Origin of the sequence: Burkholderia sp. BCC1640, assembly GCF_902833125.1 — a bacterium.
Lineage (GTDB): Bacteria > Pseudomonadota > Gammaproteobacteria > Burkholderiales > Burkholderiaceae > Burkholderia > Burkholderia diffusa.
Map to the genome: position 1 here is coordinate 113,588 of NZ_CADFEF010000007.1, position 109,194 is coordinate 222,781.

The window sequence follows — 109,194 nt, forward strand, 5'->3', positions numbered from 1 at the left end:
AACGAGAAAGCGCGCGGCATTCTGCTCGCGTATGCGAAGCGCACGACGCTCGAGCACATCGGTGCCCTCTTCGACGTCGATCGCCTGCTCATCTCGCCCGGCGATCCGGACAAGGGCATCGATCCTGTCTATGAGGACGACGACAGCCTGCGCGAACGCATCCAGCTTGCGCCGCGTGGGTTTTCTGTCGCAGGTCCGGACGACGCGTATGTGTTCCACGCGCGCGCCGCTGACGGCCGCGTTAAGGCAGCAACCGCGTACAGCCCGTCGCCGTGCGTGATGATCGTCACGATCCTGTCGCGCGAGGGCGACGGCACGGCCAGCCAGGAGCTGATCGACATCGTCGAGAAGGCGCTGGAGAAGAAGCGGCCGCAGGCCGACGAAGTGATCGTGCAGAGCGCGAAGATCGTCCGGTACGCGATCCGCGCGACGCTGCGTTTCTTCAACGGCCCGGATCGCGCGGTCGCGCTCGCGGAAGCGCAGAAGAAGACGCAGCAGTTCGCCGACTCGATGCACCGGCCGGGTTCCGAGGTCACGAAGGACGGCCTGTACGCGTCGATGCGCGTCGCCGGCGTCCAGAAGGTGCTGCTCGACACGCCGGCCGAGGGTGTGGCGATCGCGATCGACCAGGCGCCGTATTGCATCGGAATCGAGCTGAAGGACGGCGGGGTGGCCGATGACTAAGTTGGCAACTAAGTTCGCCCCCTCCCTGCTGCCGCCGAACGCGACGGTGCTCGAGCGCCGTCTGGCCGAAACCAATGCGGACGTGCGCGACATCCCCGTCGATATCGACACGCTGATGGACCCGGATCGAATCCCCCTGCGCTTCCTGCCCTGGCTCGCCTGGCACATGGGTGTCGACACCTGGCGCGACGAGTGGCCCGAGCAGGTGAAGCGCGCGCGCGTGAAATCCGCGATCCGGATCGCCCGCAAGAAGGGCACGGCCGACGCCGTGCGCGACGTCTGCGCCTCGTTCGGCGCGAACGTGATGATGCGCGAGTGGTTCGAGAAGACGCCACGCGGCGTGCCGGGCACGTTCGAGATCGTGATGACCGTCGGCGCGCGTGATGGCGTGCCGGCCACCGCGCAGTACGTCGCCGACATCATGGCCGAGGTCGATCGTGCGAAGCGCGGGACCGCCCACTACACCTTCACCCAGGGCTTCAACGTGACCGGCGCAATCGGCGTCGCGTGCGCCGTACGCGCGGCCGTCTATTGCCGCCTCTCTCTCACGGACTAACGAACATGGCTGGAAACCTCATCTACATCACGGACGCCGGCCGCGCCGCATTGGTGGCGCTCGGCAACACCGGGACCACTGCGCGCCAGGTGACGCAGATTGGTCTGGGCACCGCCGCATTCGCGTTCAAGCCGAGCATGACGGCACTGCCGAACGAGCTGAAGCGCATCACGACGTTCGGCGGCGACACCGTCGCGGCGGACACGATTCACCTGGTAATCCAGGACGACAGCGCGGACCAGTACAAGCTGTACGCGTTCGGCCTGTACCTGGACAACGGCGTGCTGTTCGGCGTCTACGTGCAGGACACGCCGATTCTGGAAAAGGCACCGGCGTCGATGGTATTGCTCGCCACCGACACCGTGTTCACGTCCATCGACGTGGCGAAGCTGACCTTCGGCCCGACGTCGTTCCTCAATCCGCCTGCGACCACCACGCGCAAGGGCGTCGTCGAGCTGGCGACGCAGGCCGAAGTCGACGCCGGCGCCGACGACACGCGCGCCGTGACGCCGAAGACGGCGGCCGCGCGGTATGCGCCGCTCGTCAGTCCTGCAATCGTCGGCCCGGCGACCATCGCGTCCGCGCCGGGCGATGCCGATGCGCAGCTGGCGATCAAGGCGCAGTCCGGCGCCCTGAACCGGGAAGCGAAGTTGCGATTCCACGGCACCTTCGGCTCGGGGAGTGGGACCGCCGACATGGGTGTGCGCCTCATCGCCTCGATCCGCGCCGCTTTCATCGGGGGTACGTGGGGCCGGGAGTCGCTCGGCTTCTGGATCAACAACGGCTCCATCAACGACGCCGCGAGCGATGCGAAGCAAAAGCGCGTGATGAACCTGACGGCGGCCGGCGTCCAGATCGACGGCGGCCTGAACACGACCGCGCGACCGACGTTCGCAGGCAATCTCGCGTGGGACGCCGGGAATTTCAATCCGGCCGACTATGTCAGCAAGGTCCAGACGAACGCGCAGAAGATCCTCAGTTCGCTGTATCTCGATCGCACCGGGATCGGTGGCACCACGTCGCTTTTCCTCGACGGCGACGATGGGCAGGAGCAAGTCATTGCGTTCCGCACGGGCGGCAAGCACAAATGGCTTCTGTCCAGCGCCGCGGCTCTGTCGAACCTGAATCTGTTCCGCTACGACGACAGCGGGGCAAACGTCGGATCGGTGCTATTCATCGATCGAGCAACGGGCCGTGCGTCGCTCGCCGTGCGTCCGCGCTTCAATGGGTACGAAGCTTGGGACGCAGGCAACTTCAACCCTGGTGATTACGTCTCGAAGACCGCGACGGCTGCTCAGAGCATCGTCGGGGAACTGACCGTGGACCGTAAGGGGCGCGGCGGCCGGGCTGCATATTCGATGGACGCTGACGCCGGGCAGGAGAAGGCCGTGATCTTTCGAACGGCCGGCGTACTCCGTTGGGCGCTCTCGTGTTCCGGCACATCGGACGCGCTCACCCTGAACCGATTTGCGGACGACGGCGCGAGCCTCGGGGCGGCGCTCTCGTTTGCGCGCGATACCGGAGCGGCGGCACTCGCCGTACGCCCGACCTGGGCTGGCGCGACACCGTGGGACAGCATGAATCTCACGCCGCTCGACCGGAACGTCGGCGGCCAGATCAACGGCGCGTTGACGCTGTACGGTGCCGGCGACTATGGCTCGCCGCTCGTTCTCAATGCGAATGGTTATGCCCCGCGCATTCAGGCACAGGCCTCAACGAAGCAACTGATGTTCACGAACGCCGCGAACACGGCTGCCAATGTTGCAATCCAGGACGACGGCACCGTTAGCTTTCCGCGTGCGCGACCGAACTGGGCCGGCCTCACACCGTGGGATACCGGCAACTTCGATCCGAACTCGAAATGCAACCGCAACGGCGACAACATCACCGGCCGCTTCACCTTCTCGCAACCGGGGTGGCAGGCAGACATCGGCCTGCATAACTGGCGGCCCGGCTTCGATTCGTGGACCTATCTGCGTGCCCGCGACAACGGCGGGATCGAAGTCATCAACAGCGCTTACAACGCGGTTACGTGGGCGGTGGACGATGCGGGCACGATGTATATGCGCGGCCAGCAGATCCTCCAGACGAACGGCAATCTCTGGCTGTCGTGGCGCGGACAGTGGCTCTCTGACTACGTCAACGATGTTAGCAACGGGTTCAACAGCAAGGCCAACGCTGGCGCGCGCGTGCAGTGGGATTCCGGCGTGAACAATTTCGGCACGGTCGAGCGGCTCAACGGTGCACTGCCAGCACCGTGGGTCGTCTGCGGCCTGAGCGGTCCGGGCAACGGCACGGCCAATGCGATCACTGTCTACGGCGTAGTTTTGAGGAACCAATGACCAACGCGAACACCATGCTCCACGTCGAGCAAGCCGCCTTCATTCTCGCGAAGATATTCCCGAACCTGGTGCGCTGCCAGGACTATTGGGTCGCGCACCCGGTGCACGAGCAGACGCTCGAACAGACGAAGACGGCGTGGGTGCCGATCTGGCGGCCGACCGACATCCCGCAACCGACGCCCGCCGACCTGCTCGCGTGGTGGCCCGAGTTCGAAGCGGAATACGCGTTCATCAAAGCGTCGCAGGACGTCCGCCGCCAGCGCGACACACTACTCGCCGAGGTCGACCTGCTCGTCGAGCGCGCGGCGGATGCCGGCGACGCCGATCGGGAGGCCGCGCTGCGGCGGTATCGCGCCGCACTGCGCGACCTTCCGCAGCAGACCGGCTTTCCTTTTGACGTCGTCTGGCCGCAGTTGCCGGCGTAGTCGCCCAGGGCCGCACCACCGCAAACCGCAGGCCCGTTTCACTTTTCTATTTTTTGGAATCGAACATGGCAATCAAGAAAGCACTCGTTCTCGAATCTACCGGCGCGCAGGCGTCCTATCACGTGGTCAGCAATGTCTCGATCGACGCCGCATCGAAGTTCACGAGCGGAACCATCCAGAGCTACGTGTCGGAAGCGACGTTCAAGGCGGGGAGACAGCCGCTGCAGGGCGGCGTAACGATTTTCGTATCCGGCATGCCGGAAGCAAACGAGGGCGCGTTCGCGTATATCCAGCGGCGACTGGTGGAACCGAAGCCCGAAGGTGACGACGCAAATGCGGATGGGTCGATGATGTACGGCTCGGCCGACCGCTACATGCTCGCCGGCGGCGAATTCGTCGCGTAACGCGGGATAGGAAGGAAAGGACGCGGCGACGTGTGCGATGCAGGAACATCGAGCACGCCCCGCACCCGCAGAGCAGACCTGCAGGATTGGCCAGGGCCGCGACACCTCTCGAGAGGCGCCGGCATCCTAGCACAGGCAGGAATAACCCCATGCAGGACATCCGATGCGGTAGCTGTAACCGCAAGCTCGGCGCCGGCGAATACGTCCGGCTCACCATCAAATGCCCGCGTTGCGGCGCAATGAATATTCTGAGGGCCGAGAGCCCCTTACCCGCAGGCCACCGAGCCTCCGATACAAGGGACTCGCCCCATGCAACACACTCTCTCCGCTGAACTGATTAACCACGTGCACCAGGCCGACGCCCTGAGCGTCATGCGTGCGCTGCCCGACGCGTGCGTCGACCTTGTCTTCACCGATCCGCCCTACTCGTCGGGCGGCACCACGAGCGCTTCGCGCAGCCAGGCGCCGTCGAGCAAGTACATCGGCGGCGACGTGAAGACCGTCTACCCCGAATTCCAGCACGACAGCAAGGACCAGCGCTCCTGGACGTTCTGGTGCATGACCTGGCTTGCAGAGGCATACCGCGTCTGCCGCAACGAAGCGCACCTGGCCTGCTTCGTCGACTGGCGCCAATTACCGAGCCTGACCGACGCGATCCAGGCCGCCGGCTTCACCTGGCGCGGCGTCGCCGTATGGGACAAGACCAGCGGCCGTACGCGGCCGCGCATGGGCGGCTTCGCGCAGCAGACCGAATTCCTGGTCTGGGCGACCAAGGGCGCCGTGCGCCGCGCCGACGTGTATCTGCCTGGCGTGTTCTCCGAGCGCCTTGCGCATCCGAAGCGCCATATGACCGAGAAGCCCGCCCAACTCGCGCGCGACGTCGTGCGTCTGGCGCCGGCCGGCGGCGTCGTCCTGGACCCGTTCGCCGGGTCCGGCACGTTCCTCGCCGCAGCGAAGGAGGCCGGCTTGAACTGGATCGGTTGCGAGCTCGAGCCGACTTACCACCAGGTCGCAACCGCGCGTCTGGCCGAGCTGGACGCCCTGCCCGTCGCAGCATAGCGACGACCTGCAGCGGCTTCGGTTGTGCCCGGTCGCTGTACAACCTCCCGCGCGTGATCTCCGCGCGCGCGGAAGGCAATCTTTCGGAAGGCTCATTTCCGGGAGATTGCATGCCTTCTGATTACCACCACGGCGTACGCGTCATTGAAATCAATGACGGTACGCGCCCCATCCGCACGGTCAGCACGGCCGTGATCGGTATGGTCTGCACCGGCGACGATGCCGATGCGGCCACCTTCCCCGAAAACCGTCCCGTCCTCATCACGGACGTGCAGGCCGCGATCGGCAAGGCCGGCACGAAGGGCACACTCGCGCGTTCGCTCGACGCGATCGCCGCGCAGACTTCACCGCTGATCGTCGCCGTGCGCGTGCCGACGGGGAAGGATGCGGACGCAACGAACAGCAACGTCATCGGCACGACCACGGCGGACGGCAAGTACACCGGTCTGAAGGCGCTGCTCGCCGCGAAGAGCCGGCTCGGCGTGACGCCGCGTGTGCTCGGCTGCCCCGGTCTGGACACGCTGCCCGTCGCGGCCGAGCTGGCGACGGTCGCGCAGAAGCTGCGCGGCTTCGGCTACGTCAGCGCGTTCGGCGCGAAGACCAAGGAAGAGGCGGTCGCCTACCGCGCGAACTTCGGTCAGCGCGAGCTGATGACGATCTGGCCGGACTTCGTGGACTGGAATACCGCGACCAACGCCGAGGACATCACCTGGGCGACGGCGCGCGCGCTCGGCATGCGCGCGAAGATCGACGAGCAAACCGGCTGGCACAAGACGATCTCGAACGTCGTCGTGAACGGCGTCACCGGCATCAGTCGCGACGTATTCTGGGACTTGCAGGACCCGAACACCGACGCCGGCTATCTGAACAGCCACGAGGTCACCACGCTCGTGAACGCCGATGGTTACCGACTATGGGGTTCGCGTACCTGTTCCGAGGACAAGCTGTGGGCGTTCGAGAACTACGTGCGCACCGCGCAGGTGATCGCCGACACGATGGCCGAGGCGCACATGTGGGCGGTCGACCAGCCGATGAGCCGCACGCTGATCCGTGACATCGTCGACGGCGTGAACGCGAAATTCCGCGCGTGGAAAACGGCCGGCTACGTGATCGACGGCGAGTGCTGGTTCGATCCGGGCGCGAACGACAAGGATTCGCTGAAGGCCGGTCACGGCTTCCTCGACTACGACTTCTGCCCGACGCCTCCGCTCGAAGACCTGACGTTCCGCCAGCGCATCACGGACCGCTACCTGCTCAAGTTCGCGGAAAGCATCGCCGTCTGACGGCTCGCCACTCACCATAGGAAAACGCAATGGCTCTGCCATCCAAACTCAAGAATTTCCTGGTCTTCGAGGACGGCGTCTCGTTCGTCGGCGAGGTGCCCGAGATCCAGTTGCCGAAGCTCACACGCAAGATGGAGGCGTATCGCGGCGGCGGCATGAACGGCGAGGTCGACATCGATCTCGGCATGGAAAAGCTCGAGCTGGGCCTCACGATGGGCGGCTTCATGAAGGAGATGTTCAAGACGTGGGGCACGTCGAAGGTCGACGGCGTCACCGTGCGTTTCGCCGGCTCCTATCAGCGCGACGACACCGAAGAGGTCGACGCGGTCGAGGTATACGTGCGCGGCCGATACAAGGAAATCGACCCCGGCAAGGCCAAGGCCGGCGACAACGCCGACCAGACCGGCACGATGTCGCTGGCGTATTACCGCCTCGTGTCCAACGGCGAGACCCTGATCGAGATCGACTTCCCGAACTTCATCGAAATGGTCGGCGGTGTCGATCGCCTCGCCCAGCAGCGCCGCGCACTCGGCCTGTAACCCCGTTCCCCCTCACTCAACAAGGAAAGACCATGTCTCTGAAACGAACCGACCCGCTGCCCCTCGATACCCCGATCGCGCGTGGCGAACAGAAAATCGATGAAGTCACGCTGACCATGTCGGGCAGCGGCGCGCTGCGCGGCGTCACGCTCACCGATGTCCTGCAGCTCGACGTCATCGCCCTGTCGAAGGTGCTGCCGCGCATCAGCAATCCGATGCTGACCGAGCAGGACGTGCTGCGCATGGACCCGGCCGACCTGGTCAAGCTCGGCACGGAGCTTGCCGGTTTTTTGGTACCGAACTCCGTGAAGCAGGACGCATCCCTCGATCCGTCGACGAAGTAATGGCCGACATCGCCCTCGTTTTCCACTGGACGCCGGACGTGATGAACGCCATGTCTCTCGACGAATTGATGACCTGGCGCGAGCACGCGCGCGTCCGCTACGAACGGGGCGATGAATGAGTGACCGTTCACTGCGCCTCGAGGTCGTCCTCAAGGCGCTCGACCAGGCGAGCCGGCCGATCCGCGAGATCGCCACCAAGAACCGCACCCTCGTGAAGGAGCTGCGGGACTCCCGCGCGCGCCTCAAGGAGCTCAACGATACGCAGCGGCGCATCGGCGAGTTCCGCGAGATGCGCACGGGGCTCGCCAACACCGCGACGAAGCTCGCCGAGGCGCAGAAGAAGGTCAAGGAACTCGCGACGTCGTTGCGTGCGTACGGGCCGCCGTCGCAACAGATGGTTGCCGAGCTGGCGAAGGCGCGGCAAGCCTCGTCGAAGCTCGGCGTCACGTTCAAGAAGCAATCCGCCAGCGTCGACGAGCTGCGCACGCGGCTGACCCGCGCCGGCGTCGACACGAGCAAGCTCTCCCAGCACGAGCGCACGCTGCGCACCGACATCGCCGCAACGACAGGCGCGATCGACGCCCAATCGCGCCGGCTCGACGCGCTGAACACGCGTCAGAAGCGCATCGCGGACGCGCGCGCAAAAATGGGTGCCATGCGCGGCGCAGCGGCAGAAATGGCGATCGGCGGATATGCCGCGCGTGCGACCGGCTCACACATCCTCAACGATTTGCGCGAGCCGCTCGCCGAGGCGAAGAAGGTCCAGAACGAGCGCGGCCGCATCCAGGGGCTCGGCCTGGGCGACCGTGCGACGCAGGACGCCGAGCGCTACGTGCGCGCGATGAAGACGCCCGGCGTGGCGATCGCCGAGAACATGACGCTGATGCGCGACGCGATGTCGATCTTCGCGGATGAACACCACGCGCAGATGGTGATGCCGACGCTCGCGAAGATGAAGTTCGCGAACGAGGCGATGTTCGGGGCTGGCCAGGGCCACGAGAACGAAGAGAAGTTCATGAACATGCTGAAGGTGATCGAGCTGCGCGGCGGCACGAAATCCGAGGCAGCGTTCAAGGGCGAAGCGAACATGGTCCAGCAGGTGCTGACCGCGACAGGCGGTCGCGTCGGCGGCGACGAGTGGCGCAACTTCATCCAGACCGGCAAAGTTGCGGCCAAGCAGATGCGCCAGGACGCGTTCTATTACCAGATGGAACCGCTGATTCAGGAAATGGGCGGGCATGCGGCAGGCACCGGCGTGCAGGCCGCGTACAGCAACCTGATGCAGGGCAAGACCACCGTGCGTGCGGCGAAGCGCCTGGTCGAGCTTGGGCTCGTCGACAAGAAGTCGGTCGAGTACAACACGATCGGTAATGTGAAGCGCATCAAGCCCGGCGCGCTGATCGACGGGGACCTCTTCAACGCTTCGCCGTTCGAGTGGATGGAGAAGGTGCTGTTGCCGAAGCTGAAAGCCAGGGGCATCACGTCCGACGCCAAGATCCTCGAGGAATTCTCGACGATCATGACGAACGGCAACGGCGCCAACCTGTTCGCCACGATGTACATGCAGCGCGAGCAGATTCATAAGAACGAGAAGCTGAACCGGGGCGCGTACGGTATCGACCAGTTGCACGAGCTGGGGCAGAAGCAAACCGAAGGGAAGGAGCTGATCGCGCTCGAGAAAGTGCGCAACCTGCGCACCGTCATAGGCGAGCAGGTGTTGCCCGTGTACAACCGTGCACTCGAGCTGACGACGAACGTGCTCGAGCGGCTGCTCGGCTTCGCGAAGGAATACCCGAATTTCACGCGCGCGGTCGCGATCGGCGCCGCCGGCCTCGGCGTGCTGCTCGCCGTGCTTGGCACACTAACGATTGCTCTCGCGGGGATCCTTGGCCCGATGGCGATCGTTCGCTACGGCCTCACGATGCTCGGGATGCGTGGTGGGGTGCTGTCGACGGGAGTGCGCCTGGCCGCAGCTTCCTTCCAGGTGCTCGGGCGCGTGTTGCTGCTCGTGGGCCGAGCCTTCCTCACGTCGCCAATCGGCCTGATCGCGGCCGCGATTGCACTCTCCGCACTTCTGATCGTGAAGTATTGGGAGCCGATCAAGGCGTTCTTCAGCGGCATGTTCTCCGGCATCAGCGCCGGACTGGCGCCGATGCGCGATGCGTTCGCCGGCGCGTTCGCGCCTATCGCTGATGCGTTTGCCGGGATGAAGCCTCTGTGGGATTGGTTCGTCGGCATGCTGTCGACTGTCGCCGGGTGGTTCGGCGATCTGCTGAAGCCCGCGTCGGCGAGCGCCGATCAACTGCAAGCGGTAGGCGAAGCCGGCCGCTCGTTCGGAGAAGTGCTCGCGATCGGAATTCAGATGGGGCTCGCGCCGTTCATACTTCTCGCACGCGTGATCGGTGCGGTGCCGCGGCTCTTCGACGAGGTAATGGCTGAAGCGCATGCCGCAATGAACGGCGGCATCGGCGCCATCGGGGCTCTGATTCTGAACTGGTCTCCGCTTGGCCTCTTCTATCGCGCCTTCGCCGCCGTGCTGTCCTGGTTTGGTATCGATCTTCCGTCGCGGTTCGCGACGTTCGGCCAGCAAATTCTTCAAGGGCTCGCGAACGGGATCTCGAGCAGCCTTGGCGCGGTGAAAACCGCAATTCAGTCGGCTGGCGACAGTGTGATCGGCTGGTTCAAGGAGAAGCTCGGGATCCACTCGCCGAGCCGCGTCTTCGCCACGCTCGGCGGCTTCACGATGGCCGGTCTCGACCAGGGGCTGCGTGAAGGCCAGGACGGGCCGCTGTCTACCGTGCTCGAGGTTGGCAAGCGGATCGTTGCCGCCGGCGCTGGCATCGGCATCACGGGCGCGGCGATCGCCGGCGGCGCACCGCTCACGGTCGACAACCGGCCGCCGCTCACTGTCGCGTCGGCCGCTGCCCGCGCGCCTGTCGCGCCGGCGCCGATCACGATCCAGGTGTATGCGGCGCCCGGCATGGATGAGCAGGCGCTCGCGCAGAAGGTGCTGCAGGTGATGCGCCAAGAACAGGCCACGAAGGCCGCGCGCGAGCGCTCGCGTCTGCGCGATCGAGATTGAAGGAGAGGTTCGCATGATGATGGCGCTCGGGCTGTTCGTGTTCAGCCTGTCGACCCTGCCCTATCAGGAGCTGAAGCGCCGGCGCGGCTGGCGCTTCGCCAGCAACAACCGCGTCGGCAAGAAACCCGCGCGGCAGTATGTCGGCGAGGACGACGAAACCATCAGTCTGTCCGGCGTGCTGCTGCCCGAACTGACGGGCGGCGACATGTCGCTCGCCGTCATTGAAGCAATGGCCAACCAGCACACCGCCTGGCCGCTGATCGAGGGCACCGGCCACATCTACGGCATGTTCACGATCGACAACATCGACACGACGCGCACGCTGTTTTTCGACGACGGCACCGCGCGGCGCATCGAGTTCACTATTGCCCTGACGCGCAACGACGATCTCGACATGCTCGGCATCGTGACCGACGCCATCAAAGGGGCGATCTCGCTATGAACCTGTCGGACCTCCCTGGCGCCGACCTGGTGCAGAAAGTCGTGATCGCCGACGATCGCGTGCCGCGTGCGATCTACTCGATCACGCTCAACGGCAAGAACATCACGAAGAAGTTCGACGGCCGACTGATCTCGCTGACGCTGCAGGACAACCGCGGCTTCGAAGCGGACCAGCTCGACATCAGCCTCGACGATTCAGACGGTGCCCTCGAGATCCCGAGTCGCGGCGTCACACTGAAGCTGGCGATCGGCTGGGCCGGCGCGGCAAACTGCCTGGTCGACAAGGGCGAATTCATGGTTGATGAGGTTCGGCACACCGGCACGCCGGACGTGTTGACGATCCGCGCGCGCAGCGTCGATCTGCGCGCGGGCCTGTCGATCAAGAAGGAGCGCTCCTGGCATCGGCAGACGGTCGGCGCGATCGTGCGCGCGATCGCCAGTCAGAACAAGGTCGAGGCACGTATCAGCAATGCGCTCGACGGGCAGCTCGTCGACCACATCGACCAGACGGCCGAGTCGGACGCCAATCTGCTGTCGCGCCTGGCGAAGATGTTCGACGCGATCGCCACCGTGAAGAATGGGCTGCTGCTCTTCATCAAGGCCGGCGAGGCAACCACGGCAAGCGGCAAGCCACTGCCGGCCGTCACGATCACGCGCGATGTCGGCGACCGTCACGAGTTCGCCGTCGCGGATCGGGACACTTATTCCGGCGTGCAGGCGTTCTACTTGAACACTCGCACCGCGAAGAAGCAGTCGACCACCGTGAAGCGGCGCCGGCGTCGCACGACAGCGAAGAAGAAGCCGATCGACAAGAGCGGCGACGTGCTGTTTGGCACGGCCGACAACGTGAAGACGTTGCGGCACACGTACGCGAACAAGGCGAACGCGACGCGCGCGGCGAAAGCAGAATGGGAGAAGCTACAGCGCGGCGTTGCAGAGTTCAGCATTGCGCTGGCGCTCGGGCGCCCCGAGCTGATGACCGAATTGCCTGTAACCGTGCGCGGTTACAAACGTGTCATTGACGATTGCAACTGGATCATTGCGCGCGTTACCCATTCGATCGACGGTAACGGCGGATTTACATCGGGCCTCGACCTAGAGGTCAAGGCGAGCGAGGTGCCGGAGGTCGACACCTCGGATGCCACTGACTAGGCGTCGGGTCCCTTACGCGGGTTCCGCTCCGAACCATGCACCCATCTGCTCGCTTCGGGTGTGCCAAAGCTTCACATCGTTGAAGATTTTCGACGCGGACTTGCCCGACTTCTCGTCGAAATCACTCATCAGCGATCCAACGACCGGACCGACGGTCTTTGTCGTCCCGTTGGGGACCGCAGCCGTCAGGGCTGCGCTGGCCACGATGATAATGTTCGCGCCAGATTCCACGGTGCCGTCACCAGCGCCCATAAACACGATGCTAATCAGCTTCCCTGTAGTTTTGCTGACAGAGCCGATCACATACAGGTTGTCGTTGAGCGCGGATTTGAAAGTATCGGCGGACTCACCTTTTTCCACACGCGGCTTGATCCGGAACGGCTCCTTCATTTTTGCCATGATGGCATTGAAGTTTTTCGCGTACTGATCTGCCGTCATGTCCAGATTCTTTTCGGCGGCTTCCGCTTCTACAGTCGAACCTTCATTGTGTTCATTCTTCGCCTCTACAGCCGAACTCTCCTTTTGCTCTGCAGCTTTTGGTGTTACGGCGCTTGCCGCGCTATCCGGTGATGGGCTTTTGTTGCCCTTCTGGTCGGAGCAACCGGATATGCCAACTGCCAACACCAACGCGAACAAAGCCGCGCTTCCGAATCCCGCAATATTGAGTGCTTTCTTCATCGATCCCCCGGATGCATAGCAATTGATTGCCTGTTATAAATTTTTCTAGCGCGCCGTTTAGTGTCGACCGCCAGGAGCGCGCTCCCATCGCGCACCTCGCTCTCCGTCGGTAACGCACTGCTGACGTATGCCTGCCTGCATTACTACGCCGCCGGGTGAATAGCGATTCCCACCGTACTCGCAATGACGCGGAAGTTCTGCTGCTTGGGTTTGTGCGGACGCATCGGAATGGGGCACTACGACATACATCACGGCTATGGCCATCGCTGCAGTCACCCCAATGGACACGGCAAACCAGGGCGATCGCTTTTTTTGCGGTTGTGCGGGTACAACTGGAGGTGCCGGTTCCGCTGGCGTCGTGGCAACGACAGGTGGCACAGGATCGCTCGGCGCTACTGGCTGCGGCACTGCGGGAGCTGGTTCTTTGACTTCCTTTGAGGCTGGCGCACCTGGCGTCTGCCCGAGCGTGCCGTTCCGTATCCAGCCATCGAGGTATTTGATTGCCCGCTCGTACACATTGCGCGGCATCTCATCCATTCTCTCGAATTCGAACACCGTCATGAGCCGACGGTACACCATCAGCTTATCGGTGCCAGTCTTCGCCTGAATCTCGAACGCTTTGCGCGCGATCGCGTTGCGCTGCCTGTCGCTGATGAACTGCGTCACGATCGGCTTCGGTCCAGAGCCGTGGAAATGCACATTGACGTTTGTCTGCGCGCTGTTGCTCTTCACATCCCCACCAGCAACTTGCCCGACGTCACCACTGAACTTCTGAATCATTGACTTCGTTTTCTCCTACGGCTGGCCCTACCGTTTGGCGCTCTGTCACTACCCTCAGGTCTCCCGCTTCTTCTTTCGCCGCGCACCACCTACATTGATCGTAAAAGGTGCAGTGAGGTCACCCGTGACGTGTTGCCCGACGTTGGCACCCTCAAAATTCTGATGAACCGTTGTGGTCTTCTCCGCCATCGGTGCGGGTGCAACCTGCTGCGTCATTCCTGCGATCATGCCCAGCACGCCAGCGCGCCCCTTCGCATCGAGCGAACGATACCCCGCGAGCAAAACCCCTTCGTCCCCCGACAGGTCGGACGTATTGCGTTGCCCGGTGAGGATGTAGAGCACATCAACCCCAACAGCAGCGATCTGCGCCAGATACACGGCATCAGGCGCTCGCTCCCCTTTTTCATAGAGGACTTGCGTTTTCTCCGTCACGCCGCCGCGTTCTGCAAACGCGCGCTGCGATAGAGACGTGCGCTTCCGTTCATCGCGCAATCGATCGCCAATACTTACCATTTGGTTTGTTTTGTGTTGCATACACACCGTTCGGTGTGTATTATCGGTGTTGTGCAAGGTTAACGAAGGGAAGTATACCGTCATGGTTAAAAAGAAAGCCCCCATCCGGCGCTCGCCGCGCGGCGTGCTGTCCAGCAAGCCCGTCTATATGCGCCTGATGCCGGACGAGCGCCGCACGCTCGAGGAACTGTCCGCATGCCAAAACAGATCGACATCCAGCGTTGCACGGCTGATCTATCTGGAGGGCGTCGAGCAATACCGCGCCAAAGTTATCGACTCGTCCGCTCAACCGCACTCAAGTTCTTTTGCCGGGCGTTGAGTCATGCAACCGCCCGCCCTCATCGAACCTGCGTTGCGCCATGCGCTGCATGGCCCCAAACGTCACAAAGTGCAAACAGCGCTCGGATGGGACGACTCCGAAGTCAGTCGATTCCTGAGCGGTGGCAAGGGCATCGTCATCGACAAGATTGACACGCTTGTTGCAGCGGTGGGCTTCGTGTGCGTTACCCGCAAATATCTCGACGCTGTCGCGACCTTGGGCGAAGTCGGCATGTTCTGCCAATGCGCGCGCCAAGGTCGCGGCGAATGCAGCCGCCCGTAGGAGCATCCGAATGAAATTGAAGTGCCATCATTGCGGCAGCCGCGCCGTCATCCGAACCAGCCGCACGCTGTCAGCCCTCGTTCGCGAGGCGTACTGCCAGTGCACCAACGTCGAATGTGCGACGACCTACAAGATCCACGTTGCGACCGTCCATACGATCGCGCCGAGCCTGACGCCGAATCCCACCGTCTACCTGCCCGTCGGCAAGGTTGACCGGCTGCCGACCGATCCGCGCCAGCTCCCGCTGATCGACGCCTAACCCCTAACGCTGTTTTTGTTCAACGCCCATCGCACCCGCCTTCGCGGGCGCGAGGGACTCCTTTTGCCTGAAATTCCGGAGACCTCATGCAAACGCCGACTCTCGCCGCTCACGTCCCCCCCCTCGCCGCGTCACTCGACTACGACCAGCGCATCACATACCTGCAGAAGCTCTGCGCCGCGGACGTGCGCGTAGACGTGTTCGTCGCATCCGCCCGTGCGCTCGGTTTCGTCGTGTCCTGGGATCTCGCCCGTGGCACGCCATTGCTCGCCTGGATGCACTGAAGCGATGCGTGCGCCCCTCACCGACATCGACCTGCGCGCGACGTGGCGCCGCCTGCGCATGGTCGGCGATTTCGACTCGCTTCACCCGGCCGCCCGCCACGCCTTCGAATGCACGGCGAGCGTGTGGCGAGATCGGGAACCGGCACCCGAGCCATCGCCCATCGACGGGAAGCGCCGCGCCGCGAACGACTTCGACTGACCCATCCGCGCCGGCCGTCGGCGTACTCATCTGGAACCACACCATGAAGCCTTACGTTTTTGGCGTCGGCGTGCTGCTGATGCTTTCCTTCTCGCTCACTGGCATCTACTGCCTGGTTGCCGACGTGCTGCGTCTATTCAACGTTCGCCACGTTCGCCCGATCGCTTTCGTGACCAGCGTCGTAGCGATGTTCTTCCTGGCCACGGTGCTGGCCTGGTCCGTTCCGCCTCGAGGGTGATCTGATGACGACCGCCCCCACCATCCGTTACGAGCTGCTGACATCGGCCGGCCTGTGTACCGTCGCCGGCGATCACGTCGTCATCCCGAACAACGCCAGCGCCTCGTTCGGCATCCACGCCGAGCCGCACGTCCGCGACGGGCACCCTGAAAAATGGGTTGTCACGCATCTGGCCTCTGGTCTGCGCGTCGGCCACGGCGCGACGCGCACTTCGGCGCTCGCGGCCGCGACGTCCAACGTCGAGCGCAACCGCGATCGTCTGCGCCAGATGCTCGACGAGGCGATGACCGCGCGCTACGAGTTGCAGCACGCCGTTCAACGCCTGCAGCAGAACCACCACGACATCCTCGGAGGCGCCGCAGCATGACGCACACCACTACCCCTCACGACGCCGCGCTCGCGGCCTCCATCGCGGCGGCGGCCGACGCCCTGCGCTTCGACCACGAACCCGGCGGCCTGCAGCGCGTCGCAGTGCTCGCGCTGTTCGTCAGCGTGCTCGGCGATCGCCTGGCGCTCGGCTTCCCGGCGTCGGCCGGCGCGCTGCGCGCGCTCGTCGACAGCCCCGCGACACCCGGCAACCCGGCCGCTCTTTCCCTGCATCAACCGCAACAGCAATAACGATGGCCACGATCGACGAACTGAAACAACGCATCGACCTGCACGACCTCGCCGACCGCCTCGGCTTGAAGCGAGGTCGCGGCGGCGACCGCGCGCTGTACCACTCGCCGCAGCACGACGACAAGAGCCCGTCCCTGTCGATCTACGTGAACCACCCCAAGCACGGCACCGGCTGGCGTGACCACAGCGCCGACGTCGGCGGCTCGTGTATCGACCTGGTCATCCACGCGCGCGGCGGCACCGTCGCCGACGCGGTGCGCTATCTGCACGACGCGTACGGCATCCCGCTCGACCGCCAGGCGCCGGCCGAGCGTCGCGAGAAAACGACCGTCGAATACATCGCCGATCGGTGCTTGGCCGAGCGCGACCAGGTCCGCGAATACCTGGGCGGCCGCGGCATTTCCGCCGCGGCGATCGACGCCGCGATCGCCGCGCGCTCCCTCGGCTTCAACACGTGGACCAGCTCGAAGGTTGCCGCCGGCGAAGTCGGCCACGCGGGCCCGGCCGCTGCGTTCATCGTGCGTGCACCGGGCGACGGCCGCGTCGTCGCCGTCGACATGCGCTACGTCGATCCGGCGCTCAATGGCGGCGTCAAGACGCAGACCCAGGGCGACAAGGCCGGTTACGGCTGGACCGCCGACCTTCGCCGGCTCGACAAGGCGAAGCGCGTGTTCATCGTCGAAAGCGCGATCAATGCGCTGTCGATCGACACCTGCGCAATGCCTGGCGCCGCCGCCCTGGCGCTACGCGGCCTGGCGAACGTCGACGGGATCGACTTCACGTTCCTGCGCGGCAAGCAGGTCGTGATCTGCCTGGACAACGACGAGCCGTTTGCGGACGGTCACCCGCGCGCCGGCCGCCGTCCTGGTCCCGAGGCTGCGTGGGCGCTCTACGAACGACTGACGGCGCTGAACATCAGCGCGATGCTCGTCGACCAGGCCGGCTGGTTGGCCGATCTCGCGGACGGAGAGAAGACCGCGAAACCGATCAACGATGTCAACGACTACCTGCAGCTGCGTGGCCCGCTCGAGCTGTCGCGGGCGCTTGAGCAGCTCGAGCCCTGGCTCATCGCCGGCCTCGCCGGCGACGCCACGCGTCGCGGCCGGCCGCGCATCTTCTTGCCGTCGCACGACTTCGCGCAGTACTGGCGCTTCCGCGTCCGGCCGGACTTCACCAGCTACATCTCGAAGATGGACCGCAACGAGGAATCCGGCGTCGAAACGCCCGTCATGACAGACCTGTGCGGCTTTCGCATCGCCGGCATCAGCCGCGTCTCGGTCGCGAGCGCGACGTCGACGATGACAGGCGACGCCGACCAGGCGCCCACCGTCTACTTCGCCGTGTCGGTCCAGGCGCCGCGTCACGGCGCGCAGCTCACGCGTCGCGTCATGCTCGACGACCAGCTGCACAACGTCGACCAGTGGGGCAAGTTCGGCCCGATCTGGGCGCCGGCGCCGTTCAAGCGGATGGTGAACATCCTGGAACGTGGCGCAGACCTCGGCGCGCGCCAGGCGGCGAACTTCGTCGGGCTCGCCTGGCGCGACGGCCGCCTGATCGTCAACGAAGGCCCCGACTGCTACTTCACCGAAGCCGACAAGCAGTGCCCGTATCACAACCTGACCTTCCCGACCGGGCCGGCCAGCGACGCGCGCCGCGTCATCGCCGCGTACCAGGCGACGTTCAAACAGAACGCCGCGACGATCCCGCTCGTGTGGGCGCTCGGCGGCCACCTGAAGGCTTTGCTCGGTTTCTGGCCGCACATCACGATCCAGGCGAACAAGGGAGCGGGTAAGTCGACGCTCATCAAGCGCCTCGAGCGCACGCTCGCGTTCACGATGTTTTCCGGGCAGTCGTTGCAGACCGAGTTCCGCCTGTTGACCAGCATCAGCCACACCAGCCACCCGGTCGGATGGGAAGAGCTGTCCGCGCGCCGGCAGGACGTGATCGACAAGGCGGTCGGCCTGCTGCAGGAGAACTACCAGTACACCGTGACACGTCGCGGCACTGACATGACCGAATACCTGTTGTGCGCGCCCGTGATGCTGGCCGGCGAAGACGTGCCCGTGCGCAGCCTGCTCGGCAAGCTCGTGCGCACAACGCTGACCGGCAAGCGCGGCCCGCTGATGCCGGACGACCTGCCGCGCTTCCCGGTTCGACAGTGGCTCGAATTCCTCGCCGGCCTGGACAAGCGCGCCGTGGCCGACCAGTACGCGACGCTGCGCGACAAGGCGTTGGCCAACTGCCGCGCGAGCGGCGAGGACGACGGCGCAAAGCGCATGGCCGGCAACTATGCGGCCGTCGCGCTCGCTTGGCGCTACCTGTGCGAGTTCGCCGGCATGGACCCGAGCGAAGGAGATTTTCCGCGCGACCTGCTCACCGAAATGAACGGCCACGTCGCCGAGACGAGCGCCGATCGCGAGCCGTGGGTCTGGATCATGGAAACCGTGCTGTCAGAGATCGACGGCGGCAACTACAAGCACCCGTTCACGTTCGATACCGTCGACGGCGAGTTCTGCCTGCTGCTGCGCACCGGCCACGTGATGGACCACATCGCCCACACGAGCGCACTGCGCGACAAGTGGAACGGCCTGCCCGTGAAATCCGACCGCGTGTTCAAGGCGCAGCTCAAGCACGCCGGCGTCGTAGTCGGCGAGAAGGAAGTCGAGCGGCGCATCTACACGCGGCGCGTGCCGTACCTCACCCCGATCTCACTGGACCGCCTGGCCGGCTTCGGTCTGCACGTGTCCGTCCGCGAAGACCTGGCCACCGACGCGACCGAGCAGAGGGGGCGAGCATGACCCGCTCGCAGCCGATGCGGCCGCCGTGCGGCCGTACCCATTCCCTCATTCCTTCTGGCCGCGTAGCGGCCCTGTATTCGGGTTTTAGGTGTGTGCGTCGATGCGCGCAGCAATCGGCGCGCGCCGTCACGCGGCCGCCGTGCTGTCCGGTTCCCCCCGTCCCCCCCGCGAGTCGAAACGGCCGGGCAACTACGCAGCCCTTGAGGGAGAGGGGGCGCGCGAGCCGGTTTTTCCACGGGGAACGGGCAGGCAGCGCACGCGAATCGTGGTTTTCGGGGCAGTCCGCTCGTAAGTCTTTGATTGTTGAGAAGAGTGCCGCCATAAATCGCATTCGAATTGCCACTAGTCGATGCGTTTTTGCCACTAGTCCGGTATTTGCGCCGGCCGCCGCCGTCCCTTTTTCTCTTCTCTCTAATTCATTGAAAAAGAAGAAGAAAGAATACGTAGAAAGGGCAGGAATTGACCGAGACGCCATGCCACGAGTCGTGTGCGTTTTGCCACGAGTTGCGGACGCTGCCTATTTTTTAGGCCACGAGTCGGAAGGGGCTGCCACGTGTTTTTCATGGCAACTAGTGGCGTACGCAACCATTACAAATCAACGACTTACCCTCGATATTCACGTTAGCCACGAGTCCACAAGTTGTTCTGCGTGTCCCCTCTTTACGCGTTGAAAATCACCATGCAAGAATATTCACGTCGCGGCTCGCAGCGCGGCACCGGCGCGTACCTCGGCCGACAAGAACTGCGCGAACTGACCGGCACGCCGCAACGCGCGCGCCAAATCCTGTGGCTCGCTCGGCAGGGTTGGCCGCATGTCGTCGATGTGCACGGCCGCGTGTTGGTCGCACGCGCTTACCACGACAAGCAAATGGGAATCATTGAATCTAAACAAGCGCGCACACCGCAGCCGACCGGTCTCACGTCGCTCAATCTCGGCGCCGTGTGATGGCGGGCAAAGCACAAACTCCAGGTGCAATCCCGCGCTTCCGTTCGCGCAAGAACGCGGACGGCTCGCTGCGCTATTACTACGATCACGGCGAGGTGGACGGGCGGCGCATTCTCGAGCCGCTCGGCACTGATCGCGTCGTCGCACTCCAACGTTGGGCCGAGTTAGAAGGCGCTCGTGCACCATCGTCGGAAACGACGCGGCACACGTTCGCCATGCTCGAGCAGGCTTACCGCATACGCGAGCTGCCGCAGAAATCTGCGGCGACGCAACGCATGTACGACCTGTTCCTCTCCAGGCTCGCAGCCGTCATCGGCGCTCGCGAGCTCGACACGCTCACGCCGGCCGACGTCGCCACGATCTGGCGCGCGACGGCAGAGAAGCGCGGCGTCGTGACAGCGAACCGCACGAAGGCCGTGCTGTCGCTGGTCCTGAACTGCGGGCGGCTGTGGGGCATGATGACGATCGCGAACCCGTGCGCCGGCGTGCGCGGGAAGAAGGAGACCGGGCGGCAGGACATCCTCATCGATGACGAGCTATATGCTGCCGTCTACACTGTGGCCGACCAGCCGCTACGCAACGCGATGGACCTGGCCGACCTCTGCGCCCAACGCCCTTCGGACGTCCTGCGCGTGCAGCGCTCCAACATCGTGCGCGGCAACCTCATCTTCCGCACGCAGAAGACGGGCGCATTCGTTACGGTACAAATCACCGGCGACCTCGCGGCGCTGATCGAACGGCTGTTGGCCTGGCGTGGTTCGAAGGTCGACGTCTCGCCCTACCTGCTGCGCGACGAGGAAGGCTATCCACTCACGAAGGGCAAGCTGCGATCGCGCTTTGACAAGGCACGCGAGCGGGCCGGTATCGACAAGGCGAAGTTTCAGTTCCGCGATCTCCGCGCGCGCGGCGTGACGCACAAGACGATCGATGAAGGATTGGAGGCCGGACAACGCCTGGCGGGTCACAGCGGACCGGGCATGACGGCGCGTTACGTGCGAGGCGCACGGCCGGTTAAACCGTCTCGCTGACGCGCATTGGAAACGTGAGGGGGGTATTGGAAACGCGAAGGGGCTACGCAAACATCGCGTAACCCCTTGCTGGATATGGTGCCGGCTGCAGGACTCGAACCCGCCACCTGATGATTACAAATCAACTGCTCTACCAGATGAGCTAAGCCGGCGTAAGCGCGAGATTCTACCTCATTTCACGATCTTGAGGCGAGGTCTGCTGCCGCCTTTCGAACCATCGCCGTCGGTTTTCGGCGGTTCATCGGCACCTTCGGACGGCTCTTCGTTCGCGCCGTGATCGGCAACCGGCGTCAGCACCGCAGGCGACTCGTCGCGTCGCGCGTCGTCGGCCTGCTCGGCATCGTCTTCGAACGCGCCCGAATCCTCGCCCTCGCCCGCCACCGCATCGACCTGGAACGCCATCCCCTGCCCGTTCTCCCGCGCGTAAATCGCGAGCACGTTGGCCACCGGAATCTCGATCTTGTGCGCCTTCCCGGAGAACCGGGCGGTGAACTCGATCCACTCGTTACCCATCTGCAGCTGGCTCGTCGCCTCGAAGCTGATGTTGAGCACGATCTCGCCGTCACGCACGAACTGACGCGGCACGCGCGTCGAGTTGTCGACCCTCACCGCGATATGCGGCGTGTAACCGTTATCGGTGCACCACTCGTACAGCGCGCGCAGCAGATAAGGTTTCGTTGAAATCTCTTGCATCACAATCCTCGAACCCGGAGCAGGCACGCGGCACGCCGCGCGCCCGCTCCGTCATGCACTCATTGCACCATCAACGACGCATGACCTTTTCGGACGGCGTCAGTGCTTCGATATAGGCCGGACGGCTGAAGATCCGCTCGGCGTACTTCATCAGCGGCGCGGCATTCTTCGACAGCTCGATGCCGTAGTGATCCAGACGCCACAGGAGCGGCGCGATCGCGACGTCGAGCATCGAGAACTCCTCGCCGAGCATGTACTTGTTCTTCACGAAGATCGGCGCGAGCTGCGTCAGGCGATCGCGGATCGCGAGGCGTGCCTTCTCGTGGTTCTTCTCCGCTGCCTTGCCCTTTTCGTTCTCGAGCGTGCTGACGTGAACGAACAGCTCCTTCTCGAAGTTGAGCAGGAACAGGCGTGCGCGTGCGCGCTGCACCGGGTCGGCCGGCATCAGTTGCGGGTGCGGGAAGCGCTCGTCGATGTATTCGTTGATGATGTTCGATTCGTACAGAATCAGGTCGCGCTCGACCAGAATCGGCACCTGACCGTACGGGTTCATCACCGAGATGTCTTCCGGCTTGTTGAACAGGTCGACGTCACGGATCTCGAAATCCATGCCCTTCTCGAACAGCACCAGCCGGCAACGCTGGGAGAACGGGCAAGTTGTGCCGGAATACAGAACCATCATATTTGCGTTTCCTCAAAAAAGCCGAGGGCCGGCACGCGGCGCAACCCCTTTCACGGGTTCCGCCTTGCGCCGGCCCCACGCCGGTCAGGCGTGTTTACTTGATATCTTTCCAGTACGCGGCATTGAGCCGCCAGGCCAGGAAAGTCAGGACACCGAGAAAGACCAGCACCCACACGCCGAGGCGCTTGCGGGTCTGCTGGGCCGGCTCGGACATCCATGTCATATAGGCCACCAGGTCGGCCACCGCAGCATCATAGTCCGGCGACGACAACGTCCCCGGCGTGACCTGCTGGAAGCCGACGAGCGTGTGGACCTTCTCGCCCGTCTCCTCGTCCGTCTTGTCTTCGAATTTGGCAGTGCGCTGCCCCTGCAGTTGCCACAATACATGGGGCATGCCAACGTTCTCGAACACCGCGTTGTTCCAGCCGCTCGGCCGCGTATCGTCGCGGTAGAAACTCCGCAGGTACGTGTAGAGCCAATCGCGGCCGCGCGCCCGCTCCTCGACCGACAGGTCGGGCGGCGAGGTGCCGAGCCAGTTCTTCGCGTCTTCGGGCCGCATCGCGACGGACATCGTGTTCCCGACCTTGTCGGTCGTGAACAGGAGATTCGTTTCGATCTCCTTCTGGGATATGCCCAGATCCGTCAGACGGTTGTAGCGCATCAGGTTCGCGCTGTGGCAGTTCAGGCAATAGTTTACAAACAATTGCGCGCCGTGCTGAAGCGAAACGAGATTTTCCGTGTTATCGGGCGCCCGGTCGAGCGGAAAATTACCTTCCGCGCGCACGGCCGGCGCCGCCAGCAGCGCCATGGCCGTCGCCCCGATCAGCGCGAGCGTCGAAAGCAGTTTCTTCATGTCGTTCTCTCCTCGCTCACGTTAATGGGGCTTGAAGCGCACCCGTTCCGGCGGCTGCTTGAACGTGCCAAGCGGCGTCCAGACGGGCATGCCGAGGAAGAACGCGAAGTAGATCAGTGCGCAGCCCTGCGCAATCAGCGTCGCGACCGGCGATGGCGGCCGTGTGCCGAGGAACGCGAGGATCAGGAACGCCGCGACGAAGATCCCGAGGAACACCTTGTGGAACAGCGGCCGGTAGCGGATCGACTTCACCGGGCTGCGGTCGAGCCACGGCAGGAAGAACAGCGTGATCACCGCGGAACCCATCACGACGACGCCCCAGAACTTCGATTCCGTCAGGAACATGAACACGACGATCGCGGCGGCCAGCACCGGCAGCCCGACCTTCCACTTGCCGCGCGCGCGGATCAGCGCGAGCACGCCGAGCAGCGCGATCACGATCATCAGCACGATCTTGAACGGGTCGGTGGTCGCGCGCAGCATCGCGTAGAACGCGGTGAAGTACCAGACCGGCGCGATCTCCGGCGGCGTCTGCAGCGGGTTCGCCGGGACGAAGTTGTTCGACTCGAGGAAGTACCCGCCCATCTCCGGCGAGAAGAACACGATCAGCGCGAACACCATCAGGAACACGCAGACACCGAAGAAATCGTGCACCGAGTAGTACGGATGGAACGGGATGCCGTCGAGCGGAATGCCATTCGCGTCCTTCTTCGCCTTGATCTCGATGCCGTCCGGGTTATTCGACCCGACTTCGTGCAGCGCGACGAGGTGCGCGATCACGAGGCCGACCAGCACGAGCGGAATCGCGATCACGTGGAACGCGAAGAATCGGTTCAGCGTGACGTCGGACACGACGTAGTCGCCGCGGATCCACAACGACAGGTCCGGGCCGACGAACGGGATCGCCGAGAACAGGTTCACGATCACCTGCGCACCCCAGAACGACATCTGGCCCCACGGCAGCAGGTAGCCGAAGAACGCCTCGGCCATCAGGCACAGGAAGATCGCGCAACCGAAGATCCACACCAGCTCGCGCGGCTTGCGGTACGACCCGTACATCAGCCCGCGGAACATGTGCAGGTACACGACGACGAAGAACATCGATGCACCGGTCGAGTGCATGTAGCGGATCAGCCAGCCCCACGGCACCTCGCGCATGATGTACTCGACCGACGCGAACGCGAGCATCGAGTCGGGCTTGTAGTTCATCGTCAGGAAGATGCCCGTGACGATCTGGTTGACGAGCACGAGCAGCGCGAGGGAGCCGAAGAAGTACCAGAAGTTGAAGTTCTTCGGCGCGTAGTACTCGGAAACGTGCTTCTTCCAGGTGGACGTGAGCGGGAAGCGCTGGTCGATCCAGCCGGTGACACCTGTCGTGGAGACTTCTTTGTTGTCGGCAGCCATCACGCTTCTCCTTTCTCGTCCTTGCCGATCACGAGGGTCGTCGCCGACGTGAACATGTAGGGCGGGATGTCGAGATTCTGAGGCGCCGGCTTGTTCTTGAACACGCGGCCGGCGAGGTCGTAGGTCGAACCGTGGCACGGGCACAGGAAGCCGCCCGGCCAGTCGTCCGGCAGGTTCGGCTGCGGACCCGGCGTGAAGCGTTGGCTAGGCGTGCAGCCGAGGTGCGTACACACGGCCATCACGACGAGAATGTTCTTGCGATCGGCCCGCGAGCGATATTCATTCGCGCAATACGCGGGCAGCGGCATCGTATAGGGTTTTTCGGAGGTCGGATCGGCCACTTCCTTGTCGGCCTTGACGACGTCGGCCAGCATGGCATCGGTACGGTTCAGGATCCAGACCGGCTTGCCGCGCCACGGCACGGTGACCATCTCGCCGGGCTTCAGGCCGCTGATGTCGACCTCGACCGGAGCGCCGGCCGCTTTCGCTTTCGCGGACGGCGCAAGCGACGCCGCGAAAGGTATGACGGTGGCTACGCCTCCCACGCCACCTGCTACGGATGTCGCAATCAGCCAGGTACGGCGGCCGCTGTCGACGCGTTTTTCTTCCTTGTCTCGCATCACACGCCCCACTTCTGAGTTGGATTTTCCGTCACGACTTTTCATTCCGCCGCTAGTTTGCGCGAATGGAGTCGCCATTTACAAGGCCCGGAGATGAAAATCCCTTCGAAGTAGTTGATAGTTAAGGGTTTTCCCCCACTATCGGAGCGATTAAATCATTTCGCTTTTAAGCATCCGCTACATTGTGGAATTTCGATGCGCCGCCGCAAATCCGTCGTTCAGACCGGATTATGAATATCGATAAAAAGGTGTTCGATATCGAATTCTTCGGACAAGTGGGCGCCAAGCGCCTGGATTCCGTAGCGTTCCGTCGCATGGTGCCCTGCCGCAACGAACGCGACGCCGCTCTCGGCCGATGCATGCGTGACGGATTCCGACACTTCGCCGGTCAGGAACACGTCGGCGCCGGCGTCGATCGCGGCATCGAAATAGCTCTGCGCCGCGCCCGTGCACCACGCGATGCGGCGCAGCTGCATCTCCGGATCGCCGAGCACGAGCGGCGTGCGGCCGAGCGTGCGCTCGACCTTGGCGACGAAGTGCTCGAGCGTGACGGGCATCGGCAGCGTGGCCATCCAGCCAAGATCGCCGTCGCCGAAACGTTGCTCGCCGATCAACCCGAGCTTCTCGCCGAGCTGCGCGTTGTTGCCGAACTCGGGATGCGCGTCGAGCGGCAGGTGGAACGCGAACAGGTTCAGGTCGTTCGCGAGCAGCAGCTTCAGGCGCCGGTACTTGCGGCCCGTGATCTGCGGCGCCTCGTTGCGCCAGAAATAGCCGTGATGGACGAGCACCGCATCCGCCCCCCATTCGAGCGCAGCCTCGAGGAACGCGACCGACGCCGTCACGCCGGTGGCGATCTTCTCGATCTTGCGACGCCCCTCGACCTGAAGGCCATTCGGGCAATAGTCCTTGAAGCGCGCGGTTTCAAGGGTATTGTTCAAGTACAATTCAAGTTCGATCCGATCCATATAAACCTCTAATCCATTCAGATGCTTAGACGCTTCTGGCTGTTCTTCGCGCAGGCGGTGACCGTACTGCTCGCGCTGATGTTCATCGTCGTGACGCTCAAGCCGCAATGGCTGCAACGGCAAGGACAGCTCGGCAAGCAGCTCGCCACGCCGATCGTCGCGCTGCGTGAAGTCGCGCCGGGCATCGGCGGTGCACCGGCGACCACGTCGTACGCGGAGGCCGCGCAAAAGGCGATGCCCGCCGTCGTCAACGTCTTCTCCAGCAAGGATGGCTCGCTGCCGCCCGATCCGCGCGCGAAGGATCCGCTGTTCCGCTACTTCTTCGGCGACCGCAACGCCCGCAAGCAGCAGGACGAACCTGCCGCCAACCTTGGCTCCGGCGTTATCGTGAGCCCTGAAGGTTACATTCTAACGAACCAGCACGTCGTGGACGGCGCCGACCAGATCGAAGTCGCGCTCGCCGACGGCCGCACGGCCACCGCGAAGGTGATCGGCAGCGACCCCGAAACCGATCTCGCCGTGCTGAAGATCAACATGACGAACCTGCCGACGATCACGCTCGGCCGTTCCGACCAGTCGCGGGTCGGCGACGTCGTGCTCGCGATCGGCAACCCGTTCGGCGTCGGCCAGACGGTCACGATGGGGATCATCAGCGCGCTCGGCCGCAATCACCTCGGCATCAACACGTTCGAGAACTTCATCCAGACCGACGCACCGATCAACCCCGGCAACTCGGGCGGCGCGCTGGTCGACGTGAACGGCAACCTGCTCGGCATCAACACGGCGATCTACTCGCGCTCGGGCGGCTCGCTCGGCATCGGCTTCGCGATCCCCGTGTCGACCGCGCGCACCGTGCTCGAAAGCATCATCACGACGGGCTCGGTCACGCGCGGCTGGATCGGCGTCGAGCCGCAGGACGTCACGCCGGAAATCGCCGAATCGTTCGGGCTCCAGCAGAAGTCGGGCGCGATAGTCGCGGGCGTGCTGCAGGGCGGCCCGGCCGACAAGGCCGGCATCAAGCCGGGCGACATCCTCGTGAGCGTGAACGGCGACGACATCACCGACACGACGAAGTTGCTCAACACCGTCGCGCAGATCAAGCCGGGCACGCCGACCAAGGTGCACGTCGTGCGCAAGGGCAAGGAGTTCGACGTGAGCGTGGTGATCGGCAAGCGCCCGCCGCCGCCGAAGCAGACGCTCGACGAACAGGACAGCGACAGCGAGTGACATCCGGCGGGCGGCGTATCGGCGCCACTTGCCAGTCAACGATGGAAATGCAAAAGGGCAGCCTGATCGGCTGCCCTTTTGCTTTGCTTCGACGACCCTTCGTCGCGGTGACGGAGCTGCGTTCGCCCCCGTCACCTGCACCGCCCGATCACTCGTCCAGCTTCAACGTCGTCAAGAGGTCGCATCGAGGGCGCCCCTCATGCCGGCCGCCGCATGCCGCGTTTCATCAACTTGCGGCACCGTTCTCCGCCTCGGGTTCTTCCGTCGGCTTCGGCACGAAGAAGCGCGCGGCCAGCAGCCCGATCTCGAACAGCACGACGAGCGGCAGCGCGAGCATCAGCTGCGAGAACACGTCCGGCGGCGTGACGACCGCCGCGACGACGAACGCGCCGACGATCACGTACGGCCGCATCTCCTTCAGCTTCTTCAGCGTCAGCACGCCCATCCGGACGAGCAGCACGACGACGATCGGCACCTCGAACGTGACCCCGAACGCGATGAACATCCCGAGCACGAAGCTCAGGTAGTTGTCGATGTCGGTCGACATCTCCGCGCCGAGCGGCGCGTTGTAGTGCGCCATCACGCGGAAGATCGTCGGGAACACGAGGAAGTATGCGAACGCCATCCCGCACAGAAACAGGACGTAGCTGCTGCCGACGAGCGGCGCGACGAGCTTCTTCTCGTGCTGGTACAGCCCCGGCGCGACGAACGCCCAGATCTGGTACAGCACGATCGGCAGCGCGATCACGAGCGCGACGAGCATCGTGACCTTCATCGGCACGAAGAACGAGCCGGTGACGTCGGTCACGATCATCCTGCCGCCCTTCGGCAGGTTTTCCATCAGCGGCCGCGCGAGCAGCCGGAAGATGTCGGGCGCCCAATACACGAGCCCGAGGAACACGACGATCACGGCCAGCCCCGCGCGAATGATGCGATCGCGAAGCTCGACGAGATGGGAAATGAAGGTTTCTTCCGGGGCGTCGCCCGGATTCTGCTGCGGGTCGCTCACACCGGCCCTCGGTAGGATTGACGAGCGAGCATGCGCTCGACTCAGAAGAAGCGCGTCGGCCGGCGCAGGCTGGCCGGCTGATGGCGCGCGACACGCGCGGCGCCCGACTGCACGTGCGTGCGGCGGGTCGTCGCGCGCTTGTACCAGACAGGCGTCGCCGCCTGTTTCACACGCCAGTTGCGACGCTTCGGCGCGAGCGCGGCCGTGCTGCCGCGCCACGACGGCGCCGCGGGCGTGTCGGAGCCGTACGTGCCGGCATCGACCGAGCCTTCGTTAAGGCCGCCGACCGCGGAATTCCACGTGTCGTTCAGTTCCTTCTCGTGCTCGCGCAGGTTGTCGTGAATCGTCGTCTCGACATTGCGCGCGGCCGACTCGAAATCGGTCTTCATCGTCCGCAGCGCGTCGAGTTCGATTTCGCGCGAGACCTCGGCCTTCACGTCGTTGATGTACCGCTGCGCGCGGCCGAACAATGCGCCGGCCGTACGCGCGACGCGCGGCAGGCGCTCGGGGCCGAGCACCACGAGCGCGACGACGCCGATCAGCGCCATCTTCGAAAGACCGAGATCCAGCATCGCGAATGCCTGTCAGCGTGCCGGCGTTACGCCTTGTTCGAGTCGGAACGCGTCGTTTCCTTCGCGTTGACGTCGACCGAACCCGAGCGCGGCAGTTGCTGCGCGTCCGCCGGTGTCTCGCCTTCCTTCATGCCGTCCTTGAAACCCTTCACGGCGCTGCCGAGGTCGTTGCCGATGTTGCGCAGCTTCTTCGTACCGAAAACCAGCGCGACGATCAGCAGCACGATCAGCCAGTGCCAAATGCTCAATCCACCCATGATGAAACCTCTCCTCAACCACGCCGCGTCGCGGCGCAAATCGCCGGCGGCACGCCGGCTTCGACTATCGATGCGGGGAAACGCCCCGCCACGTCAACCCATCCGCAACCACGGGCGCGGGCCGGCCAGGATATGCGCGTGCAGGTGGTAGACCTCCTGCCCGCCGCCGGGGCCCGTGTTGATCACCGTGCGAAACCCGGTTTCGCCCCCCGTGTACGCAACGCCGAGCTGATCGGCCAGGCGGGCGACCAGCAGCATCAGCCGGCCGAGCATCGGCGCATCGGCCTCGCTCGCCGCCGACAGCGTCGGCAGGTGCCGGCGCGGAATCACGAGCACATGCGTCTCGGCCGCCGGGCGGATGTCGCGGAACGCGACGAATTCGTCGTCCTCGTGCACCTTCGTGCTCGGGATCTCGCCCGCCGCGATCTTGCAGAACAGGCAATTCGGATCGTGACTCATGTTGCTCCTGCGAAACGCCCGCGCGCCGGTCAGAACCAGGCCTGCGGATCGAGCGTCTTGTTGTCGTTCAGATACAGCCAACCTTTGATGATACGGTACAGCGTCCAAATCCATGTGACAAACATGACGACGAATCCCACCACCACGAACATCAGCGCGAAGCCGATCACGTAGGCGATCAGCGCGCGCCAGAACGTGCGGATCTGCCACTCGAAATGGTCGGCGTACGGCGTGCCGGCCACGTCGTCGCGCTTCACGTAGTTGATGATGATCGCGATGATCCCGGTGACGCCGCCCGTCAGCCAATGAATCGCGTAGAGGCCGTACAGCACGTGCGTCAGCGTGCGCAGACCTTTCAGTCGCTCGGCGTCCGCTGCGCCCGGCACCGACGGTGTCGGAAACTGGCTCGGCGTATCGGTCATGATGCTACCCCCGTTAGATGACAATTCTTACAGCTTACCGCACTGGCGTCGGCGCGGCAGGCTGCGCGTCGTCACCCGCCGTTTTCCTCGCGCTCGCGACGCTTGCGCAGCGCCTTTTCCTCGATGCCCGACAGCCCTTCGCGGCGCTCGAGTTCCGCGATCACGTCGGCTGGGCTCAGGTCGAAATGCGACAGCATCACGAGGCAGTGGAACCACAGGTCGGCCACCTCGCCGACCAGCGCCGTCGGTGCGCCGCCCTGGCGCACGTCCTTCGCGGCCAGCACGACTTCGGTCGCCTCTTCGCCGATCTTCTTCAGCACCGCGTCGTCGCCCTTGTGGAACAGGCGCGATACGTACGATTGTTCGGGGTCGCCGCCCTTGCGGCTATCGATCACGGCCGCGAGGCGCAGCAGCGTGTCTTCGGTCGATTGCGTCATTTGTAGATGTGTTCGGGGTCTTTCAGCACCGGATCGACCGCGACCCAGTCGCCGCTGTCCACCGTACCTTCGAATTTCTGGAAGAAGCACGAATGCCGGCCGGTGTGGCATGCGATGCCCGACACCTGCTCGACCTTCAGCAGCACGACGTCCTCGTCGCAGTCGAGCCGCACCTCGTGCACGTGCTGCACGTGGCCCGACTCCTCGCCCTTGAACCACAGGCGCTTGCGCGAACGCGAATAGTAGACCGCGCGCTGCGTCTCGATCGTCTTCGCCAGCGCCTCGCGGTTCATCCACGCGAACATCAGCACGTCGTTCGTCGACGCTTCCTGCGCGATCACCGGCACGAGGCCGTTGTCGTCCCAGCGGACCTTGTCGAGCCACGCGGGGGATTTCGTTTCCGTCGTCATCACAGCCTCACCGGAATGCCCTGGTCGGCCATGAAGCGCTTCGCCTCGCCGACCGTGTGCTCGCCGTAGTGGAAGATGCTCGCGGCCAGCACGGCGTCGGCGCGGCCTTCCTTGATGCCGTCCGCGAGGTCCTGCAGCGAGCCCACGCCGCCCGACGCGATCACCGGCACCGGCACCGCGTCCGACACGCCGCGCGTGAGCGCGAGGTCGAAGCCCGACTTCGTGCCGTCGCGGTCCATGCTTGTGAGCAGGATTTCGCCCGCGCCGAGCTCGGCCATCTTGCGCGCCCATTCGATCGCGTCGATGCCCGTGCCCTTGCGGCCGCCGTGCGTGAAGACTTCCCAGCGCGGCGCCTCGCCGTCGGCCGACACGCGCTTCGCGTCGATCGCGACGACGATGCACTGCGAGCCGTACTTGTCGGCCGCGTCGCGCACGAGCTGCGGGTTCGCGACCGCCGACGAATTCATGCTGACCTTGTCCGCGCCGGCGTTCAACAGGCGCCGAACGTCCTCGACGGCGCGCACGCCACCGCCGACGGTCAGCGGAATGAAGACCTGCGACGCGACGGCCTCGATGATCGGCAGGATCAGGTCGCGCTGGTCGGAGGTCGCGGTGATGTCGAGGAACGTCAGTTCGTCGGCGCCCTGGTCGTCGTAGCGGCGGGCGATTTCGACGGGGTCGCCGGCATCGCGCAGTTCGACGAAGTTGACGCCTTTGACGACACGCCCGGCAGTCACGTCCAGGCAGGGGATGATGCGTTTAGCTAGAGCCATGATGTTGCGCCAAATGCCGCGATGGGACGGCCGGTTACGGACGCCTCGCGCGAGGCGTCCGGTCGGGGCCGCCTGCTGGCGACCCCGGCGAACGGAACGACCGCGCTCAGGCGTCGTCGAGTTCGCCGTTCAGTTCGTCCGCGCGTTTTTGCGCGGCCGCGAAATCGAGATCGCCGGAGTAGATCGCACGTCCGCAGATCACGCCTTCGACGCCGTGTTCCTCCACTTCGCAGAGGTTCTCGATGTCGGTGAGGTTCGACAGGCCGCCGCTTGCGATCACCGGAATGCCGACCGCCTGGGCGAGCTTCACGGTTGCTTCGATGTTGATGCCCTGCAGCATCCCGTCGCGGCCGATGTCCGTGTAGACGATCGATTCGACGCCGTAGTCCTCGAACTTGCGCGCGAGATCGATCACCTCGTGGCCCGTCAGCTTGCTCCAGCCGTCGGTCGCGACCTTGCCGTCCTTCGCGTCCAGCCCGACGATGATGTTGCCCGCGAACGCGGTGCACGCGTCCTGCAGGAACCCCGGGTCCTTCACGGCCGCGGTGCCGATGATCACGTAGGAGAGGCCGGCGTCGAGATACTTCTCGATCGTCTCGAGGCTGCGGATGCCGCCGCCGAGCTGCACGGGAATTTCGTCGCCGACTTCGTCGAGGATCGCTTCGATCGCTTCGAGATTCTTCGGCTTGCCGGCGAACGCGCCGTTCAGGTCGACCAGATGCAGCCGCCGGGCGCCGAGATCGACCCACTTGCGGGCCATCGCCGCCGGGTCCTCGGAGAAAATCGTGGCCTGGTCCATATCGCCCTGTTTGAGGCGCACACACTGACCGTCTTTGAGATCGATGGCCGGAATCAGCAACATAGCAATCGGGTGTCGTCGTGGAAAATGAAAAGAATCCGGCGCGTACCGGCCAAACCGGTGCCGCGCCGTCTCGCTAGTTTAGTACAACTCTTTCGGCGCATAGGGCCTGTTCCCGCCAATAGCGGGCTTGCGAACGGGCCTTTCCCGCCCGCCGACTGTGGCACGCACACGACGTTCACGGTTTCCAGTGTACGAAGTTGCGATACAGACGCAACCCGACCTCTGCGCTTTTCTCGGGGTGGAATTGGGTCGCGAAGAGGTTGTCCCGCGCGACCGCGGACGTAAACGGCGCGCCGTATGCCGTTTCGCCTACCGTGTGCGCCGGGTTGTCCGGGCGCACGTAATAGCTGTGCACGAAGTAGAAATACGCGTCGTCGGGCACGCCGTCCCACAGCGGGTGCGGCTGCGACTGGTGCACGCGGTTCCAGCCCATTTGCGGCACCTTGAAGCGCGAGCCGTCGTCCTGCAGCCGGCCGTCGAGCTCGAAGCGCACGACCTTGCCGGGCAACAGGCCCAGACCCTTCGTGTCGCCTTCCGCGCTCCAGTCGAACAGCATCTGCTCGCCGACGCACACGCCCAGCAGCGGCTTCGTGCGCGACGCCTCGATCACCGCTTCCTGCAGCCCCGATTCGCCGAGGCAGCGCATGCAGTCGGGCATCGCGCCCTGGCCGGGCAGCACGACGCGGTCGGCCGCGCGAATCGCGGCCGGCGTATCGACGATCGCCACGTCGGCGGCCGGTTCGGCCTTCTTGAGCGCCTGCGCGACCGAGCGCAGGTTGCCCATCCCATAATCCACAATCGCAATCGAAGTTTTCATCTCAGTGCAGGCAGTAGCGCCCTCAGTCCATTGACGATGAATTCCACCGCCAGCGCCGACAGCATCAAACCCATCAGCCGCGTGGCGATGTTGATGCCAGTGCGGCCGATCCAGTTCGCGATCGGCTCGGCAAGCCGCATCGCGAAGAAACACAGCAGAGCCAGGACCGCGCCGATCGCGACGAGCCCGGCTCGCTCATACCAGTGATGCGAGTTCGCCGCATAGATGATCACCGTGCTGATCGAGCCGGGGCCCGTGAGCAGCGGAATCGCCAGCGGCACGACCGCGATGTTGTCCTTCAGCTCGGCCTCGTGGCGCTCCTCCGGCGTCGATCGCGTGTTGCCGATCTGCGCGTTCAGCATGTTGATCGCCATCAGCAACATGATGATGCCGCCGCCCACTTCAAGGGAGCCGACCGAAATGCCGAAGAAGTCGATGATCTGCTGCCCGAGCAGCGTCGTCACCGTCATCACGCAGAACACCGACACCGACGCGATCCGGATCGTGCGGCGCCGCTCGATGTCCGACTGCTGCGCCGTCAGGCTCAGGAAGAACGGCACCGCGCCGATCGGGTTGATCAGCGCCAGCAGCGAAATGAACGATTTGAGCAGATCCATCGCAAGCCGGCGCGCCGCGCCGAAGCCGTGAGGTTGTCGTTGGCGTCCTGTCCGTTCGGAAGTTAGAGGCTGCCCTTCGTCGACGGAATCTGTCCCGCCGCGCGCTCGTCGAGCTCCACCGCCGCACGCAGCGCCCGGCCGAAGGCCTTGAACACCGTTTCGAGCTGGTGATGCGCGTTGATGCCGCGCAGGTTGTCGATGTGCAGCGTGACGCCCGCGTGGTTCACGAACCCGCGGAAGAATTCGATGGAAAGGTCGACGTCGAACGTGCCGATCCGCGCACGCGTGAACGGCACGTGGAATTCAAGACCGGGCCGGCCCGAGAAGTCGATCACGACACGCGACAGCGCCTCGTCGAGCGGCACGTACGAGTGGCCGTAGCGGCGGATGCCCTTCTTGTCGCCGATCGCCTTCGCGACGGCCTGACCGAGCGTGATGCCGACATCCTCGACCGTGTGGTGGTCGTCGATATGGGTATCGCCATGCGCTTCGACCTCGAGATCGATCAGACCATGTCGCGCGATCTGGTCGAGCATATGGTCGAGAAACGGCACGCCGGTGGCCAGCTTCTGCCGGCCCGTCCCGTCGAGATCGAGCTTCACACGGATCTGCGTTTCGCTGGTATTGCGAACGACTTCCGCCACACGCATGGCAATTCCTTGATTGAGTCTGATGTAAATGGGGATTGATCGTCGCGCGCCGCCGCGCCCTGGGCTCAACCGGGCAGTGCGAGTTTCAAAGCAGCCAGCAGGCGCGCGTTTTCGTCGGGAGAACCGACGGTCAGCCGCACGCATTCGGACAGCAACGGATGCATTTTACTCACGTTTTTGACCAGCACCCGCTCCGTGAGCAGTGCATCGAACACAGCGGCTGCGTCCGGCACGCGCACCAGCAGGAAATTGCCGGCGCTCGGGAACACCGTCGTGCCCGGCAGCGCGGCCACGGCCTGCGCGAGGCGCGTGCGTTCCGCACGCAGTTCGGCCGCCTGCGCATCGAGCACGTCGAGGTGGTCGAGCAGGAAATCGGCGGTTGCCTGGGTCAGCACGTTGATGTTGTACGGCGGGCGCACCTTGTCGAACTCGGTCAGCCACGCCGGCAGCCCGGCGAGATAACCAAGGCGGATCCCCGCGAGGCCGAGCTTCGACACCGTGCGCATCACGACGACGTTATCGAACTCGGCGGCGCGCGGCAGCCACGAGCGCTCCGCGAACGGCTGGTACGCCTCGTCGATCACGATCAGGCTGTGCTGCGCGGCCGCGATGATCCGCTCGACGTCGGCTTCGTCGTACAGCGTGCCGGTCGGGTTGTTCGGGTAAGCGAGATAGACGAGCGCGGGCCGGTGCTCGGCGATCGCCGCGATCATCGCGTCGGCGTCGAGCGTCAGGTCGGCCTTGAGCGGCACGCCGACGAATTCGAGCTGCGCGAACTTCGCCGACAACTCGTACATCACGAAACCCGGCACCGGTGCGAGCACCTTCGCGCCCGGTTTCGCACACGCCACCGACATCATGCTGATGATTTCGTCCGAGCCGTTGCCGAGCAGCACGTCGCATGCGGCCGGCACGCCCATCGCACGGCGCAGCTTGTCGAGCAGCGCGCCCGGGCGCGGCGCCGGGTAGCGGTTCAGCGCGACCTGCGCGAGGCGTTCGCCGAGCGCCGCCGCGAGCGGTGCCGGCAGCGAATACGGGTTCTCCATCGCGTCGAGCTTCACGAAGCCGCTCGCGTCGGGCACCGGGTAGCTCGTCATCGCGAGCACGTCGCGGCGGATGATGTCTTGTGGCGTCGTCATGGTCTCAAGCCGGCGTGCGTCGCGCCGGCGTCAAATGGTCGGCAAGGCGGCGGCTGCCGCCCTGCGCCGGGCCTCCTCATCGACCGGAACCGCTGCGTCGGCAGCGGCTCCGGCGCGCGTCACCCCTTCATCCGGAGCTCGGCGCTGCGCGCGTGCGCCTGCAGCCCTTCGCCGTATGCAAGCTCCGAGGCGATCTCGCCCAGCGTCTGCGCGCCTTCGGCGCTGACTTGGATCAGGCTCGAACGCTTGATGAAGTCGTACACGCCGAGCGGCGACGAGAAGCGCGCGGTGCGCGACGTCGGCAGCACGTGATTCGGGCCCGCGCAGTAGTCGCCGAGGCTTTCGCTCGTGTAGCGGCCGAGGAAGATCGCACCGGCGTGGCGGATTTGCTGGCCCCATTGCTGCGGCTCCAGCGCGGAAATCTCGAGGTGCTCCGGCGCGATATCGTTCGCGATCCGGCACGCTTCGGCCATGTCGCGCACCTTGATCAGCGCGCCGCGGCCTTCCAGCGACGCGCGGATCACGTCCTGGCGCGGCATCGTCGGCAGCAGCTCGTCGATCGCCTTCTCGACGCGCTCGAGGAACGCGGCGTCCGGGCACAGCAGGATCGACTGCGCGAGCTCGTCGTGTTCGGCCTGCGAGAACAGGTCCATCGCGACCCAGCTCGGATCGGTCGTGCCGTCGCACAGCACGAGGATTTCCGACGGGCCGGCGATCATGTCGATGCCGACCGTGCCGAACACGCGGCGCTTCGCCGACGCGACGTATGCATTGCCCGGCCCGCAGATCTTGTCGACCGCAGGTACCGTGGCCGTGCCGTATGCGAGCGCGCCAACCGCCTGCGCGCCGCCGATCGTGAACACGCGATCGACGCCGCCGAGCAGCGCCGCGGCGAGCACGAGGTCGTTCTTCACGCCGTCCGGGGTCGGCACGACCATCACGATCTCACCGACGCCCGCGACGCGCGCGGGAATCGCGTTCATCAGCACCGACGACGGATACGCGGCCTTGCCGCCCGGCACGTACAGGCCGACGCGGTCGAGCGGCGTGATCTTCTGGCCGAGCACCGTGCCGTCGCTTTCCGTGTACTGCCAGCTATGGGTGCCGCACTCGATCTTCTGTTTCTCGTGGTACGCACGCACGCGCGCGGCAGCGGCTTCCAGCGCCGCGCGCGCCTTCGGCGCGAGGCCGTCGAGCGCCGTCTGCAGCGCGTCCTGCGGCAGCTCGAGCGCGGCGACGCTGCTCGCGTCCAGCCGGTCGAAGCGGTTCGTGTACTCGAGCACCGCGGCGTCGCCGCGCGACTTCACGTCGGCGAGAATTTTCGCGACCGACTGCTCGATCGCTTCGTCCTCGCTCGCCTCGAACGCGAGCACCGCACGCAGCGCGGCGTCGAAGCCGTCGCTCGTCGAATCGAGTTTGCGGATGGTGATGGCCATGGGAATTCCGTTACGGTGATGCGCTCAATTGCCATTCTGCGACGCGCGTTCGAACGCGTCGAGAATCGGCTTGAGCGCCGCGCGCTTCAACTTCAGCGCAGCCTGGTTCACGACGAGGCGCGACGAGATCGCCATGATCTCCTCGACCTCGACCAGATTGTTCGCCTTCAGCGTGCCGCCCGAGCTGACGAGGTCGACGATCGCGTCGGCCAGCCCGACCAGCGGCGCCAGCTCCATCGAGCCGTACAGCTTGATCAGGTCGACGTGCACGCCTTTCGCGGCGAAGTGCTCGCGTGCCGTTTCGACGTATTTGGTCGCGACCCGCAGGCGCGCGCCCTGGCGCACCGCGTTCGCATAGTCGAAACCGGCCGGCACCGCCACCGACATCCGGCAGCGCGCAATGTTCAGGTCGATCGGCTGGTACAGGCCCGAGCCACCGTGCTCGACCAGCACGTCCTTGCCGGCCACGCCGAAATCGGCCGCGCCGTATTCGACGTAGGTCGGCACGTCGCTCGCGCGCACGATGATCACGCGCAGGTTCGGATCGGTCGTCGGCAGGATCAGCTTGCGCGACGTTTCCGGATCCTCGGCCACCTGCACGCCGGCGGCCGCCAGCAGCGGCAGGGTTTCCTCGAAAATCCGGCCCTTCGACAGGGCGAGGGTCAGCGGCGCGGTCATGCTTGGCTCCCGGAGAGGCGGCGCACGTTCGCGCCGACGGCGGTCAGTTTGGTTTCCATGCGGTCGTAGCCGCGGTCCAGGTGATAGATGCGGTCGACGAGCGTTTCGCCTTCGGCGCGCAGCCCGGCGATCACGAGGCTCGCCGACGCGCGCAGGTCGGTCGCCATCACGTTCGCGCCGGACAGCTTGTCGACGCCGGTCACGAGCGCCGTGTTGCCGTCGATCGTGATGTTCGCGCCGAGCCGGTTCAGCTCCTGCACGTGCATGAAGCGGTTCTCGAAAATGGTCTCGACGACCTGCGCGGTGCCCGTCGCGACCGAATTGAGGGCCATGAACTGCGCCTGCATGTCGGTCGGAAACGCCGGGTATTCCGACGTGCGAATCGTCACCGCCGACGGGCGGCGGTCCATCTTCACGCGCAGCCAGCTGTCGCCTTCCTCGATCGACACGCCGGCCTCGCGCAGCTTGTCGATCACCGCGTCGAGGATGTGCGGGCGCACGCCCGTCAGCATCACGTCGCCGCCCGCCGCCGCGACCGCGCACAGGAACGTGCCGGCCTCGATGCGGTCGGGAATCACCGAATGGCGTGCGCCATGCAGCCGCTCGACGCCCTGGATCACGAGGCGGTCGGTGCCGATGCCGTCGATTTTCGCGCCCATCGCGACCAGCAGGTGCGCGAGATCGCTCACTTCCGGCTCGCGCGCCGCGTTCTCGATCACCGTCTCGCCATCGGCCAGCGTCGCGGCCATCAGCAGGTTTTCCGTGCCCGTCACCGTAATCATGTCGGTCACGATGCGCGCGCCCTTCAGGCGCTTCGCGCGTGCCTCGATGAAGCCGTGCTCGATGCTGATCTCGGCACCCATCGCCTGCAGGCCCTTGATGTGCTGGTCGACCGGCCGCGCGCCGATCGCGCAGCCGCCCGGCAGCGACACCTTCGCCTCGCCGAAGCGCGCGAGCAGCGGCCCGAGCACGAGGATCGACGCGCGCATCGTCTTGACGAGCTCGTACGGCGCGACGAGGTTGTCGACGCGCGACGCGTCGAGCTGCACGCGGCAGCCGTCCGTTTCGCTCTTCACGCCCATCTGGTTCAGCACCTTCAGCGTGGTGCGCACGTCCTTCAGGTTCGGCACGTTGTCGAGTTCGACCGGCTCGGCGCTGAGCAGCCCCGCGCACAGGATCGGCAGCGCGGCGTTCTTCGCGCCCGACACGACGATCTCGCCCGACAACCGGCGACCGCCTTCGATCACCAGCTTGTCCATCCCATGTCCCTGCGATTCCCCGTTGGCGGCCGGGTGTGCCGTGGCGACGCTCTGGACGGCGTCGCGCTCGTTGACGGTGACTTGCACTCAGTGGTTCCGGTTATGCGTTCTGCCATTCGGCGGGCGTCAGCGTCTTCATGCTGAGCGCGTGAATTTCCTGCTTCATGCGATCGCCGAGCGCCGCATAAACGAGCTGGTGCCGCTGGATCGGCCGCTTGCCTTCGAAGGCCGCCGACACGATCGTCGCGAAGAAATGCTGGCCGTCGCCTTCGACTTCCAGATGAGTGCAGGCGAGACCGCCGGCGATGTATTGCTTGACCTGTTCGGGAGTCGGCAACATGAGGGGCTCCTGTCGGCGCGCGCCGCCTGTGGCGGCCGCCGCCGTCGATATCAATGACGCAGTTTGTAGCCGGTCGCGAGCAGCCGCATCGCGAACATCGCGAGCAGCACGAAGAAACCGGTGACGATCGCGAGGCTCGTGAGCGGGTTGATGTCGGACGCGCCGAAGAACCCGTAACGGAAGCCGTCGATCATGTAGAAAAACGGGTTGAGACGCGAGATCTCGCGCCACATGGGCGGCAGCGAGTGCGTCGAATAGAACACGCCGGACAGGAACGTCAGCGGCATGATCAGGAAGTTCTGGAACGCGGCGAGCTGATCGAACTTCTCGGCCCAGATGCCGGCGATCAGCCCGAGCGTGCCGAGGATCGCCGAGCCGAGCAGCGCGAACGCGATGATGAACAACGGCGCCGCGAAATGCATCGGGATAAACCAGATCGTCACGACGAACACGCCCGTGCCGACCGCGAGCCCGCGCACGACGGACGCAAGGACGTACGCGCCGAAGATGTCCCTGTAGGACAACGGCGGCAGCAGCACGAACACGAGGTTGCCGGTGATCTTCGACTGGATCAGCGACGACGAGCTGTTCGCGAACGCGTTCTGCAGCACGCTCATCATCACGAGGCCCGGCACGAGAAAGCTCACGTACTCGACGCCCGGATACACCTCGACGCGGCCCGACAGCGCATGGCCGAAGATCGTCAGGTACAGCAGCGCCGTCACGATCGGCGCGCACACCGTCTGGAACGACACTTTCCAGAAGCGCAGGAGTTCCTTGTAGAACAGCGTTTGAAAACCGCTCATGCCAGACCCTCGATGACCTCGGCCCCGTTCATCACCTGGACGAACACATCCTCGAGGTCGGCCTTGCGGACCTCGATCTCGTCGAACGTGCAGCCGGCCGCGCGACACTGCGCGAGGATGCGCTCGACATCGTCGTAGCTCGTGAGACGCAGCAGATGCTCGCCCGGCGCGCGCGCGGCCGGATCGGTCTCCAGCCCGCGCAGCTCGGCGGGCAGCGCGCCGGTCGAGAACCGCAGGTACAGCTGCAGGCCCGCGAAGCGGCGCAGCAGCGCGTCGGTGCGATCGAGCGCGACGACTTCACCGCGACGCAGCATCGCGATGCGGTCGCACAGCGACTCGGCTTCTTCCAGGTAATGGGTGGTCAGGACGATCGTGTGGCCCTCGCGGTTCAGCCGCGAGATGAACTGCCACAGCGTCTGGCGCAGTTCGACGTCGACACCGGCGGTCGGCTCGTCGAGCACGATCACGGGCGGCCGGTGCACGAGCGCCTGCGCGACCAGCACGCGGCGCTTCATCCCGCCCGACAGCGCGCGCATGTTCGCGTCGGCCTTCTCGGTGAGGTCGAGATTGGCCATCACTTCGTCGATCCAGTCGTCGTTGTGGCGCAGCCCGAAATAGCCGGACTGGATCCGCAGCGTCTCGCGGACGGTGAAGAACGGGTCGAACACGAGTTCCTGCGGCACGACGCCGAGCGCGCGGCGCGCATCGCGGAAGTCCTTGACGACGTCGTGGCCGCGCACCGAGATACTGCCTTCATCGGCCCGGGCAAGCCCGGCGAGGATACTGATGAGCGTGGTCTTGCCTGCGCCGTTCGGGCCGAGCAGACCGAAAAACTCGCCTTCCTCGACCGACAGGCTGACGCCCTTGAGCGCCTGAAGCGATTTGTAGCGCTTCTTGACGTGACGGATTTCTATGGCTGACATGACTGTGCGCGGCGCAAGGGCCGCGACGCCTATTCTGTGCTTGCTGCGAAAGAAAATGGGGGCCGGACGCCGATTGGCTGCCCCGCAAAACGCTTGATTATAGGGCAAACCGGCTGGTGGGGCCGGCGCAGGAGGCGCGCGGCCTGAAGCGTGCGCGCGCCGGCTGGCGCGGCAGGCTTCGGTCGGACAGGGTCAATGTCGCCCGGTGCCGTCGATGAGCGCGTCGACGCCGTAGGCGCGCGCGAGGCTGGCGAGCTTCTGCGGGAGATTGAGGAGGTCGAGGGTCGCGCCGCGCGCTTTGGCGGCACGTTGCCATGCGAGCAGCACGGCGAGCGCGGACGAGTCGAACTGCGTCAGCGCCGAGCAATCGACGGCGGTCGCGCCGGCGCCGATGCGCGCAAGACCGTCCGCGAGCGCGGACTTCGCGCTCGCGACGGTCAGCGAAGAGCCTGCTTCGAAGCTGCTCACGACGCCTGCTTGCCGGCGGCAAGTTGCTGGTTGCGCTGCGTCAGGAACTGGATCAGGCCGTCCACGCCGCTTTGCTGGATCTTCTCGTTGAACTGCTGCTGGTACGTCTGGATCAGCCACGCGCCGAGCACGTTCAGGTCATACACCTTCCAGCCATTCGCCGACTTGTACAGGCGATAGTCGATCTGGACCGGCTGGCCGTTGTTCATCGCGACCGTCTTCACGACCACGTCGGTGTCGGCCGGATCGGCGCGGAACGGCGGGTACTGGATCTGCTGGTCCGGCTTCAGCTGCGCGAGCGCGCCCGAATACGTGCGGATCAGCAGCAGCTTGAACTGCTCCTGAACCTGTTGCTGCTGCTCGGCCGATGCCGTGCGCCAGTTGCGACCCATCGCGAGCTGCGTGGTGCGGCGGAAATCGGTGTACGGCAGGATGTCCTTGTTGACGATCGTAATGATGCGGTTGGTGTCGCCCTGCTTGATCGTCTGCTGCTTGACCTCGTCGAGGACCTGCTGCGTCGCCGTCTTGATCAGCGCCTGCGGGTTCGACTGGTCGACTTGCGCGTGAGCTGCGCTGCCGAACGAGAACAGCGCCGCGAAAACGGGGATCAGGAACAGTTTTTTCATCATAGTGACCTGCATGAAGAGTCGATGCGTAGGTTGGAGCCGGTAGCTTACGCGCAAGTTCGCGTGCGCCACCGACTCAATCGTTTCCGGCTGTAACGAATGTAAATGGGTCAGTGCAGCTTGATGCTCGGGAAACGAATCCCGCCCGGAGCGGGCGGCGTCATCTGCATTGCCGGCACGTTCGTCGCGCTGGCCGGGTTCGGTGCTTCGGCACTGCCCGACGCCGGTGCGGCAACGGCCGCGCCCGATGCGCCGGCCGGCGCCGTCGCGCCGCCGATCGCGGCCGCACCCGCCGTTCCCGCCGCGCCGGCTGCCGCCGGTGCCGCGCCGTCGTCCGGCAGGTCGTACTTCGGCAGCGCGTCGTTGCTCGACGCCGTCGAGGCCTCGCCGCGCGCGTTGTCGATCAGCATCTGGCGGCGCTGCAGGTACGCGTTGCGCACGAACGAATACTTGTCGAGCGCCGCGGCATCCAGCACGTCGCCCGCGCCGAGCAGGTTCGCACGCGTGTTGACGAGGTTCACGCCGAACAGGCCCCAGCTCAGGCTGTCCGGCTTCACGTAGGTGAGCGGATTGCCCACGTAGTCGACGCCGAGGCCTGCCGTGTCGCGCAGCGTGCTCGGACCGAGCAGCGGCAGCACGAGATACGGGCCCGACGGCATGCCGTAGCGGCCCATCGTGATCCCGAAGTCGGCCGTGTGCTTCGGCAGTTTCGCGATCGTCGCGACGTCGAACAGGCCGCCGACGCCGAACACCGTGTTGATCACGACGCGCATGATGTCGCCGACGCCGTCCGCGATTCGCAGTTGCACGATGTTGTTCGCGGCGATGTAGACGTCGCCGATGTTCGAGAAGAAGTTCGTCACGCTGTCGCGCACCGGCTGCGGCACCACGTACTGGTAGCCCTTCGCGACCGGTTTCAGCGCGTACGTGTCGACCGTGTCGTTGAACTTGTACATCGACCGGTTGAAGCCTTCGAGCGGATCGCCCTTGGTCGGCGTCTGCACGGTCGCGCAACCGCTCAACGCGGCGACTGCCGCCACCGCGAGCGCGGCGTGCCTGATGCGGATCGTCTGCATGGTCATTACCCTCTTGTCTTTCTCTCGTGTGGTTATTGGGCGGTCGAACCGGACACCGCAGAGGCCGGCACCGCGACCGGCGCGGGCGCGACCGGCGCGGCCGAGGCCCCCGATGCCGGCTTCGCGCCACCCGCGTCGGCTGCCTTGCTGTACAGGAACTGGCCGATCAGGTTCTCGAGCACGATCGCCGATTGCGTCATCGTGATCGTATCGCCCGCCTTCAGCATTTCGGTGTCGCCGCCCGGATCGAGGCCGATGTACTGCTCGCCGAGCAGGCCCGACGTCAGGATCTTCGCCGACGAATCCTTCGGGAACGGATACTGGCCGTCGATATCGATCGTCACCAGCGCCTGGTAGGTGTTGGTGTCGAAGGCGATCGACTTCACGCGGCCGACCACGACGCCCGAACTCTTCACGGCGGCGCGCGGCTTCAGCCCGCCGATGTTGTCGAATTTCATCCTCACCGAGTAGGTCGGCTGAAACGACAGCGAGCTCATGTTGCCGACCTTGAGCGCCAGGAACAGCACCGCAAGGAAGCCCACCACCACGAACAGGCCGACCCAGAAGTCGAGAGCAGTCTTTTTCATCGTCATCCCAAAATTTGGCTTGGCTGAGGCTTAGCTGAACATCAGCGCGGTCAGCAGGAAATCGAGGCCGAGTACGGCGAGCGACGCGAACACGACCGTCTTGGTCGTCGCGCGCGACACGCCCTCGGGCGTGGGCTTCGCTTCATACCCCTGAAACAGTGCAATGAAGGTCACGGCGAACCCGAACACGATGCTCTTGATCACGCCATTGCCGACGTCGGCCCACACTTCGACCCCGCCCTGCATCTGTGACCAGAACGCGCCCGGGTCGACGCCGATCAGCACGACCCCGACGAAATAACCGCCGAGCACGCCGACCGCGTTGAAGATCGCGGTGAGCAGCGGCATCGCGATGATGCCGGCCCACAGGCGCGGCGCGATCACCGTCTTGAGCGGATCGACGGCCATCATCTCAAGCGCGGTGAGCTGCTCGCCGGCCTTCATCAGGCCGATCTCGGCCGTGAGCGACGTGCCCGCGCGGCCCGCGAACAGCAGCGCGGTCACGACCGGGCCGAGCTCGCGCACCAGCGACAGCGCGACCAGCAGGCCGAGCGCCTGCTCGGACCCGTAGCGGTTCAGCGTGTAATAGCCCTGCAGGCCGAGCACGAAGCCGACGAACAGGCCCGACACGGCAATGATCACGAACGAATAGTTGCCGAGGAAGTGGATCTGCTTCGTGACCAGCCGCGGCCGGCGCAGCAGCGGAAAGAATTCCAGCACGAGGCGCACGAACAGCCGCGTGCCGTAGCCCGCGCGCTCGAGGCCGCCGATGACGTAACGTCCGATCGCGCTGATCATGCGCGCCCTCCGCCGAGCCCGAAATCCGCAGCCAGCGGCGGGCTCGTGTAATGAAATTTGAACGGGCCGTCCGGCGCGCCGTCGATGAACTGGCGCACGCTCGGGTCGGTCGACGCGCGCAGCTCGTCGGGCGTACCCTGCGCGAGCACGCCGCCATTGGCCAGAAAATACACGTAGTCGGCGATCGCGAACGATTCCGGCACGTCGTGCGTGACGAGGATCGACGTTGCGCCGAGCGCCTCGTTCAGCGTGCGGATCAGGTTCGCCGTGATGCCGAGCGAGATCGGATCGAGGCCCGCGAACGGTTCGTCGTACATGATGAGCTGCGGGTCGAGCGCGATCGCGCGCGCGAGCGCGATGCGGCGCGCCATCCCGCCCGACACCTCGGACGGCATCAGGTCGCGCGCGCCGCGCAGGCCGACCGCGTTGAGCTTCATCAGCACCAGGTCGCGGATCAGGTCTTCGGGCAGGTCGGTGTGTTCGCGCAGCGCGAACGCGACGTTCTCGAACACCGACATGTCGGTGAACAGCGCGCCGAACTGGAACAGCATGCCCATCTTGCGGCGCAGCGCGTACAGGCCGTCGCGCGTCTGCGCGCCGACGTCGGCGCCGTCGAACAGCACCTGGCCGCGGCGTGCGCGCACCAGGCCGCCGATCAGGCGCAGCACGGTCGTCTTGCCGCAACCCGACCCGCCCATGACGGCGACGACCTGGCCGCGCCCGAAGCGCATGTTCAGGTTCGACAGGACGAGGCGGTCGCCGTAGCCAAAGTCGACGTCGCGAAGTTCCAGCAGTGTCTCGGTAGGAGTGGGGCTCACGGAGCTGACAGTCCTTTTACGCAGAACGCCGAATTATAGGGCCTGCATTGGAATGATGTCGTGACGCCGTTCCGGGCCCTGCGGTCAATGATTGTCAAATTGTCGGGCAAAACATTGCTGCAACGCAACAATTGCCGCCCGATAATCGTCTGCGCCCGTGACCGCGCTGACCACCGCGACGCTGCCGACGCCCGTCGCCAGCACGTCCGGCAACGCGTCGAGCCCCACGCCGCCGATCGCGACGAGCGGCGCCCGCGCGCCCGCGAAGCGCGCATAGCGGGCAATCCGCGCAAGGCCTTGCGGCGGCGCCGCGACCGCCTTGGTCGCGGTCGCGTACACGGGGCCGAGCGCCAGATAGCTCGGGCGCTCGTGCAACGCGCGCAACATCTCGTAATAACCGTGACTCGACAGCCCGAGCCGCAGGCCGGCGCGCGCGATCGCGGCCAGATCGGCCGTTTCCAGGTCCTCCTGACCCAGATGTACGCCGTACGCGCCCTCTTCTATCGCGATCTGCCAGTGATCGTTGATGAACACGCGCGCACCGGGATAACGGCGCCCCGCCGCGACCGCCCGCGCGACTTCCCGGCGCAACGCGTCCGGATCCGCGCCTTTCACGCGCAGCTGAACGGTTCGCACGCCGCACTCGAGCACGCGTTCGACCCATTCGGCGTCGGGGACGACCGGATAAAGGCCAAGTTGCGCGGGGCACGGCGGGAATGCGGGCTCGGGTGCCGAGGCCAGGCCCGCGACGCGCGGGAACCGCGCGGCATCGACCGGCCACGCATCGGCCCCGCGCGCTTCGTCGCCGTCGCGCCACGCGAGCGCGAGCACCAGCGCGTCGATCGGCGCGAAGCCGCAATCGAGGAACGCCGCGAGCGCCGCGATCCAGTCGTCGGCGAGCGGATGCGCGGCTTCCAGCGCGTAGCGCACGCCCGCGGCGTGCAGCACCGCGCCGTGTTCGTCGAACTCGATCGCGACCGCGTCCGGCGACGCGGGGCGCGACGCAGCCGACGCGCGCGCCTGCGCGGCTCGATCGCCGGCCGACACGATCAGCACGTCGCCGTCGGCCGGCACGTCGGGCGCCGCGACGCACAGCCGCCACGGCGTCGTGCCGGTCGGCCAGTCGCCCAGGCGGGCGCGAATCCGCTCGGCCGCTTCGGCCAGCTCGTCGGCCGGCGGCCAGAATGCATCGGCGAAGCGCACGCTCATGCGCCGCCCCCGTCCTGGTGCCAGAACGGCATCCCGACGACCGGCGTGCTCGCGTGCGCAGTCTCGCGCGCATCCATCGGCCCGGCGAGATAGGCCGCACGGCCGGCCTCGACGCCTTGCGCGAACGCACGCGCCATGATGTCCGGATGCGTGGCCTGCGACACGGCCGTGTTCAGCAGCACGCCGTCGAAGCCCCACTCCATCACCTGGCACGCGTGCGACGGCACGCCGAGCCCGGCGTCGACGATCAGCGGCACGTCCGGTAGCCGCTCGCGCAGCACGCGCAGCCCGTACGGATTCACGACGCCCTTGCCCGTGCCGATCGGCGCGCCCCACGGCATCAGCGCCTCGCAACCGACGTCGAGCAGACGCCGGCCGATCACGAGATCCTCGGTGCAGTACGGCAGCACCTTGAAGCCGTCCTTGACCAGTTGCGCGGCCGCCTCGATCAGCCCGACCGGGTCGGGCTGCAGCGTGTAGTCGTCGCCGATCAGCTCGAGCTTGATCCAGTCGGTATCGAAGACCTCGCGCGCCATGTGCGCGGTCGTCACCGCTTCGGCGACGGTCTGGCAGCCGGCCGTGTTCGGCAACAGCGGCACCGCGTGACGCTTGAGCAGATCGAAGAAGCCGGCCTCGGCGGTGCCGCCGGTCATCTGGCGGCGCAGCGCGACCGTCACCATCCCGGGGCGCGACGCGACAATCGAATCGGACAGCGACTGCAGCGACGGGTAGCGCGACGTGCCGAGCAGCACGCGGCTTGCGAAGGTTTCGCCGTACAGCGTCAGCGCGTCGGCGGAAGTGAGGGACGTCATGTCGTTTTCCTGGAAGAGCGGAGGGCGAACCGGCGGCGCTCAGCCGCCCGCGACGGGGTGCACGACGTCGAGCTTGTCGCCCGTCGCGAGCGCGCGCGCCGCATGCTGCGTGCGCGCGACGAAATTGCCGTTCAGCGCGACCGCGTACGGCGGACGCGCGCCGTACGCGGCGAGCGCGTCGGCCACCGTCGCGCCGTCGGGCAGCGTCAGCGTCTGTTGGTTGATCTGGATATCCATGAGGCTTGATCGAATTCGGTCGGCGGCGCGCGTCAGGCCGGCTGGCGCGCGTCGTCGCGGTGATGAAGGAGCGTCGGCCAGCGCGCGGCGTCGCGCCACGCGGCGAACGCGTCGGCATCGGCGAATGCACCGCCGAGCGCGGCTTGCGCGAACGCAACCGCCGCGTGCGCGACTTCCGGCGCGATCATGAAGCCGTGCCGGTACAGGCCGTTGACGGCCAGCGTCGTCGCGCCGTCCCAGATCACCGCCGGGCGGTGATCGGGCAACGTCGGGCGGCATTGCGCGTTCAGTTCGAGAATGCGCGCCTCGCCGAACGCCGGGTGCACGGAAAATGCCGCGCTCAGCAGTTCGAGCGCCGAGCGCACGCTCACGGGCGACATGTCCTCGCCCTCCACTTCGGTCGCGCCGATCACGTACAGGTCGTCCTGTTTCGGCGCGATGTAAAGGGGATAGCGCGGATGCAGCAGCCGCACGGGCCGCGTGAGCCCGATGCCCGGCGCGCGCACGCGCGCGACTTCGCCGCGGATGCCGCGCAGCGCGGGCAGCGCGGATTTCGCGCCGAGCCCGCGGCAATCGATCGTGAAATGCGCGTCGGGCCGGTTCGCGTCGTCGATCGTCGCGTGCCAGTGCAGCTCGACGCCGCGTTGCGCGAGGCCCGCCGCGAGTGCGCGCAGCGCCTGCCGGTTGTCGAGCTGCCCCTCGCGCGACAGCATCAGGCCGCGCGCGAAGCGCCCCGCGAGCGCGGGCTCGGCCGCGTCGACCTGCGCGCCGGCCAGCGCGACGAAGCCACCGTCGAACAGCTCGGCCGGCGCGTTCGCGCGCACGCGCCGCTCGAACAGCGGCGCCTCGGCGCGATCCGCCTGATGCCAGACGACGAGCGTGCCGTGCTGCTGGAAGAACACAGGTTCGGGCAGTTCCGGGAGCCATTGCGGCCAGCGCGCGAGCGATGCCGCGCCGAGCTCGGTGATCAGCAGCTCGGCGCTCGCCGCCTCGGCGAGCGGCGCGAGCATCGCGGCCGCGACCCACGCGGCCGACTGCTCGCCGTCCGGGCCGCCGCGCTCGTACAACGCGACGCGATGCCCGTCGCCCGCAAGCCGCCACGCGATCAGACGGCCGACGAGGCCGCCGCCGAGTACCGCGAAATCGGGCCGGGAAGCGTGGAGGTTCATCGCGCGCCCTCCTCGCGAACCGCGCGGGCGCGTGCGACGAACGTCGACGCGCGCGCACCGTCCCGTGCGGACGCACGCGACAGCGGATCGGGAACAGCGCAAAAGACTGAAGATTGAGCGGTCATCATTCCTTCCGTAACGCGCAACGCGCGTACCCAAAAGGACGAAACCGGCAGCAAAGGCCGGCCGGGCGGGACTCGGGCGCTGACCATGTGGGATGGCAGCCAGCGCGGCCCGGCGGGATCAGAAACTTCCCTCGCCGGTATTACCCGGATCGGGTGCGAAGGGTCTTTCTCAGCCTCGCCGCGTCGCCCGGAACTGTCCGTCGGCCGCGCTCGAAGCACCCCTGTTTCGTCGTCGGCCATTAGACCATAAAAGCGGAAAGCGCCGCAAACTGTCCCCCTTGCGGCAAATTCGCCGTCGCGTCGCGCCGCTCTGGCACAATGCCCGCAGGCTGGCCGCGCGAGCGGCCGGTTGCCGCGTCACCGCCGGCCTTAAGTGCCGTTTAAGACGCGCGGGCCACCATCCGGACGCCCGCCGTCAGTCGGCACCCCGTCCCGGCATACCGTATCGCGGTGCGCGTCCGGCTCCGCCCGGTCCGCGCGCCGGCTACTCATCAGGAAGCACATGACCCAATCGATCGATCCCGTCCGCTCCGCCTCCGACGCGCCGCAGGACGAGCGCCCGGTATCCGCGTGGAGCCTCATCAAGCCCTACTGGGTGTCGTCCGAATGGAAAATCGCGTGGGGGCTGCTGGTCACGATCATCGCGATCAATCTCTGCGTGGTCTGGATCAACGTCAAGCTGAACAAGTGGAACGTGGGGTTCTACAACGCGCTGCAGTCGAAGAACGTTCAAGACTTCCCCGGTCTGCTGATGCAGTTCTCGGCATTCGCGTTCGCATTCATCATCCTCGCCGTCTACGGCCGCTATCTGCGCCAGATGCTCGGGTTCCGCTGGCGCCAGTGGCTCACCGATCGCTTCCTCGGCCAATGGCTCGGCGATCGCGCGTTCTATCGGATCGAGCGCGACCGCCTCGCCGACAACCCCGACCAGCGGATCACCGACGACCTCCAGTCGTTCGCGACGGCCACGCTCACGTTGTCGCTCGACCTGCTGTCGACGGTCGTCACGCTCGTGTCGTTCATCACGATCCTGTGGTCGCTCGCGGGCGCGCTGACGATCACGCTCGGCGCGACGCCTGTCGCGATTCCCGGGTACATGGTTTGGGCGGCCGCACTGTATGCGGTGGTCGGATCGCTGATCATCCAGAAGGTCGGCCACCCGCTCGTGTCGATCAACTACCAGCAACAGCGCGTCGAGGCCGACTTCCGCTTCGGCTTGATCCGCGTGCGCGAGAACGCCGAGCAGATCGCGTTCTACGACGGCGAGAAAACCGAGATCGGCACCGCGCAGACGCTGTTCATGCGCATTCGCGATAACTGGTGGCGCGTGATGAAGTACACGAAGCGCCTCACGTTCGTCACGGCCTTCTATAGTCAGATCGCGATCATCTTTCCGCTCGTCGTCGCGGCGCCGCGCTATTTCGCGGGCGCGTTCTCGTTCGGCGTGCTGATGCAGATTGCGTCCGCGTTCGGCACCGTCAGCGATTCGTTCTCGTGGTTCATCAACAGTTACTCGACCCTCGTCGAATGGCGCGCGACCGTCAACCGTCTGCGTGAATTCAAGCGTGTGATGGGCACGTCGCACCTGAAGGAAAGCCTGTCGCCCGCGACCGAGCACGGCGGCATCAACCTGCACTACGTCGATGCCGCGAAGCTGTCGACGTCGTCGCTGAAGCTCGCGCTGCCGAACGGCAACGCGCTCGCGAACATCGGCAACGTGACGATCGAGCCCGGCTCGCGCTGGCTCGTGGTCGGCAAGTCGGGTTCCGGCAAGAGCACGTTCATGCGCGCGCTCGCGGGCCTGTGGCCGTTCGGCGACGGGGCGATCGACGCGCCGGTCGGCGCGCGGATGATGTTCGTGCCGCAAACCAGCTACTTGCCGATCGGCACGCTGAAGGCCGCGCTCACCTATCCGGCCGCGCCCGACGCATTCACCGACGACGCGTGCCGCGACGCGCTGCGCGCGTGCCGCCTGGAAGACTACGTCGGCCGCCTCGACGAGACCGGCCACTGGACGCGCGTGCTGTCGCCGGGCGAACAGCAGCGTCTGGCCGGCGCGCGCGTGCTGCTGCACAAGCCCGACTTTCTGTTCCTCGACGAAGCGACGAGCGCGCTCGACGCCGACAACGAAGCGCGGCTCTATCACCTGCTCGCCGAACGGCTGCCGAAAGCCGCGATCGTCAGCATCGCGCATCGCGAATCGCTGGCCGCGTTCCACGTCGGCACGATCAACGTCGAACGCGTGAACGACAGCGACAAAGTCGCCGCGTAACCGAAACAAAAAGGCCGGCGCATACCGCGCCGGCCTTGTTCTCTTCCTCGTCCCGCCCGCCTTCCCGCTACGCCCGCCCGACGGGCACCGACACGATCGGCACATGCGACACGCCCTCGTGCGACAGCCGGCTTTCAAATAACGTCAGCGCGACGAAACGCAGCGCGACCGGCCGCCCGGTCGCACCGCCGTGCGCGGGCTGCCCGTCCGCGTCGCGCGGCAGCCGCGCGAGCGTGACGTGCGGCCTGAACGGCCGGCGGTCGGCCGGCACGCCCAGTTCGAGCAGCAGCGCGGACAAGTCGGCATTCAGCGCCGCACAGGCGGGATCGGGCGCGAGTTCCGCGACGATCAGCCTCGCGCGCGGCAGGCTCGGCCACCACGCAATCCGCTCGACCGGCTGCAACGGCAGCGCATGCGCGGCCGCGAGCGCCGGCAGGCGTGCGGCCAGCGCGTCGCAACGCGCGCGTTCGATCGCGCCGATGAACGCGAGCGTCACGTGCAGTTGCGCGGGCAGCGTGCGCCGCGCGCCTCGGGTGACCGGCAGCGCGTGCAGCGCGTCGCGCGATGCCGCATCGGGCATCAGCGCGACGAACGCACGGAGCCGGTCGCCGTTCATGACTCGCGCACCGCCACGCGCGCCTCGGCCACCGCATCGGCCGACACCGGACGCTGCGGCAGCGGGCCGTGCTCGCCCCACACGTCGGCCGGCAGCACGCGCGCGAGCTCGGGAATCGTGTTGCGCGTGAACACCGGATCGGCAATGCCCTCCGCGCGCTGGCGGCGATAGTCGCGCCACGCGGCATGCGCATACTTGCCGAGCGCGAGGATCGCGACCAGGTTGATGATCGCCATCAGCCCCATGCTCGTATCGGCCATCGCCCATACGAGCGGCAGTTGCCCGACGCTGCCGAACATCACCATGCCGAGCACCGCGATGCGGAACAGCGGCAGCACGCCGCGCCGCTTCGTGATGAAGTCGACGTTGCCTTCCGCGTAGGCGTAATTGCCGATCACCGACGAGTACGCGAAGAAGAAGATCGCAACAGCCATGTAGATGCCGCCCCAGTCGCCCACGTGGCTCGCGATCGCGCGCTGCGTGAGCGCCGCGCCCTCCATGCCGGTGCCGAGTTCGTACTGGCCCGACAGCAGGATCACGAACGCGGTCGCGCTGCAAATCACGATCGTGTCGACGAACACGCCGAGCATCTGGATCAGCCCCTGCACGACCGGATGCCGCACGCTCGCGGTCGCGGCCGCGTTCGGCGCGCTACCCATGCCGGCCTCGTTCGAGAACAATCCGCGCTTCACGCCCATCGCGACCGCCTGGCTGACCGCGTAGCCGGTCAGGCCGCCCGCCGCCTGCTCGAGCCCGAACGCGCTCTTTACGATCAGCGCGATCACGCCCGGCACCAGCGCGACGTGCGTCGCGACCGCGTAGACGGCCAGCGCGAGGTAGCCGATCGCCATCACCGGCACGATCACCTGCGCGACCGACGCGATGCGGCGAATCCCGCCGAAGATGAGCGGCGCGGTGAGCAGCACGAGGCCGAGGCCGACCGTCTCGCGGCTCCAGCCGAACGACGTATGGAACGCATCGGCGATCGCATTGGCCTGCACCGCGTTGAACACGAAGCCGAACGCGAGAATCAGCGACAGCGAGAACAGCACGCCGAAGCCGCGCGAGCGCAGGCCCGTCTGGATGTAGTACGCGGGGCCGCCGCGATAGCTGCCGTCCGGATGCGACACCTTGAAGATCTGCGCGAGCGTCGCCTCGACGAACGCCGACGACATCCCGACGAGCGCCGTCATCCACATCCAGAAGATCGCGCCCGGCCCGCCGACCGTCAGCGCGACCGCGACACCGGCGATGTTGCCGGTGCCCACGCGGCTCGCGAGGCCGGTCGCGAACGCCTGGAACGACGAGATGCTGCCCGGCTCGCCCTTGCTGCCGACCAGCTTGATGCTGAGGAGCAGCGCCTTCAGCTGGATCATCCGGAACCGCAACGTGAACCACGCGCCGGCGCCGAGCAGCAGCGCGATCAGCACGTAATTCCACAGCACGCCGTTGACGGCGTCGATCAGCCCATGCACGAATGCTTCCATTCAGAGTCCTTGTAAATGGGGTCAGTCAAATGCGGCGGCCGCGCGAACGCGGCCGGTCGGGCGACATGATATGACAATTTCCAATGATTATTACAAAACGAAAGGTTACCGGATCGCGGAACATCGATACCTGATGTGATCAGGTTAGGCGACGCTTCGGAAAGATGCGGAGCGCGCGGCGCGGCGACAGCGGACGACGGGTGCCTGCCTGCGGACGATTGATTACCGACGGAACGCCGCACCATAAAAAAACCGGGCGCCCTTTCGGACGCCCGGTTTTCCTCGAAACCCGCTCGCGCGCTTCAGCTTAGCGCGGCAGTTCCGAATGCCCCATCAGGTACGCATCGACCGAACGCGCGCACTGGCGGCCTTCGCGGATCGCCCAGACGACGAGCGACTGGCCGCGGCGCATGTCGCCTGCCGCGAACACCTTGTCGACCGACGTGTAGTACGAGCGATCGCCTTCGGTCGCCGCGCGCGCGTTGCCGCGTGCGTCCTTCGCGACGCCGAACGCCTCGAGCACGGTGGCTGCCGGCTGCGTGAAGCCCATCGCGAGCAGCACCAGGTCGGCCTTCATCTCGAACTCGGAGCCCGGCACTTCCTGCATCTTGCCGTCCTTCCACTCGACGCGCACCGCGATCAGCTTCTCGACCTTGCCGTTCTTGCCTTCGAGACGCTTCGTCGCGACCGCCCAGTCACGCTCGCAGCCTTCCTCGTGTGACGATGACGTGCGCAGCTTGATCGGCCAGTACGGCCATACGAGCGGCTTGTTTTCCTCTTCCGGCGGCTGCGGCAGCAGTTCGAACTGCGTGACCTGCTTCGCGCCGTGACGGTTCGACGTGCCGACGCAGTCCGAACCCGTATCGCCGCCGCCGATCACGATCACGTGCTTGCCCTTCGCGAGCAGCTGGTCGACGAGCTTGTCGCCCGCGTTCACGCGGTTCTGCTGCGGCAGGAAGTCCATCGCGAAATGCACGCCGGCGAGCTCGCGGCCCGGCACCGGCAAATCGCGCGGCGTTTCCGAACCGCCCGCGATCACGACCGCGTCGAATTCTTCCTTCAGCTTCTCCGGCGAAATGGTTTCCTTCGCCATGTTGCCGATCGAGTCCGGCAGCGCGTCCTTGCCGATGAACACGCTGGTGCGGAACGTCACGCCTTCCGCTTCCATCTGGCGCATGCGGCGATCGATCAGCCACTTCTCGAGCTTGAAGTCGGGGATCCCGTAACGCAGCAGGCCGCCGATGCGGTCGTTCTTCTCGAACACCGTCACGTCGTGGCCGGCGCGCGCGAGCTGCTGCGCGGCCGCGAGACCCGCGGGGCCGGAACCGACGACCGCGACCTTCTTGCCCGTCTTGTGCTCGGCCGGCAGCGGCTTCACCCAGCCTTCCGCCCAAGCCTTGTCGATGATCGCGTGCTCGATCGACTTGATGCCGACCGGATCCTCGTTGATCCCGAGCGTGCAGGCTGCCTCGCACGGTGCCGGGCAAATGCGACCCGTGAACTCGGGGAAGTTGTTGGTCGAATGCAGGACTTCGATCGCCTGCTGCCAGTCCTGGCGGTAAACGAGATCGTTGAAGTCCGGGATGATGTTGTTGACCGGGCAGCCGTTGTTGCAGAACGGGATGCCGCAGTCCATGCAGCGCGCGCCCTGGACCTTCGCGTCCGCGTCGGTCAGCGCCGCGACGAATTCCTTGTAGTGCTTCACGCGCGTGAGCGGTGCTTCGTACGCCTCGTGGCGGCGTTCGAACTCCAGAAAACCGGTTGCCTTGCCCATAAGGTGCTCTTCTGTTCGGTGTATCGGGTGGGGGAGCCGCGCGCGGCAATCATGCGCGCGCGGCATTCGCTATGTCGTTCGTCGCTCAGGCGGCCAGCACTTCCTTCGCCGCCTTCTTCGCACCGATCTCGCCCAGCGCGCGCTTGTATTCGTGCGGGAACACCTTCACGAACTGGCGGCGCGCCGCGTCCCAGTTTTCCAGCAGCGACTTCGCGCGCGGCGAACCCGTGAACTGGAAATGACGCTCGACGAGCCCCTTGAGCAACGCTTCGTCCGTCGTGCCCTCATGCCAGAGCGCGCGGTCGACCGTGCGCTCCTGCTCGGCCTGCTGCAGCACCGGCTCGAGCGCGACCATCGACTTGTTGCACTTCGCCGCGAACGTGCCTTCCGGATCGTAGATGTACGCGAGACCGCCCGACATGCCGGCCGCGAAGTTGCGCCCGGTTTCGCCGAGCACGACGACCGTGCCGCCCGTCATGTATTCGCAACCGTGGTCGCCCGTGCCTTCGACGACCGCCGTCGCGCCCGAGTTACGCACGCAGAAGCGCTCGCCCGCGACGCCGCGGAAGAACGATTCGCCTTCGATCGCGCCGTACATCACCGTGTTGCCGCAGATGATGTTTTCCTCGGACTTGCCGCGGAAGTCGTTGGTCGGACGGATGATGATCCGGCCGCCCGACAGGCCCTTGCCGACGTAGTCGTTGCCGTCGCCGACGAGGTCGAGCGTCACGCCCTTCGCGAGGAACGCGCCGAAGCTCTGGCCGGCCGTGCCCTTCAGCTGGATGTGCACCGCGTCGTCGGCCAGGCCGTCGTGGCCGTGCTTCTTCGCGATCACGCCCGACAGCATCGCGCCGACCGTGCGGTTCACGTTGCGCACCGGCTGGATGAACGACACGTGCTCGCCGTTCTCGATCGCGGCCTTCGCCTTCTCGATCAGCACGTGGTCGAGCGCACGCTCCAGGCCGTGATCCTGCACGTCGACGTGACGCGGCGCGACGTCCTCGCATTCTTCCGGCTGGTAGAACACGCGCGAGAAGTCGAGGCCCTTCGCCTTCCAGTGCTCGATGCCCTTGCGGGTGTCGAGCAGGTCGGCGCGGCCGATCAGGTCGTCGAACTTCGCGATGCCGAGCTGCGCCATGATCTCGCGCACTTCCTCGGCGACGAAGAAGAAGTAGTTCACCACGTGCTCGGGCTGGCCCTTGAACTTCGCACGCAGCACCGGATCCTGCGTCGCGACGCCGACCGGGCACGTGTTCAGGTGGCACTTGCGCATCATGATGCAGCCCTCGACGACGAGCGGCGCCGTCGCGAAGCCGAATTCGTCCGCGCCGAGCAGCGCGCCGATCACGACGTCGCGGCCCGTCTTCATCTGGCCGTCGGCCTGCACGCGGATGCGGCCGCGCAGGCGGTTCAGCACCAGCGTCTGCTGCGTTTCGGCGAGGCCGAGTTCCCACGGCGTGCCCGCATGCTTGACCGACGACAGCGGCGATGCGCCCGTGCCGCCGTCATGGCCGGCGATCACGACGTGATCGGCCTTCGCCTTCGCGACACCGGCCGCGACCGTGCCGACGCCGACTTCCGACACCAGCTTCACCGAGATGCTCGAGCTCGGGTTCACGTTCTTCAGGTCGTGGATCAGCTGCGCCAGATCCTCGATCGAGTAGATGTCGTGGTGCGGCGGCGGCGAGATCAGGCCGACGCCCGGCACCGAGTAGCGCAGCTTGCCGATGTATTCCGACACCTTGTGGCCCGGCAGCTGGCCGCCTTCGCCCGGCTTCGCGCCCTGCGCCATCTTGATCTGGATCTGGTCGGCCGATGCCAGGTACTCGGCGGTGACGCCGAAGCGGCCCGACGCGACCTGCTTGATCTTAGAGCGCAGCGAATCGCCGTCCTTCAGCGGAATGTCGCTCACGATCTCGTCGCCGATCACCGACTTCAGCGTCTCGCCCGACTTGATCGGAATGCCGCGCAGTTCGTTGCGGTAGCGCTTCTCGTCCTCGCCGCCTTCGCCGGTGTTCGACTTGCCGCCGATCCGGTTCATCGCGATCGCGAGCGTCGCGTGCGCTTCGGTGCTGATCGAACCGAGCGACATCGCGCCCGTCGCAAAGCGCTTGACGATGTCCTTCGCCGGCTCGACGTCGTCGATCGGGATCGCCTTGGTCGGCTCGACCTTGAACTCGAACAGGCCGCGGAACGTCATGTGACGCTTGGTCTGGTCGTTGATCAGGTGCGCGTATTCCTTGTACGTCTGGTACGAGTTGCTGCGCGTCGCGTGCTGGAGCTTCGCGATCGAGTCCGGCGTCCACATGTGGTCTTCGCCGCGCACGCGGTACGCGTACTCGCCGCCCGCGTCGAGCATGTCGCGCAGGACCGGGTTGTCGCCGAACGCATCGCGGTGCAGGCGGATCGCTTCTTCCGCGACTTCGAACAGGCCGATGCCGCCGACCTTCGATGCCGTGCCCTTGAAATACTTCTCGACGAGGTCGCTCGACAGGCCGAGCGCTTCGAAGATCTGCGCGCCCGTGTACGACATGTACGTCGAGATGCCCATCTTCGACATCACCTTCTGCAGGCCCTTGCCGACCGCCTTCGTGAAGTTGTAGACGGCCTTCTCCGGCGACAGGTCGCCCGGCAGGCCTTCCGCCATCTTCGCGAGCGTTTCCATCGCGAGGTACGGGTGCACGGCTTCCGCGCCATAGCCCGCGAGCAGCGCAAAGTGGTGCGTCTCACGTGCCGAGCCCGTCTCGACGACGAGGCCCGTGCTCGTGCGCAGCCCTTGCTGGACGAGGTGCGTGTGGATCGCCGACGTGGCGAGCAGCGCCGGAATCGCGACGTGCTCGGCGTCCGTCTTGCGGTCCGACACGATCAGCATGTTGTAGCCCGACTTGACCGCGTCGACGGCTTCCGCGCACAGCGACGCGAGGCGTGCCTCGATGCCTTCCTTGCCCCACGCGACCGGATAGCAGATGTTCAGTTCGTATGCGCTGAACTTGCCGCCCGTGTACTGGTCGATCGCGCGGATCTTCGCGATGTCCTTGAAGTCGAGCACCGGCTGCGACACTTCGAGACGCATCGGCGGGTTGATGTTGTTCGTGTCGAGCAGGTTCGGCTTCGGGCCGATGAACGACACGAGCGACATGACCATGTTCTCGCGGATCGGGTCGATCGGCGGGTTCGTGACCTGCGCGAACAGCTGCTTGAAGTAGTGATAGAGCGTCTTGTTCTTGTTCGACATCACCGCGAGCGGCGAGTCGTTGCCCATCGAGCCGACGGCCTCCTCGCCCTGCTGCGCCATCGGCGCCATCAGGAACTTGAGGTCTTCCTGCGTGTAGCCGAACGCCTGCTGGCGATCGAGCAGCGCCGCGCCCTGCGTGCGGCCGGCCGCGACGTCCTCGGCCTTCGGCTCGATCTCGTCGAGCTTGATGCGCACGGCGTCGATCCAGCTCTTGTACGGCTTCGCGTTCGCGAGGTTGTCCTTGAGTTCCTTGTCGTCGATGATGCGGCCGTGTTCCATGTCGATCAGGAACATCTTGCCCGGCTGCAGGCGCCACTTCTTGACGATCTTCGATTCGGGGATCGGCAGCGTGCCGGCTTCCGACGCCATGATGACGAGGTCGTCGTCGGTCACGATGTAGCGCGCCGGGCGCAGGCCGTTGCGGTCGAGCGTCGCGCCGATCTGGCGGCCGTCCGTGAACGCGATCGCGGCAGGGCCGTCCCACGGCTCCATCATCGCGGCGTGGTATTCGTAGAACGCGCGGCGGTTCTCGTCCATCAGCGTGTGCTGTTCCCAGGCTTCCGGGATCATCATCATCACCGCGTGCACGAGCGGGTAGCCGGCCATCACCAGCAGTTCGAGACAGTTGTCGAACGACGCGGTGTCCGACTGGCCCGGGTAGATCAGCGGCCACAGCTTCGGAAGATCGTCGGCGAGCACGTGCGACGCGATCGCGCCGGTACGCGCGTTCAGCCAGTTCACGTTGCCCTTCACGGTGTTGATCTCGCCGTTGTGCGCGATCATCCGGTACGGGTGAGCCAGTTCCCATGCCGGGAACGTGTTGGTCGAGAAGCGCTGGTGCACGAGCGCGAGCGCCGACACGACGCGCTCGTCCTGCAGGTCGCGGTAGTACACGCCGACCTGGCCCGCCAGCAGCAGCCCCTTGTAGACGATCGTGCGCGCCGACATCGACGGCACGAAGTATTCCTTGCCGTGCTTGAGCTTCAGCGCCTGGATGCGGTGGCTCGCGGTCTTGCGGATCACGTACAGCTTCCGCTCAAGCGCGTCCGTCACCATGATGTCCTTGCCGCGGCCGATGAAGATCTGACGGATCAGCGGCTCGCTCGCCTTGACGGTCGGCGAGATCGGCATCGCATGGTCGACCGGCACGTCGCGCCAGCCGAGCACGACCTGACCCTCTGCCCGCACCGTCCGCTCGAGCTCCTGCTCGCACGCGAGACGCGACGCGTTTTCCTTCGGCAGGAAGATCATCCCGACCCCATATTCGCCGGCCGGCGGCAGCGTCACGCCCTGCTTCGACATTTCCTCGCGATAGAACGCGTCCGGAATCTGGATCAGGATGCCGGCGCCGTCGCCCATCAGCGGATCGGCACCGACCGCGCCGCGGTGATCGAGGTTCTCCAGGATCTTCAGACCCTGCTGAATGATCTCGTGGCTCTTCTTGCCCTTGATGTGAGCGACGAAGCCGACGCCGCAGGCGTCGTGTTCGTTTTGCGGGTCGTACAGACCTTGTGCGGCGGGCACCGCGGCGAGCGGCTGCTGGTGGTCGTTCATGGGGACACCGTCGTAAAGGGGCCGCGAGGGCCGTTGAACCATTTTTTTGTTGCCGTCGATCCCGCTCCCGACGGGAGACGGCACGGCCGACAGTGGTTGGGCGAGCTTCACCCGGGCCACCGGAATTCGGAATATACGCGACGAATCAAAGGAATAGCAACAAAAACCGCATGATCGAACCCCAATTAAACGCATGCTCTGATCTGGTGCTGTTTTATTGGGGACGTATCGTTTTGGTGCAAAAAGAAGCGGCGCCCGCAGCGCCGCCTCGTGATCCGCCTTTCCCGCGTTATTGCTGGATCGGCGGGGTGTTTTCACGCACCTTTCTGGGGCGTCCGCGCGGCAGCGGCGACACGCGGCGGTTCGCGGTGCGCGCCGCCCACTCGCGGTAGTTCTCGCCGCCGAGCACCCAGCCCTTCAGCGTCGCTTGCTGGAGCTGGTCGGCCTGCCGCTCGTCGAGCGGCTGCTCGCAGAGCTCCTTGTACGCACGCTGACGATCGAATGGCGTGTTGCCGAGTGCCCAGTAGAGCGGATGGTCGGTGATCAGGCTGTCGACGGTGAGCCCGACGTGGTGCCGATAGCTCGACCAGCGATAAGCGTCGGCCGTCGCGACCAGCTGCGAGCGCACTGGGCTCATCTCGACCACGCGGCTCGCGAGCAGGAAATAGCGCTCGCCTTCGATCACGGTCGCGCGATAGCGGCCTTCCCACAAAGTGCCGCGACGCGAATAACGTCGGTTGAAATGCGCGACGTAGCGGCGACCGACCGCCTGCATCGCCTTCGGCAGGCTTGCCTCGTCGCTCGGCGTCACGAGGAGCTGCACCTGACGCGGAAGCAGCACGTAGGCATGCACCGAAAGGTGATGATCGCGTGCCGCGGCCTTCAGACAATCGATGAAGAGTTCGTAGTCCTGGTCGTCGACGAACGCGGGTTGCTGATCCAGGCCGCGCAGTATCACGTGCTGCGGCTGGTCGGGAACGTAGAGTCGTGCTAACCGTGCCATGCTGAATGTCCGTTTGAACGCGTTAGGAAATACCCGAAGGTCCGAAATTGCGCACCTGCGTAGAATGCCAATCCCGGCGGGGCGCGGAAGCGTACGGTCGTACTAATCCTAGGGTGAAAACTCTAACTTACGAGCTTGTTTGGTTTTAAACGCAGTCGTCATAATGAGCACGCCTTAGATCGGAGGAGACACAATGAAACGAAAACTGGCCATTACGGGGGCTGCAGCGCTCGCATTCACGTTTGCGAGCGGTGCAGCACAAGCACAATCCGCAGGTGATTTCTACGTCAGCACCGGCTGGTTCCACCTGTCGCCGCAGGACAGCAGCGATCCGCTGTTCCTGTACCGCGTCGGCGGCACGCCCATCAACCAATCGATTCCCAACACCGGCGCCGGCATCAACGACGCCGATACGCTTGGGCTCGCCGCTGGCTACTTCGTCACCGACCACATCTCCACCGAGCTCGTCATGGGGATACCGCCGAAGTTCGACATTACCGGCAAGGGTCAGTTCGAAAAGTTCGGCGTACTCGGCCGTGCGTACCAGTGGAGCCCCGCCGTCTTGCTTCGCTATCACTTCAACGACGCCAACGCGAAGTTCCGTCCGTATGTCGGCGTCGGCGCGACGTATGTCTGGTTCACCGGCGCAAAGATCACGAACAGCAGCTTCGAGAACGGCGTGCTCGGCGGCCCGACCAGCGCCACGACCAGCAACCAGTGGGCGCCCGTGCTCAACGCCGGCTTCACGTACAACTTCACGAAGCACTGGTTCGGGGGCCTGTCGATCTCGTACATCCCGGTCAGCGTGACCGCGACCTTCACGACCGCCCGCCGGACGCCGGTCGGCACCCTGACCGAAACGTCGAAAGCGAAGATCTCGCTCAACCCGATCGTCACGTACCTGAACGTCGGCTACCGCTTCTAAGCGTAGTCGAATATTTGGGGAATGGTTAATCCTGCTGCAATTTGTAGCGGATTTTTCGTGACGTAACGTCTCCTCGACGCAAAACGCCCCGGCGGAAATCCCGCCGGGGCGTCGTTTTTTTGTCTCAGGGTTTTCCCGCATCCACCATCGCGCGGGACCGGTCGCTACGCGATGTCGTCCAGTGCATCGGGGCCGATCAGGTCGATCCGGTCCGTGCAGACCGCATCGACGCCCCAGCGCACGAGTTCGCGCGCCCGGGCGAGGTCGTTGACCGTGTAGACCAGGATGCGCAGCCCAGCCGCCTTGATCGCGCGCACGAGCGGTTCGTCGAGCGTCTTGTGGCTCGCATGCAACGATACGCAGCCGAGCGCGCCGACGACCTGCGCGTGCCAGTCGTCCGGCACCGCTTCGTACAGCATCCCGCGCGGCAGCGCCGGTGCGCTTTCGCGCGCCTGTTGCAGCGCGTCGAACGAGAACGACGACAGCAGCGGCGGCACGGCGGCGCCGTGCCAGTACGCGGCCGCATCGGCCGCCACCCGCCGCCCCGTGTCGCGCTCGCGGCCCGGGCACGGCTTGATCTCGACGTTCGCCGCCAGCCCGTGCGCGATGCAGCGCGCCGCCGCCGCCTCGAGCGTCGGCATCCGCTCGCCCGCGAAACGCGCGTCGAACCAGGCGCCGGCGTCGAGCGCGGCCAGCGCCGCGTAGCGCATGCCCGCTGCCGGCCCGCTGCCGTTCGACGTGCGGTCGACCGTGTCGTCGTGCAGCAGGAAGCTCACGTCGTCGGCGGACAGCTTCGCGTCGAACTCGACCATCCGGTGACCGCGCCGCGCGCCTTCGTCGAACGCGGCAAGCGTGTTCTCCGGCGCGAGCGTGCCGCCGCCGCGATGGGCGACGACGCGCGGATAAGGCCAGTCGGTACGGAAAGTCATCGTGCGCCTCTCAGCGGGTGCGTCAGGGTCAGCCGGCACGCTTGCCGGTCTCGGGATCGAAGAAGTGCAGCCGATGCGCGGGCAGCGCGGCGGCCAGCGCCGTGCCGCGCGCGGGACGATCCGCGTGCGGCAGGCGCACCGCGACGTCGTGGTTGCCCCAGCGGCCGTGCGCGAGGTTGTCCGCGCCGAGCAGCTCGCACGAGTCGACCGGCAGCGTCGCCTGCGCGACACCCGGCTGCGGCGTCATGTGCTCCGGCCGCACGCCTAGCACCCAGTCGCGCCCCGGGGCGATCGCGGTGCCGATGCCGGGCGAGCCGGCAACCGGCAGCGCCGGGCCGCCGCCCGCGACCGTGAACGTCGCGCCATCCTCGGACAGCCGGCCGTGCATCAGGTTCATCGCCGGCGAGCCGATGAAGCCCGCGACGAACACCGTCGCCGGCTTCTCGTACACGTCGACCGGCGCGCCGATCTGCTCCGCATAGCCGCGGTTCATCACGATCACGCGCTGTGCAAGCGTCATCGCCTCGATCTGGTCGTGCGTCACGTACACGCTCGTCGTCGCGAGCCGCGCATGGAGCCGCTGGATCTCCAGCCGCATCTGCACGCGCAGCTTCGCGTCGAGGTTCGACAGCGGCTCGTCGAACAGGAACACGGACGGCTCGCGCACGATCGCGCGCCCCATCGCGACGCGCTGCCGCTGGCCGCCCGACAGCTCGCGCGGCCGCCGCGCGAGCAGCGGCTCGAGTTCGAGGATCTTCGCGGCCGCGGCCACCCGCGCGTCGATCGTCGCGCGCTCGATGCCGCGGATCTTCAACCCGTAGCCCATGTTCTGCGCGACCGTCATGTGCGGATACAGCGCGTAATTCTGGAACACCATCGCGATGTCGCGATCCTTCGGCTCCAGCGCGTTGACCACGCGCTCGCCGATCGCGATCTCGCCGTCCGTCACCGTCTCGAGCCCCGCGATCATCCGCAGCAGCGTCGACTTGCCGCAGCCCGACGGGCCGACCAGCACGATGAATTCGCCGTCGGCGATCTCCACGTCGATGCCATGCAGCACATGCTGCTTGCCGTCGTAGGATTTCCTGACGCCCTTCAAGCTCAGCGCAGCCATACCTGGTCCTTCTCCCGGTTACCGTCCGTGGTTCATTTCTCGGAATCGACGAGGCCGCGCACGAACCAGCGCTGCATCGCCAGCACGACGACGAGCGGCGGAATCATCGCCAGCAGCGTCGCCGCCATTACGTATTGCCACTCGGTCGCGGCGTCGCCGCTCGCGATCATCGTCTTGATGCCCACCACCGCCGTCGACAGCGACGCCTCCGTCGTGATCAGGATCGGCCACAGATACTGGTTCCAGCCGTAGATGAACGTGATCACGAACAGCGCCGCGATGCTCGTCTTCGACAGCGGCAGCACCACGTCCCAGAAAAAGCGCAGCGGCCCCGCGCCGTCGATGCGCGCGGCGTCCATCAGCTCGTCGGGCAGCGTCATGAAGAACTGGCGGAACAGGAACGTCGCGGTCGCCGACGCGATCAGTGGCAGCGAAAGCCCCGCGTACGTGTTCGTCAGGTGCAGCGTCGACACGACCTGCACGGTCGGGAAGATCCGCACCTCGACCGGCAGCATCAGCGTGATGAAGATCAGCCAGAACGCGGTGTTGCGGAACGGAAAGCGGAAATAGACGATCGCGTACGCGGACAGGATCGACACCGCGATCTTGCCGACCGCGATCCCGAGCGCCATCACGAGGCTGTTGACGAGCAGCCGGCCGAACGGCGCCGTCGTGCCGCCGCTGCCGTGCCCCCAGATGTAAGCGATGTTCTCCAGCAGGTGCGTGCTCGGCACCAGCGACAGCGGGATCGTGAACACTTCCTGCGCGTTCATCGTCGCCGCGCAGAACGCGACGTACACCGGAAACACGATCAGCACAACGCCCGCGATCAACACCGCGTGGCAGAACAGGTCGAAGCCCTTGCGATTTTCGATCATGCGTATTGCACCCTGCGTTCGACGAAGCGGAACTGGATCACCGTCAGGCCGACGACGATGATCATCAGCACGACCGACTGCGCGCCCGAACTGCCGATGTCGAGGCCCTGGAAACCCTCCGTGAAGATCTTGTAGATCAGCGTTTTCGTGCTTTGCGCGGGGCCGCCGGCGGTGGCCGCGTCAATCACCGGGAACGTGTCGAAGAACGCGTAGACGAGGTTCACGACCAGCAGGAAGAAGCTCGTCGGCGACAGCAGCGGCAGCACGATGTTGAAGAAGCGCCGCACCGGCCCGGCACCGTCGATCGCCGCCGCCTCGATCAGCGAGCGCGGGATCGCCTGCAGCCCCGCGTAGAAGAACAGGAAGTTGTAGCTCACCTGCTTCCACACCGACGCGAGCACGACGAGGAACATCGCCTGGCCGCCGTTCAGCGCGTGATTCCACACGATGCCGCCCTTCGCGAGCGCATAGGTGACGAGCCCGATGCTCGGGTTGAACAGGAACGCCCACAGCACGGCCGCGATCGTCGGCGCGACCGCGTACGGCCAGATCAGCAGCGTGCGGTACACGCGCGCGCCGCGGATCACGCGGTCGGCGCACGCGGCGAGCAACAGCGACACGACGAGCCCGCTCACAGTGACGAGCGAGCTGAACACCAGCGTCGTGCGGAACGAGTCGAGGTACAGCGGATCGGCGAACAAGTGCGTGAAGTTCGCGAAGCCGACGAATTCACTCGACGTGCCGAATGCATCCTGCATCTGCGTCGACTGCCACAGCGCGACGCCGGCCGGCCACAGGAAGAATACGGCGGTGATCGCGAGCTGCGGCGCGATGAGCAGGTACGGCAGCAGGCTCGCGCCGAAACGGGAACGGGATTGCATCGCGGGCATCCGGTCAGGCGAAACGGGAAAGGAACCGCGCCGCCGGCCGCCCGCTCGCATATGCGACGCGGCGGCCGGCGGAACGAACGCGACGCGGGATCAGCCGCCCGACTTCTCGAAGCGGCGCAGCAGCTCGTCGCCGCGCGAGGCCGCCGAATCGAGCGCGTCCTTCGGCGACTTCTTCTGCGCCCAGACCTGCTCCAGTTCCTCGTCGACGACCGTGCGGATCTGCGGCATGTTGCCGAGACGCAGCCCCTTCGTGTAAGGCAGCGGCGGCTTGTTCATCATCTGCTTGATCGCGGTTTCCGCGCTCGGGTTCTTCGCATAGAAGCCCTGCTGGCGCGTGAGGTCGTACGCGGCCGTCGTGACCGGCAGGTAGCCCGTTTCCTGGTGCCACTTCGCGGCGATCGGCGGCGAGGCCAGGAACGCGAGGAATTTCGCGACGCCCTTGTAGGTCGCCGGATCCTTGCCGCCCAGCACCCACAGGCTCGCGCCGCCGATGATCGCGTTCTGCGGCGCGCCCTTCACGTTCGCGTCGTACGGCATCATGCCGGTGCCGTAGCTGAACTTCGCGAACTTCTGCACGTTCGCGAGCGCGCCCGACGACGTCGTCAGGATCCCGCAGTCGCCGCTGTAGAACTTCGCGGACGCTTCGTCCTTGCGGCCCGCATACGTGAACGTGCCGTCCTTCTGCATCTGCTGCAGGAACGCGATGTGTGCGATCTGCTGCGGCTTGTTGAATTCGAGCGCCGCATCGGTGCCGTCGAAGCCGTTGTTGCGGCTCGCGAACGGCAGCGCATGCCACGCGCTGTAGTTCTCGAGCTGAATCCAGCCTTGCCAGCCGGTCGTGAAGCCGCACGTCATCCCGGACTTGCGCAGCTTCTCCGCGGCGGCCTGCACGTCGGCCCACGTCTTCGGCGGCTGGTTCGGATCGAGCCCGGCCTTCTTGAACGCATCCTTGTTGTAGTACAGCACCGGCGTCGAGCTGTTGAACGGCATCGACACGAGATGGCCCGTCTTCGCATCGCTGTAGTAGCTCGCGATGGTCGGCACGAACGCCTTTTCGTCGAGCGGCACGCCGGCCTGCTTGAACACGTCGTACACCGGCACGACAGCCTTCTTCGCCTGCATCATCGTCGCGGTGCCGACTTCGTAGACCTGGAGGATCGCCGGCGCGTTGCCGCTGCGATAGGCGGCGATGCCCGCCGCGAGTGCCTGGTCGTAAGTGCCCTTGAAGACCGGCACGATCTTGTAGTCGCTCTGCGATGCGTTGAACTGCGTGGCGAGTTCATTCACGCGCTCGCCCAGCGCCGACTCCATCGCATGCCAGAACTGAATCTCCGTCACGGCGAACGCCGCATGCTGCACACCGAACATCAACGCGCCGCCCAGCGCGATCGAGCGAATCATGGTCCCCGCGGGCTTCTTCTTCATCGACCTCTCTCCTATGAAAACGTTACCAACAGCGTGTGCAACATTCCCGTCGCCATTGAACCGGCGAAGTCTAGTGATCGTTTGTGACAGTCAGTTGTCGTTGATGACGAACAGGCGCTGATATTCCTTCAGTGCGAAGCGGTCGGTCATGCCGGCGATGTAGTGCGCGACGAGGCGCGGCTGGTGCGCGTCGTCGTCCGACTGGTAAGGCGGCGGCAGCAGGCGCGGATCGTCGATGAACGCGTCGAACAGCCCGGTGACGACGCGCTGCGCCTTGTTCGCCATGCGCATCACCTTGTAGTGGCGATACAGGTTCTTGAACAGGAAACGCTTGAGGGCGGCCGCCTGCGCGGCGATCGCCTCGCTGTGCGCGACGAGCTGCGGCGCGGCGCGCACGTCGTCGAGCGACGCGGGCGCGACGCGCGCGAGATTGCGCGTGGTCTCGTCGATCAGGTCGACGATCAGCGTGTTGATGATGCGGCGCACCGTCTCGTGGACGAGGCGGCGGCCTTCCAGATGCGGGAATTCGGCGAGCGCGGCGTCGTAGTGGCGTTGCCACAGCTCGACTTCGGCGAGCTGCTCGATCGTGATCAGGCCGGAGCGCAGGCCGTCGTCGACGTCGTGGTTGTTGTACGCGATTTCGTCCGCGATGTTCGCGAGCTGCGCTTCCAGCGACGGCTGGCGGCCTTGCAGAAAGCGCTCGCCGAGCGCACCGAGCTTGCGCGCGTTCTCGCGCGAGCAGTGCTTGAGGATGCCTTCGCGCGTCTCGAAGCACAGGTTCAGGCCGTTGAACGCGCCGTAATGCTCCTCGAGTTCATCGACCACGGCCAGGCTCTGCAGGTTGTGCTCGAAGCCGCCGTGCTCGCGCATGCACGCGTTCAGCGCATCCTGCCCGGCATGGCCGAACGGCGTATGGCCGAGATCGTGCGCGAGCGAGATCGCTTCGACGAGATCCTCGTTGAGCCGCAGGTTGCGCGCGACCGAACGCGCGATCTGCGCGACTTCGAGGCTGTGCGTGAGGCGGGTACGGAACAGGTCACCTTCGTGATTGACGAAGACCTGCGTCTTGTATTCGAGCCGGCGGAACGCGGTGGAATGAACGATGCGGTCGCGGTCGCGCTGGAATTCGGTGCGCGCCGCCGGCGGGGTTTCGTGATGGCGACGGCCGCGCGACTGCGACGCGTGGGCGGCATACGGAGCGAGATGGGCTTCCAGCGCCGCCAGCGTCGGCGGCTCGGCCGGCGCCGCGACGGATGCGCGGCCGGCTTTGGACGGTTTGCTGCTGGATGTCTCGCTCACGTCTCCTCCATGTCAGGGGCGCCGGGGCATCCGGGGCGCCGTTATCGGGTTGTCTGCGCCAGCGTGGCGAACACGGCTTCGTCGGGTGCCTGGGTGATCAGCGTATCGCCGAATCGCTTCAGCAGGATGAACTTGATCGCACCGGCTTCGGCCTTCTTGTCGACGCGCATCAGATCCATGTAGCGCGCATCGCCGAGCGCCGGCCCGCGGACCGGCAGGTGCGCGGCGGCGATCACCGCATCGAGCCGCTGCCGCGACGCTTCGTCGAGGAGGCCGAGCCGCACCGACAGGTCGCCCGCCATCACCATCCCGCAGCCGACCGCTTCACCGTGCAGCCACTCGCCGTAGCCTAGCCCGGCCTCGATCGCATGGCCGAACGTATGGCCGAAATTCAGGATCGCGCGCAGCCCGCCTTCGCGTTCGTCGGCCGCGACCACGCTCGCCTTGATCTCGCACGAGCGCTTCACCGCATGCGCGAGCGCGGCGGGCTCGCGGCGGTTCAGCGCATCGACGTTCGCCTCGATCCAGTCGAAGAATGCCGCATCGGCGATCGCGCCCGTCTTGATGACCTCGGCCACACCGGCCGCCAGCTCGCGATCGGGCAGCGTGGTCAGCGCGCCGATATCGGCGATCACGGCCTGCGGCTGGTAGAACGCGCCGATCATGTTCTTGCCGAGCGGGTGGTTGATGCCCGTCTTGCCGCCGACCGACGAATCGACCTGCGACAGCAGCGTCGTCGGCACCTGGATGAACGGCACGCCGCGCATATAGCACGCGGCGGCGAAGCCGGTCATGTCACCGATCACGCCGCCGCCGAGTGCGACGAGCGTCGTCTTGCGGTCGGCGCGCTCGGTCAGCAGGCCGTCGAAGATCAGGTTCAGGGTTTCCCAGTTCTTGTAGGCCTCGCCGTCCGGCAGCACGACCGTCGAGACGCGCTTGCCGAGCGGCGCGAGCGCCGCGCGCAGCGCATCGCCGTAGAGCGGATCGACCGTCGTGTTCGTGACGATCGTGACCGACGAACCGGTGATGTGAGGAGCGAACAGCTCGGTGCGGCCGATCAGGCCGGCACCAATGTGAATCGGGTAGGCGCGGTCGCCCAGATCGACGTTGACGGTAATCATGCTTGTAGCGGCTTGGCGACGACGCCTGCCAGTTCGAGTTGCATCAGCACCATGTTGACGAGGCCGTTGACCGACGGACGGCCGGTCTCGATGATGAAGTCCGCGCATTCGCGGTACAGCGGGTCGCGGACTTCGTAGAGCGCTTCGAGACGCGCCTTCGGATCGTCGGTCTGCAACAGCGGGCGGTTCTTGTCCTTGCGCGTGCGCAGCCACAGATCGTGCGGATTGGCGCGCAGATAGATGACGATGCCGTTGCCTTTCAGGCAATCGCGATTTTCGGGGCGCAGCACCGCGCCGCCGCCCGTCGCGAGCACGATGTTCTCGCGCTGCGTCAGATCGGCGATCACCTGCGATTCGCGATCGCGAAACCCGGCCTCGCCCTCCATCTCGAAGATCACCGGAATGCGCGCACCCGTGCGGGCCTCGATTTCGTGGTCGGAGTCGAAGAACGTCCTGTCGAGCCGGCGCGCGACCGCACGGCCCACGGTGGTCTTACCCGCTCCCATAAGGCCGACGAAAAATACGTTTGCGTGTGGGTCCCGCGCTTGCAACGGCTTCCTCTGCTTGAATCTTGCTGGTGTGTGGCGCAGCTTACTGGCAAAGCGGCTGCCTTGTCGAGCCTGCGCCACCGGCTTCCGGCCCCGTTTTTCCCGCATCCGCGTCGCCCGCGCCGGCCGTTTCGCAACGCGCGCCGACGACCGTCGGCGTGATGAAGACGACCAGTTCGTTGCGCTGGTCGCGCCGCGCGCGGTGCCGGAAAAGCGCGCCCAGAACCGGTATTTTGCCCAAGAGCGGCACCCGCGTCACATCGTCCCGGTTCAACTGCTCGTAAATCCCGCCGATGGCGACCGTTCCGCCGTCCTCGACCTCGACGCGCGTCTGGACGTGCTTCGTATGAATCGCCGGGCCGGCCGCCGTCGGCTCGCCGATGCTGTCCTTCGTCACGTCCAGATCGAGCACGACGCGCCCGTCGGGCGTGATCTGCGGCTCGACCTCGAGCTTCAACGTCGCGCGGCGGAACTGCACGCCGCTCACGCCGTTGCCGACTTTCGCCTGATACGGCAGCTCCGAGCCCTGCTCGACGATCGCCTTCACGCGGTCGGCCGTCACCACGCGCGGGCTCGAAACGATCTGGCCCCGGCCCTGCGCCTCGAGCGCGCTCAACTCGACGTCGAGCACGCGGCTGAGCGGCGCGGCGAACAACGTGAAGCCGGCCGTCGCCGCCTCGAAGCCGCCGAGCGGTCGCGCGGCCAGGTCGAGCGCGTTGCGTGTGTCCGTCACGGTCGCCGCCCCATCTGCAGCGGGAGCCCGCCCCTGGGCGCGCAGCGCGACGCGTGCGCCAAGGTTGCGCGAGAACCCCTGCTCGCCCTCGACGATGCGCGCCTCGATCCGGACCTGCCGCGACGGCCGGTCGATCGCGTCGATCAGGCCCGCGATCTGCTCGATGCGCGGCGCCAGATCGGTGACGAACAACAAGTTCATGCGCGGATCGGCCGCCGCGGCGCCGCGCTTCGACAGCAGGCGCTGGCCGGTCGCCCCGGCCAGCAACCGCTGCACGTCCTGCGCACGCGGGTAATGCAGCACGAAGGTTCGGCTCGCGAGCGGCTCCAGCTCGGCCGCGCGTGCGTGCGTTTCGAAGCGCTCGCGCTCCCGCGCGGCGACTTCGGCCGCCGGCGTGACCCAGATCACGTTGCCGCGCCGGGACATCGCCAGCCCGTGCGTGTCGAGCAACGTATCGAACGCATCGCGCCAGCGGACATTGTTCAGACGTAATGTCACGGTGCCGCGCACCTGCTCGCCGACGACGATGTTCAGCCCGGTGAATCGCGCGAGCGCGTCGAATGCGGCCGCGAGGCCGGCGCCCTGTAGATTCAGCGAGATTCGCCGTGCGTCGTCCGCATCGCCGGGGTGCCGCGCCGCGGCGTCGCTCATGCGCGTCGGCGGAGGCAATGGAACCGGCGGCCCTTCCAGCTGGGGTAGCGGCTGCGGAGTGTTCGCCTGAAGCGCTGCGCGCGCCGCCTGGTCGAACGGCAGTGGACCATCGTGCGCGGGCGCGCCACCGCTCACGCCGTCCAGGCCGTCGGGCACGCCCTGCGGCAGCGGCGTGTCCTCGGCATACGCCCGTATCGCCCCGATCGGCCAGCCGGCCGGCGGCAAAGGCGGTAGCGCCGCGTCCACGGCGGCCACGCTCGACCCGGCCCAGAATGCGATCACCCACCATCCATACTTCGTCATGAGTGGCCTCCGTCGTCCACGGCGAGCCGGCGTGCGCCATCGGCCGTCGCGACCGTCACGGCACCGGTTTCGACGCTCACCACACGCGATACCCCGAACGCCTCACCCGGCGCAACGGTCGCGAATGCGCCATCGCCGGCGTCGAACAGCGCAAGCCCGGTGCGTGCGTCGCGAATGGTGCCGGCCAGGCGCGGCGTCATATCGTCAGCCACCGTCGGCGAACCGGCTCCGCCGAATGGATCGTCGCTCCGCGCGCCGGCAAGCACCGCCTCCGCGCCATCCGGAACCCGGCCCCCCGACAGCGCCGGAAACACGTCGATCGTCATGTCCACCCGCGACGCGGGCGGTTTCCTCTCGATATGCAGCCCGGACGGCACCACCAGCACCGGGAAACTCGCCAGCCCGCCCATCAGGCGCAGCAGCGCCGGAAAACCGCCTTCCGCGACGATCCGCACCGTGCGCCGGCCATCCGGCGCCGCATCGTCAGTGCGCCGCGGTTCGATCGACACAACCCGCAGTCCGCTTCCTCGAACCACGTCAGCCAGCTCCAGCATCAGCGCGGGCCACCCCGGCGCAGGCGGTGAGCTGGCGTCGTGCCCGGCAGCCGGGCCCATATCGCGCCGCGGCGCGGCGGCCGCGAGCAGCCGTTGTGCGTCGGCGGCCCGTATTTGCGCCGTTGCCAGCAATGCATGACTGCGTGCGAGTCCGCTTCCATCGACGGCATTCATCAGATAAACGCCCACGCCCATCACGAACGCGAATGCGAGCGCGCAACCAACGGTGTGCATGGCGGCCGGCGACATCCGCGTCACGCGGCCAAGCCACTCGACGCCGTCAGGCATGGACTGATGCACGATCGCCGTCATGAGCCGCCTCCCGTTGCCGTCTGTCGCGGCGGCGCGTCGTGCCAGCGCACCTGCACGGAAAAACGAAACGGCACGACCGAACCCGCGACCGGCGTGGCCGAAGCCGGTGTCAGCGCACCGATGTCGAAGCGCCAGTCGCGCTGCTCGGCCGCGATGCGTGCGAGCCACCGCGCGGCCGTCCGGTAACTCGTCGCGCGCGCGTCGAGCTCGGCACCGGACGATGTCGTACGCAATGCGTCGAACTGAACCGTGTCGTCGCGCACCTGCGCCAGCGTAGCCAGCAGTCCGGCAACGCGCCGATACGGCGCGGCAAGCACGGCCGCTCGCGCATCGCGTTGCGCGAGATCGGCTGCCGCGCCGGCGGTGCGCCGTGCGGCATCGACCTGCGGCTGCAATTGCCGCAGCCGCGCCTCCACTCGCGTGCGCTCGGCATCCACGCGCCATCGCCACGCTGTCGCCACCCCTGCCCAGAGACCGGCCCCGAGTGCGCCGAGCACGATCGCCGCCCCGCATTGCGCGGCACGGCGGCGCCGCAGCGCCTGCGCCAGCCGCTCACGGTATGGCAGCAAATTGAAGCCCCCGAGCGCGGCATGGCCGGCGGCAGCCCGCCCGAACCCCATATCGACGATCATTCCCACACCCCGCGCAGCGCCAGCCCGACCGCGAGGGCAAACGTCGGACCGCCCGGCGCGCCGGCGGGTACGCCCGGCAGACCGTCCCATCCGGTGCAGTCGAACGGCACCACGGCCGCCCCGAGCGCATCGCCGATATCGGCGGCCGACGTGTCGCAGCGGGCGATGCAGCGCTCGTCGCCGGCCACGAGCACGCAGCGCACCGGCTCGAACTCGCACTGGCGCAATGCGTCCGGCAACGCCGCCCGCACGTCGCCGGACAGCGCGAGCACCGGTGCGGCGATCGCGCCGTCAATCCGCCAGCCGCGCACGCCCGTGTCGTTGAACCAGAATGCGGCATACGGGCCGTGCGCGTCGGGCTCGAACTGCGCGGCATAGCGCAACGCGCGCAGCGCGGCAGCCGACTCACCGTCGACGGCCGTCAGATCGATGCCGGCCTGCGCGGCCACGTCGATCCGCCGCTCGAGCAATGCCTGCGGCGCCACGGCGACCGCAATCTCGCCCCGGCACGCGTCGTCGTCCTGCCGCCAGTCGAACGCGAGGTCGTCAGGTGCCAGCCCCGAGATCCGTTCGGCCGCCTGCCGGGCGGCGTCCGCGATGTCGTCGCGCCCGGCCAGATCGAGCGTCGCGGTCTGCATCTCGTCATCGCGCAGCGCCATCACGCCGCGCGCGTCGCAACGCACGCCCGCCGCCGACAGCCGCGACACCGCCGCCGCCAACGCACGTGCGACCGCAGCCCAGCGCGCGTCCTCCGGCCCGCCCGCCAGTCCGACCGGCTCCCGCTCGAGTCCTTCGACCCGCACGTCCGCAGCCCGGCCGCGCCGGCTCAGCACGGCCACCCTCACCTCGTCCGCCCCGACGTCGATGCCCGTCGAGCGGTGCCTGCCCGGCGCGAACCGCGCCGCCCATCGTCCTGCCATCCCAGCCTCCCGCGATCGTCGCGGCCCACGCCGCGTTTCCGAGGCCTGATTCTGCAAAGCGGCGCGCGCGCCAGACAGTCGGCCGAACGGCCAGTCGTGGCACGGAGCGGCCGCGCGGACCCCATACTGACGGCACCGCGATCAGCCGCGTGCCGGCGGACGTCCCCCGCGTCAGGGACCGTCTTACCGGGCAGCTATAATCGCGGGACTGTTTTCCGGTATGCCTATGCAATCCACGTCTCCTACGTCCCCGCCTCCCGCGCCCGAGCCGAAGAAGCGGTCCTGGTGGCTGAAAGTCCTGATCGGCCTCGCCGCGTTGTGCGTGGCCCTCGTCGTGGCCGGCGGCCTCGTGCTCGGCTACGCGCTCGTCGTCGCGTGGCCGAACATGCCGTCGCTCGACGCGCTGACCGACTATCGTCCGAAGGTACCGCTGCGGATCTACACGTCGGATCACGTGCTGATCGGCGAATTCGGCGAGGAACGCCGCGACATCGTCCATTTCAAGGACGTGCCCGACTCGCTCAAGAAGGCGATCCTCGCGATCGAGGACGCGCGCTTCTACGATCACGGCGGCGTCGACCTCACCGGCATCGCCCGCGCCGGCTTCGTCGCGCTGACGAACGGCCATGCGTCGCAGGGCGCGAGCACGATCACGATGCAGGTCGCGCGCAACTTCTTCCTGTCGAGCGAAAAGACCTACACGCGCAAGATCTACGAGATGCTGCTCGCGTACCGGATCGAGCGCGCGCTGACGAAGGATCAGATTCTCGAGGTCTACATGAATCAGATCTATCTCGGCCAGCGTGCGTATGGCTTCGCGAGCGCCGCGCGGGTCTATTTCGGCAAGGACCTCAAGGACATCACGCTCGCGGAAGCGGCAATGCTCGCGGGGCTGCCGAAGGCGCCGTCCGCGTATAACCCGGTCGTCAATCCGAAGCGCGCGAAGGTGCGCCAGGAATACATCCTGCAACGGATGCTCGAGCTGAACTTCATCACGCGCGAGCAGTACGACGAAGCCGTCGCGCAGCCGCTCGTCGTCAAGGGCGCGGGCCGCGAGTTCAGCGTGCACGCCGAGTACGTCGCGGAAATGGTCCGTCAGATGATGTACGCGCAGTACCGCGAGGAAACCTACACGCGCGGCTTCAACGTCGTCACGACGATCGACTCCGCCGACCAGCAGGTCGCGTACACCGCGCTGCGCAAGGGCATCATGGATTACGAGCGCCGCCACGGCTATCGCGGGCCGGAAGGCTTCATCGAGCTGCCGGCCGGCGCCGACGACCGCGAACAGGCGATCGACGACGCGCTGCTCGAGCACCCCGACAACGGCGAACTCGTCGCGGCGGTCGTCACCGCCGCAACTTCGCGCCAGATCACCGTCGCCTTCATCGACGGCAGCAGCGCGACGATCGAAGGCGACAACCTGCGCTTCGCGTCGGGCGCGCTGTCGGCCAGCGCGCAGCCGAACCGCCGCATCCGGCCGGGCGCGATCGTCCGGGTCGTGAAGAACGACGCAGGCAAGTGGGCGATCACGCAGTTGCCGCAGGTCGAAGGCGCGTTCATCTCGATCGTCCCGCAGGACGGTGCGATCCGCTCGCTCGTCGGCGGCTTCGACTACAACAAGAACAAGTTCAACCACGTCACGCAGGCGTGGCGGCAACCGGGTTCGTCGTTCAAGCCGTTCATCTACTCGGCGTCGCTCGACAAGGGCCTCGGGCCGGCCACGGTGATCAATGACGGCCCGCTGTATTTCAGCGCCGCGGAAACCGGCGGCCAGCCGTGGGAGCCGAAGAACTACGGTGGCGGCTTCGAAGGCCCGATGTCGATGCGCACCGCGCTGCAGCGCTCGCGCAACCTCGTGTCGATCCGGATCCTGAACCACATCGGCACGAAGTACGCGCAGCAGTACATCACGCGCTTCGGCTTCGACGCCGACCGCCATCCGGCGTATCTGCCGATGGCGCTCGGCGCGGGCCAGGTCACGCCGTTGCAGATGGCCGGCGCGTACTCGGTGTTCGCGAACGGCGGCTTCCGCGTGAATCCGTACCTGATCGCCGAAGTGACCGATCCGAATGGCGCGATCGTCGCCCGCGCGCAGCCGCTCATCGCCGAGCAGAACGCGCCGCGCGCAATCGACGCGCGCAACGCGTACGTGATGAACAGCCTGCTGCAGAGTGTCGCGCAGCGCGGCACGGGCGCGCGCACGAACGTGCTGAAGCGCACCGACCTCGCCGGCAAGACCGGTACGACGAACGATTCGCACGACGCATGGTTCGCCGGCTACCAGCACACGCTCGCGGCGATCGCGTGGATCGGCTACGACAATCCGCGCAGCCTCGGCGATCGCGAAACCGGCGGCGGCCTGTCGCTGCCGGTCTGGATCGACTACATGGGCGCGGCGCTGAAGGGCACGCCGGAGTTCAAGCCGACGATGCCGGACGACGTCCAGGCGCTCGGCAGCGAGCTTTACTTCACCGAGTTCACGCCGGGACACGGCTTCGTGTCGACGGTCGGCGTGCCGCAGGCGCCGGCGGTGCAAAACACCGACGAACCCGTGCCGCACGTCGACGAGCAGGAGAAGCAGGACATCATGAACCTGTTCCGCGGCCATTGACACGAACGGCCGAGCATGAAAAAAGCGCCCCGCAGGGCGCTTTTTTCTTGTGCTTCGATCCGGCGTATCGGGCGCCCGGCCGGGCGAGCGCCGGACGTTACGCGCCGAACGTGATCGGCTGGCCGGCCTGTTGCGTCGCGTAGTCGGTGAGCGCCGCGAAGAACTCGGAGCCGGTGCGCGTATCGCGCCATTCGCCGTCGACGAAACGGTAATGGAATCCGCCCGCCTTCGCGGCGATCCACAGTTCCTTCATCGGCGGCTGGAGATTGATGATGATCTTCGAGCCGTTCTCGAACGTCAGCGTCAGCACGCTGCCGTTGCGCTCCAGATCGATGTCGTGGTCGCCGTCGTTCGCGGCATCCACGGTACGCTCGACGGCCGCCAGCACGGCCTCGGCACGGGCCAGGTATTCAGTATCGGACATGCTAAACTCTATCGGTTAAATTGTTCAGGGACGATCATGCGAGTCGTTTTCCGGATGAGCGCGATTGTAGCGGCTTTGGCGATACTTGCCGGCTGCGGTCAACGCGGCCCGCTCTATCTGCCCACCGTGCCGCCGTTGCCGGCGAAGCCCATCCAGCAGCAGGACACCCCGCCATCGGACGTCATGCCGACCGATGAAAACGCGTCGTCCGAGAGCATTCCCGATTCTTCCGGCACGCCGCTCACACTGTCGCCGGAACTGTCGAGCAATGCGTCGAAGGCCGCGACGCCCGCATCCGGCCCGGCTGTCGCGCAGTAATCGCACGCCGCCGCTCGCGCGGTTTCGTTCGCAACAAAGGCGATGACTTCCCGTCATCGCCTTTTGTTTTTTTCAGGCCCGCATCGTCATGCACGGATGCGCCGCCAGCCCCATTCAAGCAGCCGCCAGCCGAGCAGCACCGCGACGATCGTCGCGTAGAGCTTCGGCTGCGCGAGATTGTGCTTGCCTGCCCTCATCCACCAGAAATGCAGCACGCCGAGCAGCGCAATCGCATAGATTGCGCGATGCAGCGTCGTCCAGTGACGGCCGAGCCGGCGCACCATCGCGCGCGGCGACGTCGCGGCCAGCGGAATCAGCAGCACGAACGCAGCGAAGCCGACCGTGATGAACGGACGCTTGCCGACGTCCTTCAGGATCGCGAGCACGTCGAACCACTTGTCGAACCACAGATACGTCGTGAAATGCAGCGTCGCGTAAAAGAACGCGAACAGGCCGATCATCCGACGAAAGCGCAGCAACGCGGGAACGCCCGTCACGCGCCGAATCGGCGTGACGGCGAGCGTGATGCAGAGCATCACCAGCGTCCAGAGGCCCGTCGAACGCGTGATGAACTCGATCGGGTTCGCGCCGAGCCGGTCGGTCAGCCCGAACAGCACGAGACGCGCGAGCGGATAGAGGCCCGCCGCGAACACCAGCACCTTGGCGGGGGCAAGCCAGCGCGGCGAGGCGGTACGCGCCGCGCCGGCACCACCGGCGGCAGCCGTGCGCATGCCGGACGCGCGCGCGGGCGTCAGCGTGGAGGAAGGAATGTCGTTTCTCACCGGCACGCTCAGAAGTTCTTTTTCAGGTCCATGCCCTGATACATCGACGCGACGAGATCGCCGTAGCCGTTGAACATCAGCGTCTTGCGCTTCGGCGTGAAGAAGCCGTCCTCGCCGATCCGGCGCTCGGTCGCCTGGCTCCAGCGCGGGTGATCGACGTTCGGGTTCACGTTCGAATAGAAGCCGTATTCGTTCGACGCATACGTGTTCCAGCTCGTCTTCGGCTGCTTGTCGACGAAGCGAATCTTCACCAGCGACTTCGCGCTCTTGAAGCCGTACTTCCACGGCACGACGATCCGCACCGGCGCGCCATTCTGGTTCGGCAGCACCTGGCCGTACACGCCCATCGTCAGCAGCGTCAGCGGATTCATCGCCTCGTCCATCCGCAGCCCTTCCGAGTACGGCCAATCGAGCACCGGCGCCGACAGCCCAGGCATCTGCGACGGATCGGCCAGCGTGATGAATTGCACGTATTTCGCGTTGCCGGTCGGCTGTACGCGTTTGATCAGCTCGGACAGCGGCACGCCAATCCACGGAATCACCATCGACCATCCTTCGACGCAACGCAGCCGGTACACGCGCTCCTCGAGCGGTGCGAGCTTCAGCAGTTCGTCGAGATCGAACACCTTCGGGTGCAGCACCTCGCCCTCGACGCTCACGCGCCACGGGCGCGGCCGCAGCGTGCCCGCGTTCTGGGCCGGGTCGCTCTTGTCGGTGCCGAATTCGTAGAAGTTGTTGTAGGACGTGATGTCCTTGAACGGCGTCACCTTGTCGGCCGCGACGAACCTAGGGTTGGTTTTCGCCGCGAGTTTCGCGGCCCGCGCGTCCGGCGACGCATAGGCCGCGAATGCCGCGCCGCTGCCGCCGAGCAATCCGCCCGCCGCCGCCAGGCCGGCGGCCTGCAATACGCGCCGCCGGTTCTCGAATACCGCGCGCGGCGTAATCTGGCTCTGCGCGATATCACCGCCGGTCAGTACGGTGCGCAAAGAGTGTTTGATCCACATCGTGCTGCTCCTCCTGCATGCGCGGCGCGCACGCTTCATGAGCGTTCGACCCGACCCGTGCTGCGCCGTTCGACGCCCGGACCGCCCGCCCGTTACAAAAGAAAACCGCCGGGCACGCAGTGCGCCGGCGGTCTTTTGTCGGACCAACGTCGGAAATCTTACAGCTTGCCGTAGCTATGCAGCCCGGACAGGAACATGTTGACGCCGAGGAACGCGAACGTCGTCACGAGCAGGCCCGTGAGCGCCCACCAGGCGGCGACCGCGCCGCGCAGGCCCTTCATCAGGCGCATGTGCAGCCAGGCCGCGTAGTTGAGCCACACAATCAGCGCCCAGGTTTCCTTCGGATCCCAGCTCCAGTAACCGCCCCATGCTTCAGCGGCCCACAGCGCGCCGAGGATCGTCGCGATCGTGAAGAACGCGAAACCGACCGCGATCGACTTGTACATCACGTCGTCGAGCACCTCGAGCGTCGGCAGGCGATCGGCGAGCACGCCGCGCTCCTTCATCAGGTACGCGACCGACACCATCGCCGACAGCGCGAAGCTGCCGTAGCCGATGAAGTTCGCCGGCACGTGAATCTTCATCCACCAGCTCTGCAGCGCCGGCACGAGCGGCTGGATCTGCTGCGCATCGCGCGCGACCGAGTACCACATCAGGAAGCCGACGGCCGCGCTGATGACCAGCAGCACGAACGCGCCGAGCGAACGCGTGCCGTAGTGGCCTTCGTAATACAGGTAGAGAAGTGCGGTGATCAGGCTGAACAGCACGAAGACTTCATACAGATTCGACACCGGGATATGCCCGACGTCGGCACCGATCAGGTAGGACTCGTACCAGCGCACCATCAGGCCGGTGAAACCCATCAGCACCGCGACCCACGTCAGTTTCTGGCCGATCGCGGAGCCCGATTCGGAGCGCGCGAGCAGGCCGATCCAGTAGAAGATCGTCGCGAGCACGAACAGCGCGCTCATCCACAGGATCGCGGACTGGCTCGACAGGAAGTACTTGAGGAAGAACGCCGAATCGGCGCGCGCGAGATCGCCCTGGTAGATCTGGATCGACAGCAACGACAGCACCGCGATCGACGCCATCATCAGCCGCGCGGGCTTCCAGCGCCAGCCGAGCACGACAAGCGCCGGCACCGTGCCGATCATCACCGCCTTGTCGTAGTAATTCATGTGTTCGTTGTAATGCACGAACGCATAGCCTGCGCCGACCACGAGTGCCAGGGCGAACAGCCAGTCGATGATCGACAGGCGCGCGAGGAACGGACGGTCGTCGAACAACGGCGCCGGATTCGGGGCCTGGACCGGCCCCGAACGGGAAGAGGAAACTTGAGTGAGATCCATGATGTTACCGGGTGGAATTCTCGGAATCGGAACCGTCGCCGGCGGGCGGACGGGCAGTCGCTGCCGCACCGGCGGGTGCGGCGTCGCGCGGCGTGGCGCGCAAGGCGGCGCCGGCCGCGTCGCGCGTCTGCACAAATTCTTTCTCGAAATCGAAGGTCTTGCGGGCCGTGGACATCGCCATCACCACATCGACGCCGGAACCGGCGTCCTTGAGCCAGAACCAGAGTCGCCGCTCGCGCACGTAGAACATCGAGAAGATGCCGGCGACCAACAGCAGGCTGCCAAGATACACCAGATTCTTGCCGGGTGCGCGCGTCAGCTGAAATACCGAAGCTTGGACCTGCTTGAAGGAGTCGAGCTGCAAATAGACCGGCGATCCGTACAAGAAGCTGTCGGATAGCGCATTGATCGCGTTCTGCACGAAGCGGATCGTGTCGGTGCCCTGCTGGGCGGCCGGCTCGCCGGCACGCTCGCGCGCGATCTGCCAGACTTCCCACATCGAACCCTCGAGCATGCGCAGCAGCAGGCTGGCCGCCTTTTCCTGCTCGGCCTTCGGCACCGAGCGGTCGATGAACGTCGCCACCGCCTGGAAGCCGCCGACCGGCTGGCCGTCGGCGCCGCGGCCGACACTGTCGTCGCTCGCCGCAAAAAGGGTCAGCACCTTGAACGCGCTGTCCTGCAGGCGGCCGCGCAGCGACGCTTCGGTCGTCGGCAGCGAACGCTGCGCGAAACGTGCGGCGGCGTCGGCACGCACGGCCGGATCCTCGAGCGCGGCGCGCAGGCGCATCCATTCGCCGATCGAATCCTGGCTGTCGGCCGGAATCCGCATGTAGCGGAACGGATCGTTCGGGCTTGCGCGCACGCCGGCGAGGAACACGCGCGTGCCGCCCATGTCGACGGGCAGCATGTAGTTGTTGAATTCGCGCGCCTGGCCATCCTTGCCGCGAATCTTGTACTGCACCGACGGGCCGATGTTGTGGAGCTGCATCGGCTTCGACGTCTTCGCGCCCGAACCGAGCCGCTCGTCGAACGCTTCCTTGAGCGACTCCGTCTTCGCGACGCCGCGCACGTCCGGCTTGCCGTTCGCGTCCGCCATGTTCTCGACGTTGATCGCGCGGAAGTCGGAGAATTCGATCGTGTCGCCGTCGCTGCCCGCCATCTGCAGCGGCGCCGTGCTGCCGATCGTGCCCTTCACCGCGAAGGTCTTCGCGTTGCCGCCCGTCATCGGGTAGGCCGTCATCTCCATCTGTGAGCCGCCGTCCTGGAAGCTCGACTGGTAGATGGACACGCCCTTGTACGTGAACGGCTTGTTGACCTCGACACGCGCCGGGATCTTCTGGCCCGTCTCGCGATCGATCACGACGATGTCGCTCGCGAACAGCTTCGGCATCCCCGTCGTGTAGTAATCGACGATGAACTTGTTGAGCTGGATCGAGAAGGGCAGGTCCTGGATCAGCGAACCGCTCGGCTGGTTCAGGATCGCGGTCGACACGAACTGGCCTTCCGGCACCCACGCGTAGCCGCGGAAGGTCGGGTTCGAAGCGGACAACCGATGGTCGGGCGAGATTTCGCTGATCGTCGCGCTCGTGTTGACCGGGCTCTTGCCGAACATCCACATCTGGAATTTGATCGGCAGGTTGCTGTCCAGCAGGCCGCCGATACAGATCACGACGATCGCAAGGTGCGCGGAGATGTAGCCCCACTTCGTCAGCGCGCCGCGTTTCGCGGAGATCAGCGTTGCACCGTCGGTTTCACGCACGACGTGCTTGTAGCCGGCCTTGGTGACGAACGTGGCAAGCGAGGCCGCGACGGTCGCGCGCGTGCCGGACGCCGAGTATTCGGCCTTGTGGTGGAAGGCGCGCAGGCTGCCTTCGCGCACCTTGTCCTTCCAGCTCTTCGCGTCGGCAAGCATCTTCGGCGCGTTGCGGATCACGCACAGCGAGATCGACACGACGAGGAAGATCAGGATCAGCATGAACCACCACGCGCTGTACACGTTGTACAGGCCCAGCGAGCGGAAGATGTCCGCCCAGAATGGCCCGAACTGGTTCACGTAGTTCGGATACGGGTCATCCTGGGTCAGGACCGTCCCGACGATGCTCGCGATCGACAGCACCACCAACAGTGCGATCGCGAAGCGCATCGAGCTCAGCAACTCGACCGCGCGCCTGGACGCACTTTGACCCGACTTCGACTGCAACCCCGACGTGGTAACGCTCATTCAAACTCCGACTAAGGGGAAACAGCCCCCACGCTCACTATGTTCGCTGCCCCCAAGGGGGCGGTCAGCACTCTTGGGACGGCCCGGCGAGTGCCGACAAAAAAGGGCGAGGCAACCGCAACGGTGCGGCGCCCCACCCTTTTCTTGTTCTGACTCCGGCCGCCCTTCGGGCGTCCGGTCATTCCATTCGTGACCGTCCGTTCAACGCAGGCCCGCGATGTAATCCGCGACGGCCTTGATCTCGTTGTCCGACAGTCGCGATGCGATCTGATGCATCGCCTCGTTGTTGTTGCGCGCGCCGGCACCCTGCTGGAACGCGGTCAATTGGGCCACCGTGTAATCGGCCCACTGCCCCGACAAACGCGGGTACTGGACCGGAATCCCCTGCCCCGTCGGCCCGTGGCAGCTCGCACAGGCGGGCACACCCTTTTCCGCGATGCCGCCGCGATAAATCTTCTGGCCGATCGGCACGGTCGCCGCATCGCGTGCGGTACCGAGCTTCGTGGACTGCGATCCGTAATACGCGGCGACGTTGCGCATGTCGTCCGCGCTCAACGCGCTCGCAAACCCGACCATCACCGGATTGGTCCGCGCCGGCCCCTTCGCACCCGGCTGGGCCTTGAAGTCGTTCAACTGCTTGACCAGATATTCGGGATGCTGGCCGGCGAGCTTCGGGAAACTGCCCGATGCGCTGTTGCCGTCGGCGCCGTGACACGACGCGCAGACTTGCCCGGCAATCGCCTTGCCGCGGTCCAGATCCGGCTTTGCCGCATCCGCCGCGTTTGCCTCCGCTACGAAACCTACGAACCCTGCTGCAACCTGAAGCACCATCAGAGACTTGCACAGTCGATTCATTCGCACACCCTGTTTCGTCTTGTGGGAATTTGAGGTTCTGCAAAAAACGACGTCGACCAGTCTACCGCAGAAGCTGCATAAAAGCGCGAGGCAGGCGCCCGCAGCCCTTCGGCAAAACCGGCGTATTGTACAATATCGCGCTGAAAGCTCCCGCGCCTATCGGGGCTACCCCGCCTCCACCAAGCGGCTCGCGCCGCCCCGTCCCTCCGGTTTCCCCCATGGCCTTTTTGCTCCATCAAGCCCGCTTCTACACGACCGTCAACCATCTGCGCGACCTGCCGCCGACGGTGCAACCGGAAATCGCGTTCGCGGGCCGCTCGAATGCCGGCAAATCGACGGCGATCAACGTGCTGTGCAATCAGAAGCGGCTCGCGTTCGCGTCGAAGACGCCCGGTCGCACGCAGCACATCAACTACTTCTCCGTCGGCCCGGCCGCCGAGCCCGTCGCGAACTTGGTCGACCTGCCCGGCTACGGTTACGCGGAAGTGCCGGGGGCCGCGAAGGCCCACTGGGAAATGCTGCTGTCGTCCTATCTCGCGACGCGTTCGCAGCTCTGCGGCCTGATCCTGATGATGGATTCGCGCCGCCCGCTGACCGACCTCGATCGCCGGATGATCGAGTGGTTCGCGCCGACCGGCAAGCCGATCCACACGCTGCTGACGAAGTGCGACAAATTGACGCGCCAGGAAAGCATCAACGCGCTCCGTAACACGCAGAAGGGACTCGACGCGTATCGCGACCAGGGCGTGAAGGGCAAGCTGACCGTCCAGCTGTTCTCGGCGCTGAAGCGCACGGGGCTCGACGAGGCGCATGAGCTGATCGAGAGCTGGGTGCGGCCGTCCGCCGCCGACGAAAAAGGCGAGCCTGTAGCACAATGAGCGGGCAACGCGCGGCCGGGATCGGCCGTGCGCACCTGACGGCACCTGCGAATTCGGCCGGCTCATAAAAAAACCCGCCGTTGAACGGCGGGTCAAACAGCCTAATCGAAAAACGACAGGCACCCGCTCAGGGAGGAGAAGCGGGGAGCTGCACGCGACGCGTGCCGCTCGATCGCTATCATATACCAACGATCTCGAAAATGACCTAAGGGTTCCGTAAGGTCCTTCTTGCCCTGATTTCTGCCAAATCGCCATGAGCTTCCATCCGCTTCATCGTCCGCGCCGGATGCGCCGCGACGACTTCTCCCGGCGCCTGATGCGCGAAAACCGCCTGACCACCGACGACCTGATCTACCCGGTGTTCGTCGTCGACGGTACCAACGAACGCCAGGCCGTCCCGTCGATGCCCGGCGTCGAGCGCGTGTCGGTCGATCTGCTGATGCATGTCGCCGAGCAGTGCGTCGAACTCGGCGTGCCCGTGCTGTCGCTGTTCCCGGCCATCGAGCCGTCGCTGAAAACGCCCGACGGCCGCGAAGCGGCCAATCCGGAAGGCCTGATCCCGCGCGCGGTGCGCGAGCTGAAGAAGCATTTCCCCGAGCTCGGCGTGCTGACCGACGTCGCGCTCGATCCGTACACGAGCCACGGCCAGGACGGCGTGCTCGACGAAAACGGCTACGTGATCAACGACGACACGATCGAGATCCTGGTCGATCAGGCGCGCGCGCAGGCGGAAGCCGGCGTCGACATCGTCGCGCCGTCGGACATGATGGACGGGCGCATCGGCGCAGTCCGCGAGATGCTGGAAAGCGACGGCCATATCCATACGCGCATCATGGCCTATTCGGCCAAGTTCGCGTCGGCGTTCTACGGCCCGTTCCGCGATGCGGTCGGCTCGGCGTCCAATCTGGGCAAGGGCAACAAGATGACCTACCAGATGGATCCTGCGAACAGCGACGAAGCGCTGCGCGAAGTGCGCCTCGACATCGACGAAGGCGCCGACATGGTGATGGTCAAGCCCGGCATGCCGTATCTCGACATCGTGCGCCGCGTGAAGGACGAGTTCCGCTTCCCGACCTACGTGTACCAGGTGAGCGGCGAATACGCGATGCTGAAGGCCGCCGCGATGAACGGCTGGCTCGACCATGACAAGGTCGTGCTCGAATCGCTGCTTGCATTCAAGCGCGCGGGCGCCGACGGTGTCCTCACGTACTTCGCGCTCGACGCTGCCCGTCTGCTGAAAGCGCAGCGCTGAGCCGCACGACGGCGCGTATCAAGAAAAACGGCGGGACACTTTATCGGTGTCCCGCCGTTTTGTATTTGTCGTCCGGTCGGCGTAGCAGGCGCTCATATGCGCGGAGGCGCGCGCCTTACACCGTCGGCACCGCCGCGCGATCGAGGCTGCGCAGGAACGTCTCGGCCGCCTGATAGCCGACCACGCGGCCGATCTCATTGCCGTTGCGATCGAAGAAGATGATGCCCGGCGGCCCGAACAGGTTGAAGCGCTTGAGGAGCGCCTGGTCGGCCGGATTGTTCGCGGTGACGTCCGCGCGCACCAGGTGAAGCTGCGCGAGCCGCGCCTGCACGCGCGAATCGGTGAACGTCAGATGCTCCATTTCCTTGCAGCTCACGCACCAGTCGGCATAGAAGTCGAGCATCACGGGTCGGCCCGACGTCTTCAGCAGCGCGTCGAGCTCGCCGCTGGAGCGCACCGCCGCGAACGCGGGGCCCGCCTGCCCGGCCGCCGCGCCGGCTGCCGACGCATCGCCCGACGCAACCGTGCGCGCCGCAAGTACGGCCAGCGGCTTCACGGGGTCGTTGGAGCCCGCCGCGAGCCCGACGAGCAGCGTCGCGGCCCAGATCGCGAGCGCCGCACCGAGGCCGCGACCGAGACGGCGCCAGATCGACGCGGCGCCGGCATGCGGCGTGAACAAGCCGAGCGCCGCCGCCGCGACGAGCAGCCACAGCGCAGCGAGCACCATCTTCAGCCCGCCCGCGAGCACCGGCCACACGATCCACAGCGCGGCGGCGAGCAGCACGATGCCGAAGAACACCTTCACGCCATCCATCCATGCGCCCGCGCGCGGCAGCACCGTGCCGGCACCGACGCCGACGACGAGCAGCGGCACGCCGAGCCCCAGCCCCATTGCGAACAGCGCGGCGCCGCCGAGCCATGCATTGCCGGTGTGCGCGATGAACGCGAGCACCGCGAACAGCGGCGCCGTCATGCACGCGCCGACGACCAGCGCCGACAACGCACCCATCGCGGCGACCGCGACGAAGTGCCCGCCCTGCCGCGCGCGCGAGGCTTCGGCCGCGCCGTTCTGCCAGCGCTCGGGCAACGCGATGTCCTTGCCGGAAATCAGCGATACCGCGAATGCCGTGAGCAGCACGCCGAACGCGCCGAGCACCCACGGGTTCTGCAACCACGCGCCAAGGCTCTGGCCGACCAGCGCCGCCGCAATGCCCAGCACCGTATAGACGAGCGCCATGCCGACCACGTACGTCAGCGACAGCGCAAAGCCGCGCGCATGCGTCGCCCGCGTACCCTGGCCGATGATGATCGCGGACACGATCGGAATCATCGGATACGAACAGGGCAGGAGACTCAGGACGACGCCCGCGACGAAATACAGCGCGACGATCGTGAAGAAGCCGTGCCCCTCGAGCAGCGACTGCGCGAAATCCGCGCTCGTGACCTTGTCGAACCAGTTGCCCGAGGCCGGTGCGCCATCGGCCGGCGCGGCCGCGCCCAGCGCCGCGCCGTCGACCTTCACGACGTGCTCCGCAGGCGGATAGCAGATCCCTTCGTCGGCGCACCCCTGCGACGTCACCGCGAGCTCGAACGGCCCCGCCGCCTGCTTGACCGGCACATGAATCACGACCTCGTCGCGATAGGTCTCGACTTCCTTCTGGAACGTCTGGTCGAACTTCACATGACCGGCCGGGAACAGTGGATCGCCGAGCGTCGCCTGCCCGCCCTTCACCGCGAAAGCGAACCGCTCGCGGTACAGGTAATAGCCATTGGCGACCTTGAAGCGGACGTCCACCTGCCCTGGCGCTTCGCTCGCGCTGAATTTGAATGCGACCGACGGATCGAGAAAATCGTCGGCCGCGCGCGCGACCGAGAGGCCGCCCAGCACGAACATGAACGACAACAGGACTGCGAGGACCCGCAGCGCGCGCACGCGCACGGAAAGCGCCATACCGTTAAACATGAAATAGACGTTGAGTTTCGCTGATCACCCACTGGCCGTATGCGGCCGAAGCCGTCGCCTGCCACGAGACGATTTCCGGCGTCTCGTACGGATGATGCGCGAGAATAAATCGCTCCAGTTCGAGCGAGCGCACGGGGCTCGTCTTGAACAGCAACTGGATCTCGTCAGCCGCCTCGACCTTGCCCTGCCAGTGGTAGCGCGACTTGATCGCACCGAGCTCCGATACGCACGCGGCAAGCCGCGCATCAAGCGCGCCGTCGGCGAGCGCTGCAGCCGTCGCCGCGTCCGGCACCGTCGTCAGCATCAACACCACCACCATACGCGCCCTCCTGGCTGGTTTTTACCGGCTTCCGCCGCCACGATCGGCCCATCGAAGGCCCGCGCCGACAGTTCCGTATCGTAGCGCAGCCCGCGCGACGCTGCCGGCCGCGGGCTGCGACAATCGATCGCAGCCCGCAGCGCCGCAAAAACAAAAAGGGCCAAGCAATTGCCCGGCCCTTTTCAGATACTGCTGCGTGCTGGAAGCTTACTCGGCTTCTTGCACGTTTTCCGTTTCGTCGACTTCCGGACGATCGAGCAGCTCGACCAGTGCCATCGGTGCGTTGTCGCCGACGCGGAAGCCGAACTTCAGCACGCGCAGGTAGCCGCCCGGACGGTTCGCGAAACGCGGACCGAGCACGTCGAACAGCTTCGCCACCGAGTCACGATCGCGCAGGCGGTTGAACGCCAGGCGACGGTTTGCCAGCGACGGCTTCTTGCCGAGCGTGATCAGCGGCTCGACGACTTTACGGAGTTCCTTCGCCTTCGGCAGCGTCGTCTTGATGACTTCGTGCTCGATCAGCGAGTTGGACATGTTACGGAGCATAGCCAGACGGTGGCTGCTCGTGCGGTTCAGTTTCCGCAGACCATGACGATGGCGCATTTCAGTTTCCTTGATTCAAAGTTTTGATCCAGCTCTTCTATCGCACCGCTGGGTGCACGGGCCGGTAACGAAAAAAGCAAGATGCGGATTTTAAAGGAAAATCCGCATCTTTGCCAACTACAGCAACAACCGGGCTTACTTGTCGAGACCAGCCGGCGGCCAGTTTTCGAGCTTCATGCCCAGCGTGAGACCGCGCGAAGCGAGCACTTCCTTGATCTCGTTGAGCGACTTGCGACCGAGGTTCGGCGTCTTCAGCAGCTCGTTCTCCGTGCGCTGGATCAGGTCGCCGATGTAGTAGATGTTCTCGGCCTTCAGGCAGTTCGCCGAACGAACCGTCAGCTCGAGATCGTCCACCGGACGCAGCAGGATCGGATCGATCTGCGGTGCGCGCGACGGTGCCTCTGCAGCCGTTTCCGTGCCTTCCAGTGCCGCGAACACGGACAGCTGGTCGACCAGGATGCGGGCCGATTGACGGATCGCCTCTTCCGGGGTGATCACGCCGCTCGTCTCGATGTTCATCACGAGCTTGTCGAGGTCGGTACGCTGCTCGACACGTGCGCTTTCAACTGCGTAGCTCACGCGGCGAACCGGCGAGAACGACGCGTCGAGAACGATGCGGCCGATGATCTTGGCCGTGTCTTCGCCATAGCGACGGACGTTGCCGGGCACGTAGCCGCGACCCTTTTCGATCTTGATCTGAACGTCGAGCTTGCCGCCCTTCGACAGGTGTGCGATCACGTGATTCGGGTTGATGACTTCGCAATCGTGAGCCAACTCGATATCGCCGGCCGTTACGACGCCTTCGCCTTCCTTGCGCAGGGTCACCGTCACTTCGTCACGGTTGTGCAGCTTGAACACCACACCCTTCAGGTTCAGCAGCAGGTTGACGACGTCTTCTTGCACGCCATCAAGCGTCGAATACTCGTGCACCACGCCGGCGATCGTGACTTCGGTCGGCGCGTAGCCAACCATCGACGACAGCAGCACGCGGCGAAGCGCATTGCCCAAGGTGTGGCCGTAACCGCGTTCGAACGGTTCCATGACCACCCTCGCGTGGTTCTCGCCCAGCGATTCCACGGCGATGATCTTGGGTTTCAGCAAACTGGTTTGCATGGGCTTTCCTTTTCAATACCCTCGGCTCGTTACACCGATAAGGCTGACCGGTAACAACCAGAAAATAAACAGCCGAGGCCCCTCCTTGCGTAACGCAATCGGGGTACCTCGGCCGTCAATCGGATTAACGCGAATACAATTCGACGATCAGGCTTTCGTTGATGTCGCCTGCGATGTCAGCGCGTTCCGGCATTTGCTTGAACGTGCCTTCGAACTTCTTCGCATCGACTGCAACCCAGCTCGGCATGCCGCCTTGCTCGGCCAGCGACAGCGCTTCGACGATACGCGCCTGCTTCTTTGCCTTTTCGCGGATCGCGACGACGTCACCCGCCTTCACTTGCTGCGACGGCACGTTCGCGACGACGCCGTTCACGGTGATCGACTTGTGGCTCACCAGCTGACGCGCTTCAGCGCGGGTCGAGCCGAAGCCCATGCGATACACGACGTTGTCGAGACGCGATTCGAGCAGTTGCAGCAGGTTTTCACCCGTGTTGCCCTTGCGACGGTCGGCTTCAGCGAAGTAGCGGCGGAACTGACGCTCCAGAACGCCGTAAATGCGCTTGACCTTTTGCTTTTCACGCAGCTGCGTACCATAGTCGGACGTACGTGCGCCCGAGGTACGGCCGTGCTGACCCGGCTTGCTGTCGAGCTTGCACTTGTCGGCGAGCGAGCGGCGCGCGCTCTTCAGGAACAGGTCGGTGCCTTCACGGCGGGACAGCTTGGCCTTAGGGCCGATATAACGTGCCACTTTGCATTCCTTTATCAATCAGTCACGCGGATCGAAATCCGCGCTAGTTCGCGCCCTTTGGGGCGAACGGTGGGCTTAGTCAATCAAAAAAGCAACGCCCGTCGACGCTACGCGGCGACAGGCAAATGTGCCAGCACGAACGTGCCAGCACATTCTTAGATACGACGGCGCTTCGGCGGACGGCAGCCGTTGTGCGGAATCGGGGTGACGTCCGAAATCGCGGTGATCTTGATGCCGAGGCCATGCAGTGCGCGCACTGCCGACTCACGACCCGGGCCCGGGCCCTTGATCCGCACTTCCAGATTCTTCACGCCGTATTCCATCGCCACGCGACCGGCCGACTCAGCAGCAACCTGAGCAGCGAACGGCGTCGACTTGCGCGAGCCCTTGAAGCCCTGGCCGCCCGACGTCGCCCATGCCAGTGCATTGCCCTGGCGATCGGTGATCGTGATGATCGTGTTGTTGAACGACGCGTGAACGTGAACCACGCCTTCAGCGACGTTCTTCTTAACCTTCTTGCGAACGCGTTGCGCCGCGGTGTTCGAAGCCTTAGCCATTACGTTTTCCTGTAACTGTCAGTTCCGCTTACTTCTTCAGCGCTTGCGCTGCACGACGCGGACCCTTGCGGGTACGTGCGTTCGTACGCGTACGCTGACCGCGCATCGGCAGGCCCTTGCGATGACGAACACCACGGTAGCAACCGAGGTCCATCAGGCGCTTGATGTTCATCGTCACTTCACGGCGCAGATCGCCTTCGACGATGAACTTGCCCACTTCTTCACGCAGCTTTTCGAGGTCTGCGTCGGTCAGGTCCTTGACCTTCTTCGAGAATTCCACGCCAGCTGCCGTGCAGATGCTGCGCGAGCGCGTGCGGCCGATACCGAAGATTGCCGTCAGGCCGATCTCGGTATGCTGGTGATTCGGGATGTTAACCCCTGCGATACGAGCCATTGTTTTTCCTCAAACAAAAAGCGCAAACAAACGCGCGGTCAGCCTTGGCGCTGCTTGTGGCGCGGATCCGAGCTGCAGATCACGCGAACGACGCCTTTGCGCTTGATGATCTTGCAATTGCGGCAAATGCGCTTAACCGATGCCATCACTTTCATGATAATACCCTTTTTTCAAATCACTTCGCCCGGAACACGATCCGCGCACGAGACAGATCGTAAGGCGTCAATTCAACCGTCACCTTGTCGCCCGGCAGGATGCGGATGTAGTGCATCCGCATCTTCCCGGAGATATGCCCCAACACGACATGGCCGTTTTCCAGCTTCACACGGAAGGTCGCATTCGGGAGGTTTTCGATCACCTCACCTTGCATCTGGATTACATCGTCTTTGGCCATAGTCCTTAATTAACGCATTGGGATGTTGCCGCCCTTGAAGTTTGCCTTCTTGAGCAGCGACTCATACTGTTGCGACATAACGTACGACTGCACCTGCGCCATGAAGTCCATCGTGACGACGACAATGATCAGCAGCGACGTTCCACCAAAATAAAACGGCACGTTCCAGCGCAGCACCAGGAATTCCGGCAGCAGACACACGAAGACGATGTAGATCGCACCGGCCAGCGTCAGACGCGTGAGGATGCGGTCGATATATCGTGCGGTCTGATCGCCCGGACGAATGCCCGGAACAAACGCGCCGCTCTTCTTCAGGTTGTCCGCGGTTTCCCTGCTGTTGAACACCAGTGCGGTGTAGAAGAAGCAGAAAAACACGATTGCCAGCGTGTACAGCAGCACATAGACCGGCTGACCCGGCTTCAGCGCCTCCGCGACGTTATGCAACGTGTTGGAGATCCAGCTTCCCGACGGCTGACCCGTGCTGAACCAGCCCAGAATCGTGGCCGGGAACAGGATGATCGACGACGCGAAGATCGGTGGAATCACGCCCGACATGTTCAGCTTCAGCGGCAAGTGCGACGACTGGCCACCGTAGATCTTGTTGCCGACCTGGCGCTTCGCGTAGTTCACGAGGATCTTGCGCTGACCGCGTTCGATGAACACGACCAGGTAAGTCACCGCGGCAATCAGAACGACGATGATGATCGCCGAAATGATGCTCATCGAACCCGTGCGCACCAGCTCGAACAGCCCACCGACGGCATTCGGGAACCCTGCTGCGATCCCGCCGAAGATGATGATCGAGATGCCGTTGCCCAGACCACGCTCGGTGATCTGCTCACCCAGCCACATCAGGAACATCGTGCCGGTAACCAGCGTCACGACCGTCGTCAGCCGGAACAGCATGCCGGGGTCGATCACGAGGCCCGGCTGGTTTTCCAGCGCAGCCGCGATACCGAACGCCTGGAAGGTCGCGAGCACCACGGTGAAATACCGCGTGTACTGCGTGATCTTCCGTTGCCCTGCCTGCCCTTCCTTCTTCAGCGCCTCGAGCTGCGGCGAGACGATCGCCAGCAACTGCATGATGATCGACGCCGAGATGTACGGCATGATCCCCAGCGCAAAGATCGTGAAGCGGGAAAGCGCGCCACCCGAGAACATGTTGAACATGCCCAGGATGCCGCCCGCCTGACTCTGGAACAGCTTCGCCAGTTGATCCGGATCGATGCCCGGCACGGGGATGTGCGCGCCGATGCGATAGACGATCAGCGCCAGGAGCAGGAACATCGCTCGCCGACGCAGATCGCCGAATTTCGCCGTGCTTCGACCGGGTTTTGCAAGACTCGGGCTGTTAGCCAAGTACCTTCTCCGATGAATGCAAGTAACGACGCGCTACGCGTGTCACTCGGCGAACGAACCGCCAGCCGCTTCGATCGCAGCGCGCGCACCCTTGGTGGCACCGAGACCCTTCACGACGATCTTGCGCTTCAGTTCGCCCGTCGCGATGATCTTTGCGCTCTTCGTCAGCTCGCCGACCAGGCCGGCTTGCTTCAGTGCGAGCAGATCGATTTCATCGACCGGCAGCTTCTCGAGGTCGCCCAGGCGCACTTCACCGACGAATTCCTTCGTCAGCGACGTGAAGCCGCGCTTCGGCAGACGACGTTGCAGCGGCATCTGACCGCCTTCGAAACCGACTTTGTGGAAGCCGCCCGAACGCGATTTCTGACCCTTGTGACCACGGCCAGCCGTCTTGCCGAGGCCCGAACCGATGCCGCGGCCGACGCGACGCTTGGCGTGCTTGGCGCCAGCGGCCGGCTTCAGGTTATTCAATTCCATATCAACTCCTTGATCCGTAGAGCCGCTTACGCGATGACCTTAACGAGGTACGAGACCTTGTTGATCATGCCGCGGACCGCCGGCGTGTCCTGCAGCTCGCTAACCGAGTTGAGTCGGCGCAGGCCCAGGCCACGCACGGTCGCGCGGTGCGATTCGCGGGTCCCGATCAGGCTCTTAACGAGCTGAACCTTGACAGTTTTTTCAGACATGGTGACCACCCGGGCTTAGCCCAAAATATCTTCGACGGACTTGCCGCGCTTCGCCGCGATGTCTGCCGGGGTCGACTGCTTGCGCAGACCGTCCAGCGTGGCGCGAACGAGGTTGTACGGGTTCGTCGAACCGTGGCTCTTTGCCACGACGTTCTGAACGCCCATCACGTCGAACACTGCGCGCATCGGGCCGCCGGCGATCACGCCCGTACCTGCCTTCGCCGGAGCGAGGAGGACAGCGGATGCGCCATGCTTGCCGTGCACTTCGTGCTGCAGCGTGCCGTTCTTGAGCGGCACCTTGAACATGTTGCGGCGAGCTTGTTCCATTGCCTTCTGGACAGCGACCGGCACTTCCTTCGCCTTGCCCTTGCCCATACCGATGCGGCCATCACCGTCGCCGACCACGGTCAGTGCGGCGAAGCCGAGAATACGGCCACCCTTCACGACCTTGGTCACGCGGTTGACCGAAATCATCTTTTCGCGAAGGCCGTCGTCGCGCTCGTCAGCCTGAACTTTCGCTTGCATCTTTGCCATGACGAATTCCTTCCTTAGAACTTGAGCCCAGCTTCGCGAGCTGCCTCAGCCAGCGCCTTGACGCGGCCATGGTAGCGGAAGCCCGAGCGGTCGAAGGCGACGGATTCGATGCCGGCGGCCTTTGCCTTCTCGGCAATACGCTTGCCGATCAGCGTCGCAGCATTAACGTTGCCGCCCTTGCCCGACTTGTCGGCCAGTTCGGCGCGCACTTCTGCTTCGAGCGTCGACGCGCTGGCGAGCACCTTGGTGCCGCAGGGCGAGAACACTTGAGCGTAGATGTGCGTGTTCGTGCGATGCACGGCGAGACGCGCGACCTGCAGCTCAGCGATCTTGATACGCGTCTGGCGAGCGCGGCGCAGGCGAGATTGAGTCTTATCCATGATTGCGCACCCTTACTTCTTCTTCGTTTCTTTGAGGATCACAACCTCGTCGGAATAGCGCACGCCCTTGCCCTTGTAGGGCTCCGGCGGACGGTAACCGCGGACTTCCGCAGCCACTTGACCGACTTGTTGCTTGTTGATCCCCTTGATCACGATTTCGGTTTGCGTCGGGGTTTCAGCCTTGACGCCTTCCGGCATCTGGTGCACCACCGGGTGCGAGAAACCCAGCGACAGGTTCAGCTTGTCGCCTTGCGCTTGCGCACGATAACCGACGCCAACCAGCGTCAGCTTGCGCTCGAAACCCTTGGTCACGCCGTGCACGGCATTCGCGATGATCGCGCGCATCGTGCCCGACAGTGCGTTTGCTTCGCGGCTTTCGTCGACCGGCGACAGATTCAGCGTGCCGTCGTTGTTCGCCACGTTCACGAGCGGATTGATCGCTTGCGTGATGGTGCCCAGCGGGCCCTTGACGGTGATAGCACCGTCGGCCAGCTTGACTTCCGCGCCTTGCAGCGCGATCGGGCTCTTACCTACTCGAGACATGTTTCTCTCTCCTCGGCTTTAAGCGACGTAGCAGATGACTTCGCCGCCGACGCCGGTAGCGCGCGCCTTGCGGTCGGTCATCACGCCCTTCGGCGTCGACACGATTGCCACGCCCAGGCCATTCATGACCTGCGGAATGTCGTTACGGCCGCGGTACACGCGCAGACCAGGCTTCGACACGCGCTCGAGGCGTTCGATGACCGGGCGACCTGCGTAGTACTTCAGCGCGATATTCAGTTCGGACTTCGCACCTTCCGCCTTGACGGCGAAATCGTCGATATAACCTTCGTCCTTCAGGACTTGCGCGATTGCAACCTTGACCTTCGACGAGGGCATCGCGACCGATACCTTCTCGACCATCTGCGCGTTGCGGATGCGAGTCAGCATATCGGCGATAGGATCACTCATGCTCATTTACGTTTCTCCTATTACCAGCTCGCCTTGGTCAGGCCAGGAATCTCGCCACGGAATGCGATTTCACGAATCTTGTTACGCGCGAGGCCGAATTTACGGAACGTGCCACGCGGACGGCCCGTGATCGCGCAGCGGTTACGCTGGCGGGTCGGGTTTGCGTTGCGGGGCAGTTGCTGCAGCTCAAGGCGTGCTTCGTAGCGCTCTTCTTCCGACTTGCTTTGGTCTTCGACGATCGCCTTCAGCGCTTCGCGCTTTGCTGCGAACTTCGCGACCAGGCGGGCGCGCTTCTTTTCACGTTCGATCAGTGCCAGTTTAGCCACGGTAACCTCAGTTTCTGAACGGGAACTTGAAGCTGGCGAGCAGAGCCTTTGCTTCGTCGTCGGTCTTCGCAGTCGTCGTGATGCTGATGTTCAGCCCACGCAGTGCGTCGATCTTGTCGTAGTCGATTTCGGGGAAAATGATCTGCTCTTTCACACCGATGTTGTAGTTGCCGCGGCCATCGAAAGCACGGCCCGACACACCGCGGAAGTCACGCACGCGGGGCAGGGCAACGGTCACGAAACGGTCGAGGAATTCGTACATCGCACGACCACGCAGCGTCACCATCGCGCCGATCGGGTATCCCTGGCGGATCTTGAAGCCTGCGATTGCCTTGCGAGCCTTCGTGACGACCGGCTTCTGACCAGCGATCTTCGTGAGGTCGCCAACGGCGTTCTCGATGATCTTCTTGTCAGCGATCGCTTCGCCAAGACCCATGTTCAGCGTGATCTTGGTGATGCGCGGCACTTCCATGACCGACTTGTAACCGAACTTCTCGATCAGGCCGGGCACAACCTTTTCTTTGTAAAACTCTTGAAAACGAGCCATTTTTTACTCCGCTGCGTCAGGCGCTCAGTACGGCACCGGTCGTCTTCAGGAAGCGAACCTTCTTGCCTTCCTCGACCTTGATGCCAACACGCGACGCCTTGCCATTCGCGTCGACCAGTGCGACGTTCGAAATATGCAGGGGCATCGTCTTCGCTTCCACGCCGCCCGTCGTACCCTTCATCGGGTTCGGCTTCACATGCTTCTTGACGAGGTTGATACCTTCAACCGTCACATGTTCTGCACCGACAGCCAGCACGACGCCGCGCTTGCCCTTGTCCTTGCCAGTGACGACGATAACTTCGTCACCTTTGCGAATCTTGTTCATCGCGACTCCTTACAGCACTTCCGGCGCCAGCGAAACGATCTTCATGAATCGTTCGCTACGCAGCTCACGCGTCACCGGCCCGAAGATACGGGTGCCGATCGGCTCAAGCTTGTTATTCAAAAGCACAGCGGCGTTGCCGTCGAACTTGATCAGCGAGCCGTCTTGACGGCGAACACCCTTGGCGGTGCGGACCACCACGGCGTTGTAGATTTCGCCTTTCTTCACGCGCCCGCGCGGCGTTGCTTCTTTGACGGTCACCTTGATGATGTCGCCAATGCCGGCATAACGACGCTTCGAGCCGCCGAGCACCTTGATGCACATGACTTCACGCGCACCCGTGTTGTCGGCTACTTCGAGCCGAGATTCGGTCTGGATCATGGTTTGTCTTTCCCAACTTAATCCGGATGCACCACCATGATGCATTCGGTCAGTCTTGGTCCCGTCAGCCAATCGGCTGCTTGGGTTGGAACAGCAGCGACGGCAAACGAAACCCGCCATCGCAATTCGGTGAATCTTTCGGACAGGCTGGCGCCAGTCCGCTTCCCCCACCAACTTCGCCCGCGACGGGGCTCCCATAAAGAGGGAAGACCGGGATTATAACAAATAATCCCGGTCACGCAAGCAAAAACTTTGCGATTTCAAGCACTTCTTGGCGAAGTGCCTGTTACTGCCTACTGCTCTGCCCGCTTAGATGACGCGAGCTGCTTCGACGAGGCGCGACACCGCCCAGGCCTTCGTCTTCGAAACAGGACGAGTTTCCTGGATTTCGACGAGATCGCCTTCGTTGCAGGTGTTCGCTTCATCATGCGCGTGGTACTTCTTCGAGCGCACGACATACTTGCCGTAGATCGGGTGCTTGACGCGGTGCTCGATCAGCACGGTGACGGTCTTGTCCATCTTGTTGCTGACGACCCGACCGACCAGCGTCCGCTTCAGCGAGGTTTTCACGCTATCGTTCATTTCTGGTTCGCCTTCTGAGTCATGACGGTCCGCACACGTGCGATATCGCGACGAACCTTCTTCAGCTGGCTCGTGTTCGTAAGCTGCTGGGTCGCGAGTTGCATGCGCAGGCCGAATTGCGCCTTCAGCAGGTCCGCCAGCTCCTTGTTGAGCGCGGCCTGGTCTTTCTGGAGAAGTTCGGAAGCCTTCATGTTTTCTCCTTAGGCGCCGAGCTGGCGCACGATGAACGTCGTCTTCAGCGGCAGCTTCGCTGCGGCCAGACGGAACGCTTCGCGTGCCAGTTCTTCGGTTACGCCGTCCATTTCATAGAGCATCTTGCCCGGCTGGATTTCGGCGACGTAGTACTCCGGGTTACCCTTACCGTTACCCATACGCACTTCTGCCGGCTTTTGCGAAATCGGCTTGTCCGGGAAGATCCGGATCCAGATGCGGCCGCCACGCTTGATGTGACGCGTCATTGCACGACGCGCCGCTTCAATTTGACGTGCGGTCAAACGACCGCGACCGATCGCCTTCAGACCGAATTCACCGAACGACACTGCGTTGCCGCGCGTCGCCTTGCCGGTGTTACGACCCTTCTGCTCTTTACGATACTTCCTGCGTTTCGGTTGCAGCATCGTTATTCTCCCGTCTTGCCGTCTTCGGGCTTGCCGGCGCCACGGCGCGGTGCGCCACGACGAGCACCCGGAGCGCCGCCTTCGCCGTCACGGCGCGGACGACGGTCGCCCGGACGCGCATTGCGACGCGGACGCTTGTCTTCGGCTACTTCTTCGACCACCGGCGCGTCATTGCGGCCGAGCGTGTCGCCCTTGTACACCCATACCTTGACGCCGATGATGCCGTAGGTCGTCTTCGCTTCCGAGGTCGCGTAGTCGATGTCGGCACGCAGCGTGTGAAGGGGCACGCGACCTTCGCGATACCACTCCGTACGAGCGATTTCGATACCGTTCAGACGGCCTGCGCTCATGATCTTGATGCCTTGGGCACCCAGACGCATCGCGTTCTGCATCGCACGCTTCATCGCGCGACGGAACATGATCCGGCGCTCGAGCTGTTGCGTGATCGAGTCAGCGATCAGCTGCGCATCGGTTTCCGGCTTACGGATTTCTTCGATGTTGACGTGAACCGGCACGCCCATGCGGCGTTGCAGTTCCGTCTTCAGCTGTTCGATATCCTCGCCCTTCTTGCCGATGACGACGCCCGGACGCGAGCTGTAAATCGTGATGCGCGCGTTCTTTGCCGGACGCTCGATGACGACCCGACCGACCGAAGCGTTCTTCAGCTTCTTCTTCAGGTATTCACGAACACCGATGTCTTCCTGCAGCATCGCCGCGAAATTGTTGTTGTTCGCGTACCAACGCGAAGCCCAATTGCGGCTGACAGCCAGGCGGAAGCCAGTCGGATGAATTTTCTGTCCCATCGTATGGCTCCTTAATTCCCGACCGTCACAGTGATGTGACAGGATTGCTTCTCGATGCGGTTACCGCGGCCCTTGGCGCGCGCGGTGAAACGCTTGAGCGATGCAGCCTTGTCGACGTAGATGCTCTTGATCTTGAGCTCGTCGATATCAGCGCCTTCGTTGTGCTCCGCATTCGCGATTGCCGACAGCACAACCTTCTTCACGATGCCAGCCGCCTTCTTCGGCGAGAACGTCAGAACGTTCAGCGCCTTGTCGACCGGCAAACCGCGGATCTGGTCAGCCACAAGGCGCGTTTTTTGCGCCGAGATGCGGGCACCGCGATGAATTGCTTTCACTTCCATCTTGATTGCCCCTTATTTCTTGGCCTTCTTGTCGGCCGCGTGACCCTTGAACGTACGGGTCAGTGCGAACTCGCCAAGCTTGTGGCCGACCATGTTTTCCGAGATGTACACCGGAACGTGTTGACGGCCGTTGTGAACAGCGATCGTCAGGCCGATGAAATCCGGCAGAATCGTCGAGCGACGCGACCAGGTCTTGATCGGCTTTTTGTCGCGCGAAGCTGCAGCCGCCTCAACTTTCTTCAGCAAATGGGCGTCGCAGAACGGACCTTTTTTTACAGAACGTGCCATTGCCTACTCCTTAACGCTTGTGACGGCGCTGGACGATCATCGTCGTCGTGCGCTTGTTGCTGCGGGTGCGGTAACCCTTAGCCGGCGTACCCCACGGGCTCACCGGGTCGCGACCTGCAGCCGTCTTGCCCTCACCACCACCGTGCGGGTGATCAACCGGGTTCATCGCAACGCCACGCACCGTCGGGCGGATACCACGCCAGCGGTTCGCGCCAGCCTTGCCGATTTGGCGCAGGCTATGCTCTTCGTTGCCGACTTCACCGATCGTTGCACGGCACTCGATGTGCACGCGGCGGATTTCGCCCGAACGCAGACGAACCTGCGCGTAGACGCCTTCACGTGCCAGCAGCATGGCCGACGTGCCAGCCGAACGCGCCATTTGCGCGCCCTTGCCCGGCAGCATCTCGATGCAGTGGATCGTCGTACCGACCGGAATGTTGCGGATCGGCAGCGTGTTGCCTGCACGGATCGGCGCTTCCGAACCCGACATCAGCTGTTGGCCGACGGTCAGGCCCTTCGGGGCGATGATGTAGCGACGCTCGCCGTCTGCGTAGAGCACCAGCGCGATGTTCGCGCTACGGTTCGGGTCGTACTCGAGACGCTCGACCTTTGCCGGGATGCCGTCCTTCGTGCGACGGAAATCGACGATACGGTAATGCTGCTTGTGACCACCACCCTTGTGACGCGTGGTGATACGGCCGTTGTTGTTACGGCCGGCGGTCGAGCTCTGCGAGTCGAGCAGTGCCGCGAACGGCTTGCCCTGGTGCAGATTCTTGTTGACCACCTTGACCATCGCGCGGCGACCCGGCGAAGTCGGTTTAACTTTCACGATTGCCATGATTACTTGGCCTCCGCTTCAAAGTTGATTTCCTGGCCGGGCTTCAGGCAAACGTACGCCTTCTTCACGTCCTTACGGCGGCCCATCGAACGGCCGAAGCGCTTTTGCTTGCCCTTCTGAACCAGCACGTTGACCGAATCAACTTCAACCTTGAACAGCAGCTCGACAGCCGCCTTCACTTCCTGCTTCGTGGCATCCGGTGCGACTTCGAACACGACTTGCTCGTTCTTGTCGGCAACCAGCGTCGCCTTTTCCGAGATCACCGGTGCGAGCAGGACCTGCATCAAACGATGATCGTTCTTGCGAATCTCGCTCATGACAGCAACTCCTCGATCTGGGCGACCGCAGCCTTCGTGACCAGCACTTTCTTGAAGTAGATCAGCGACAGCGGGTCAGCGTAGCGCGGCTCGACAATCGCCACGTGCGGCAGGTTGCGCGAAGCCAGGTACAGGTTCTCGTCGACCGTGTCCGTAATGATCAGCACGGAGTCGAGACCCATGGTCTTGAATTTGTCAGCCAGCAGCTTGGTCTTCGGCGCTTCGAGGATGATGTCCTCGACGACCGACAGGCGGCCTTCACGGGCCAGCTGCGAGAAGATCGAGCAGAGACCTGCGCGATGCATCTTCTTGTTGACCTTGTGCGAGAAGTTCTCTTCCGGCGAGTTCGGGAAGATGCGACCACCGCCACGCCACAGCGGGCTCGACGACATACCGGCACGAGCGCGGCCCGTACCCTTCTGACGCCACGGCTTCTTGGTGGTGTGCTTGACTTGCTCACGGTCCTTCTGTGCGCGGTTACCCTGGCGAGCATTCGCCTGGTACGCGACGACGACCTGGTGGATCAGCGCTTCGTTGTAGTCACGACCGAACACGACGTCCGACGCGTTGACCACTGCACCTTCCTGACCATTTTCGTTCAGGAGCTTGAGTTCCATTATTTCGCCCCCTTGGTCTTGACGGCCGGCGTCACGAAAACCTTGCCGCCCTTCGCGCCCGGAATCGCACCCTTGACGAGCAGCAGCTTGCGCTCTGCATCGATACGAGCGATTTCGAGGTTCTGCACCGTCACCGTAACGTCACCGAGGTGACCCGTCATGCGCTTACCCGGGAAAACGCGACCCGGATCCTGCGCCATACCGATCGAGCCCGGCACGTTGTGCGAGCGCGAGTTACCGTGGGTAGCACGGCCGGAGGAGAAGTTGTAACGCTTGATCGTACCGGCGTAGCCCTTACCGATCGACACGCCTTGCACGTCGACCTTCTGGCCCACTTCGAAAAGATCAGCACCGACCACGGCGCCATTCGACAGCTCAGCTGCCTTGGCCGCGTCAATGCGGAATTCCTTGAGGATTTCACCGGCTTCGACACCGGCTTTGGCGAGATGACCTGCCAGCGGCTTCGTCACGCGCGATGCGCGGCGGGAGCCGAATGCAACCTGCACGGCCGTGTAGCCGTCGGTTTCAACAGTCTTGATCTGCGTCACGCGGTTGTCCGACACGTCCAGCACGGTGACGGGAATCGAATCCCCTTCAGCCGTGAAGATACGGGTCATGCCAACCTTGCGACCTACGAGTCCAAGGCTCATCATTTTCTCCATTCCCGACTGCGATTGGTCGGGGCTGATTTACAAAATGCCGGGCACGCAAGGCCCAACTTTTTTACGCGAATACGCGAAAAGCCAAGCAGTATAGCCCGACTCATCGATTTCCGCAAGCAATACAAAGACTTAGCACCGCCCGGCACGCCGGATGGCGCCGAAAGCCTTACTGCAGCTTGATTTCCACGTCGACGCCAGCCGGCAGGTCGAGCTTCATCAGCGCGTCAACCGTCTTGTCGGTCGGATCGACGATGTCCATCAGGCGCTGGTGGGTACGGATTTCGAGCTGATCGCGCGACGTCTTGTTGACGTGCGGCGAACGCAGGATGTCAAAACGCTGAATGCGCGTCGGCAGCGGCACCGGGCCACGGACGATTGCGCCAGTCCGCTTCGCGGTATCGACGATTTCGGCAGCCGATTGATCGATCAGACGATAGTCGAAAGCCTTCAGGCGAATGCGGATTTTCTGTTGCTGCATGACGATTCCTTGAAAAGAGCGAGGCGATGTTGCATCGCCGGACACTAAAAGAACGCGAAACCTGTTACCTGCGGGGAGCGAGGCGCCAGCTTCCGAACGGTACTTCCACTGCTAAGCCCGCGATTCTACACGAAAAATCGGAATGGTGGTGTGCGTTTGTCAAGACGGCAACGCGCACGCCACAAAGACAAAACCGGGTCCCAGATCAAACTGGACACCCGGTTTCGACGGTACGACTGCCTACCGCGGAATCGCGGACCCCGGAGGGATCCGCGGATCGTCGATGTTACTCGATGATCTTGGCGACGACGCCGGCGCCGACGGTACGGCCGCCTTCGCGGATTGCGAAGCGCAGACCTTCTTCCATCGCGATCGGAGCGATCAGCTTCACCGTGATCGACACGTTGTCGCCCGGCATCACCATTTCCTTGTCCTTCGGCAGCTCGATCGAGCCCGTCACGTCCGTCGTACGGAAGTAGAACTGCGGACGGTAGTTGTTGAAGAACGGCGTGTGACGGCCGCCTTCGTCCTTGCTCAGCACGTACACTTCAGCCGTGAAGTGCGTGTGCGGCGTGATCGAACCCGGCTTCGCCAGAACCTGGCCACGCTCCACGTCTTCACGCTTCGTGCCGCGCAGCAGGATACCGACGTTGTCGCCTGCCTGACCTTGGTCCAGCAGCTTGCGGAACATTTCAACGCCCGTGCAGGTCGTCTTCACCGTCGGCTTGATACCGACGATTTCGATTTCCTCGCCGACCTTCACGATGCCGCGCTCGACACGACCCGTCACCACCGTACCGCGGCCCGAGATCGAGAACACGTCTTCCACCGGCATCAGGAACGCGCCGTCAACTGCACGCTCCGGCGTCGGGATGTACGTGTCCAGTGCGTCTGCCAGGCTCATGATCGCCACTTCGCCCAGCTCGCCCGTGTCGCCTTCCAGCGCCAGCTTCGCCGAGCCCTTCACGATCGGCGTGTCGTCGCCCGGGAAGTCGTACTTCGACAGCAGTTCGCGAACTTCCATCTCGACCAGCTCGAGCAGTTCAGCGTCGTCCACCATGTCGCACTTGTTCAGGAACACGATGATGTACGGAACGCCAACCTGACGCGCCAGCAGGATGTGCTCACGCGTTTGCGGCATCGGGCCGTCTGCTGCCGAGCAAACCAGGATCGCGCCGTCCATCTGCGCTGCGCCCGTGATCATGTTCTTCACATAGTCAGCGTGGCCCGGGCAGTCGACGTGTGCGTAGTGGCGGTTTGCCGTTTCGTACTCGACGTGTGCCGTGTTGATCGTGATGCCGCGCGCCTTTTCTTCCGGCGCCGCGTCGATCTGGTCGTAGGCCTTCGCTTCGCCGCCGAACTTCTTCGTCAGAACCGTCGTGATCGCTGCCGTCAGCGTCGTCTTGCCGTGGTCAACGTGACCAATCGTACCAACGTTGACGTGCGGCTTGGTCCGCTCAAACTTTTCTTTTGCCATGATTCTCTTCTTTCAAAAAATATCGGTTGGTAGCTTCAGATTTACTTCGACTTCGCGCTGATGATCGCTTCAGCAACGTTGCGCGGAGCTTCAGCGTAGTGCTTGAACTCCATCGTGTACGTTGCACGACCTTGCGTCAGCGAACGCAGCGACGTCGAGTAACCGAACATTTCCGACAGCGGCACTTCGGCGCGAACGATCTTGCCGCCGCCAACCATGTCTTCCATGCCCTGGACGATACCGCGACGGCCCGACAGGTCGCCCATCACGTTGCCCATGTAGTCTTCCGGCGTCTCGACTTCGACAGCCATCATCGGCTCGAGGACGACCGGGTTCGCCTTGCGCATCGCTTCCTTGAACGCCATCGAACCGGCCATGCGGAACGCGTTTTCGTTCGAGTCAACGTCGTGGTACGAACCGAACGTCAGGTGAACCTTCACGTCGACGACCGGGAAGCCAGCCAGCACGCCCGACTTCAGCGTGTCCTGGATACCCTTGTCGACCGCCGGGATGTATTCACGCGGAATCACACCACCCTTGATCTCGTCGAAGAACTCGTAGCCCTTGCCCTGTTCGTTCGGCTCGAGCGTGATGACCGCGTGACCGTACTGGCCGCGACCACCCGACTGCTTGACGAACTTGCCGTCGACGTCCTTCGCCGTCGAACGGATCGTTTCGCGGTATGCAACCTGCGGCTTGCCGACGGTCGCTTCCACGCCGAATTCACGCTTCATCCGGTCGACCAGAATTTCGAGGTGGAGCTCGCCCATGCCCGAAATGATGGTCTGGCCCGATTCTTCGTCGGTCTGCACGCGGAACGACGGGTCTTCCTGCGCCAGACGGTTCAGCGCGAGGCCCATCTTTTCCTGGTCAGCCTTGGTCTTCGGCTCGACAGCCTGCGAAATCACCGGCTCCGGGAACACCATGCGCTCGAGAACGATCGGGTTCGCCGGGTCGCACAGCGTGTCGCCCGTGGTCGCTTCCTTCAGGCCGACCGCAGCAGCGATGTCGCCTGCACGGACTTCCTTGATTTCTTCACGCTGGTTCGCGTGCATCTGCAGAATACGGCCGAGGCGTTCCTTCTTGCCCTTGGTCGAGTTCAGCAGCGTGTCGCCCGAGTTGACGACGCCCGAGTACACACGGAAGAAGATCAGTTGGCCGACGAACGGGTCGGTCATGATCTTGAACGCGAGCGACGAGAACTTCTCGTCGTCCGACGCCTTGCGCTCTGCTTCTTCACCGTTTTCGAGCTCGCCCTTGACCGGCGGGATGTCGACCGGCGACGGCAGGAAGTCGATCACGGCGTCGAGCATACGCTGCACGCCCTTGTTCTTGAACGCGGTACCGCACAGCATCGGCTGGATTTCGCACGCGATCGTACGGTCACGCAGCGCCTTGACGATGTCGGCTTCCGGCAGATCGCCTTCTTCCAGGTACTTGTTCATCAGGTCTTCGCTGGCTTCGGCAGCCACTTCGACCATCTTTTCGCGCCATTCCTTGCAGGTCTCGGCGAGCTCGGCCGGGATGTCGACGTAGTCGAACTTCGTGCCTTGCGACGCTTCGTCCCAAATGATCGCCTTCATCTTGATCAGGTCGACCACGCCCTTGAAGTTTTCTTCCGAGCCGATCGGCACCACGACCGGAACCGGGTTCGCCTTCAGGCGCAGACGGAGCTGGTCGTAGACCTTGAAGAAGTTCGCGCCGGTACGGTCCATCTTGTTGACGAACGCGAGACGGGGCACCTTGTACTTGTTAGCCTGGCGCCACACCGTTTCCGACTGCGGCTGCACGCCGCCCACTGCGCAGTACACCATGCACGCGCCGTCGAGCACGCGCATCGAACGCTCCACTTCGATCGTGAAGTCGACGTGGCCCGGGGTGTCGATGATGTTGATGCGGTGTTCCGGATAGTTGCCGCCCATGCCCTTCCAGAAGGCCGTGGTAGCAGCGGACGTGATCGTGATGCCACGCTCCTGTTCCTGCTCCATCCAGTCCATCGTTGCTGCGCCGTCGTGGACTTCACCGATCTTGTGGTTCACACCGGTGTAAAACAGAATGCGCTCGGTCGTCGTCGTCTTGCCGGCGTCGATGTGAGCGCTAATACCGATATTGCGGTAGCGCTCGATAGGAGTCTTGCGAGCCACTTTGATCCTCTACTGGGATAACACGATGCAGCCCTGCTGCATCATGCTTCAACACAAACGGGCGAGGCGCCTGAAAAGCGCACCCGCCCGGAATTTATTTCCGCAAACAGCCCAGCCAGGCGCTTAGAAACGGAAATGCGAGAACGCGCGGTTGGCTTCTGCCATGCGGTGAACTTCATCGCGCTTCTTCATCGCGCCGCCACGGCCTTCGGCCGCTTCGGTGAGTTCGCCTGCCAGACGCAGAGCCATCGACTTCTCGCTACGCTTCTTCGCAGCCTCACGCAGCCAGCGCATCGCCAATGCCATACGACGCGACGGGCGCACTTCGACCGGAACCTGATAGTTGGCACCACCAACGCGACGGCTCTTCACTTCGACCACCGGCTTCACGTTGTTGAGCGCAACGGTGAACACTTCCAGCGGGTCCTTGCCACCCTTGGTCTGGATTTGTTCGAATGCGCCATAAACGATGCGCTCTGCGACCGACTTCTTGCCGGACAGCATCAGCATGTTCATGAACTTGGCTACATCAACGTTGCCGAACTTCGGATCCGGCAACACTTCCCGCTTGGGGACTTCGCGACGACGCGGCATGATTCTTCCTTTACCTGTTCAGTTGGAGCTGCATCCAGCCCCGCGGTCACCAACAAACCCGATCACATCTTCACGACTAACCAGCTTGGCCGGGTGACCACTTACTCGACAGCACCGGCAATCCGGCACTCCCGCCTTGACCGCCCTGCGGCGATCCCTGATCAAAAACTGCTTACTTGGCAGCCTTTGCACGCTTTGCGCCGTACTTCGAGCGCGCTTGCTTACGGTCCTTGACGCCCTGGGTATCCAGCGAGCCGCGAACCATGTGGTAACGCACACCCGGCAAGTCCTTCACACGGCCGCCGCGGATCAGCACAACCGAGTGTTCCTGCAGGTTGTGGCCTTCACCGCCGATGTACGAAATCACTTCGAAGCCGTTCGTCAGACGAACCTTGGCGACCTTACGGAGTGCCGAGTTCGGCTTCTTCGGCGTCGTCGTGTACACACGGGTGCACACGCCGCGACGCTGGGGGCAGTCCTGCAGGGCCGGGCTCTTGCTCTTCGTCGTTTCCGACTGACGGCCTTTGCGAACCAGTTGGTTGATGGTTGGCATTGTTTATTCCTGAAATTGAACAAAATCTGCACATCGATTTCGGGCAAAGCGAGAATCGACGCACAGTTGACTTCCGAACCGGCGATACGGACACGAACCTTCGAACGCGACTCGGCCCACCGAATACCGGAACCCAGTATGATATTCCGGAAATGCCAACTAAGTCAACGGCTTGCGTGATTTGCCAGCCGCGCGGGCGGTTTACCGGAAGGGTCTGAACACCTGTGTCAGGCCGATTCGACGACGTCGATGATCTCGTCGCCGAAGCGTTCCAGCTTGCGCACACCCATGCCGGGGATATGGCGCAGGTCGTCGATCGTCTCCGGCGCGTTGCGCGCGATTTCGGCCAGCGTCGCGTCGTGGAAAATCACGTAGGCCGGCACGCCGTCGGACTTCGCGGTTTCCGCGCGCCACGCGCGCAGCGCATCCCAGCGTGCGCGCTCGCGCGTGCCCATGCCGGCCGTCGGGTCGACCCGCGTGCCGCTGCGGCTCGACGACTGGCGCGTGCGCTGCGGCTTCACGTAGCGGCGCAGCGTGACCTTCTCTTCGTTCTTCAGCACCGGCTTCGCGGCCTCGGTCAGCATCAGCGCGCCGAAGCCGCCATGGTCGACCGCCAGATAGCCGTACGCCACGAGCTGCCGGAAAATCGCGCGCCACTCGGGCTCGGACAGCGACGCGCCGATCCCGAACGTACTGAGCTGGTCGTGGCCGCGCTGCAACACCTTCTCGGTGCGGCCGCCGCGCAGGATCTCGATCAGATGGCTCGAACCGAAATTGAAGCCGCTCGCGCGCTGCGCGCGGAATACGCACGACAGCGCCATCTGCGCCTCGCGCGTCGCGTCCCACGAATCAGGCGGCTCGAGGCATGTGTCGCAGTTTCCGCACGGTTGGCTCGCCTCGCCGAAGTAGTTCAGAAGCCGCACACGCCGGCACGAGATCGTCTCGC

129 protein-coding genes, 1 tRNA gene and 1 riboswitch (2 of these 131 only partly in view) are annotated in these 109,194 nt (G+C 64.9%); of the genes, 32 read left to right on the forward strand and 98 right to left on the reverse strand.

All coding sequences use genetic code 11. From position 1 onward, the window contains the following. The 14 genes from HWX25_RS10140 to HWX25_RS10205 form a co-directional block, all read left to right on the forward strand. A protein-coding gene (locus HWX25_RS10140) for a baseplate J/gp47 family protein (protein WP_175908424.1) crosses the window boundary here: on the forward strand, window positions 1–684 show its 3' portion. The gene continues 222 nt to the left of window position 1, outside the view; 684 of the gene's 906 nt are visible here — the last part of the coding sequence; its start codon lies off the left edge, out of view; it ends in the stop codon at window positions 682–684. Beyond that, a complete protein-coding gene (locus HWX25_RS10145; RefSeq protein WP_175908425.1) occupies window positions 677–1,240 on the forward strand; it encodes a phage tail protein I in 564 nt (187 codons plus the stop codon). The genes HWX25_RS10140 and HWX25_RS10145 overlap by 8 nt, the downstream gene beginning before the upstream one ends. A gap of 5 nt (window positions 1,241–1,245) precedes the next feature. Further along, the gene (locus tag HWX25_RS33420) at window positions 1,246–3,582 is read left to right on the forward strand and encodes a phage tail protein (RefSeq protein WP_244138758.1); all 2,337 of its coding nucleotides are present in this window, start codon (window positions 1,246–1,248) and stop codon (window positions 3,580–3,582) included. Next, window positions 3,579–4,007 carry a phage tail assembly chaperone gene (locus tag HWX25_RS10155; RefSeq protein WP_175908426.1) on the forward strand — a complete coding sequence of 143 codons (429 nt, stop codon included), beginning with the start codon at window positions 3,579–3,581 and terminating at the stop codon, window positions 4,005–4,007. The genes HWX25_RS33420 and HWX25_RS10155 overlap by 4 nt, the downstream gene beginning before the upstream one ends. Before the next feature lie 65 nt (window positions 4,008–4,072). After that, window positions 4,073–4,411 (forward strand): hypothetical protein, encoded by a 339-nt coding sequence (locus tag HWX25_RS10160; protein WP_175908427.1) that lies wholly within the window; start codon window positions 4,073–4,075, stop codon window positions 4,409–4,411. Window positions 4,412–4,560: 149 nt separating this feature from the next. Beyond that, window positions 4,561–4,743, forward strand: coding sequence for a Com family DNA-binding transcriptional regulator (locus HWX25_RS10165; protein ID WP_175908428.1), 183 nt, complete (start codon window positions 4,561–4,563; stop codon window positions 4,741–4,743). Next, a complete protein-coding gene (locus HWX25_RS10170) occupies window positions 4,721–5,470 on the forward strand; it encodes a site-specific DNA-methyltransferase (protein ID WP_175908429.1) in 750 nt (249 codons plus the stop codon). Before HWX25_RS10165 ends, HWX25_RS10170 begins: the two co-directional genes overlap by 23 nt. A 110-nt stretch (window positions 5,471–5,580) precedes the next feature. Then, complete coding sequence (locus HWX25_RS10175; protein WP_175908430.1) at window positions 5,581–6,753, forward strand: phage tail sheath protein; 1,173 nt, start codon at window positions 5,581–5,583, stop codon at window positions 6,751–6,753. A 29-nt stretch (window positions 6,754–6,782) separates the two neighbouring features. Beyond that, complete coding sequence (locus tag HWX25_RS10180; RefSeq protein WP_174974816.1) at window positions 6,783–7,292, forward strand: phage major tail tube protein; 510 nt, start codon at window positions 6,783–6,785, stop codon at window positions 7,290–7,292. A gap of 32 nt (window positions 7,293–7,324) precedes the next feature. After that, window positions 7,325–7,636: a phage tail assembly protein gene (locus HWX25_RS10185; protein ID WP_175908431.1), complete on the forward strand. Its 312-nt coding sequence runs from the start codon at window positions 7,325–7,327 to the stop codon at window positions 7,634–7,636. After that, a complete protein-coding gene (locus HWX25_RS10190; protein ID WP_014724666.1) occupies window positions 7,636–7,755 on the forward strand; it encodes a GpE family phage tail protein in 120 nt (39 codons plus the stop codon). Before HWX25_RS10185 ends, HWX25_RS10190 begins: the two co-directional genes overlap by 1 nt. Further along, window positions 7,752–10,718 (forward strand): hypothetical protein, encoded by a 2,967-nt coding sequence (locus HWX25_RS10195; RefSeq protein WP_175908432.1) that lies wholly within the window; start codon window positions 7,752–7,754, stop codon window positions 10,716–10,718. Before HWX25_RS10190 ends, HWX25_RS10195 begins: the two co-directional genes overlap by 4 nt. Before the next feature lie 13 nt (window positions 10,719–10,731). Then, window positions 10,732–11,160 carry a phage tail protein gene (locus tag HWX25_RS10200; RefSeq protein WP_039201659.1) on the forward strand — a complete coding sequence of 143 codons (429 nt, stop codon included), beginning with the start codon at window positions 10,732–10,734 and terminating at the stop codon, window positions 11,158–11,160. Continuing rightward, on the forward strand, window positions 11,157–12,311 hold the full coding sequence (locus HWX25_RS10205; RefSeq protein ID WP_175908433.1) for a phage late control D family protein: 1,155 nt from the start codon (window positions 11,157–11,159) through the stop codon (window positions 12,309–12,311). Before HWX25_RS10200 ends, HWX25_RS10205 begins: the two co-directional genes overlap by 4 nt. Window positions 12,312–12,323: 12 nt before the next feature. Here HWX25_RS10205 and HWX25_RS10210 read toward each other — a convergent pair whose 3' ends face one another. From HWX25_RS10210 to HWX25_RS10220, 3 genes are read right to left on the reverse strand one after another with little or no spacing between them, the layout of a single operon-like run. Then, window positions 12,324–12,989 carry a hypothetical protein gene (locus tag HWX25_RS10210; RefSeq protein WP_175908434.1) on the reverse strand — a complete coding sequence of 222 codons (666 nt, stop codon included), beginning with the start codon at window positions 12,987–12,989 and terminating at the stop codon, window positions 12,324–12,326. A gap of 57 nt (window positions 12,990–13,046) precedes the next feature. Beyond that, complete coding sequence (locus HWX25_RS10215) at window positions 13,047–13,769, reverse strand: alpha/beta hydrolase (RefSeq protein ID WP_175908435.1); 723 nt, start codon at window positions 13,767–13,769, stop codon at window positions 13,047–13,049. Window positions 13,770–13,823: 54 nt separating this feature from the next. Then, window positions 13,824–14,282, reverse strand: a complete 459-nt coding sequence (locus HWX25_RS10220; RefSeq protein ID WP_175908474.1) for a helix-turn-helix domain-containing protein — start codon at window positions 14,280–14,282, stop codon at window positions 13,824–13,826. Window positions 14,283–14,364: 82 nt separating this feature from the next. Here HWX25_RS10220 and HWX25_RS10225 point away from each other — a divergent pair, with 82 nt between their 5' ends. The 11 genes from HWX25_RS10225 to HWX25_RS10275 all read left to right on the forward strand — a co-directional run bounded on the left by HWX25_RS10225 (window position 14,365) and on the right by HWX25_RS10275 (window position 21,253). Beyond that, entirely contained in the window at window positions 14,365–14,601 is a 237-nt protein-coding gene (locus HWX25_RS10225; RefSeq protein WP_175908436.1) for a hypothetical protein, read from the forward strand. A gap of 3 nt (window positions 14,602–14,604) precedes the next feature. Next, window positions 14,605–14,883: a DNA-binding protein gene (locus HWX25_RS10230; protein WP_175908437.1), complete on the forward strand. Its 279-nt coding sequence runs from the start codon at window positions 14,605–14,607 to the stop codon at window positions 14,881–14,883. A gap of 10 nt (window positions 14,884–14,893) precedes the next feature. Continuing rightward, complete coding sequence (locus HWX25_RS10235) at window positions 14,894–15,142, forward strand: ogr/Delta-like zinc finger family protein (protein WP_175908438.1); 249 nt, start codon at window positions 14,894–14,896, stop codon at window positions 15,140–15,142. 86 nt (window positions 15,143–15,228) lie between these two features. Then, window positions 15,229–15,426 (forward strand): hypothetical protein, encoded by a 198-nt coding sequence (locus tag HWX25_RS10240; RefSeq protein ID WP_175908439.1) that lies wholly within the window; start codon window positions 15,229–15,231, stop codon window positions 15,424–15,426. Between the two features lie 4 nt (window positions 15,427–15,430). Next, window positions 15,431–15,625 carry a hypothetical protein gene (locus tag HWX25_RS10245; RefSeq protein ID WP_175908440.1) on the forward strand — a complete coding sequence of 65 codons (195 nt, stop codon included), beginning with the start codon at window positions 15,431–15,433 and terminating at the stop codon, window positions 15,623–15,625. 43 nt (window positions 15,626–15,668) lie between these two features. Further along, window positions 15,669–15,863 carry a hypothetical protein gene (locus HWX25_RS10250; protein WP_175908441.1) on the forward strand — a complete coding sequence of 65 codons (195 nt, stop codon included), beginning with the start codon at window positions 15,669–15,671 and terminating at the stop codon, window positions 15,861–15,863. A gap of 4 nt (window positions 15,864–15,867) precedes the next feature. Next, the gene (locus HWX25_RS10255; protein ID WP_175908442.1) at window positions 15,868–16,230 is read left to right on the forward strand and encodes a hypothetical protein; all 363 of its coding nucleotides are present in this window, start codon (window positions 15,868–15,870) and stop codon (window positions 16,228–16,230) included. Then, entirely contained in the window at window positions 16,227–16,481 is a 255-nt protein-coding gene (locus HWX25_RS10260) for a hypothetical protein (RefSeq protein ID WP_175908443.1), read from the forward strand. The genes HWX25_RS10255 and HWX25_RS10260 overlap by 4 nt, the downstream gene beginning before the upstream one ends. 2 nt (window positions 16,482–16,483) lie before the next feature. After that, window positions 16,484–19,279 carry a toprim domain-containing protein gene (locus tag HWX25_RS10265; protein WP_175908444.1) on the forward strand — a complete coding sequence of 932 codons (2,796 nt, stop codon included), beginning with the start codon at window positions 16,484–16,486 and terminating at the stop codon, window positions 19,277–19,279. 649 nt (window positions 19,280–19,928) lie between these two features. Then, window positions 19,929–20,225 carry a DUF4224 domain-containing protein gene (locus HWX25_RS10270; protein WP_244138759.1) on the forward strand — a complete coding sequence of 99 codons (297 nt, stop codon included), beginning with the start codon at window positions 19,929–19,931 and terminating at the stop codon, window positions 20,223–20,225. Then, entirely contained in the window at window positions 20,225–21,253 is a 1,029-nt protein-coding gene (locus HWX25_RS10275) for a tyrosine-type recombinase/integrase (RefSeq protein ID WP_017424055.1), read from the forward strand. The genes HWX25_RS10270 and HWX25_RS10275 overlap by 1 nt, the downstream gene beginning before the upstream one ends. A 76-nt stretch (window positions 21,254–21,329) precedes the next feature. On the opposite strand, the gene HWX25_RS10280 is transcribed toward HWX25_RS10275, so the two are convergent. The 7 genes from HWX25_RS10280 to HWX25_RS10310 all read right to left on the reverse strand — a co-directional run bounded on the left by HWX25_RS10280 (window position 21,330) and on the right by HWX25_RS10310 (window position 26,470). After that, window positions 21,330–21,405, reverse strand: a tRNA-Thr gene (locus tag HWX25_RS10280). A gap of 19 nt (window positions 21,406–21,424) precedes the next feature. After that, window positions 21,425–21,946 (reverse strand): ClpXP protease specificity-enhancing factor, encoded by a 522-nt coding sequence (locus HWX25_RS10285; protein WP_059449799.1) that lies wholly within the window; start codon window positions 21,944–21,946, stop codon window positions 21,425–21,427. A 70-nt stretch (window positions 21,947–22,016) separates the two neighbouring features. Continuing rightward, window positions 22,017–22,628, reverse strand: a complete 612-nt coding sequence (locus tag HWX25_RS10290; RefSeq protein WP_006400565.1) for a glutathione S-transferase N-terminal domain-containing protein — start codon at window positions 22,626–22,628, stop codon at window positions 22,017–22,019. Window positions 22,629–22,722: 94 nt separating this feature from the next. Continuing rightward, a complete protein-coding gene (locus HWX25_RS10295) occupies window positions 22,723–23,481 on the reverse strand; it encodes a cytochrome c1 (RefSeq protein WP_175908445.1) in 759 nt (252 codons plus the stop codon). A 21-nt stretch (window positions 23,482–23,502) separates the two neighbouring features. After that, window positions 23,503–24,885 carry a cytochrome bc complex cytochrome b subunit gene (locus HWX25_RS10300; protein WP_059820895.1) on the reverse strand — a complete coding sequence of 461 codons (1,383 nt, stop codon included), beginning with the start codon at window positions 24,883–24,885 and terminating at the stop codon, window positions 23,503–23,505. After that, entirely contained in the window at window positions 24,885–25,505 is a 621-nt protein-coding gene (gene petA / locus HWX25_RS10305; protein WP_059820894.1) for a ubiquinol-cytochrome c reductase iron-sulfur subunit, read from the reverse strand. Before petA ends, HWX25_RS10300 begins: the two co-directional genes overlap by 1 nt. Window positions 25,506–25,723: 218 nt before the next feature. Continuing rightward, window positions 25,724–26,470, reverse strand: coding sequence for a Nif3-like dinuclear metal center hexameric protein (locus HWX25_RS10310; protein ID WP_059535656.1), 747 nt, complete (start codon window positions 26,468–26,470; stop codon window positions 25,724–25,726). Between the two features lie 21 nt (window positions 26,471–26,491). On the opposite strand from HWX25_RS10310, the gene HWX25_RS10315 reads away from it, so the two are divergent. Next, complete coding sequence (locus HWX25_RS10315; protein ID WP_059820893.1) at window positions 26,492–27,697, forward strand: Do family serine endopeptidase; 1,206 nt, start codon at window positions 26,492–26,494, stop codon at window positions 27,695–27,697. Window positions 27,698–27,923: 226 nt separating this feature from the next. On the opposite strand, the gene tatC is transcribed toward HWX25_RS10315, so the two are convergent. From tatC to HWX25_RS10460, 29 genes are all read right to left on the reverse strand, one after another. Continuing rightward, complete coding sequence (tatC, locus tag HWX25_RS10320) at window positions 27,924–28,706, reverse strand: twin-arginine translocase subunit TatC (RefSeq protein ID WP_044845948.1); 783 nt, start codon at window positions 28,704–28,706, stop codon at window positions 27,924–27,926. Window positions 28,707–28,747: 41 nt separating this feature from the next. After that, window positions 28,748–29,278, reverse strand: coding sequence for a Sec-independent protein translocase protein TatB (gene tatB / locus HWX25_RS10325; protein WP_059535650.1), 531 nt, complete (start codon window positions 29,276–29,278; stop codon window positions 28,748–28,750). Between the two features lie 26 nt (window positions 29,279–29,304). Continuing rightward, on the reverse strand, window positions 29,305–29,535 hold the full coding sequence (gene tatA, locus HWX25_RS10330) for a Sec-independent protein translocase subunit TatA (RefSeq protein WP_034183658.1): 231 nt from the start codon (window positions 29,533–29,535) through the stop codon (window positions 29,305–29,307). Between the two features lie 93 nt (window positions 29,536–29,628). After that, window positions 29,629–29,994, reverse strand: a complete 366-nt coding sequence (locus HWX25_RS10335) for a histidine triad nucleotide-binding protein (protein WP_059820892.1) — start codon at window positions 29,992–29,994, stop codon at window positions 29,629–29,631. A gap of 29 nt (window positions 29,995–30,023) precedes the next feature. After that, window positions 30,024–30,416 carry a hypothetical protein gene (locus tag HWX25_RS10340; RefSeq protein ID WP_059449807.1) on the reverse strand — a complete coding sequence of 131 codons (393 nt, stop codon included), beginning with the start codon at window positions 30,414–30,416 and terminating at the stop codon, window positions 30,024–30,026. A 71-nt stretch (window positions 30,417–30,487) separates the two neighbouring features. Continuing rightward, a complete protein-coding gene (locus HWX25_RS10345; RefSeq protein WP_044845953.1) occupies window positions 30,488–30,853 on the reverse strand; it encodes a phosphoribosyl-ATP diphosphatase in 366 nt (121 codons plus the stop codon). After that, complete coding sequence (gene hisI / locus HWX25_RS10350; RefSeq protein WP_059692364.1) at window positions 30,850–31,263, reverse strand: phosphoribosyl-AMP cyclohydrolase; 414 nt, start codon at window positions 31,261–31,263, stop codon at window positions 30,850–30,852. Before hisI ends, HWX25_RS10345 begins: the two co-directional genes overlap by 4 nt. Continuing rightward, window positions 31,263–32,036, reverse strand: coding sequence for an imidazole glycerol phosphate synthase subunit HisF (gene hisF, locus HWX25_RS10355; RefSeq protein WP_175908446.1), 774 nt, complete (start codon window positions 32,034–32,036; stop codon window positions 31,263–31,265). Before hisF ends, hisI begins: the two co-directional genes overlap by 1 nt. A 106-nt stretch (window positions 32,037–32,142) precedes the next feature. Next, window positions 32,143–32,898, reverse strand: a complete 756-nt coding sequence (gene hisA / locus HWX25_RS10360; protein WP_059535644.1) for a 1-(5-phosphoribosyl)-5-[(5-phosphoribosylamino)methylideneamino]imidazole-4-carboxamide isomerase — start codon at window positions 32,896–32,898, stop codon at window positions 32,143–32,145. 175 nt (window positions 32,899–33,073) lie between these two features. After that, a complete protein-coding gene (gene hisH, locus HWX25_RS10365; RefSeq protein ID WP_059535642.1) occupies window positions 33,074–33,715 on the reverse strand; it encodes an imidazole glycerol phosphate synthase subunit HisH in 642 nt (213 codons plus the stop codon). Then, window positions 33,712–34,332 (reverse strand): MarC family protein, encoded by a 621-nt coding sequence (locus HWX25_RS10370; RefSeq protein ID WP_059535640.1) that lies wholly within the window; start codon window positions 34,330–34,332, stop codon window positions 33,712–33,714. The genes hisH and HWX25_RS10370 overlap by 4 nt, the downstream gene beginning before the upstream one ends. A gap of 62 nt (window positions 34,333–34,394) precedes the next feature. Beyond that, window positions 34,395–34,982, reverse strand: a complete 588-nt coding sequence (gene hisB, locus HWX25_RS10375; protein WP_006751804.1) for an imidazoleglycerol-phosphate dehydratase HisB — start codon at window positions 34,980–34,982, stop codon at window positions 34,395–34,397. A gap of 65 nt (window positions 34,983–35,047) precedes the next feature. Continuing rightward, window positions 35,048–36,121: a histidinol-phosphate transaminase gene (gene hisC, locus HWX25_RS10380; RefSeq protein ID WP_175908447.1), complete on the reverse strand. Its 1,074-nt coding sequence runs from the start codon at window positions 36,119–36,121 to the stop codon at window positions 35,048–35,050. Between the two features lie 119 nt (window positions 36,122–36,240). Continuing rightward, window positions 36,241–37,557 (reverse strand): histidinol dehydrogenase, encoded by a 1,317-nt coding sequence (gene hisD, locus HWX25_RS10385; RefSeq protein ID WP_175908448.1) that lies wholly within the window; start codon window positions 37,555–37,557, stop codon window positions 36,241–36,243. Between the two features lie 24 nt (window positions 37,558–37,581). Further along, a complete protein-coding gene (gene hisG / locus HWX25_RS10390) occupies window positions 37,582–38,235 on the reverse strand; it encodes an ATP phosphoribosyltransferase (RefSeq protein WP_006751807.1) in 654 nt (217 codons plus the stop codon). Further along, complete coding sequence (gene murA, locus HWX25_RS10395) at window positions 38,232–39,581, reverse strand: UDP-N-acetylglucosamine 1-carboxyvinyltransferase (protein WP_059535635.1); 1,350 nt, start codon at window positions 39,579–39,581, stop codon at window positions 38,232–38,234. The genes hisG and murA overlap by 4 nt, the downstream gene beginning before the upstream one ends. 13 nt (window positions 39,582–39,594) lie before the next feature. Beyond that, window positions 39,595–39,834 (reverse strand): BolA family protein, encoded by a 240-nt coding sequence (locus HWX25_RS10400; RefSeq protein ID WP_006477131.1) that lies wholly within the window; start codon window positions 39,832–39,834, stop codon window positions 39,595–39,597. Between the two features lie 50 nt (window positions 39,835–39,884). After that, the gene (locus tag HWX25_RS10405) at window positions 39,885–40,640 is read right to left on the reverse strand and encodes an ABC transporter permease (RefSeq protein ID WP_175908449.1); all 756 of its coding nucleotides are present in this window, start codon (window positions 40,638–40,640) and stop codon (window positions 39,885–39,887) included. Then, window positions 40,637–41,563, reverse strand: a complete 927-nt coding sequence (locus HWX25_RS10410) for an ABC transporter ATP-binding protein (protein WP_059535631.1) — start codon at window positions 41,561–41,563, stop codon at window positions 40,637–40,639. The genes HWX25_RS10405 and HWX25_RS10410 overlap by 4 nt, the downstream gene beginning before the upstream one ends. Window positions 41,564–41,755: 192 nt before the next feature. Beyond that, a complete protein-coding gene (locus HWX25_RS10415) occupies window positions 41,756–42,031 on the reverse strand; it encodes an STAS domain-containing protein (protein ID WP_059820889.1) in 276 nt (91 codons plus the stop codon). Next, window positions 42,028–42,657 (reverse strand): ABC transporter substrate-binding protein, encoded by a 630-nt coding sequence (locus tag HWX25_RS10420; protein ID WP_059535680.1) that lies wholly within the window; start codon window positions 42,655–42,657, stop codon window positions 42,028–42,030. The genes HWX25_RS10415 and HWX25_RS10420 overlap by 4 nt, the downstream gene beginning before the upstream one ends. A gap of 110 nt (window positions 42,658–42,767) precedes the next feature. Next, a complete protein-coding gene (locus HWX25_RS10425; protein WP_059820888.1) occupies window positions 42,768–43,733 on the reverse strand; it encodes a VacJ family lipoprotein in 966 nt (321 codons plus the stop codon). A 32-nt stretch (window positions 43,734–43,765) separates the two neighbouring features. Then, entirely contained in the window at window positions 43,766–44,326 is a 561-nt protein-coding gene (gene mlaD / locus HWX25_RS10430; protein ID WP_175908450.1) for an outer membrane lipid asymmetry maintenance protein MlaD, read from the reverse strand. Window positions 44,327–44,350: 24 nt separating this feature from the next. Beyond that, on the reverse strand, window positions 44,351–45,118 hold the full coding sequence (gene mlaE / locus HWX25_RS10435) for a lipid asymmetry maintenance ABC transporter permease subunit MlaE (RefSeq protein ID WP_059535625.1): 768 nt from the start codon (window positions 45,116–45,118) through the stop codon (window positions 44,351–44,353). Then, a complete protein-coding gene (locus HWX25_RS10440) occupies window positions 45,115–45,936 on the reverse strand; it encodes an ABC transporter ATP-binding protein (RefSeq protein ID WP_059535623.1) in 822 nt (273 codons plus the stop codon). Before HWX25_RS10440 ends, mlaE begins: the two co-directional genes overlap by 4 nt. A gap of 84 nt (window positions 45,937–46,020) precedes the next feature. After that, window positions 46,021–47,145 carry a thiamine phosphate synthase gene (thiE, locus tag HWX25_RS10445; protein ID WP_175908451.1) on the reverse strand — a complete coding sequence of 375 codons (1,125 nt, stop codon included), beginning with the start codon at window positions 47,143–47,145 and terminating at the stop codon, window positions 46,021–46,023. Then, the gene (locus HWX25_RS10450) at window positions 47,142–47,957 is read right to left on the reverse strand and encodes a thiazole synthase (RefSeq protein ID WP_175908452.1); all 816 of its coding nucleotides are present in this window, start codon (window positions 47,955–47,957) and stop codon (window positions 47,142–47,144) included. The genes thiE and HWX25_RS10450 overlap by 4 nt, the downstream gene beginning before the upstream one ends. Before the next feature lie 39 nt (window positions 47,958–47,996). Next, a complete protein-coding gene (gene thiS / locus HWX25_RS10455) occupies window positions 47,997–48,194 on the reverse strand; it encodes a sulfur carrier protein ThiS (RefSeq protein WP_014898319.1) in 198 nt (65 codons plus the stop codon). A 32-nt stretch (window positions 48,195–48,226) separates the two neighbouring features. After that, window positions 48,227–49,363, reverse strand: a complete 1,137-nt coding sequence (locus tag HWX25_RS10460) for an FAD-dependent oxidoreductase (RefSeq protein WP_175908453.1) — start codon at window positions 49,361–49,363, stop codon at window positions 48,227–48,229. Window positions 49,364–49,597: 234 nt separating this feature from the next. Further along, window positions 49,598–49,721: riboswitch (TPP riboswitch) on the reverse strand. 269 nt (window positions 49,722–49,990) lie between these two features. Here HWX25_RS10460 and HWX25_RS10465 point away from each other — a divergent pair. Next, complete coding sequence (locus tag HWX25_RS10465; RefSeq protein ID WP_175908454.1) at window positions 49,991–51,760, forward strand: ABC transporter ATP-binding protein/permease; 1,770 nt, start codon at window positions 49,991–49,993, stop codon at window positions 51,758–51,760. A gap of 67 nt (window positions 51,761–51,827) precedes the next feature. Here the strand turns inward: HWX25_RS10465 and thpR are convergent, their stop codons facing one another. The 5 genes from thpR to HWX25_RS10490 form a co-directional block, all read right to left on the reverse strand. Then, window positions 51,828–52,376 carry an RNA 2',3'-cyclic phosphodiesterase gene (gene thpR, locus HWX25_RS10470; protein WP_175908455.1) on the reverse strand — a complete coding sequence of 183 codons (549 nt, stop codon included), beginning with the start codon at window positions 52,374–52,376 and terminating at the stop codon, window positions 51,828–51,830. Next, window positions 52,373–53,863: an alanine/glycine:cation symporter family protein gene (locus HWX25_RS10475; protein WP_175908456.1), complete on the reverse strand. Its 1,491-nt coding sequence runs from the start codon at window positions 53,861–53,863 to the stop codon at window positions 52,373–52,375. The genes thpR and HWX25_RS10475 overlap by 4 nt, the downstream gene beginning before the upstream one ends. Window positions 53,864–54,170: 307 nt before the next feature. Continuing rightward, entirely contained in the window at window positions 54,171–55,637 is a 1,467-nt protein-coding gene (locus tag HWX25_RS10480) for a glutamate synthase subunit beta (RefSeq protein WP_059820883.1), read from the reverse strand. Window positions 55,638–55,722: 85 nt separating this feature from the next. Continuing rightward, a complete protein-coding gene (locus HWX25_RS10485; protein ID WP_059820882.1) occupies window positions 55,723–60,426 on the reverse strand; it encodes a glutamate synthase-related protein in 4,704 nt (1,567 codons plus the stop codon). Between the two features lie 289 nt (window positions 60,427–60,715). Beyond that, window positions 60,716–61,429, reverse strand: coding sequence for a transposase (locus HWX25_RS10490; RefSeq protein WP_059467849.1), 714 nt, complete (start codon window positions 61,427–61,429; stop codon window positions 60,716–60,718). 193 nt (window positions 61,430–61,622) lie between these two features. Between HWX25_RS10490 and HWX25_RS10495 the strand changes: the two genes are divergently transcribed. Further along, window positions 61,623–62,354, forward strand: a complete 732-nt coding sequence (locus HWX25_RS10495; RefSeq protein ID WP_175908457.1) for an OmpW family outer membrane protein — start codon at window positions 61,623–61,625, stop codon at window positions 62,352–62,354. Between the two features lie 164 nt (window positions 62,355–62,518). On the opposite strand, the gene ugpQ is transcribed toward HWX25_RS10495, so the two are convergent. The 12 genes from ugpQ to HWX25_RS10555 form a co-directional block, all read right to left on the reverse strand. Then, window positions 62,519–63,283, reverse strand: a complete 765-nt coding sequence (ugpQ, locus tag HWX25_RS10500; protein ID WP_175908458.1) for a glycerophosphodiester phosphodiesterase — start codon at window positions 63,281–63,283, stop codon at window positions 62,519–62,521. A gap of 28 nt (window positions 63,284–63,311) precedes the next feature. Beyond that, entirely contained in the window at window positions 63,312–64,397 is a 1,086-nt protein-coding gene (locus HWX25_RS10505) for a sn-glycerol-3-phosphate import ATP-binding protein UgpC (RefSeq protein ID WP_175908459.1), read from the reverse strand. A gap of 32 nt (window positions 64,398–64,429) precedes the next feature. Next, a complete protein-coding gene (gene ugpE, locus HWX25_RS10510) occupies window positions 64,430–65,275 on the reverse strand; it encodes a sn-glycerol-3-phosphate ABC transporter permease UgpE (RefSeq protein WP_059820880.1) in 846 nt (281 codons plus the stop codon). Further along, window positions 65,272–66,156: a sn-glycerol-3-phosphate ABC transporter permease UgpA gene (gene ugpA / locus HWX25_RS10515; protein ID WP_057924841.1), complete on the reverse strand. Its 885-nt coding sequence runs from the start codon at window positions 66,154–66,156 to the stop codon at window positions 65,272–65,274. Before ugpA ends, ugpE begins: the two co-directional genes overlap by 4 nt. Window positions 66,157–66,255: 99 nt before the next feature. Beyond that, window positions 66,256–67,590 (reverse strand): sn-glycerol-3-phosphate ABC transporter substrate-binding protein UgpB, encoded by a 1,335-nt coding sequence (ugpB, locus tag HWX25_RS10520; protein ID WP_059820879.1) that lies wholly within the window; start codon window positions 67,588–67,590, stop codon window positions 66,256–66,258. A gap of 90 nt (window positions 67,591–67,680) precedes the next feature. Further along, window positions 67,681–68,889: a deoxyguanosinetriphosphate triphosphohydrolase gene (locus tag HWX25_RS10525; RefSeq protein ID WP_175908460.1), complete on the reverse strand. Its 1,209-nt coding sequence runs from the start codon at window positions 68,887–68,889 to the stop codon at window positions 67,681–67,683. A gap of 41 nt (window positions 68,890–68,930) precedes the next feature. Continuing rightward, window positions 68,931–70,010 carry a 3-dehydroquinate synthase gene (gene aroB / locus HWX25_RS10530; protein WP_059692381.1) on the reverse strand — a complete coding sequence of 360 codons (1,080 nt, stop codon included), beginning with the start codon at window positions 70,008–70,010 and terminating at the stop codon, window positions 68,931–68,933. Further along, the gene (locus HWX25_RS10535; RefSeq protein ID WP_082750778.1) at window positions 70,007–70,561 is read right to left on the reverse strand and encodes a shikimate kinase; all 555 of its coding nucleotides are present in this window, start codon (window positions 70,559–70,561) and stop codon (window positions 70,007–70,009) included. Before HWX25_RS10535 ends, aroB begins: the two co-directional genes overlap by 4 nt. A 40-nt stretch (window positions 70,562–70,601) precedes the next feature. Then, window positions 70,602–72,245, reverse strand: coding sequence for a type IV pilus secretin PilQ (gene pilQ, locus HWX25_RS10540; protein WP_175908461.1), 1,644 nt, complete (start codon window positions 72,243–72,245; stop codon window positions 70,602–70,604). Then, entirely contained in the window at window positions 72,242–73,111 is an 870-nt protein-coding gene (locus tag HWX25_RS10545) for a pilus assembly protein (RefSeq protein ID WP_175908462.1), read from the reverse strand. The genes pilQ and HWX25_RS10545 overlap by 4 nt, the downstream gene beginning before the upstream one ends. Beyond that, window positions 73,108–73,743 (reverse strand): fimbrial protein, encoded by a 636-nt coding sequence (locus HWX25_RS10550; protein WP_175908463.1) that lies wholly within the window; start codon window positions 73,741–73,743, stop codon window positions 73,108–73,110. The genes HWX25_RS10545 and HWX25_RS10550 overlap by 4 nt, the downstream gene beginning before the upstream one ends. Continuing rightward, complete coding sequence (locus HWX25_RS10555; RefSeq protein WP_175908464.1) at window positions 73,740–74,663, reverse strand: competence protein ComA; 924 nt, start codon at window positions 74,661–74,663, stop codon at window positions 73,740–73,742. The genes HWX25_RS10550 and HWX25_RS10555 overlap by 4 nt, the downstream gene beginning before the upstream one ends. 220 nt (window positions 74,664–74,883) lie before the next feature. Here HWX25_RS10555 and HWX25_RS10560 point away from each other — a divergent pair, with 220 nt between their 5' ends. Beyond that, window positions 74,884–77,277, forward strand: coding sequence for a penicillin-binding protein 1A (locus HWX25_RS10560; protein ID WP_175908465.1), 2,394 nt, complete (start codon window positions 74,884–74,886; stop codon window positions 77,275–77,277). A gap of 97 nt (window positions 77,278–77,374) precedes the next feature. On the opposite strand, the gene cyaY is transcribed toward HWX25_RS10560, so the two are convergent. Continuing rightward, window positions 77,375–77,701, reverse strand: a complete 327-nt coding sequence (gene cyaY / locus HWX25_RS10565; protein WP_059692387.1) for an iron donor protein CyaY — start codon at window positions 77,699–77,701, stop codon at window positions 77,375–77,377. A gap of 36 nt (window positions 77,702–77,737) precedes the next feature. Here cyaY and HWX25_RS10570 point away from each other — a divergent pair, with 36 nt between their 5' ends. Further along, the gene (locus tag HWX25_RS10570; protein ID WP_175908466.1) at window positions 77,738–78,019 is read left to right on the forward strand and encodes a lipoprotein; all 282 of its coding nucleotides are present in this window, start codon (window positions 77,738–77,740) and stop codon (window positions 78,017–78,019) included. An 86-nt stretch (window positions 78,020–78,105) separates the two neighbouring features. Here the strand turns inward: HWX25_RS10570 and msrQ are convergent, their stop codons facing one another. The 5 genes from msrQ to HWX25_RS10595 form a co-directional block, all read right to left on the reverse strand. Continuing rightward, window positions 78,106–78,789 (reverse strand): protein-methionine-sulfoxide reductase heme-binding subunit MsrQ, encoded by a 684-nt coding sequence (gene msrQ / locus HWX25_RS10575; RefSeq protein ID WP_175908475.1) that lies wholly within the window; start codon window positions 78,787–78,789, stop codon window positions 78,106–78,108. A 20-nt stretch (window positions 78,790–78,809) separates the two neighbouring features. Continuing rightward, the gene (gene msrP / locus HWX25_RS10580) at window positions 78,810–79,805 is read right to left on the reverse strand and encodes a protein-methionine-sulfoxide reductase catalytic subunit MsrP (RefSeq protein WP_059702643.1); all 996 of its coding nucleotides are present in this window, start codon (window positions 79,803–79,805) and stop codon (window positions 78,810–78,812) included. A gap of 158 nt (window positions 79,806–79,963) precedes the next feature. Continuing rightward, complete coding sequence (ccsB, locus tag HWX25_RS10585) at window positions 79,964–81,154, reverse strand: c-type cytochrome biogenesis protein CcsB (protein ID WP_059692389.1); 1,191 nt, start codon at window positions 81,152–81,154, stop codon at window positions 79,964–79,966. A gap of 4 nt (window positions 81,155–81,158) precedes the next feature. Beyond that, window positions 81,159–83,375 (reverse strand): cytochrome c biogenesis protein ResB, encoded by a 2,217-nt coding sequence (locus HWX25_RS10590; RefSeq protein ID WP_175908467.1) that lies wholly within the window; start codon window positions 83,373–83,375, stop codon window positions 81,159–81,161. Window positions 83,376–83,576: 201 nt separating this feature from the next. Further along, window positions 83,577–84,230 (reverse strand): c-type cytochrome, encoded by a 654-nt coding sequence (locus HWX25_RS10595; protein WP_175908476.1) that lies wholly within the window; start codon window positions 84,228–84,230, stop codon window positions 83,577–83,579. 218 nt (window positions 84,231–84,448) lie between these two features. Here HWX25_RS10595 and yihA point away from each other — a divergent pair, with 218 nt between their 5' ends. Both yihA and hemB read left to right on the forward strand, forming a co-directional pair. Further along, window positions 84,449–85,108, forward strand: coding sequence for a ribosome biogenesis GTP-binding protein YihA/YsxC (yihA, locus tag HWX25_RS10600; protein ID WP_059505749.1), 660 nt, complete (start codon window positions 84,449–84,451; stop codon window positions 85,106–85,108). 253 nt (window positions 85,109–85,361) lie between these two features. Continuing rightward, complete coding sequence (hemB, locus tag HWX25_RS10605) at window positions 85,362–86,360, forward strand: porphobilinogen synthase (protein WP_059702546.1); 999 nt, start codon at window positions 85,362–85,364, stop codon at window positions 86,358–86,360. Between the two features lie 115 nt (window positions 86,361–86,475). Here the strand turns inward: hemB and dsbD are convergent, their stop codons facing one another. From dsbD to recQ, 36 genes are all read right to left on the reverse strand, one after another. Beyond that, on the reverse strand, window positions 86,476–88,323 hold the full coding sequence (gene dsbD, locus HWX25_RS10610) for a protein-disulfide reductase DsbD (RefSeq protein ID WP_175908468.1): 1,848 nt from the start codon (window positions 88,321–88,323) through the stop codon (window positions 86,476–86,478). Continuing rightward, complete coding sequence (gene cutA, locus HWX25_RS10615) at window positions 88,316–88,642, reverse strand: divalent-cation tolerance protein CutA (protein ID WP_059820867.1); 327 nt, start codon at window positions 88,640–88,642, stop codon at window positions 88,316–88,318. Before cutA ends, dsbD begins: the two co-directional genes overlap by 8 nt. A gap of 207 nt (window positions 88,643–88,849) precedes the next feature. Further along, window positions 88,850–89,245, reverse strand: a complete 396-nt coding sequence (gene rplQ / locus HWX25_RS10620; protein WP_006477175.1) for a 50S ribosomal protein L17 — start codon at window positions 89,243–89,245, stop codon at window positions 88,850–88,852. Between the two features lie 135 nt (window positions 89,246–89,380). After that, complete coding sequence (rpoA, locus tag HWX25_RS10625; protein ID WP_006477176.1) at window positions 89,381–90,358, reverse strand: DNA-directed RNA polymerase subunit alpha; 978 nt, start codon at window positions 90,356–90,358, stop codon at window positions 89,381–89,383. Between the two features lie 124 nt (window positions 90,359–90,482). Continuing rightward, window positions 90,483–91,106, reverse strand: coding sequence for a 30S ribosomal protein S4 (rpsD, locus tag HWX25_RS10630; RefSeq protein WP_012362893.1), 624 nt, complete (start codon window positions 91,104–91,106; stop codon window positions 90,483–90,485). A gap of 155 nt (window positions 91,107–91,261) precedes the next feature. Then, the gene (gene rpsK / locus HWX25_RS10635; RefSeq protein ID WP_004197937.1) at window positions 91,262–91,663 is read right to left on the reverse strand and encodes a 30S ribosomal protein S11; all 402 of its coding nucleotides are present in this window, start codon (window positions 91,661–91,663) and stop codon (window positions 91,262–91,264) included. 28 nt (window positions 91,664–91,691) lie between these two features. Continuing rightward, on the reverse strand, window positions 91,692–92,057 hold the full coding sequence (gene rpsM, locus HWX25_RS10640) for a 30S ribosomal protein S13 (protein ID WP_039323572.1): 366 nt from the start codon (window positions 92,055–92,057) through the stop codon (window positions 91,692–91,694). A 38-nt stretch (window positions 92,058–92,095) separates the two neighbouring features. Further along, window positions 92,096–92,212 (reverse strand): 50S ribosomal protein L36, encoded by a 117-nt coding sequence (gene rpmJ, locus HWX25_RS10645; protein ID WP_004199844.1) that lies wholly within the window; start codon window positions 92,210–92,212, stop codon window positions 92,096–92,098. 20 nt (window positions 92,213–92,232) lie between these two features. Continuing rightward, the gene (gene infA, locus HWX25_RS10650; protein ID WP_004521905.1) at window positions 92,233–92,451 is read right to left on the reverse strand and encodes a translation initiation factor IF-1; all 219 of its coding nucleotides are present in this window, start codon (window positions 92,449–92,451) and stop codon (window positions 92,233–92,235) included. A 9-nt stretch (window positions 92,452–92,460) separates the two neighbouring features. Next, window positions 92,461–93,810: a preprotein translocase subunit SecY gene (secY, locus tag HWX25_RS10655; protein WP_006400642.1), complete on the reverse strand. Its 1,350-nt coding sequence runs from the start codon at window positions 93,808–93,810 to the stop codon at window positions 92,461–92,463. 42 nt (window positions 93,811–93,852) lie between these two features. After that, on the reverse strand, window positions 93,853–94,287 hold the full coding sequence (rplO, locus tag HWX25_RS10660) for a 50S ribosomal protein L15 (RefSeq protein WP_006482880.1): 435 nt from the start codon (window positions 94,285–94,287) through the stop codon (window positions 93,853–93,855). A gap of 26 nt (window positions 94,288–94,313) precedes the next feature. Continuing rightward, the gene (rpmD, locus tag HWX25_RS10665) at window positions 94,314–94,496 is read right to left on the reverse strand and encodes a 50S ribosomal protein L30 (RefSeq protein WP_006400644.1); all 183 of its coding nucleotides are present in this window, start codon (window positions 94,494–94,496) and stop codon (window positions 94,314–94,316) included. Window positions 94,497–94,511: 15 nt separating this feature from the next. After that, entirely contained in the window at window positions 94,512–95,030 is a 519-nt protein-coding gene (gene rpsE, locus HWX25_RS10670; RefSeq protein ID WP_006752931.1) for a 30S ribosomal protein S5, read from the reverse strand. A gap of 14 nt (window positions 95,031–95,044) precedes the next feature. Further along, complete coding sequence (gene rplR / locus HWX25_RS10675; protein ID WP_006477183.1) at window positions 95,045–95,410, reverse strand: 50S ribosomal protein L18; 366 nt, start codon at window positions 95,408–95,410, stop codon at window positions 95,045–95,047. Between the two features lie 12 nt (window positions 95,411–95,422). Continuing rightward, entirely contained in the window at window positions 95,423–95,953 is a 531-nt protein-coding gene (gene rplF, locus HWX25_RS10680) for a 50S ribosomal protein L6 (protein ID WP_006758786.1), read from the reverse strand. A gap of 18 nt (window positions 95,954–95,971) precedes the next feature. Further along, entirely contained in the window at window positions 95,972–96,367 is a 396-nt protein-coding gene (gene rpsH / locus HWX25_RS10685; protein ID WP_006477185.1) for a 30S ribosomal protein S8, read from the reverse strand. A 14-nt stretch (window positions 96,368–96,381) separates the two neighbouring features. Next, a complete protein-coding gene (gene rpsN, locus HWX25_RS10690; protein WP_006482884.1) occupies window positions 96,382–96,687 on the reverse strand; it encodes a 30S ribosomal protein S14 in 306 nt (101 codons plus the stop codon). 7 nt (window positions 96,688–96,694) lie between these two features. Continuing rightward, window positions 96,695–97,234, reverse strand: coding sequence for a 50S ribosomal protein L5 (rplE, locus tag HWX25_RS10695; protein ID WP_006482882.1), 540 nt, complete (start codon window positions 97,232–97,234; stop codon window positions 96,695–96,697). Between the two features lie 16 nt (window positions 97,235–97,250). After that, window positions 97,251–97,559, reverse strand: a complete 309-nt coding sequence (gene rplX, locus HWX25_RS10700) for a 50S ribosomal protein L24 (RefSeq protein ID WP_006477187.1) — start codon at window positions 97,557–97,559, stop codon at window positions 97,251–97,253. Window positions 97,560–97,568: 9 nt separating this feature from the next. Next, window positions 97,569–97,937 carry a 50S ribosomal protein L14 gene (rplN, locus tag HWX25_RS10705; protein ID WP_006752929.1) on the reverse strand — a complete coding sequence of 123 codons (369 nt, stop codon included), beginning with the start codon at window positions 97,935–97,937 and terminating at the stop codon, window positions 97,569–97,571. A gap of 309 nt (window positions 97,938–98,246) precedes the next feature. Next, window positions 98,247–98,519, reverse strand: a complete 273-nt coding sequence (rpsQ, locus tag HWX25_RS10710) for a 30S ribosomal protein S17 (protein ID WP_047899582.1) — start codon at window positions 98,517–98,519, stop codon at window positions 98,247–98,249. Beyond that, window positions 98,516–98,710 carry a 50S ribosomal protein L29 gene (gene rpmC / locus HWX25_RS10715; protein ID WP_006400652.1) on the reverse strand — a complete coding sequence of 65 codons (195 nt, stop codon included), beginning with the start codon at window positions 98,708–98,710 and terminating at the stop codon, window positions 98,516–98,518. The genes rpsQ and rpmC overlap by 4 nt, the downstream gene beginning before the upstream one ends. A gap of 9 nt (window positions 98,711–98,719) precedes the next feature. Further along, window positions 98,720–99,136: a 50S ribosomal protein L16 gene (rplP, locus tag HWX25_RS10720; protein ID WP_059468475.1), complete on the reverse strand. Its 417-nt coding sequence runs from the start codon at window positions 99,134–99,136 to the stop codon at window positions 98,720–98,722. A gap of 2 nt (window positions 99,137–99,138) precedes the next feature. Continuing rightward, window positions 99,139–99,939 (reverse strand): 30S ribosomal protein S3, encoded by an 801-nt coding sequence (gene rpsC, locus HWX25_RS10725; protein WP_006482899.1) that lies wholly within the window; start codon window positions 99,937–99,939, stop codon window positions 99,139–99,141. Between the two features lie 11 nt (window positions 99,940–99,950). Further along, window positions 99,951–100,280: a 50S ribosomal protein L22 gene (gene rplV, locus HWX25_RS10730; RefSeq protein WP_004199272.1), complete on the reverse strand. Its 330-nt coding sequence runs from the start codon at window positions 100,278–100,280 to the stop codon at window positions 99,951–99,953. A 12-nt stretch (window positions 100,281–100,292) separates the two neighbouring features. Then, a complete protein-coding gene (gene rpsS / locus HWX25_RS10735) occupies window positions 100,293–100,568 on the reverse strand; it encodes a 30S ribosomal protein S19 (protein ID WP_004199273.1) in 276 nt (91 codons plus the stop codon). Between the two features lie 10 nt (window positions 100,569–100,578). Further along, window positions 100,579–101,406, reverse strand: coding sequence for a 50S ribosomal protein L2 (gene rplB / locus HWX25_RS10740; protein ID WP_006482900.1), 828 nt, complete (start codon window positions 101,404–101,406; stop codon window positions 100,579–100,581). Window positions 101,407–101,408: 2 nt separating this feature from the next. Beyond that, window positions 101,409–101,723: a 50S ribosomal protein L23 gene (gene rplW / locus HWX25_RS10745; protein ID WP_004199275.1), complete on the reverse strand. Its 315-nt coding sequence runs from the start codon at window positions 101,721–101,723 to the stop codon at window positions 101,409–101,411. After that, a complete protein-coding gene (gene rplD, locus HWX25_RS10750) occupies window positions 101,720–102,340 on the reverse strand; it encodes a 50S ribosomal protein L4 (protein WP_006477192.1) in 621 nt (206 codons plus the stop codon). Before rplD ends, rplW begins: the two co-directional genes overlap by 4 nt. Further along, window positions 102,340–102,990, reverse strand: a complete 651-nt coding sequence (gene rplC, locus HWX25_RS10755) for a 50S ribosomal protein L3 (protein WP_006752926.1) — start codon at window positions 102,988–102,990, stop codon at window positions 102,340–102,342. The genes rplD and rplC overlap by 1 nt, the downstream gene beginning before the upstream one ends. A 178-nt stretch (window positions 102,991–103,168) precedes the next feature. Beyond that, a complete protein-coding gene (gene rpsJ, locus HWX25_RS10760) occupies window positions 103,169–103,480 on the reverse strand; it encodes a 30S ribosomal protein S10 (RefSeq protein ID WP_004199280.1) in 312 nt (103 codons plus the stop codon). Window positions 103,481–103,766: 286 nt separating this feature from the next. Next, entirely contained in the window at window positions 103,767–104,957 is a 1,191-nt protein-coding gene (tuf, locus tag HWX25_RS10765; RefSeq protein ID WP_006482910.1) for an elongation factor Tu, read from the reverse strand. Between the two features lie 41 nt (window positions 104,958–104,998). Continuing rightward, window positions 104,999–107,101, reverse strand: a complete 2,103-nt coding sequence (gene fusA, locus HWX25_RS10770) for an elongation factor G (RefSeq protein WP_059535572.1) — start codon at window positions 107,099–107,101, stop codon at window positions 104,999–105,001. A gap of 123 nt (window positions 107,102–107,224) precedes the next feature. Further along, entirely contained in the window at window positions 107,225–107,695 is a 471-nt protein-coding gene (rpsG, locus tag HWX25_RS10775; RefSeq protein ID WP_034209730.1) for a 30S ribosomal protein S7, read from the reverse strand. 172 nt (window positions 107,696–107,867) lie between these two features. Beyond that, complete coding sequence (gene rpsL, locus HWX25_RS10780; protein WP_006400662.1) at window positions 107,868–108,248, reverse strand: 30S ribosomal protein S12; 381 nt, start codon at window positions 108,246–108,248, stop codon at window positions 107,868–107,870. Between the two features lie 227 nt (window positions 108,249–108,475). Continuing rightward, window positions 108,476–109,194: the 3' end of a DNA helicase RecQ gene (gene recQ, locus HWX25_RS10785; protein WP_059535570.1), read on the reverse strand. 1,129 nt of this gene lie beyond the right edge of the window; only the last 719 of its 1,848 coding nucleotides appear in the window; its start codon lies beyond the right edge, outside the window; the stop codon is at window positions 108,476–108,478.

Bases quoted from the DNA above. Each gene is read 5' to 3' on its own strand.
- HWX25_RS10145 (WP_175908425.1), top strand. From the start codon at position 677: ATGACTAAGTTGGCAACTAAGTTCGCCCCCTCCCTGCTGCCGCCGAAC.
- HWX25_RS33420 (WP_244138758.1), top strand. From the start codon at position 1,246: ATGGCTGGAAACCTCATCTACATCACGGACGCCGGCCGCGCCGCATTG.
- HWX25_RS10155 (WP_175908426.1), top strand. From the start codon at position 3,579: ATGACCAACGCGAACACCATGCTCCACGTCGAGCAAGCCGCCTTCATT.
- HWX25_RS10160 (WP_175908427.1), top strand. From the start codon at position 4,073: ATGGCAATCAAGAAAGCACTCGTTCTCGAATCTACCGGCGCGCAGGCG.
- HWX25_RS10165 (WP_175908428.1), top strand. From the start codon at position 4,561: ATGCAGGACATCCGATGCGGTAGCTGTAACCGCAAGCTCGGCGCCGGC.
- HWX25_RS10170 (WP_175908429.1), top strand. From the start codon at position 4,721: ATGCAACACACTCTCTCCGCTGAACTGATTAACCACGTGCACCAGGCC.
- HWX25_RS10175 (WP_175908430.1), top strand. From the start codon at position 5,581: ATGCCTTCTGATTACCACCACGGCGTACGCGTCATTGAAATCAATGAC.
- HWX25_RS10180 (WP_174974816.1), top strand. From the start codon at position 6,783: ATGGCTCTGCCATCCAAACTCAAGAATTTCCTGGTCTTCGAGGACGGC.
- HWX25_RS10185 (WP_175908431.1), top strand. From the start codon at position 7,325: ATGTCTCTGAAACGAACCGACCCGCTGCCCCTCGATACCCCGATCGCG.
- HWX25_RS10190 (WP_014724666.1), top strand. From the start codon at position 7,636: ATGGCCGACATCGCCCTCGTTTTCCACTGGACGCCGGACGTGATGAAC.
- HWX25_RS10195 (WP_175908432.1), top strand. From the start codon at position 7,752: ATGAGTGACCGTTCACTGCGCCTCGAGGTCGTCCTCAAGGCGCTCGAC.
- HWX25_RS10200 (WP_039201659.1), top strand. From the start codon at position 10,732: ATGATGATGGCGCTCGGGCTGTTCGTGTTCAGCCTGTCGACCCTGCCC.
- HWX25_RS10205 (WP_175908433.1), top strand. From the start codon at position 11,157: ATGAACCTGTCGGACCTCCCTGGCGCCGACCTGGTGCAGAAAGTCGTG.
- HWX25_RS10210 (WP_175908434.1), bottom strand. From the start codon at position 12,989: ATGAAGAAAGCACTCAATATTGCGGGATTCGGAAGCGCGGCTTTGTTC.
- HWX25_RS10215 (WP_175908435.1), bottom strand. From the start codon at position 13,769: ATGATTCAGAAGTTCAGTGGTGACGTCGGGCAAGTTGCTGGTGGGGAT.
- HWX25_RS10220 (WP_175908474.1), bottom strand. From the start codon at position 14,282: ATGGTAAGTATTGGCGATCGATTGCGCGATGAACGGAAGCGCACGTCT.
- HWX25_RS10225 (WP_175908436.1), top strand. From the start codon at position 14,365: ATGGTTAAAAAGAAAGCCCCCATCCGGCGCTCGCCGCGCGGCGTGCTG.
- HWX25_RS10230 (WP_175908437.1), top strand. From the start codon at position 14,605: ATGCAACCGCCCGCCCTCATCGAACCTGCGTTGCGCCATGCGCTGCAT.
- HWX25_RS10235 (WP_175908438.1), top strand. From the start codon at position 14,894: ATGAAATTGAAGTGCCATCATTGCGGCAGCCGCGCCGTCATCCGAACC.
- HWX25_RS10240 (WP_175908439.1), top strand. From the start codon at position 15,229: ATGCAAACGCCGACTCTCGCCGCTCACGTCCCCCCCCTCGCCGCGTCA.
- HWX25_RS10245 (WP_175908440.1), top strand. From the start codon at position 15,431: ATGCGTGCGCCCCTCACCGACATCGACCTGCGCGCGACGTGGCGCCGC.
- HWX25_RS10250 (WP_175908441.1), top strand. From the start codon at position 15,669: ATGAAGCCTTACGTTTTTGGCGTCGGCGTGCTGCTGATGCTTTCCTTC.
- HWX25_RS10255 (WP_175908442.1), top strand. From the start codon at position 15,868: ATGACGACCGCCCCCACCATCCGTTACGAGCTGCTGACATCGGCCGGC.
- HWX25_RS10260 (WP_175908443.1), top strand. From the start codon at position 16,227: ATGACGCACACCACTACCCCTCACGACGCCGCGCTCGCGGCCTCCATC.
- HWX25_RS10265 (WP_175908444.1), top strand. From the start codon at position 16,484: ATGGCCACGATCGACGAACTGAAACAACGCATCGACCTGCACGACCTC.
- HWX25_RS10275 (WP_017424055.1), top strand. From the start codon at position 20,225: ATGGCGGGCAAAGCACAAACTCCAGGTGCAATCCCGCGCTTCCGTTCG.
- HWX25_RS10285 (WP_059449799.1), bottom strand. From the start codon at position 21,946: ATGCAAGAGATTTCAACGAAACCTTATCTGCTGCGCGCGCTGTACGAG.
- HWX25_RS10290 (WP_006400565.1), bottom strand. From the start codon at position 22,628: ATGATGGTTCTGTATTCCGGCACAACTTGCCCGTTCTCCCAGCGTTGC.
- HWX25_RS10295 (WP_175908445.1), bottom strand. From the start codon at position 23,481: ATGAAGAAACTGCTTTCGACGCTCGCGCTGATCGGGGCGACGGCCATG.
- HWX25_RS10300 (WP_059820895.1), bottom strand. From the start codon at position 24,885: ATGGCTGCCGACAACAAAGAAGTCTCCACGACAGGTGTCACCGGCTGG.
- petA (WP_059820894.1), bottom strand. From the start codon at position 25,505: ATGCGAGACAAGGAAGAAAAACGCGTCGACAGCGGCCGCCGTACCTGG.
- HWX25_RS10310 (WP_059535656.1), bottom strand. From the start codon at position 26,470: ATGGATCGGATCGAACTTGAATTGTACTTGAACAATACCCTTGAAACC.
- HWX25_RS10315 (WP_059820893.1), top strand. From the start codon at position 26,492: ATGCTTAGACGCTTCTGGCTGTTCTTCGCGCAGGCGGTGACCGTACTG.
- tatB (WP_059535650.1), bottom strand. From the start codon at position 29,278: ATGCTGGATCTCGGTCTTTCGAAGATGGCGCTGATCGGCGTCGTCGCG.
- tatA (WP_034183658.1), bottom strand. From the start codon at position 29,535: ATGGGTGGATTGAGCATTTGGCACTGGCTGATCGTGCTGCTGATCGTC.
- HWX25_RS10335 (WP_059820892.1), bottom strand. From the start codon at position 29,994: ATGAGTCACGATCCGAATTGCCTGTTCTGCAAGATCGCGGCGGGCGAG.
- HWX25_RS10340 (WP_059449807.1), bottom strand. From the start codon at position 30,416: ATGACCGATACGCCGAGCCAGTTTCCGACACCGTCGGTGCCGGGCGCA.
- HWX25_RS10345 (WP_044845953.1), bottom strand. From the start codon at position 30,853: ATGACGCAATCGACCGAAGACACGCTGCTGCGCCTCGCGGCCGTGATC.
- hisI (WP_059692364.1), bottom strand. From the start codon at position 31,263: ATGACGACGGAAACGAAATCCCCCGCGTGGCTCGACAAGGTCCGCTGG.
- hisF (WP_175908446.1), bottom strand. From the start codon at position 32,036: ATGGCTCTAGCTAAACGCATCATCCCCTGCCTGGACGTGACTGCCGGG.
- hisA (WP_059535644.1), bottom strand. From the start codon at position 32,898: ATGTTGCTGATTCCGGCCATCGATCTCAAAGACGGTCAGTGTGTGCGC.
- hisH (WP_059535642.1), bottom strand. From the start codon at position 33,715: ATGAAAACTTCGATTGCGATTGTGGATTATGGGATGGGCAACCTGCGC.
- HWX25_RS10370 (WP_059535640.1), bottom strand. From the start codon at position 34,332: ATGGATCTGCTCAAATCGTTCATTTCGCTGCTGGCGCTGATCAACCCG.
- hisB (WP_006751804.1), bottom strand. From the start codon at position 34,982: ATGCGTGTGGCGGAAGTCGTTCGCAATACCAGCGAAACGCAGATCCGT.
- hisC (WP_175908447.1), bottom strand. From the start codon at position 36,121: ATGACGACGCCACAAGACATCATCCGCCGCGACGTGCTCGCGATGACG.
- hisD (WP_175908448.1), bottom strand. From the start codon at position 37,557: ATGGCCATCACCATCCGCAAACTCGATTCGACGAGCGACGGCTTCGAC.
- hisG (WP_006751807.1), bottom strand. From the start codon at position 38,235: ATGACCGCGCCGCTGACCCTCGCCCTGTCGAAGGGCCGGATTTTCGAG.
- HWX25_RS10400 (WP_006477131.1), bottom strand. From the start codon at position 39,834: ATGTTGCCGACTCCCGAACAGGTCAAGCAATACATCGCCGGCGGTCTC.
- HWX25_RS10405 (WP_175908449.1), bottom strand. From the start codon at position 40,640: ATGAGCGGTTTTCAAACGCTGTTCTACAAGGAACTCCTGCGCTTCTGG.
- HWX25_RS10410 (WP_059535631.1), bottom strand. From the start codon at position 41,563: ATGTCAGCCATAGAAATCCGTCACGTCAAGAAGCGCTACAAATCGCTT.
- HWX25_RS10420 (WP_059535680.1), bottom strand. From the start codon at position 42,657: ATGAAAAAACTGTTCCTGATCCCCGTTTTCGCGGCGCTGTTCTCGTTC.
- HWX25_RS10425 (WP_059820888.1), bottom strand. From the start codon at position 43,733: ATGCAGACGATCCGCATCAGGCACGCCGCGCTCGCGGTGGCGGCAGTC.
- mlaD (WP_175908450.1), bottom strand. From the start codon at position 44,326: ATGACGATGAAAAAGACTGCTCTCGACTTCTGGGTCGGCCTGTTCGTG.
- mlaE (WP_059535625.1), bottom strand. From the start codon at position 45,118: ATGATCAGCGCGATCGGACGTTACGTCATCGGCGGCCTCGAGCGCGCG.
- thiE (WP_175908451.1), bottom strand. From the start codon at position 47,145: ATGAGCGTGCGCTTCGCCGATGCATTCTGGCCGCCGGCCGACGAGCTG.
- HWX25_RS10450 (WP_175908452.1), bottom strand. From the start codon at position 47,957: ATGACGTCCCTCACTTCCGCCGACGCGCTGACGCTGTACGGCGAAACC.
- thiS (WP_014898319.1), bottom strand. From the start codon at position 48,194: ATGGATATCCAGATCAACCAACAGACGCTGACGCTGCCCGACGGCGCG.
- HWX25_RS10460 (WP_175908453.1), bottom strand. From the start codon at position 49,363: ATGAACCTCCACGCTTCCCGGCCCGATTTCGCGGTACTCGGCGGCGGC.
- HWX25_RS10465 (WP_175908454.1), top strand. From the start codon at position 49,991: ATGACCCAATCGATCGATCCCGTCCGCTCCGCCTCCGACGCGCCGCAG.
- thpR (WP_175908455.1), bottom strand. From the start codon at position 52,376: ATGAACGGCGACCGGCTCCGTGCGTTCGTCGCGCTGATGCCCGATGCG.
- HWX25_RS10475 (WP_175908456.1), bottom strand. From the start codon at position 53,863: ATGGAAGCATTCGTGCATGGGCTGATCGACGCCGTCAACGGCGTGCTG.
- HWX25_RS10480 (WP_059820883.1), bottom strand. From the start codon at position 55,637: ATGGGCAAGGCAACCGGTTTTCTGGAGTTCGAACGCCGCCACGAGGCG.
- HWX25_RS10485 (WP_059820882.1), bottom strand. From the start codon at position 60,426: ATGAACGACCACCAGCAGCCGCTCGCCGCGGTGCCCGCCGCACAAGGT.
- HWX25_RS10490 (WP_059467849.1), bottom strand. From the start codon at position 61,429: ATGGCACGGTTAGCACGACTCTACGTTCCCGACCAGCCGCAGCACGTG.
- HWX25_RS10495 (WP_175908457.1), top strand. From the start codon at position 61,623: ATGAAACGAAAACTGGCCATTACGGGGGCTGCAGCGCTCGCATTCACG.
- ugpQ (WP_175908458.1), bottom strand. From the start codon at position 63,283: ATGACTTTCCGTACCGACTGGCCTTATCCGCGCGTCGTCGCCCATCGC.
- HWX25_RS10505 (WP_175908459.1), bottom strand. From the start codon at position 64,397: ATGGCTGCGCTGAGCTTGAAGGGCGTCAGGAAATCCTACGACGGCAAG.
- ugpE (WP_059820880.1), bottom strand. From the start codon at position 65,275: ATGATCGAAAATCGCAAGGGCTTCGACCTGTTCTGCCACGCGGTGTTG.
- ugpA (WP_057924841.1), bottom strand. From the start codon at position 66,156: ATGCAATCCCGTTCCCGTTTCGGCGCGAGCCTGCTGCCGTACCTGCTC.
- ugpB (WP_059820879.1), bottom strand. From the start codon at position 67,590: ATGAAGAAGAAGCCCGCGGGGACCATGATTCGCTCGATCGCGCTGGGC.
- aroB (WP_059692381.1), bottom strand. From the start codon at position 70,010: ATGATTACCGTCAACGTCGATCTGGGCGACCGCGCCTACCCGATTCAC.
- pilQ (WP_175908461.1), bottom strand. From the start codon at position 72,245: ATGACGAAGTATGGATGGTGGGTGATCGCATTCTGGGCCGGGTCGAGC.
- HWX25_RS10545 (WP_175908462.1), bottom strand. From the start codon at position 73,111: ATGACGGCGATCGTGCATCAGTCCATGCCTGACGGCGTCGAGTGGCTT.
- HWX25_RS10550 (WP_175908463.1), bottom strand. From the start codon at position 73,743: ATGATCGTCGATATGGGGTTCGGGCGGGCTGCCGCCGGCCATGCCGCG.
- HWX25_RS10555 (WP_175908464.1), bottom strand. From the start codon at position 74,663: ATGGCAGGACGATGGGCGGCGCGGTTCGCGCCGGGCAGGCACCGCTCG.
- HWX25_RS10560 (WP_175908465.1), top strand. From the start codon at position 74,884: ATGCCTATGCAATCCACGTCTCCTACGTCCCCGCCTCCCGCGCCCGAG.
- cyaY (WP_059692387.1), bottom strand. From the start codon at position 77,701: ATGTCCGATACTGAATACCTGGCCCGTGCCGAGGCCGTGCTGGCGGCC.
- HWX25_RS10570 (WP_175908466.1), top strand. From the start codon at position 77,738: ATGCGAGTCGTTTTCCGGATGAGCGCGATTGTAGCGGCTTTGGCGATA.
- msrP (WP_059702643.1), bottom strand. From the start codon at position 79,805: ATGTGGATCAAACACTCTTTGCGCACCGTACTGACCGGCGGTGATATC.
- ccsB (WP_059692389.1), bottom strand. From the start codon at position 81,154: ATGGATCTCACTCAAGTTTCCTCTTCCCGTTCGGGGCCGGTCCAGGCC.
- HWX25_RS10590 (WP_175908467.1), bottom strand. From the start codon at position 83,375: ATGAGCGTTACCACGTCGGGGTTGCAGTCGAAGTCGGGTCAAAGTGCG.
- HWX25_RS10595 (WP_175908476.1), bottom strand. From the start codon at position 84,230: ATGAATCGACTGTGCAAGTCTCTGATGGTGCTTCAGGTTGCAGCAGGG.
- yihA (WP_059505749.1), top strand. From the start codon at position 84,449: ATGGCCTTTTTGCTCCATCAAGCCCGCTTCTACACGACCGTCAACCAT.
- hemB (WP_059702546.1), top strand. From the start codon at position 85,362: ATGAGCTTCCATCCGCTTCATCGTCCGCGCCGGATGCGCCGCGACGAC.
- dsbD (WP_175908468.1), bottom strand. From the start codon at position 88,323: ATGTTTAACGGTATGGCGCTTTCCGTGCGCGTGCGCGCGCTGCGGGTC.
- cutA (WP_059820867.1), bottom strand. From the start codon at position 88,642: ATGGTGGTGGTGTTGATGCTGACGACGGTGCCGGACGCGGCGACGGCT.
- rplQ (WP_006477175.1), bottom strand. From the start codon at position 89,245: ATGCGCCATCGTCATGGTCTGCGGAAACTGAACCGCACGAGCAGCCAC.
- rpoA (WP_006477176.1), bottom strand. From the start codon at position 90,358: ATGCAAACCAGTTTGCTGAAACCCAAGATCATCGCCGTGGAATCGCTG.
- rpsK (WP_004197937.1), bottom strand. From the start codon at position 91,663: ATGGCTAAGGCTTCGAACACCGCGGCGCAACGCGTTCGCAAGAAGGTT.
- rpsM (WP_039323572.1), bottom strand. From the start codon at position 92,057: ATGGCTCGTATCGCAGGGGTTAACATCCCGAATCACCAGCATACCGAG.
- rpmJ (WP_004199844.1), bottom strand. From the start codon at position 92,212: ATGAAAGTGATGGCATCGGTTAAGCGCATTTGCCGCAATTGCAAGATC.
- infA (WP_004521905.1), bottom strand. From the start codon at position 92,451: ATGGCCAAAGACGATGTAATCCAGATGCAAGGTGAGGTGATCGAAAAC.
- rplO (WP_006482880.1), bottom strand. From the start codon at position 94,287: ATGGAATTGAATAACCTGAAGCCGGCCGCTGGCGCCAAGCACGCCAAG.
- rpmD (WP_006400644.1), bottom strand. From the start codon at position 94,496: ATGTCTGAAAAAACTGTCAAGGTTCAGCTCGTTAAGAGCCTGATCGGG.
- rpsE (WP_006752931.1), bottom strand. From the start codon at position 95,030: ATGGCAAAGATGCAAGCGAAAGTTCAGGCTGACGAGCGCGACGACGGC.
- rplR (WP_006477183.1), bottom strand. From the start codon at position 95,410: ATGGATAAGACTCAATCTCGCCTGCGCCGCGCTCGCCAGACGCGTATC.
- rplF (WP_006758786.1), bottom strand. From the start codon at position 95,953: ATGTCTCGAGTAGGTAAGAGCCCGATCGCGCTGCAAGGCGCGGAAGTC.
- rpsH (WP_006477185.1), bottom strand. From the start codon at position 96,367: ATGAGCATGAGTGATCCTATCGCCGATATGCTGACTCGCATCCGCAAC.
- rplE (WP_006482882.1), bottom strand. From the start codon at position 97,234: ATGGCTCGTTTTCAAGAGTTTTACAAAGAAAAGGTTGTGCCCGGCCTG.
- rplX (WP_006477187.1), bottom strand. From the start codon at position 97,559: ATGAACAAGATTCGCAAAGGTGACGAAGTTATCGTCGTCACTGGCAAG.
- rplN (WP_006752929.1), bottom strand. From the start codon at position 97,937: ATGATCCAGACCGAATCTCGGCTCGAAGTAGCCGACAACACGGGTGCG.
- rpsQ (WP_047899582.1), bottom strand. From the start codon at position 98,519: ATGAACGATAGCGTGAAAACCTCGCTGAAGCGGACGCTGGTCGGTCGG.
- rpmC (WP_006400652.1), bottom strand. From the start codon at position 98,710: ATGAAGGCTTCCGAACTTCTCCAGAAAGACCAGGCCGCGCTCAACAAG.
- rplP (WP_059468475.1), bottom strand. From the start codon at position 99,136: ATGCTGCAACCGAAACGCAGGAAGTATCGTAAAGAGCAGAAGGGTCGT.
- rpsC (WP_006482899.1), bottom strand. From the start codon at position 99,939: ATGGGACAGAAAATTCATCCGACTGGCTTCCGCCTGGCTGTCAGCCGC.
- rplV (WP_004199272.1), bottom strand. From the start codon at position 100,280: ATGGAAGTGAAAGCAATTCATCGCGGTGCCCGCATCTCGGCGCAAAAA.
- rpsS (WP_004199273.1), bottom strand. From the start codon at position 100,568: ATGGCACGTTCTGTAAAAAAAGGTCCGTTCTGCGACGCCCATTTGCTG.
- rplB (WP_006482900.1), bottom strand. From the start codon at position 101,406: ATGGCAATCGTGAAAGTTAAACCGACTTCGCCGGGTCGCCGCGCGATG.
- rplW (WP_004199275.1), bottom strand. From the start codon at position 101,723: ATGAGCGAGATTCGCAAGAACGATCATCGTTTGATGCAGGTCCTGCTC.
- rplD (WP_006477192.1), bottom strand. From the start codon at position 102,340: ATGGAACTCAAGCTCCTGAACGAAAATGGTCAGGAAGGTGCAGTGGTC.
- rplC (WP_006752926.1), bottom strand. From the start codon at position 102,990: ATGAGCCTTGGACTCGTAGGTCGCAAGGTTGGCATGACCCGTATCTTC.
- rpsJ (WP_004199280.1), bottom strand. From the start codon at position 103,480: ATGCAGCAACAGAAAATCCGCATTCGCCTGAAGGCTTTCGACTATCGT.
- tuf (WP_006482910.1), bottom strand. From the start codon at position 104,957: ATGGCAAAAGAAAAGTTTGAGCGGACCAAGCCGCACGTCAACGTTGGT.
- rpsG (WP_034209730.1), bottom strand. From the start codon at position 107,695: ATGCCGCGTCGTCGCGAAGTCCCCAAGCGGGAAGTGTTGCCGGATCCG.
- rpsL (WP_006400662.1), bottom strand. From the start codon at position 108,248: ATGCCAACCATCAACCAACTGGTTCGCAAAGGCCGTCAGTCGGAAACG.